The sequence below is a fragment of the Streptomyces sp. NPDC048424 genome (assembly GCF_040651555.1).
GTDB lineage: Bacteria > Actinomycetota > Actinomycetes > Streptomycetales > Streptomycetaceae > Streptomyces.
Genome location: NZ_JBEZKE010000016.1, coordinates 1 through 115,343 on the forward strand (window position 1 = coordinate 1; position 115,343 = coordinate 115,343).

Here is a 115,343-nt window from a genome sequence, read left to right on the forward strand (position 1 = left end):
ACGGCGGCGATGTCGAGGTGTCCGTGGTGGGTGGGGAGGGTGGCCAGGATCTCGGTTTCGGTGGCTTCGATGGCGATCATGGCGCCGCCGGTGGGGGCGGACTGCATCAGCCGGCCACGGGTGGCGACGAGCAGGGCCGCGTCGCCCAGGGTGAGGACCCCGGAGACGTGCGCGGCCGTGAGTTCGCCGAGGGAGTGGCCGAGCAGGTAGTCGGGGGTGAGGCCGTGGTGTTCGAGGGTGCGGTAGAGGGCGACCTCCGTGGCGAAGAGCGCCGCCTGCGTCCACATCGTCTGGTGGAGCGGCGAGGTGGTGGGGTCCTCGTCGCTGAAGAGCAGCGACTTGAGGGAGACGCTCTGCTGGAGGTGCTCGTCGAGATGGGCGCAGACCTCGTCGAGGGTGCGGGCGTAGACGGGGTGGGTCTCGTAGAGCTCGCGGCCCATGCCGGGACGCTGACTGCCCTGCCCCGTGAAGAGGAACGCGGTCTTGCCACCGCCACGACCCGCCGGCGGACCCGCGATCACCTCAGGGGCTTCCTCACCGGCGGCCAGCGCGGCGAGCCCCCGCAGAACGCCGTCCCGGTCCTCCGCGACCACGGCCGCCGAGTGCGCCAGCAGCGCGGGCACATCGGCCAGCGACCGGCCGACGCCGGCCAGTGAGACCTGCTGCTGACCGGCCGGAACCGGCTGCTCCGCACGCTCGGAGACGAAGGCCAGCAGCCGTCCCGCCTGGGCCCGCAGCGCGGCCTCGGTGTGCCCCGACAGCAGCCACGGCGCCGACGGCAGGGGGGCCTGGGCCTCGGTGACGGGCTTCGGCTCGGCCACGGGGGCCTGTTCGAGGACGACGTGGGCGTTGGTGCCGCTGATCCCGAAGGAGGAGACACCGGCCCGGCGCGGCCGGTCCGTCTCCGGCCACGGGGTCGCCTGGGTGAGGAGCGACACCGCTCCCGTGCTCCAGTCCACGTGCGAAGTCGGCCGGTCCACGTGCAGCGTGCGCGGCAGCACGCCGTGGCGCATGGCCATGACCATCTTGATGACGCCGCCGACGCCGGCGGCGGCCTGGGAGTGGCCGATGTTCGACTTGAGCGAGCCGAGGTGCAGCGGACGCTCCGCGTCGCGGTCCTGGCCGTAGGTGGCGAGGATGGCCTGGGCCTCGATGGGGTCGCCGAGGGTGGTGCCCGTACCGTGCGCCTCTACGGCGTCGACATCGGCCGCCGACAGCCCGGAGGCCGCCAGGGCCTCGCGGATCACCCGCTCCTGCGAAGGACCGTTCGGCGCGGTGAGTCCGTTGCTGGCGCCGTCCTGGTTGACGGCGGAGCCGCGGACGACGGCGAGGATCTCGTGGCCGTTGCGGCGGGCGTCGGAGAGCCGCTCCAGGAGCAGGACGCCGACACCCTCACTCCAGGCGGTACCGTCCGCCGCGTCCGCGAAGGACTTGCAGCGGCCGTCCGTCGCCAGGCCGCGCTGGCGGCTGAACTCCACGAACAGATCGGGCACCGCCATCACGGTCACGCCACCCGCGAGGGCGAGGGTGCACTCCCCCTGGCGCAGGGCCTGCGAGGCCAGGTGCAGGGCGACGAGGGAGGAGGAGCAGGCCGTGTCGACGGTGATGGCCGGACCCTGGAGGCCCAGCGTGTACGAGACCCGGCCGGAGGCCACGCTGAGCGTGTTGCCGGTCGTACGGTAGGCCTCCACGGCCTCCGGCGCGTTGCGCAGGTGGGAGGCGTACTCGCTGTACATGGCACCGCTGAACACACCGGTACGGGTGCCGCGCAGGGCGGCCGGGGCGATGCCCGCGTTCTCCACCGCCTCCCAGCTGGCCTCCAGCAGCAGGCGCTGCTGCGGGTCCATGGCCGCCGCCTCGCGCGGGCTGATCCCGAAGAACTCGGCGTCGAACCGGTCGGCGTCGTAGAGGAACCCGCCGTTGCGGGCGTACGAGTGGCCCGCACGGTCCGGGTCGCCGTCGAACAGCCGGTCCAGGGCCCAGCCGCGGTTGGTGGGGAAGGGGCCGATGGCGTCGGTGCCGTCGGCGACGAGCCGCCACAGGTCCTCGGGGGAGCGGGTCTCGCCCGGGTAGCGGCAGGCCATGCCGACGATCACGATCGGGTCCTCGTGATCGGAGGTGCTGCGCACCGCGATCGGCGCACCGGGACGCACGACCTCGGTCTCGCCCGCCAGCTTGGACAGCTCGCCCGTCAAGAACTCGGCGAGGGCGGCCGGGGTGGGGTGGTCGAAGACGGCCGTCGCCGGCAGCGTGACGCCGGTGACCGCCACGACCCGGCGGCGCAGTTCCAGGCCGGTCAGCGAGTCCATGCCGAGGGTCTTGAACGCCGTGTCCTCGTCGACAACGGCCGGGCCGGCGAGGCCCAGCACGGCGGCGACGGTGGTGCGCACGAGCTCACCGACGGTACGCCGGCGGTCGGATACGGGGAGCGCGGCGGTGCGCTCGGCCCACGAGGAACCACCCGTACCGGAGACCGCGGTGGCCGCGGCGGCGCGCCGGCGCGGGGCGCGGACCAGGGTGCGCAGCAGGGCGGGCGCGGACTGGTCGGGGGAGCGCAGGGTCGGCAGGTCCAGATCGGCCGCGGCGAGCAGCGGCTCCGGCGAGACGATGGCGGCGTCGAAGATCTCCATGCCGCGCTCGGCGGAGATCGGCAGCACACCCTTGCGCGCCCACCGCTTGACGTCGAGCTCGCTGAGCCCGCTCGTCATCGTGCTCGCGGTGTCCCAGAGTCCCCAGGCGAGGCTGGTGGCGGGGAGGTTGTGGTGGTGGCGGTGGTGGGCGAGGGCGTCGAGGTAGGTGTTGGCGGCGGCGTAGTTGGCTTGGCCGGGGTTTCCGATGAGTCCGGCGATGGAGGAGAAGAGGATGAAGTGGGTGAGGGGGAGGTGGGTGGTGAGTTGGTGGAGGTGGTGGGCGGCGTCGGTTTTGGGGTGGAGGACTTGGGTGACGTGGTGGGGGGTGAGGTTGTCGAGGGTGGCGTCGTTGAGGGTGCCGGCGGCGTGGATGACGGCGGTGAGGGGGTGTTCGGTGGGGATGGAGTCCAGTAGGTGGGTCAGTTGGGTGCGGTCTGCGGTGTCGCAGGCGGTGATGGTGATGTGGGCGCCTGCTGTGGTGAGTTCGGTGGTGAGTTCGGTGGCGCCGGGGGCGTTGGGTCCGGTGCGGCTGGTGAGGAGGAGGTGTTTGGCGCCGTGGTGGGTGACGAGGTGGCGGGCGAGGATGTGGCCGAGGCCGCCGGTGCCGCCGGTGATGAGGATGGTGCCTTCGGGGTCGAGGGGCTTGGCAGCGTTGGGGTTGGTGGGGGTGTTTTCGAGGCGGGGGGTGTGGAGTTGGCCGTTGCGGAGGGTGAGTTGGGTGTCGGGGGTGGTGGCGGCGGTGTGGGCGGCGGCGGCCAGGGCCTCAGTGGTGTCGATGTCGAGGTGGGTGAGGCGGCCGGGGTATTCGTTTTGTGCGGTGCGGATGAGTCCGGTGAGGGCTGCGGCTGCCAGGTTGTGGATGTCCTCGTCGGTGGTGAGGGCGGTGGCGCCCTGGGTGAGTACGACGATTCGGGTGGAGTCGAGGGTGGTGTCGGCGAGGAGTTCCTGGAGGGTGGCCAGGGTGCCCTGAACCGCCGTATGCACCTCGGTGAGTTCTTCTGACAGGGCTATGAACGAAGGCAGTTGGGCGCCGTCTCCCAGGGCGGTCCGCAGTTCGGCGACGTCGGCGTACGTGTCACCGGAGACGGCCGCCGCCAGCCCGTGCGGGTCCGAGCCCAGTACGGCCCAGAGCCCGGCCGTGGTCTCCGCGGCCGTCTGCGGCAGGGGCTTCCAACCCAGCCGGTGCAGCCCGGAGTGCCGGCCCGCGCTCGTGGCCGCGCGGAGGTCGCCGGCCGGGCGCAGGGTGATGGAGTCGACCGTGATGACGGGCTGCCCGTCGGGGTCGGTGGCGGTCAGCGAGGCGCTGTTGGCATCGGTGGGAACCACGTGCACCCGCAGCGCGGTGGCACCCGTGGCGTGCAGGGTGACCCCGTTGAAGGAGAACGGGATGGCCAGCTCGGTGCCGTCGCCGAGCAGCATGGCGTGCAGGGCCGCGTCGAGGAGCGCCGGGTGGATGGCGAAGGAGGTGGCGTCGGCGTGCTGCTCCTCGGGGAGGGAGACCTCCGCGAACCGCTCCTCGCCCGACTGCCAGACCCGGCCGAGGCCCTGGAAGACCGGCCCGTACTCGTACCCGCGGTCGGCGAGTCGGTCGTAGGTGTCCTCACGGGTGACGGACCGCGCGCCCTGCGGCGGCCAGGTCCGCGTGGCGGCGGGCACCGGGTGTTCGCCGGTGGCCAGCAGGCCCGAGGCGTGCCGGGTCCACTCCTCCTCCGCCGCGCCCTCGGGACGCGAGTGGACGGTGACGGAGCGGGTGCCCGACTCCTCGGCGGGGCCGAGGGCGACCTGGAGGTGGACGCCGCCTTCCTCGGGGACGAGCAGCGGTGCCTCCAGGACGAGTTCCCGGAGCCCGCCGTAGCCGAAGCGGTCGCCCGCGGAGACGGCCATGTCGACGAGGGCGGTGCCGGGCAGCAGGACCGTACCGACGACCGCGTGGTCGACCACCCACGGGTGGGTGCGCCGGGAGACGCGGCCCGTGAACAGCACGCCCTCGCGGTCGGCGAGGCTGGTCATCGCGCCGAGCAGCGGATGCTCCGCGGAGGTGAGGCCGAGGCCCGCCGGGTCCTCCGCCGTGACCGGGGTGTCGAGCCAGAACCGGCTCCGCTGGAAGGCGTACGTCGGGACCTGGACCCGTCGGGCGTCCGTGGCATCGAACACGGCGGACCAGTCGACGCGGACGCCGTGGCAGTGGGCCTCGCCGAGCGAGAGCAGCAGGCGTGCGGCCTCGTTCTCGTCGCGGCGCAGGGTGCCCAGGGCGGCGCCGCGCGCGCCGGCCTCGTCGAGGGCCGCCTGCACGCCGATGGTGAGCACCGGGTGCGGGCTGACCTCGATGAACGTGTGGTGGCCGGCGGCGAGCAGCTCGCCGACCGCCTGCTCGAACTGCACCGTCTCGCGCAGGTTCTGGTACCAGTACCCGGCGCCCATCAGGCCGGTGTCGGCCAGCAGTGCACCGGTCAGCGAGGAGAAGACCGGGACCTGGCCGGGGCGCGCCTCGATTCCCTCGAGGATCCGCGCCAACTCGCTTTCGAGTTCCTCGACATGGGCCGAGTGGGAGGCGTAGTCCACGTCGACGAGACGGGCCCGCGCCCCCTCCTCCTTGGCCTGGGCGAGGAACTCGGCGAGGGCCTCCGGATCGCCGGAGACCACGGTCTGGGACGGGCCGTTGACCGCGGCGACCGAGATCCGGCCCTCCCAGGCGCCGATCCGGTCCCGTACCCATCCGACGGGCTCGGCCACGGACATCATGCCGCCCCGGCCCGACAGCACGGTCAGCGCGCGGCTGCGCAGTGCCACGACCCGGGCCGCGTCCTCGACGCTGAGTACGCCCGCCACGCAGGCCGCGGCGATCTCGCCCTGGGAGTGGCCGACGACCGCGGCCGGTTCGACGCCCAGCGAGCGCCAGACCTCGGCCAGGGACACCATCACGGACCACAGCACGGGCTGTACGACGTCCACCCGCTCGAAGCCCGGAGCGCCCTCGACGCCGCGTACGACGTCGAGGAGCGACCAGTCCACCAGCGGCTCCAGGGCCGCCGCGCACTCGGCCATCCGGCGGGCGAACACCGGGGAGGACTCCAGCAGGCCGGCCGCCATGCCCACCCACTGCGCGCCTTGGCCGGGGAAGACGAACACGGGCCGGGCCGCGGGCCGGCTCTGCCCGGTGACCAGGCCGCGGTCCGTGGCGCCGTCGGCCAGGGCCCGCAGGCCCTGCTCCAGCCCCGCGAGGTCCTCGGCGACCACGGTGGCCCGCCGGTCGAAGTGGGCGCGGCCGACGGCGAGGGAGCAGCCGATGTCCGCGAGGCGTTCGCCCGGGTGGTCCCGGAGGTGGTCGAGCAGCTTGCCGGCCTGCGCGCGCAGCGCCTGGTCGCTCTTGGCGGAGAGGAGGAAGGGGACGGGCGCGGGCGCCCCGGCCCGGGAAGGCGCCGGTTCGGCGGGCACGGGCTCGGCGGCCTGCTCCAGCACCAGGTGGGCGTTGGTGCCGCTGACACCGAAGGAGGAGACGCCGGCCCGGCGGGGCCGGTCGCTCTGCGGCCACGGGGTGGCCTCGGTGAGCAGCGAGACCCCGCCGCCGGCCCAGTCCACGTGCGAGGTCGGGGCGTCCACGTGCAGGGTGCGCGGCAGCAGGCCGTTGCGGATCGCCATGACCATCTTGATGACGCCGCCCGCGCCGGCGGCGGCCTGGGTGTGCCCGATGTTCGACTTGAGGGAGCCCAGGAACAGCGGTCGGTCGACCGCGCGGCCCTGACCGTAGGTGGCGAGCAGGGCCTGCGCCTCGATGGGGTCGCCGAGCCGGGTGCCCGTACCGTGCGCCTCGACGGCGTCGACGTCGACCGCGGACAGTCCGGAGGCGGCGAGGGCCTCGCGGATCACCCGCTCCTGCGAGGGGCCGTTGGGGGCGCTGAGCCCGTTGCTCGCGCCGTCCTGGTTGACGGCCGATCCCCGGATGACCGCGAGGACCTCGTGGCCGTTGCGGCGGGCGTCGGAGAGCCGCTCCAGGAGCAGCATGCCGACGCCCTCGCCCCACCCGGTGCCGTCCGCCGCCTCCGCGAAGGACTTGCAGCGCCCGTCGACGGACAGGCCGCGCTGGCGGCTGAACTCCACGAACATGCCGGGGGTCGCCATCACCGTCACACCGCCGGCCAGGGCCAGTTCGCACTCGCCGGCCCGCAGCGCCTGCGCCGCCATGTGCAGGGCCACCAGCGAGGCCGAGCACGCGGTGTCGACGGTGACGGCGGGACCCTCCAGGCCCAGGGTGTAGGAGGCGCGGCCGGAGACCACGCTCGTGTACGTGCCGGTCAGCAGGTATCCGCCGACGCCCTCGCCCGCCTCGTGCAGGCGCGGGCCGTAGTCCTGCGCCATGGCGCCGACGTACACGCCGGTGCCGCTGCCGCGCAGCGCGGCGGGATCGATCCCGGCCCGCTCCACGGCCTCCCACACGGTCTCCAGCACCATGCGCTGCTGCGGGTCCATGGCGGTGGCCTCGCGCGGGCTGATCCCGAAGAACTCGGCGTCGAACTGGTCGACGTCGTGCAGGAACCCGCCCTGCCGGGTGTACGAGCGGCCCGCGCGGTCGGGGTCGCCGTCGAAGAGGGTCTCCAGCGCCCAGCCGCGGTTGCCGGGGAAGTCGGTGACGGCGTCCCGCTCCTCCACGAGGAGCCGCCACAGGTCCTCCGGGGAGGCCACGCCGCCCGGGAAGCGGCAGGCCATGGAGACGATGGCGATGGGCTCGTCGGAGCCGGGAACCCGGCGCGCGACCGCGCGGGAGACGGGCTCGTGCGCGGAGACGACGCCCGAGAGCTCGGCGAGCCGCGCGACCAGCTTCTCGGGGGTGGGCCGGTCGAAGAGGAGGGTGGTCGGCAGCTTCAGCCCGGTGGCGGCGGCGAGCCGGTTGCGCAGTTCCACGGCGGTCGCCGAGTCGAAGCCGAGTTCCTGGAAGGAGCGGGTGGGGTCGATGTCCCCGCCCTTTTCGCGGCCGAGGACGAGGGCCACCTCGGAGCGCACCAGATCCATGAGGAACCTGGCCGTCCGCTCGGGGTCCCCGCCGGTTCCGAAGGGGTCGGCGGCGGCCGCCCCGGGGGCGCCGCGCCGGAAGGCGTACGTGGGCAGGGAGACGACCGCGGCGTCCGCCGGGAAGACGGGGCTCCAGTCCACGGGGGCGCCGTGCGCGTACGCCTCGGCCACGGAGGACAGGAAGCGGTGCGGCCCGTCCGCGCCGCGGCGCAGCGAACCGACCACGATCGCCCTGGAGTCGGTGGTCTCCAGGGTCTGCTCGACGGGCAGGGTCATCACCGGGTGGGGGCTGATCTCGACGAAGAGGTCGTGGTCGGTGAGGCAGCGGATCGAGCTCTCGAACAGCACGGGCTCGCGCAGGCTGCGGAACCAGTACGAGGCGTCCAGCGAGCGGGTGTCCAGCAGGGCGCCGGTCAGGGCGGAATAGAACGGGATGTTCCCCTTCCGTGGCCGCAGCGGGGCCAGGACGGTGAGCAGCTCCTCGTGGATCTCGTCCATGTGCGCGCAGTGCGGCGCGTAGTCGATGGCGACCCGGCGGGCCCGCACCCCTTCGGCGGTGAACTCCTCCTGGAGGCGCTCGATGGCGTCGATGTCGCCGGCGACGGCGACCGACCGCGGCCCGTTGACGCCCGCGACGGCCAGCTTCCCGCCCCACGGCGCCAGACGCTGCCGCACCTCGTCCAGCGGCAGCAGCACCGAGAGCATGGAACCCCGGCCCGCGAGCCGCGCCTGGGCCTTGCCCCACAGCGCGCTCGCGCGGGCGCCGTCCTCCAGGCTCAGCCCGCCCGCGACGACCGCGGCGGCGAGCTCGCCGATGCTGTGCCCGACGACTGCCGCGGGCTCGACGCCGAAGGAGCGCCACAGGGCGGCGAGGCCGAGCGCGGTCGCGAACAGGGCGGGCTGGATGACGTCGATGCGGTCCAGCGCGGGCGCGCCGGGCACCTCGCGCAGGACGTCCTCCAGGGACCAGTCGACGTACGGGGTGAGCGCCTCGGCGGTGGCACGGATGCTTGCCAGGAAGACGTCCGAGGTGTCGAGCAGGTCGGCGGTCATGCCGGGCCACTGCGAACCGTGGCCGGGGAAGACGAAGACGGCCCGGTCGCGCGCCGTGGCCGTGCCGCTCACGCGGCCGGAGCCGCGGCGGCCCTCGGCGAGCGCGGCCAGCTCCTCGGTGAACTCCGCCTCGGTGCCGGCCAGCAGGACCGAACGGTGGGCGAACGCGGTGCGCGACACGGCCAGGGAACGGGCGATGTCGGCGATGCCGGGGCGTGCGGTGCTCGCGGTTCCCTCGACGCCCTCCACGCCCTCGACGCCCGTGGCGCTCGCCGTGAGCCGGGCCAGGAGCCGTCCGGCCTGCGCGCGTTCGGCGGCCGCGCTCGCTCCGGAGATCAGCCACGGCAGCGTGCCGCCCCGGAAGGCGGCCGGGCCGGTGGAAGGTTCCTGCTCGGTACGGGGCGCCTCGGCGACCTCCACTGACCAGGCCGTGCCGTCGGCGTCGACGGCGGAGACGGCCACCGGCTGCCCCGGGGAGGCGGGGGAGCGCAGGGCCTCGACCAGCCCGGCGGCACCGTCGGGCCCGCCCTCGGCCGGTGCGGCGGCCGGCCCGGTGCCGTGCAGGACCCCGCGTACGCGGTCGCCGTCGGCCAGGGCCCGCGCCAGGGGCTTGAGTACGAGAACGGTCCCGCCCGCGGGTTCGGCGTCGAGGCCGCCCGCGAGCGCGATCTCGCTGTCGCCGGCGCGCAGGCTCTCGCACGCCAGGTGCACCGCCCTCAGGGTGGCCGGGGCGCCGCCGGGCACGGTCCGGCCCGGTCCGCTCAGACCGAGTACGGCGCGGACGCCCTCGGCGTGGTCCGCGTCCGGGGCGGTGTCCACACCGGCATCCGCGCCGGCATCCGCGCCGGCATCCACGTCGGCATCCGCGCCGGCATCCACGTCGGCATCCGCGGCCCGGGCGTGGCCGGGCGCGGCGAGGAAGACGCCCGTGCGGGCGCCGCGCAGGGAGGCCGGCACGATGCCGGACTCCTCCAGGGCCTCCCAGCCCAGTTCCAGCAGGAGCCGCTGCCCCGGGTCCGTCGACGCGGCCGCGTCCGGCGCGATGCCGAACACGTCCGATTCGAAGCCCTCGGGGTCCTCGTAGCCCTCGTGGCCCGCGAAGTCCCCGGAGCCCGCTGCCCCGTCGGAGTGCGCGCCCGGGTAGCGACACGACAGCCCGATGACGGCAACGGGCTCCCCGGCATTCCCGGCGTCCCCGACGGGCTCGGCATCGCGGCGGGTGGTCTCGACAGACATGCGGATCCTCACTCCAAGTCCAAAGGTGTTCCGGGGAGCAGCACTTGAGGGGGGACGCCCGGAACACCCGGGAGGCGACCCGCCTGTACGAGCGGCCTGCGCGGAGCGGCTACCACTCCACCCGCAGCCGGGACAGCCCGCGCGTGCCGAGGCCGTCCTTCCAGACCACGGCGTCGGGGCCGGGGGCCAGGCGGAGGGTGGGGAACCGCCGCAACAGGCGCTCCAGGACGATCTGCAGCTGGAGCCTGGCCAGCGGCGCGCCGAGACAGCGGTGCACCCCGTGCCCGAACGTCAGGTGCGCGGCGTCGTGCCCCTTCGGATCCATCAGTTCGGGGTCCGCGAACGTCTTGCCGTCACGGTTCCCGTGCAGCAGGGAGACGATGACGCCTTCCCCGGCCTGGACCGTGACGCTGCCGAGCGGGACCGGCTCCACCGCGACGCGCGGGAAGCTGATGGGGGTGGAGGGGGTCAGCCGCAGCAGTTCCTCGACCGTGGGGGCCAGCCGGTCGGGCTGCTCGCACAGCTCCCCGTACGCGGCGGGGTCGCGCAGCAGGGCGTGCGCCGAGGTCCCGATCTGCCCGACGACGGTCTCGTAGCCGGCCATCAGGAGGGTCAGCCCCATGGTGAGCAGCTCGCCCATGGACAGGTCGCCCTGCTCGTGCGCCCCGATCATGGAGGTGAGCAGGTCGTCCTCCGGGCGGCGGCGCTTGCGGTCGATCAAGTCGGCCATGTAGTCGATGAGTTCGAGCCGGCGGCGGGCCTTCTCCTGCGGGGTGCTGGCGGAGATGTCGAAGAGCACCTCGACCCAGTCGCGGAACCGGGTGCTGTCCTCGGGCGGAACGCCCAGCAGCGAGCACAGGACGGCCAGCGGCAGGGGCGCGGCGAGCGCCTCGATGAGGTCGGTGCCCGGGCCCGAGGCGGCCATGGCGTCGAGGTAGCGGTCGGTGAGCTCCTCGACGGCCGGGGCCATCGCGTTGGTCCGGCCGGTGGTGAACGCCCGGGTCACGACGCGCCGCAGCCTGGAGTGATCGGCCCCGTCCATGCTCATCATCGAATTCGGCACGGGCTGGGCGTCGTTGAGCTTCGGGGCGTGCGGCGTGACGGCCTCGGCCCGGCTGAACCGCTTGTCCGTCAGGACCTTGCGGGCCAGCGCGTAGTCGCACACGAGCCACATCTTGTCCCCGGCGGGCGTGAAGAACGGGACGACGTCGATGCCGTCCGGGACCTGCCCCTCCCCGGCCATGTACTGCCCAAGGAATTCCGGAAGCGGGCCCAGCGGGCCGGCGCTGCGGTGCTTCATGCGTGTCCTCCCCGTTGTGTTCGGCGGTCAGGTGATCAGAAGCCGGTGCTCGGCCCCGCGCTGCGTCATTTCCGATCCTCCTGCTCCTGCTGAATTGGCTGGACGAGCTGAATGGGGGAGGCGCGGTGCGGGCGCGTGAATATGCGGACAAAGACCGCCCCGCTTTTACCTCTGATGCCTCGCGAACAAGCCGAGCCGGCGGCGGTGGGAATTCTGATGTGCCGCAGCGAAGAAACTCTGGCCGAGAATGAACATACCCTCCGCCGGGGAGGCGGAGAACAGAAAGCCGCCGACAACGGGCGGTGTCTGTTCAATTGTTCGATGGGGTCCGTGACGCTGTCCCGTCGACGGGACGGCCCGCAGGGCCCGCGCCGGCGGGACGGGCCGCCGGCGCGGGCCCTGCGGGCCGCTTTGGCCTGCCTTTAGCACGGGCTGGGAGCCTCCACACCTGTTCTGTGGACCCTTCACATGGAGGCATGATGGCGATTCAGGCCGGCGACATCGAGGGATCGAGAATCGGGCAGATCCGTACGAGCCCCGAGCCGGCACCGAGGCAGCGGCGGGCCATGGGCGAGGATCCGCGTCGTGGCCAGGTGCTGACCACGAAGGTGGGCCTGCAGATGCCCGCGGGGATGTCCTTCGACGACTGGGAGAAGGCCGGCCGCCAGCTGTCCGGAATCGTTGATTCCTCCTCGTGGTGGCTGGGTGACTGGCTCGTATACGGCAAGGACCACTACACCGACCGCTACCAGCGCGGCATCCGCGCCGCCGGGCTGCAGTACCAGACCCTGCGCAACTACGCCTGGGTCTCCCGCCGGTTCGACTTCAGCCGCCGCCGGGGCGCCCTCAGCTTCCAGCACCACGCAGAACTGGCCTCCCTGCCGCACGAGGAGCAGGAGGCCTGGCTGGACCGGGCCGAGCAGCGCAAGTGGACCACCAAGCAGCTGCGCAGCGCCATCCGCGCCGCGCGCGAGGACGAGGCGCAGGTCAGGATGCCCGCCGAGCCGACGCGGCGGCTGGAGGTCCCCGGCAGCCGGCTCCAGTGGTGGCACAAGGCCGCGGAGCAGGCGGGCGTCGACTTCGAGCGCTGGGTGCTGGTGACCCTGGACAGTGCGGCCAAGGAGGCCTTGGAGGCGCTGGAGGAGCTCGAGAAGCGGGAGGGGCTCGAAGCGCTGGAGGAGGTCGAGGAAGTGGAGGACGGCCATGGGCCCGCGGAACTCGAAGGGACGGCGGAGCCCGGCGGACCGGCGCGGTCCGATCGGCCGGCCATCACCGCCTGACCGCTTGGGCGGTGCGCGTCACAGGGCCCGCACTCCGTCAGGAGTGTGGGCCCTGAAGGCTGGGGCCGGCCGTGCCGGTCAGGGCAGTTGGCGCATCAGGTCGGCCGTGTCGCGCTGCCGGGTGCACGGGCTGTGCGTGAACGAGTCCAGTACGCGGCCGCGGACCTCGGAGGGCTGTTCCTGGCTGAGCTTGAACATGCCCTCGGCCCCCGAGACGGTGACCCGGAAGGCGCCGACGGCGGGCACGATCTGCCGGAAGTAGCCGATGGAATCGGACATGTCCCAACCGGTGCCGAACTTCGACTCCTCGAAGGCGCGCACGGTCGACTGCACCACTCCCATCGACTCCTCGATCGAGTCGATCTTCTCCACCACACCGCGCACGTGCACCGAGGTGAAATTCCACGTCGGGGCGGCCGGCGACTTCTCGTACACCGTCGGCGAGACGTAGGAGTGCGGGCCGGTGAAGGTCAGCAGGACGAGGCTTCCGGTTTCCAGCGCCGCCCAGTGCGGATTGGCCCTGTTCATGTGCCCGAGCAGAATGCCGCCGGACAGGTCGTCCGACCATTCCTCATTCGCCTGCGGGTCCGCGATGACCGGCAGGTGCGTGGCGAAGGGACCGTCTTCCGCCGTCCCGTTGGTCACCGCCATGGCCAGTGGATTGTCTCGTATCAGATCGGTCATCCACGAACCGTCCGGTTCGCGATAGTTACTGGGGACGAACATCCGGAATTCACCCTTTCGGTCGGCGCAATTGCGCGAGGACATGGAAATCCGGACCGACCATACCGCTGTCCCGTCAGCCGGACAGGGGCATTCGGTATTCGGCCCGCACAGGGCCGCCGGGATCGTCTTCTTGACGTCTTCAGGTTGGCGCCGGGGCGTTCTCCGGCGCAATACTGAATAGAGGTCTCCCGGATCACCGGTCGAGATTCCAAGACGCTAGCGGGAGAATTGTCTATGGGTACAACGGGTACGCATAACCACGAGATATACGACGTGGTCGGCATCGGCTTCGGCCCGTCCAACCTGTCGCTCGCGATCGCTCTGGAAGAGCACCGGGCCAATGTTCCGGAGCATCCGGTCAAGGCCGCATTCTTCGAGCGGCAGCCCGCCTTCGGCTGGCACCGCAACATGCTGCTGCCGTCGACGACGATGCAGATCTCGTTCCTGAAGGACCTGGCCACCTTCCGCAATCCGGTGTCCCGGTTCAGCTTCGTGTCGTATCTGCACGCCGCGGGCCGACTGGTCCAGTTCGTGAACAACCAGGACTTCTTCCCGACCCGGCAGGAATTCCACCAGTACCTGGAATGGGCCGCGTCGGGCCTTTCCGACCGCGTCTCCTACGGCTCCGAGGTCACCGCGATCCGGCCTTCGCAGGACACCGGGTCCGGGACCCCCGAGCACCTGCGGCTCGAGGTCCGCGACGCGGCCGGCGGCGTCCGCCACGTCCGCGCGCGCAACGTGACCATCTCGACGGGTCTGGTGCCGCGCATGCCGGCCGGGGTCGCGCGCGACGAGCGGGTGTGGCACAGCTCCGAGTTCCTGGAGAAGTTCCACGGCCTCGACCCCGAAGGGCTGAGGAGCGTGGCGGTGGTCGGCGCCGGCCAGAGCGCCGCCGAGATCACCAGGTTCCTGTACGACAGGCTTCCGCACGCGCGCGTCTCGGCGGTCATCCCGTCCTACGGGTACTCCGTCGCGGACGACACGCCCTTCGCCAACCAGGTGTTCGACCCGGCCGCGGTCGACGAGTACTACTTCGGCACCGACCAGGCGCGGGAGGCCTTCTGGCACTACCACCGGAACACGAACTACTCGGTGGTCGACGACGAGGTGATCCGCGACCTCCACCAGCGCTCGTACGAGGAGGAGGTGCGCGGCAGCAAGCGACTGCACTTCCTCAACCTCACCCGGGTCGCGGAGGTCACCCGGGCCGGCAGCGACACGCGGATCACCCTGAACTCACTGCTCGACAGCGAGCCCCAGGAACTGCACGTCGACGCGCTCGTCTTCGCCACCGGCTACGAGGGCATGGACCCGGCCCGCCTGCTCGGCGACTTCGACCGCCACTTCCTGCGGGACGTGAGCGGCCGCCACCGGGTGGAGCGCGACTACCGGCTCGTCACCGCGACCGGACCGTCCTGCGGCATCTACCTCCAGGGCGGCACCGAGCACACCCACGGACTGTCCTCGTCCCTGCTGTCGAACATCGCGGTGCGCAGCGGCGAGATCGCCGACTCCATCGTGCTGCGGCGGGCCGAACAGGAGCAGGCCGTGGCCCGTACCGTCGAGGTCGCGGGCGCGGCAGGCCGGGGCTGACCCGGCGTTCCTCCCCACCACGCCGAAGGGTGGGCCCCGGTGCTGTTCGTCCAGCACCGGGGCCCACCCTTCGTACGTCTTCGGCCATTCCGTGGAATGCCGCATTCACCTCACGCGGCGCCTGCGGAAACCGAGTCCGCGGCCATCGCGTCGCGCAGGCTCTTCGGGCGCAGATCGGTCCAGTTCGCCTCGACGTGCTCCAGGCACTGCTGGCGGCTTTCCTCGCCGAATACGATGCGCCAGCCGGCCGGGATCTCGGCGAACGAAGGCCACAGCGAGTGCTGCTCCTCGTCGTTGGCCAAGACGTAGAACCGGCCGTCGGCGTCGTCGAACGGGTTGCTGCTCATGAATGCACTCCAATTCAAGCCGTTCACGATCCGTTTCCCGGCCGGGATACGGATCGTCATCCGTTAGTGGGGATGGAGTTGGCGAGACCGCCATGCCCGATCATGGCACCTTTCGGGCGCCCCGTGGAGACCGGTGTGCCCATGTAGCGCTCCACCGGTCGTCGATGCTCTTCCCCCCGCTGTCCCGTTGACGGGACAGCGGTAACACACTGCCCCGAATCTTCTCCGTTCTGCACCGAGTTCCGCGGAATGGGCTTCCGGTGGGCCCTTCCACCGCGCGATGCTGGACCGGTGACCGCGGTCTGTACCCGCGGGAATTCACGTTTTCCGGGAGCTCTGAGTCCTCCACAGAAGGAGTTGTGCCGATGAGCGTCACCAACGCGGCCGGCGTTCTCTTCACCCTGCGCGCGAGGTTCTCATGACGACCCGTCTGCATCCCGCCCTGGCGAAGGCGCAGTCCGTGGGCGATGCGCTGCCCTGGCTGACCAGCCGTCAGGACCGGACCGTCGTCATCAAACTGGGCGGGCACGCCATGGTCGACGAGGCGCTGACCGCCGCCTTCGCCCGCGACGTCGTCTTCCTGCGCTACGCCGGACTGAAGCCCGTGGTCGTCCACGGAGGCGGTCCGCAGATCGGTGCCGAACTCGAACGGCGCGGCCTGGCCAGCGAGTTCAAGGCCGGACTCAGGGTCACCTCGACGCCCGCCATGAACGTGGTCCGGATGGTGCTCGCGGGGCAGGTGCAGCGCGAACTGGTCGGACTGATCAACGCGTACGGCCCGCTCGCCGTCGGCATCACGGGCGAGGACGCGGACACCCTGACCGCGACCCGGCACGTGCCGTGGATCGACGGGGAGCCGGTGGACATCGGCAGGGTCGGCGACATCTCCCGGGTGGACACCGGAGCCATCGAGGCGCTGCTGGCGGACGGCCGCATTCCGGTGGTCTCGCCCGTTGCCCGCAGCGCCGAGGACGGTCACGTCTACAACGTCAACGCCGACACCGCGGCCGCGGCGCTCGCCACCGCGCTGGGCGCCCAGGAGCTGATCATGCTCACCGACGTCGAGGGCCTGTACGCGGGCTGGCCGCTCAGCGACGAGGTCATCGACCGGCTCACCGCCCGCGAACTGGAGAAGCTGCTGCCGGAACTCGCCGACGGCATGGTCCCCAAGATGACCGGCTGCCTGCACGCGGTGCGGGGCGGCGTCGAGATGGCGCGGGTGATCGACGGGCGGGTCCCGCACGCGGTCCTGCTGGAGATGTTCGCGGACGAAGGGGTCGGCACGGTGATCGTGCCGGACCTGGACGAGGCGGAGGTGCCGCTGTGAACCGCTCGATGGCGCCATCGTGGCGCCACGCCGGCCGGGCCGGTGCCGCCGTTGCCGGCGGGAGGGTCTGATGGGCGGCGGCCGGAACGCGATGGCTCGTACGGCCGTGCCCGTACCGGTTTTTGGGGCCGATGTCGGCCGTCGAGGCCCAGGTGGGCGCGGTGTGCGTGGACGCGCCGGAGGATCCGTAACCCGACCGAACGGGGAGCGTCTTTCGGCCAGACTGCCGCTCTGGCTCAGATGTGGCGCGACAGTGGCGCCATGTGTGTGCCATGATGGCGCCATCGCCTCGACGGCGTAGGAAGCGGGTCGCCGACGCTTCGTCCTCTTCGCCTTCTCCGCTCGGCCGGCCCCTCCCGGGTCGGCGGGGCGGGCCCGTGGCCGGCCGAACTGACCGGCCGTCCGTCCCCACCGGAAACACCCGCCGCCGCTCGCGGTACCGATTCAAACAGGAGTTCTTTTCGCTATGGCCACCTTCCTTTACAAAGTGGGCCGATTCGCCTTCCGGCGACGAGGCCTGGTGACACTGCTGTGGCTCGCCGTCGTCGTCGGGGCCGGTTTCGCGGCCTCCGTCGCTCCGCCGCCGCCCACCGATACGTTCTCGATGCCGGGTACGGAGTCGCAGAAGGCCTTCGACCTGCTGAAGGAGAAGTTCCCGGCCATGAGCGTGGACGGCGCGACCGCCCGCGTGGTGGTCCGTGCCCCCGCCGGCGAGAAGCTCACCGACCCGGCCCAGAAGGCCAAGGTCGAGAGCCTGGTCGGCGCGCTCGCCAAGGCGCCCGACGTCGTCTCGGCCTCCGACCCCTTCAAGACCAACACCGTCAGCCAGGACGGCACCACGGCCTACGCCGTGGCCACGTACAGCGTCACGGCCCTCAAGGTGACGGACGAGGCGCACGACGGCCTCGACAAGGCACTCGAGGACTCCCGGGCCACCGGCCTGACCGTCGAGGCCGGGGGTGACGCCGTCAAGGTGGACGGAGCCCCGGGCGGCGGTGCGGAAGGCATCGGCATCCTGGTCTCGGCGATCGTCCTGGTCCTCACCTTCGGCTCGATGATCGCAGCGGGCATGCCCCTGCTCACGGCCATCTTCGGCGTCGCCATCGGCGGCGCGGCCATCACCGCGCTCGGTACGACCTTCGGCCTCTCCAGCACCACGTCCACCCTCGCGCTGATGATCGGCCTCGCGGTCGGCATCGACTACGCCCTGTTCATCGTCTCCCGCTACCGCTCCGAGATGGCCGAGGGCCGCGAGCGCCAGGACGCCGCCGGACGGGCCGTCGGCACGGCCGGATCGGCCGTGGTATTCGCCGGTCTCACCGTCATCGTCGCCCTCGCGGGCCTCAGCGTGGTGAACATCCCGATGCTCACCAAGATGGGCCTCGCCGCCGCCGGCACGGTCGCCGTCGCCGTACTGATCGCCACCACGTTCGTCCCGGCGCTCCTCGGCTTCGCGCCGATCAAGGTCATGCCCCGCAAGGAGCGCAGGAAGTACTACGGCAAGCCGCTCTCCGAGCGCCAGCAGCGCAAGGCCGACAAGCGGGCCGCCCGCCAGAAGCCGAACCTGGGCACCCGCTGGGCGCGGTTCGTCGTACGCCGTCCCCTGGTCGTCCTCCTCTTCGGCGTCGTCGGCCTCGGTGCCATCGCGGTGCCCGCCGCCAGCCTGCAGCTCGGCCTGCCCGGCGAGGGCACCATGGCGCCGGACACCACCCAGCGCAAGGCGTACGACATGCTGTCCGAGTCCTTCGGGGCCGGCTTCAACGGACCGCTGATGGTCACCGTCCAGGCCAAGGACGCGGCGACCGCCGCCGCAGGCGTCGGCAAGGAGCTCGGCACGGTCGAGGGCGTCGCCACGGTGACCCCCGCGACACCCAACGACAAGGGCGACACCGCGGTCCTCACCGTCATCCCGAAGACCGGTCCCACCGAGACCGAGACCGAGGACCTGGTCGCGCACATCCGGGACATCGCCGGCACCCTCGGGGCCGCCAACGGTGGCGCCGAGATCCTGGTGACCGGTCAGACCGCCCTGTTCATCGACTTCTCCCAGACCCTCGACGACGCGATGCTGCCCTACCTGGGCCTGGTCGTCGGCCTCGCCTTCCTGCTGCTGGTGCTCGTCTTCCGCTCGCTCCTCGTCCCGCTCAAGGCGGCCCTCGGCTTCCTGCTCTCCGTGAGCGCGGCCCTCGGCGCGGTCGTGGCCGTCTTCCAGTGGGGCTGGCTCGGTGACTTCTTCGGAGTCGAGCAGCCCGGACCGATCATGAGCACCCTGCCGATCTTCATGATCGGCGTGGTCTTCGGTCTCGCGATGGACTACGAGGTCTTCCTCGTGACCCGGATGCGGGAGGCCTACGTCCACGGGGCGCAGCCCTCCGAAGCCGTGGTCACCGGATTCCGCTACGGCGGACGCGTGGTCGGCGCCGCCGCGATCATCATGGTCAGCGTCTTCTCCGGCTTCATCATGGAGGACAACGTCTTCGTCAAGATGGTCGGCTTCAGCCTCGCCATCGCCGTCCTCTTCGACGCCTTCGTCGTCCGCATGGCCCTCGTGCCCGCCCTGTTCGCCCTGCTCGGTAAGTCGGCCTGGTGGCTGCCCCGCTGGCTCGACCGGCTGCTGCCGAACATGGACGTCGAGGGGGAGAAGCTGAACCACGCGCTCGGCGCCCCGATCCCCCAGCAGCGCCGCGAGCAGGAGGTCCACATCCCCGGCTGATGACCGGCTGACCCGAACCCCCGTACGCCGACGGCCCCCAGAGCCGTCGGCGTACGGGCGTTCGCGCCCCCGCCGGCCGCGCGGCCTACGCCGTCGGAAGCGTGATCAGCCTCTTCTTCTCGCGCAGGTAGAGCTGCTTGCCGCCCGGGTCCGGCGCCAGGAGGTAGGCACTCGTCTCGTAGCGCCACACCGCCCGGCGGGTGCGGATGTCGACGGCCCGCAGGCCCGCCGCGTCCATGCTGTAGACGTGGCTCGCGGTCACCACCGGGGCGATCTCGCGGTTCGGGTCCGAGCCCCCCGCCGCGCCGTCCGCCGGGACCTCCGACCAGCGCTCCGCGCCGCTGCGCGCGTCGAGGGCCACGATGCCGCGCGTGCCCTCCACGGCGTACACGACCCCGTCGCGGACCGTCGGCATGCCGTACCGGCGCTGGGCGATCACCTTGCCCACGTCACGGCCCTCGCCGAAGGACCACGCCGGTTTGCCGTCGGCGAGCCGCAGCGCCTGCAGGGTCTGCGCACCGACGTACACGTGCTCCTCGTCCGTGGCCGGCTGGTCCGGTGTGGCGCCCAGCGCCTCCAGCGGCACGGCCCAGCGCTCCGCGCCGCTCCCGGCGTCGTGCAGGGACACCCGCAGGGCGTCGCCCGTCTCGGCCCGCTGCCACAGCAGCACCCCGCCGCGTACGGTCTTGACGCGCACGAGGGACGGGTGCCCCAACTCCACCTGGTGCGCGGTGGGCCCCGCCGTCGGCTGCCGCCACAGTTCCGTGCCGCTCTTCAAGCTCGCGGCCACCACGGACCACGGCCCGCTCCCAGCCGCCTTCGCGCACAGGAACACGGTGTCGCCGTCCACGCCCAGGATCTGGTTGAGCACGTTCGTACCGTCGTACGCGGGCAGTCGGACGAGCGGTGCCTGCTCCTTGCCGTTCTCCAGGGACAGGGGCACCACCGCGAGGGCCTTGTCCGCGGCGTCCGGCTTCCTGACCCCGTACAGGACCTTGCCGTCGGTGGCGACGCGCCAGGCGTCCGCGTATCCGAAGAAGTCCCGCAGGTAGGTGCCGTCCCGCGGGGAGATCCCGACGGTCGTGACCCCGCGGGCCATGACGAGCATGCCGTTCACCGGCAAAGGCGTACCGCCCACCAGGGGACGGGCTCCGTCGTCCTGCCACAGCGGGTCGGGCGGCGGCGTCAGGGCGGGCTGTTTGGCATCCGCCCCGCCCGCGTCCCCGTCGCGGCCGCCGAGCCAGGCCCACAGCCCGCCTCCGGCCGCGACCACGACGCCGCCGGCCGCCGCGCCCGTGACCGCGAACAGCCTGCGCCGTGTCATGCCGCCGCCGGCGTCGACCACGGTGTCCGGCTCCGTGGCGGGCGCCGGCAGCCGCCCCGGCGGCTCCTGCCACACCGCCGCGCTGCGCCGGGCGATGTCGGCGAGCACCGGCTGCGGCAGCCCGTCCGCGAACGGGCCGCCGCCGGGAGCGAGCAGCCCGGCCAGCTCGTCCGTCGTGGGCCGCTGCGCCGGGTCCTTGGCCAGGCAGCGGGCGAGCGGTGCGGCCAGCGCCGCCGGTACGCCGCCCAGGTCGGGCTCCGCGTACCGCACCCGGTACAGCAGGTCCGCGGCCTGCCCGCCGCCGAACGGTCCGTGCCCGGACGCCGCGAACACCAGGACGCCGGCCAGCGCGAACACGTCGCCGGCGGGGGAGTGTTCGAGACCGCCGGCCTGTTCCGGCGACATGAAGGCAGGAGTGCCGGCGGCAGCCCCGGTGCTGGTCAGCCGCTCGTCTCCGAGGGCACGCGCGATACCGAAGTCGATGACCTTGGGCCCGGCCGCCGTGATCATGATGTTGGAGGGCTTGAGGTCGCGGTGCACCACGTCCGAGCGGTGCAACTGCCCGAGCGCCAGGGCCAGATCCGCGCCCAGCGAGCGGACGCACGCCTCGGGCAGCGGACCGGCGAGCCGGACCGCCTCGTCGAGCTGCGGCCCGATGACGTACTCGGTCGCCAGCCAGGGCGTCGCCGCCAGTGCATCGGAGGCGAAGACCCGGGCCCCGTACCGGTCGCCGATGACCCGGGCCGCGTCCGACTCCAGCCGGAAGCGGGTGCGGAAGGAGGCGTCGGCGGCGATCCGGGTGTGCACGGTCTTGAGCGCGACCGTCCGCCCGCCCGCCGAACGGGCCAGATAGACCGTGCCCATGCCGCCGCTGCCGAGCCGGGCGAGCAGCCGGAAGTCGCCGAGGGCCTGCGGATCGTCGTGGGTGAGCGGCGCGAGCGGGGCGCGCGGCGGCGAGACGGACATCGGGTTCAGTGCACCTTCTGGGACGAGGCGAACGGCTGCTGCGGGGCGGGGAGTTCCGCGGCGAGCAGCGCGGCGGACTGGGCGGCGAGCGCGGCCACCACCCGGCCGGGCAGCGGCACGGCCGTGTGGTCGAGGACGGTCCCGGCCGGCGGGTACGCCGCCCCGGCCGGGCGGGACGCCGCCCCGCCCGGGCCCGCGCCCGCCGCCGGGGACACGAGCTCGCGCAGCACCTCCCCCGCGGACTGCGGCCGCGCCGCCGGGTCGGACGACAGACAGGACCCGACCAGCCCACGCAGACCCGGCGGCAGTTCGCTCTGCTCGGGCACGGTGTGCCCGGTGGCGGCGTAGGCCAGTACGGCGCCGAGCGCGAAGACGTCCCCGAGCGGCCCGGGCCGGCCCCCCGACGCCTGCTCCACGGCCAGGCACCCCGGGGCGAGCCCGGGCAGCCCCGACCGCCGCACCCCGTCGGGAGCCGCGGCCCGCACCGCGCCGACGCAGGTCAGCAGCGGCCCGCCCGGGGTGACCAGCACCGCGGCCGGCGACAGCCCCGCATGCGTCACCGCCTGGGCGTGCGCGGCGGCCAGCGCCTCCGCGAGCACGGCGCCGAGCCGGCGGACGGTGTCCTCGGGCAGCGGGCCGCCGTACGCGGCGAGCACGGCCGGCAGCGGCAGCGCGGGCGTGTACGGGGCCGCGTACCAGGGGAACCCGGCCGTGCCACCCACCTCCGCGATGCCGAGGAACCGCGGCACGGACAGCCGCCGGGCACCCTCCGCCTCGATCGCCCACCGGGACGGATCGGCGCCGGCCCGGGGCGCACAGAGCAGGACGGTCCGCTCCCCGTCGGCGGTGCGCCCGAGGTAGCGGCGCTCGGGAACGGTCCGCTCGGCGGAGTCGGCGTCGAACCGGGCCAGGACCACGTACGGCCCGATCTGCGACGGGTCGTCCTGACGAAGCCGTTCCATGCGCGCGTTCTCCCCGCTCGGTTGATCGACTCCCGACCTTAGCCGTCGCCGCCGACATGCGGTGCACGCGTGGGAGCGTCCACGAGAGGCCACTTGGACTGGGAAAACGCAACTTCGACATGGCCCGCGGAGGCAGCTACCTTCACCTGGTCCTCGACGAAGGAGAGCCGCATGCCCCATCTCGCGCTGTACACGTTCGGTGTCCTGAAGACGCCTCTCGCCGATCCCGGACCGCTCACCCGCGAGTTCTACGAGCGTGGTGAGGCCGTCTACCGGAAGATCAGTCAGCACCCCGGATACCTCGCGCGTGCCGAAGCGGCAGGCGGTGACCGGGGCATGCTCTTCGAAGCGGACTGGGGTGCGTGGGGAGGGTTCGCCGTACCGACCTGGTACGGCAAGGGCCGTACGGTGGAAACCACCGCCCTGGCCACGACCCTCTCGCTCTGGACCGACCTGAGCCCCGCCTTCGACGCCGTCTACACCGGTCTGCACCGTGAGGCGCTGAACCGGCGTTACGACTGGTTCGAGAGGACAGGGCACCCGAATTACGTGTGCTGGTGGGTCTCCGACGGCGTGATACCCACCTGGCGGAACGGGGTTTCCAGGCTGGAACACCTCCACGACCACAGCCCCGCGCCGCACGCCTTCACCTTCCACCACTCGTTCGCCCCGGAGGGAACTCCGACCAGGATCAAAGGCATCGGGCCGAAGGGCGACAGCTTCGCCGGCAAGGAAGCCTGAACCGCCGGGTCCGCGGGCTCAGTCGATGGTCGGCATGGCCGTGAGCTTCCCGTCGTTGACGAGGAAGACCCGGTTCCCGGCACCGGAGATGCCCCAGGGGCCGCTCGATTCGGGGGACCAGGTCCAGAAGCGGCCGCGGTCGAGTGTGGAGTGGGCCGAGACGCCCCGCCCGCCCGCCTCGACGAACCAGATCGTTCGGGCCTCCACGACCGGGGGCGTGTGCGGGATCGGCCCCGGCACGTTCCGGCGCGTCGGAAGGCCCAGGCCGCTGTCCCTGCTCACCTCGGTCAGCGACGTACCGTCCAGGGCGAAAACGTAGGTGCCCTTGAGGAGGACCGGTGGACCCCAGCCGCCGGCCCCCTGCTGCGGCTCCTCGGAGCTCGTGTTCTTCTTCCAAGATTCCTTCCACACCGGGACGCCCGTGCTGACGTTCACGGCCTTGAGGGAACGCCCGCCGAGGTACGCGACGTCGTTCACGACGAGCGGCTGCACGGCGGACTTCGCCTGGCCGGACAGCAGCCAGAGCGTGCGACCCGAAGCCGTGTCGAACGTGGTGACGTCACCGTCGGCACCGAAGAACACCAGCGTGCCCGTGCCGGTCGCGGCCCGTGGCCCGGGAGCCTGGACGGCACCCTCCGCCAGCGGCACCGTCCAGCGGACCTTGCGGCTGGCCGTGTCCACGGCGCGCAGCTTCCCGCCGCGCGTCACCAGATACACCGCCGACGCGTCCGCGGCCAGGATGCGGCCGGTGTCGGCGCCCCCCACCGACCACACCTCCCGGCTCGTGGAGCCCTCGAAGCAGCGCAGCGCCCCGTCGTTGCCCGCGGTCACGAACAGGTACCCGGGCAACTCGACCAGCCCGGCGGAGGGCCGGACGCCCGGCAGCCGCCACTTCTCCTTGCCGTCGGTCGTCAGCCGCGCCGCCAGGCCGCCGCCCTTCGCCGCGAAGATGACGACGTCGAGCACGGGCAGCGGGGTGGTGACCACCCCGTCCACCGCCTGGGCCGCCACGGGTAGCGGACCCCACAGCTCGCGCGGAGCCGTCCCGTGGTCCCCGGCGAGCAGGGACAGCGCCTCCGCGTTCTTCGCCAGTCCGGCCGGCGGTATCACCCGCGGCTCCTCGCGCAGCAGCCACCAGGCGCCCGCCGCCCCGCCGGCGGCGGCCAGCACGCCGCCGGCCACCAGCCCGGTGCGCAGCAGCCCCCGGCGCGAGGGCCCGGTACCGGAACCCCCCGAGAGGACGGTGGCCTGCCGTTCCGCCTCGGTTCCCCGGCGCTCGATGTCCTGGGCCAGCGGCCCGGTGCGCCAGACCCGGTCCGCTCCCGGCGGCGGGGCGAACGCGCCCTCGATCTGTTCGGGCGTGGGGCGCCGGTCCGGGTCCTTGGCGAGGCAGGGCGCGATGAGCGTGTGCAACTCGGGTGGTACCGAGCCGAGTTCGGGCTCCCCGTGCACCACCTCGTACTGCACGGCGGCCACGTGCGTGCCGTCGTAGGCCCGCCGTCCGGTGGCCGCGTACGCCAGCACCGCGCCCAGCGAGAAGACGTCGGCGGCCGGTCCGACGCGCTGACCGAGCACCTGCTCCGGAGCGCCGTACCCGGGGGTGACCGGAACCTGGCCCGTGGTGGTGAGCGTCAGTCCGTGCTCGGGGCGCGCGATGCCGAAGTCGATGACGCGCGGTCCGGTCGAGGTGAGCACGATGTTGGCCGGTTTCAGGTCGCGGTGCACCAGCCCGGCCGCGTGGATGTCCCGCAGGGTCGCGGCGAGCGAGGCGGCGAGGGCGCGCACGCCGTCCGGGCCGAAGGGCCCGTACTGGCGGACGGCGTCGTCGAGGGTGGGCCCGGACAGGAACTCGGTCGCGATCCAGGGCCGGCTGTCGGTCTCCTCGATCCGTGCGTTCAGCACGCGGGCGACGCCGCCGCTGGTGACCGCCCGGGCGGTGTGCGCCTCGCGCAGGAAGCGCTGGGCGAGCTGCGGGTCGTGCGCGAGCTCCGGCAGCAGCACCTTGACGGCCGCGGTGCCGCCGCCGTCGTCCCGGCCGAAGTAGACCTTGCCCATGCCGCCCTCGCCGAGTACGCCGAGGACGCGGTAGGGGCCGAGCCGGATGGGGTCACCGGCGCCGAGGGGTTTCATGGCGTACTGCTTCCTGTCGTTCACGGGTGTCAGCGGAAGTCGACGGGCAGGCCGTTCGGTTCCTTGATGCGCTTCATGATGATCTGCGAGTTGACCTCGGTGATGCCGGACAGGGCCGTCAGCTTCTCGATCCACAGCCGCTCGTACGCGCGCAGGTCCGCCACGGCGATCCGCAGCAGGCAGCCGGGGCTGCCGAAGAGGCGGTAGGCCTCGATGACGTCGGGAATGTCCTGGAGGGCCGCCTCGAAGGCCTCGACCGCCTCGCGGTCGCGGCGCACCTCGATCGAGACGAGCACCTCGAAGCCCCGGCCCACCGCCTCGGGGGAGATCACGGCGCGGTAGCCCTGGATCACCCCGTCCTGTTCCAGCTGGCGCACCCGGCGCATGCAGGGGGAGGGGGTCAGCCCCACGCGCTGGGCGAGCTCCTGGTTGCTGAGGCGGCCGTCGGCCTGGAGCTCGCGCAAGATATCCCTGTCAATGGCATCCATGGCGCAATTATCACCCACGCTGTGTTAGAGGCCGGGTGGAAGACGCAATCACATTGCGCGTAGATCGCTCTATCATTGCTGCTTTGAGCACATATGTGCGAGTGACCATGCGTGAGTACGAGAAGGGCGGCCACGGCCAATGGGACGGATCGTCGTCATCAGCACCGGCGGAACGATAGCCAGCCGCTGGCAGGGCTCCGGCTTCGCCGCGGACGCCGACGGGAGCGAGGTCATCGCGACCGCGCCGCTGCCCGAGGGCGTCACGGTCGAGGTCGTGGACCTGTTCAGCGTGAACAGCCCCCGGCTCACCACCGCCCACCAGCTCACCCTGCTGCGCACCGTGCACGAGGTGCTCGCCGACCCCGACGTGGACGGCATCGTCGTCACGCACGGCACCGACACCCTGGAGGAGTCGGCGTTCCTGGTCGACCTCCACCACCACGACCCGCGCTCCGTCGTGTTCACCGGATCGCAGCGACCCATGGGCACCGCCGACGGGGACGGCCCGGGCAACCTCTACGACGCCCTGCTCACCGCCGCGAACACCCGCGGCCTCGGCGTGCTGATCGCCTTCGCCGGGCGGGTCCACGCCGCGCGGGGCACCGTGAAGACCCAGGCCGTGGAGCTGGACGCGTTCGCGGACCCCTCGAAGGAACTGCTCGGGAAGATCGGCTTCGGCAAGGTCACCATCCTGCGCACCCCGCAGCGCCCGGCGCCGCTCCCGCTCCCGGCGATGCCGGAACTCCCGCCGCGCGTGGACGTCGTGGTCCACCACGCCGACGGCGACCCGCTCCTGCTGAACGCCGCCGTCGAGGCGGGCGCGCGCGGCATCGTCCTCGTCGGCACCGGCGCGGGCAACGCCACCCCGGAGATCGTGGACGCGGTCAAGGTCGCCGTCGGGCGGGGCGTCCTGGTCGCGCTGAGCACGCGGGTCATGGCAGGGCCGGTCACCGAGATCTACACGCACGGCGGCGCGGTGGACCTGGTGGCCGCCGGAGCCGTCCCGACGGGCACCCTCCGCGCCGGCCAGGCCCGCATCGCGGTCGTCTCCGCCCTGCTCGCCACCGACAACCCGGTGGAACAGACCCGCGTCCTGCGCCTCGCGCTCAACGCGTCGAGCCCGATCCTGGCCGAGGTCTAACCCTCGACCACGCCCGCCTCCCGGGGCTCCGCCCCAGACCCCGCGCCTCAATCGCCGGCGAGGCTGAAAGACCGGGGCTCCGCCCCGAACCCCGCGCCTCAAACGCCGGCGGGGCTGGAATTGCGCTCCGCGCACTCCAGCCCCTCGAGCGCTTGCAGAACGACGCCGGGCAAATCCAGCCCCGCCGGCGTTTGAGGCGATCTTTCAGCCCGTCCGGCGTTTGAGGACCGGGGGTCCGGGGGCGGAGCCCCCGCAACGGCGCCGCACGCGCCACGTCAGCCGCGGCCGAACGCCGCCAGGATCTGATCCGCCGCAGACGTGGCCGTGACCGTGCCCGCCCGGACCGAGGCCTCCAGGCCCGGGGAGACATCCCGCACGGCGGGATCGGCCCGCAACCGCTCCAGCAACTCCTCGCGGACCATCGACCACGTCCACTCCACCTGCTGCGCAGCCCGCTTCGCCGCCAGCCGGCCCCCCGCGTCCAGCAGGGTCCGGTGCTGTTCGAGGCGGTTCCACACCTCGTCCAGCCCGGCGGACTCCCGCGCACTGCACGTCAGGACCGGCGGCGTCCAGGCCGCGTCGACCGGGTGCATCAGCCGCAGCGCGCCCGACAGTTCCCGCGCCGCCGCCTTCGCGTCGCGCTCGTGCGGGCCGTCCGCCTTGTTGACCGCCAGTACGTCGGCCAGTTCCAGGACGCCCTTCTTGATGCCCTGCAACTGGTCGCCCGTACGGGCCAGGGAGAGCAGCAGGAAGGAGTCGACCATGCCCGCCACCGTGGTCTCCGACTGGCCCACGCCGACCGTCTCGACGAGGACCACGTCGTAGCCCGCCGCCTCCATCACGATCATCGACTCGCGGGTGGCCTTGGCGACCCCGCCCAGCGTTCCCGCCGAGGGGGACGGCCGTACGAACGCCGCCGGGTCCACCGACAGCCGCTCCATCCGGGTCTTGTCACCCAGGATGGAGCCGCCCGTACGCGTGGACGACGGGTCCACCGCGAGGACCGCGACCCGGTGGCCCAGACCCGTCAGCATGGTGCCGAACGCGTCGATGAAGGTGGACTTGCCCACCCCCGGGACACCGCTGATGCCGATCCGGCGGGCCCGGCCGGCATGCGGCAGCAGCTCCGTCAACAGCCCCTGCGCCAGCACCCGGTGCGCGGGCAGGGTGGACTCGACGAGGGTGATCGCGCGGGCGATGAACGCGCGCTTCCCGTCGAGCACCCCCTTCGCATAGGCCTCGATGTCGATCTTCGGCACCGGCGGCCGCCTACAGCTCGTGGCCCAGGTCCGCGGCCAGCCGCGACACCAGGTCGTGGGCCGCGTCCGGGATCACCGTGCCGGGCGGGAACACGGCCGTCGCGCCCATCTCCAGCAGCGTCGGGACGTCCGCCGGCGGGATCACCCCGCCCACGACGATCATGATGTCCTCGCGGCCCTCCTCCGCCAACTGCTCGCGCAGCGCCGGTACGAGGGTCAGGTGGCCGGCCGCCAGCGACGAGACGCCCACCACGTGGACGTCCGCCTCGACGGCCTGGCGGGCCACCTCCGCCGGGGTCTGGAACAGCGGGCCGACGTCCACGTCGAAGCCCAGGTCGGCGAAGGCGGACGCGATCACCTTCTGACCGCGGTCGTGCCCGTCCTGGCCCATCTTGCAGACCAGGATGCGCGGACGGCGGCCCTCCGCCTCCTCGAACCGGTCGATGAGCGCACGCGTGCGCTCCAGGGACGGGGACTCGCCTGCCTCGGTGCGGTACACACCCGAGATCGTACGGATCTGGCTCGCGTGCCGCCCGTACACCTTCTCCAGTGCGTCCGAGATCTCACCCACCGTGGCCTTGGCGCGCGCCGCGTCCACGGCGAGGGCCAGCAGGTTCCCGTCCCCGCGCTCGGCCGCGTTGGTCAGCGCCCGCAGGGTGTCCTGGGTGACCGCCTCGTCGCGCTCCTCGCGCAGCCGCCGCAGCTTGGCGATCTGCTGGCTGCGCACCGAGGAGTTGTCGACCTTCAGGACGTCGATCGCCTCGTCGTTCTCCACGCGGTACTTGTTGACGCCGATCACCGGCTGGCGGCCCGAGTCGATGCGCGCCTGCGTCCGGGCCGCGGCCTCCTCCACGCGCAGCTTCGGGATGCCCGCGTCGATGGCCTGCGCCATGCCGCCGGCCGCCTCGACCTCCTCGATGTGCTGCCACGCCCGCCGCGCCAGGTCGTACGTCAGCTTCTCGACGTACGCGCTGCCGCCCCACGGGTCGATGGACCGGCAGGTCCCCGACTCCTGCTGCAGCAGCAGCTGGGTGTTGCGGGCGATGCGCGCCGAGAAGTCCGTCGGCAGCGCGAGCGCCTCGTCGAGGGCGTTGGTGTGCAGCGACTGGGTGTGGCCCTGGGTCGCGGCCATCGCCTCGATGCAGGTGCGCGTCACGTTGTTGAAGACGTCCTGCGCGGTCAGCGACCAGCCCGAGGTCTGCGAATGCGTGCGCAGCGAAAGGGACTTGGCGTTCTTCGGGTCGAACTGCTTGACCAGGCGCGCCCACAGCAGGCGGGCCGCGCGCAGCTTCGCGACCTCCATGAAGAAGTTCATGCCGATCGCCCAGAAGAAGGACAGGCGCGGCGCGAAGGCGTCCACGTCCAGTCCGACCGCCTGACCCGCCCGCAGGTACTCCACGCCGTCGGCGAGGGTGTACGCCAGCTCCAGGTCGGCCGTGGCCCCGGCCTCCTGGATGTGGTAGCCGGAGATGGAGATCGAGTTGTACCGCGGCATCTTCTGCGAGGTGAACGAGAAGATGTCGGAGATGATCCGCATCGAGGGCTTGGGCGGGTAGATGTAGGTGTTGCGGACCATGAACTCCTTGAGGATGTCGTTCTGGATGGTCCCGGCGAGCTTGTCGGGGGAGACGCCCTGCTCCTCCGCCGCCACGATGTACAGCGCGAGGACGGGCAGCACCGCGCCGTTCATCGTCATCGACACCGACATCTTGTCCAGCGGGATCCCGTCGAACAGCTGCCGCATGTCGTAGATCGAGTCGATCGCCACGCCCGCCATGCCGACGTCGCCCGTCACGCGCGGGTGGTCGCTGTCGTAGCCGCGGTGCGTCGGCAGGTCGAAGGCCACCGACAGGCCCTTCTGACCGGACGCCAGGTTGCGCCGGTAGAAGGCGTTCGACTCCTCGGCCGTGGAGAAGCCGGCGTACTGCCGGATCGTCCAGGGCTGGTTCACGTACATCGTCGGGTACGGGCCGCGCAGGTACGGGGCCACGCCCGGGTACGTCTGCAGGAAGTCCAGGCCCTCCAGGTCCCGCCCGGTGTAGAGCGGCTTGACCCCGATGCCCTCGGGGGTCTCCCACAGCAGGTCGGCGGCCGCGGTGCCGGTGGACTCCTTCACCGAGGCGCGCCACTGCTCCTCGGAGGCCCCGGCGGCGGAGGAGCCGAGCGCCAGCTCGGAGAAATCGGGGATGCTCAAGACGGCACTCCCATCCGGTCGAGTACGGAGGACAGTACGGCGACGGCGTCACAGCCGGCGAAGACGTACTCGTCCACGGAAGCCTCTGCGGTGCCCGGCCGGCCGGCGAGGAAGACGGTCGTGGCGCCCGCCGCGCGCAGCGCCTCGGACACCGCCGCGGCCTGCTCCTCGTACAGCGCGTCGCTGGAGCAGAGCACGGCCATGCCGTCGGCGCCGCTCGCGGCGTAGGCCTCGGCGGCCGTCGCCGGGTCCACCGACACCGGATCGTGCACGGGCTCGACACCGCCCGCCATGAAGAGGTTCGCGGCGAAGGTGGCGCGCGCGGTGTGCGCGGCCGCCGGGCCCAGCGCGGCGAGGAAGATCCTCGGCCGGGCGCCGGTCGCCGCCAGGTGCGCGTCGCTGCGGGCGCGCAGGGCCTCGTACGCCTCGTCGCGCCGGACGCGCGGCAGTCCGCCGGCGGGTCCGGCGGGCGCGGGCTCGCGGACGACGGGCTTCTCCGACAGCAGCGGGAACTCGCTGACGCCGGTGATGGGTTCGCGGCGCTTGGCCAGCTTCTTGGAGCGCTCGGCCCAGGTGGCGGCCAGCCGCTCGGCGACCAGCCCGGAGCGCAGGGCGGCGGCCTGGCCGCCGGCCTTCTCCACGGTCCGGAAGAACTCCCAGGCCGCGTGCGCCAGTTCGTCCGTCAGCCGCTCCACATAGTACGAGCCGCCGGCCGGGTCGATCACCCGGGCCAGGTGCGACTCCTCCAGCAGGATGGTGGAGGTGTTGCGGGCGATCCGGCGCGCGAAGGCGTCCGGCAGGCCCAGCTCGTGGTCGAAGGGGAGCACGGTGACCGAGTCGGCGCCGCCCACACCCGCGGCCATGCAGGCCACGGTGGTGCGCAGCATGTTCACCCAGGGGTCGCGGCGGGTCATCATCACCGGCGAGGTCACCGCGTGCTGGAGCTGGGCACCCGCCTCCGGGGCCCCCGAGGCCTCGGCGATACGGGCCCACAGCCGGCGCGCGGCGCGCAGCTTGGCGATGGTGAGGAACTGGTCCGCGGTGGCGGTGTAGCGGAACTCCAGCTGCCCGAGCGCGGCTTCGGTGCTCAGTCCGGCCTCGGTGAGGGTACGGAGGTAGGCGACGCCCGTGGCCAGGGACAGGCCCAGCTCCTCGGCGGCGCTGCCGCCGGCCTCGTGGTACGGCAGGGCGTCCACGGTCAGGGCGCGCACCCCGGGCCAGCCGGCGGCGGCCTCCCGGGCCAGCTCCACGGCGGCGGCCGGGTCCAGCGCTTCCCCGGTCCGGGCCTCGTGGCCCAGCGGGTCGGCGCCCAGCGAGGCCCGCGCGGCCTCGGGGGCCACCGCGCTCTCGGTGAACAGGTGCAGCAACGCGCGTGCGGCTTCGGCGTATTGGGCTCCCGCGTCGAGGGAGACCGGGGCGAGGTCCAGGTAGACCCCCTCCAGCGCCCGCGCGAGGCCGTCGACCGGGAGGCCGCCCCGACCCACGGTGAACCAGAGGGAGGTGACCCCGTTCTCCAGGTCGGCGAGAGCCGCTTCGTTCACGCGCACCGGATCGGTGCCCGCGAGGCGCTGGCGCACGTCCCAGCCGTTCGCGGTGGTGCCCTCCGGCTTGCCTCCGCGTACGAAGGGGGCGAAGCCGGGCAAACCGGTGTCTGGAGCCGTCCCGTCGGGCGGCGCGCTGTAGAGCGGGCGGGTGGTGAGCCCGTCCTCGAGAGGGGTGGACAACGCATCTTCTGCGGCCTCGCCGGAGGCTTCCTTGCCCGACTTGCGCAGTACGCCTTCTACAAGGCGCTGCCACTGCTCATGCGTCGCGTCAGGGAACTCGGCGGCCAGGGAGAGCCCGTCGTCAGGCAGGACCGTCATGGCTCGAATGCTAGGGGCGGGCGCTTAAGGCGCACCATACCGTCCGGTGTGATCTCGCCCTCTCGTGAGATCCGACAAGGATCTTGACTGGCGGGCTGAGCAGCACCGTTGCCGCCGCCCCGGAGGGTCCGGCCGGACCCGCGCGCGTTACCACGATCCGTCGGAGATCTCCACGGACGGGCGAGCGCTCCTTCGCGGCGGCCCCGCTCCGCCGCGGGCTTCTCCCGTGCGGGACGCCCGCCCGTGCGCTCACGCCCGCGACCGTCCGCGACCGCCCGATTGAAGACTTCCGACAGAAGCGCCGGTCCCGGCGTGCCGCGGGGGTCGGTCCGGCCCGGGCGGTGCGGGTGGTCAGTCCTCCAGGCGGACGGGCATCAGCAGCGAAAACGTGTCCTCGGAGTCGGTCCGGCGGATCACCAGGGGCGCGGTGGGGGCGCCGAGCTCCAGGACCAGCTGGTCGCGGGCTCCGGCCGCGAGGGCGTGCAGCAGGAAATCGCGGTTGACGGCGACGCGGTCCGGGTCGTCGTCGCCGTCCTCGCAGACGGTCACCCCACCGTCGGCCGTCACCTTCAGCACGCTGAGGTCACAGGCGCCGCCGTCCTGCCCGAGCGCCTCGCCCGCACGGACGGGGCCGGTCTCCACCGCCTCCCGGAAAGCCGCGACGTCGACGAGGGCGCGGCGTCCTGCCGGCAGGCGGACGAGGCGACGGTAGTCGGGGAACTCGTGGTCGACGCACCGGCCGCCCGTCTGACGGTCCGCCGCCTCCAAGGTCACGCGGTCCCCGTCCACGGCCAGCCGGACCGGGGCGTCGCCGGTCAGCAGCGCCCGCATCGCGTCGGCGAGCGGGGACGGCACGATGGCCTGCACGCGGGGCCCGCCGTAGCCGGTGGTGGCGGCCTGCGCGACAGCCATCCGGTACCGGTCGGTGGCCACGACGCGGAGGGCGTCGCCCTCGATGTCGAACAGGACGCCGCCGAGCATCGGCAGTTCCGGATCGGTGCCGGCGGCGAAGCGGACCGCGTCCAGCGCGGCGGCCAGCGCGGCGGCGGAAACCGCCGGCCGGACGGTGGCGGGGGCGCCGGTGGTGCCGGGGGCGGCGGTTGCGGCGGTGGCGGCGTTGCGGAGCACGGTCATCGGGTCTTTCTCCCTGCGGTCGAGGAGCGCTCGGACGGTGGAGAACGCGCTGCGGGCATCGGACAGCCCCCGTTCGAGACGGCGCAGATGCGCCTCCAGCAGCTTCCGCACCAGGTCGGTGTCCGCACCGGACCAACCGGCCAGCACCAGCCGGATGTCCGCCAACGGCATGCCGGCCCGCCGCAGCCGGGCCAGCAGGCCGGCCTCCTCGAGCTGTTCGGGGCCGTACCAGCGGTAGCCGCTGACCGGATCCACCCAGGCCGGGACCAGCACGCCGGCCCCGTCGTAGAACCGCAGGGTGCTGACACTCAGTCCGCTGTCCCGGGCCATCTCGCCAATGCTGCGCATCTCGCTCTCCACACCCCGAACTCTGCGCCCTCCACCAGGTCGAGGGTCAACCGTGGCGGCTGCGTTGCGGGGTCGTGAAATCCAGCCATGGGTTTTCGGCCGCAGGCGGTCGTGCGGACGATCTACCGGACCGGCGGAACGCGCAGGTCACAGCAGGTGTACGGAGTCGGGTGAGGGGCTCGTTCCGGCCACCCCGGGGAGCCGCGGGAGGGGGTTGACCGGCGGCGGGGGCGCTGACAGTCTCCGAGCCATGTCCGCGACCGAACTTCTCGCCGCGCGGCTCCACACCCCCGGCCTCTGTACCGAGCCGGGCGAGTGTCCGGGCCGCTGTCCGGCCCCCACGGCCTGACCCCCGCCCGCACGCCCTCCCGGACCCCGCCCCTGCGGGCCGCCCCCGGGCCGCGCCCTCCCGGACCGCCTCCACGGACCGGCCCCCGGGACGCACCGTCCCGGACCGCTCCCACGGGTCGGCCCCCGGGGCGCGCTCTCCCGGGCCGGCGCCCACCAGGACCGCCTTCCCAGGACGACCCGTCACCGGACCGGTGCCCGGGAGGGTCCCCGACTCGGCGCCCCTGACCGGGGACGTCCCGGGACGCGCTGCCCCTGACCGGGGCGCCCGGCCGGGGGCCCTCACCGCCGACCGACGGGCACGTCCCCCAGGGCGGCTCCGCACCGGCGGGCCCGCCATGCCGGACCGGCACCCCACCGGGAACGCCTTCCGTCACGACCACCCACCGAACCCACCGAGACGACTCCGCACCGGAGCGGTCCGCCCGGGACGGCCCCCCACCAGGGGACACCGCTCCGCTACGACCACTCACCGGCACGACCCCGCGCCGGGACGGTCCGGCGGGAACGGTGCCCGACCAGGGCCACCGTCCCGGCCGTTCCGCCCAGGCACGGCGCCTATGGCGAGTACCCCCGGAACCCACCGGCGCGGCCTCGCGCCGGGCGGCGGGGACGGTGTTCAACCAGGCCACCGTCCCCGCCGTACCGCCCAGGGGCGGGTGCACCCACCGGAACCCGCCGGTGGTGGCCTCGCGTCCGGGTGTTCCGGGGGTGGCCCCCGATCGGGGAAGCCGTTCCCGCGTGGGCACCCGCGGGTGCCCACGGCGAGCGCTCCATCGAGGCCCCCAGGGGTGGCCTCGTACCGGAGCGGCCCGCCGTGGTGACGCCGCACCGGGGGAGCCCGGCGCGGTGCGCCCCGCCGGGGACCGCCGGTGGGGCGGCTCCCGACGGCTCTCCCTACCGGAGGTCTTCGCCGGGACGGTCACCCCGCCAGGGTGTCCCACCGGACGGATCTCCCTCGGGGTGGACCCCGCGGGCGGCCCGGGGCTCCACCAGGGGTGCCTCACCGGCTGCCGGGACGGCTCCCCGAGGGCTCGCCCCACCGGGATGTCCTCCCGGGGTGTCGTCCCGGGGCGGGCTCCGTGTGCGGGGGTCGCTCGGACCGGGGCCCCGCCGTCGGAGGGGCCGGCGGCGGGGCGGCCGGGCTCCCGAGGGGCCTCCGCGCCCTCGGGAGCCGGCGCCCGCACCCGTACCGCCCGCACCACGCTCACGTCACGTCACGCCACTCCGTTTCCGCCGCTGCGGCGACCAGCCCGCCCGCAGCCAGTCCTCAGCAGGGAGCTCCCATGGCCACCACCCTTCCCGCCCCCACCGTCACCGTCACCAAGATCGGCGGCCGCATCGGCGCCGAGATCGGCGGCGTACGGCTCGGCGGCGACCTGCCCGACGGCACCGTCGCCGAGATCCGCGCCGCCCTCCTCGCGCACAAGGTCGTCTTCTTCCGCGGCCAGGACCACCTCGACGAGGCCTCCCACGAGGCCTTCGCCGGGCTGCTCGGCGCGCCCGTCGCGCACCCCACCGTCCCCTCCGCGGACGGCCGTTACGCCCTCGGCATCGACTCCCACCACGGCGCCCGCGCCAACCAATGGCACACCGACGTCACCTTCGTCCCCGCCTACCCCGCCTTCTCCATCCTCCGCGCCGTCACGATCCCCCCGTACGGCGGCAACACCCTCTGGGCCAACACGGCCACCGCCTACGCCCACCTTCCCGAGCCGCTCCGCGCCCTCGCCGACGGCCTGCGCGCCGTCCACTCCAACGAGTACGACTACGCCGCCCTGAAGCCCGACGCCCTGCCCGAGGCCCTGGCCCAGTACCGCGAGGTGTTCACCTCCACCAAGTTCCTCACCGAGCACCCGGTGGTCCGCGTCCACCCCGAGACCGGCGAACGCACCCTGCTCCTCGGCAACTTCGTCCAGCGGATCAGCGGCCTCACCGGCCGCGACTCCCGCGTCCTCCAGGACCTCTTCCAGTCGCACATCGAGAGCCCCGAGAACACCGTCCGCTGGCAGTGGCAGGCCGGCGACGTCGCGATCTGGGACAACCGCGCCACCCAGCACTACGGCGTGGACGACTCCGACGACCACGAGCGCACCCTGCGCCGCGTCACCGTCGACGGCGACGTCCCGGTCGGTCCGGACGGCGAGCCCTCCCGCCTGATCAGCCCGGAGACCGTCCCGGACCCCGCCTTCGGCATCCCGTCCGGCGCCTCCGCCGCAGCCTGACCGCCACAGCCTCCGCCTCCACCGCCTGACCCCGTTCCGCCCCGCACCGCCCGCACCGCCCGCCCCGACCGCTCCCCGTACGTCACCCAAGGAGCCCCCGTGCCCCACCTGCTCGCCATCACCGGCAGCCCCTCCGCCCACTCCCGTACCGCCGTCGTCGCCGACCACGTGCTGCGCCGCCTGTCCCACTCCGGCTTCGGGACCGCGCACCTGGCCGTGCGCGAGCTCCCCGCCGCCGACCTGCTCGCCGCCCGCCGTGGCGAGCCCGAGATCCGCCGGGCGCTCGAAGCCGTGGCGGAGGCGGACGGCCTGGTCATCGCGACCCCGGTCTACAAGGCCTCGTACACCGGCCTGCTCAAGGCCTTCCTCGACCTGCTCCCGCAGGACGGCCTCGCCGGGAAAACGATTCTCCCGCTGGCCACCGGCGGCAGCCTCGCCCACGTCCTGACCATCGACTACGCCCTGCGCCCCGTGCTCGCCGCCCTCGGCGCCCGGCACGTCACCGCCGGCCGGTTCGTCCTCGACTCCTCCGTCGAGCGCGGCTCCGGCCCCGACCGGCTGCGGCCCGAGGCCGAGCTCGACCTCTTCCAGGCGGTCGACGAGTTCGCCGAGGCCCTGCGTGCCGCGCCCGTCGCCGCCGCCGCGCTCACCACCGCTCCGTAACACCACGCCACCACGCAACCGCACCGACAAGGACCCCCGCCATGCCCGCAGGATTCACCTCGACCCGCACCTCCCGACGCCAGTTCCTGACCCTGCTCGGCATCTCGGCGGCCGCGGTGAGCTGCGGCACGGCCACCGCCACGGGCGGCGGATCCGGCTCGCAGGTCAAGACCCTGAAGTACCAGGGCTCGGTCGGTGCGGTCACGCTCCCCGAACTCGCCGCCGACCTCGGCTACTTCGAGGACGTCACGCTCGAATGGGTCGGCAACACCATCAGCGGCCCGCAGGACATCCAGTCCGCCGCCACCGGCCAGACCCACTTCGGCAGCGCCTTCAACGGCGCGGTCATCAAGCTCGCCGCCGGCAAGGCGCCGATCAAGGCGGTCATCTCCTCCTATGGCTCGGACCAGTACTCCTACGCCGGCTACTTCGTCCTGGAGGACAGCCCGATCCGCTCCGCCCGGGACCTGATCGGCAAGAAGGTCGGCATGAACACCCTGGGCGCCCACTACCAGGCGCTGCTCGACACCTACCTCAGCCGCAACGGCCTCTCCAAGGCGGACGCGGCCAAGGTCGAGGCCCTGGTGATACCGCCCGTCAACACCGAACAGGCGCTGCGCGCGAAGCAGATCGAGGTCGGGGTGCTCACGGGCATCCTGCGCGACAAGGCCGTCGCCTCCGGCGGCATCCGCCCGCTGTTCACCGACGTGGAACTGCTCGGCCCGTTCAGCGCGGGCACCTACATCATGACCGAGCGCTTCATCAAGCAGAACCCGGACACCGTACGGACCTTCGTGACGGGCGTGGCCAAGGCCATCGAGTGGTCCCGCACCACCCCGCGCGAGGAGGCCGTCGCCCGGATGACCGAGATCGTCAAGAAGCGCGGCCGCAACGAGGACACCACCGCCCTGCAGTACTGGCGCTCGTACGGGATCGCCGAGACGGGCGGCCGGATACCCGACCAGGAGTTCCAGCTGTGGCTCGACTGGCTCGGCGAGCGGGGCGACATCAAGCAGGGGCAGTTCAAGCCGTCCGACCTCTACACCAACGAGTTCAACGCATACGGAAAGGGGTGACGGCCACCATGACGAAGATCGTGTTCGAGGGAGTGCGCAAGACCTTCGGGGACTTCACCGCCCTCGACGGCATCGACCTGGAGATCCGCAGCGGGGAGTTCCTCGTGGTCGTCGGCCCCAGCGGCTGCGGCAAGTCCACGCTCCTCGACCTCCTCGGCGGCCTGGCGGCCCCGACGGCCGGGCGGATCCTGCTCGACGGCAAGCCGGTCACCGGGCCGGGCCTGGACCGGGGCATCGTCTTCCAGCAGTACGCGCTGCTGCCGTGGCGCACCGCCCAGGGCAACGTCGAGTTCGGCCTGGAGGCCACCGGTGTGCCGCGCCGGCAACGCGCCGCCCGGGCCAAGGAGTTCCTGGACCTGGTCGGACTGACCGGCTTCGAGGACCGGCACCCGCACCAGCTCTCCGGCGGCATGCGCCAGCGCGTCGCCATCGCCCGCGCGCTGGCGTACGACCCGGACGTGCTGCTGATGGACGAGCCGTTCGCCGCGCTCGACGCGCAGACGCGCGAGTCCCTCCAGGACGAGCTGCGCCGCATCTGGCAGAGCACCGGCAAGACCGTCGTCTTCATCACGCACGGCATCGAGGAGGCCGTCTACCTCGGGCAGCGGGTGGCCGTCATGACCTCCCGGCCCGGCCGGGTCAAGGAGGTCGTCCCGGTCTCCTTCGGCGACCGCGACGGACTGCTGGGGGAGGCACTGCGGTCGAGCCCGGAGTTCGCCCGCTACCGGCACGAGATCTGGAACCTCCTCCACGACGAGGTGGCCCGCGCGCAGCAACTGGAGAAGGAGGGGGCAGCCGCATGAGCACCGGAACCGACACCACCGCCCTGACGGCCTCGGCCCTCACCACCCCGGCCGAGTCCGCCCCCGTCGCGGATACCGCTGTTGCCGCTGCCGGGTCCACCGCCCCCGACGGGGCCCCCGCCTTCACGTCCCGGGCCCCGGCACCCGCCCCGGCCCCTGCCGAGTCCGCCCCGGACGCGGGGACCGCCCCCGCCCCGGCCGGGTCGGTCCCGCCGGCGGGGCCTGCCCCGGCCGCTTCCGGGACCACCCCCGGCGGAGCCCGGGCCGGCAAGTCCCCGGCCGAAGCCGACCACGCCCTGGCCGACGCCGAAGCCGACGCCGCCCCCGGCCCGGCCCGGGTACCCGCCGCGCCCGCAGCCCCGGCCCCCGTCCGGACGAAGACCGCCGCCCTCGCCGTCGTACGCGCCCTGAAGGCCGTCGCCCTCCGGACCGCCGCGATCCTCGCGCTGGTCGCCCTCTGGGAGTTCGCCCCGCGCGCCGGCCTGGTCGACGCCACCTTCCTGCCGCCCATCAGCGAGGTGGCCGTCGCCTGGTGGGAGCTGGCCGGCGACGGCCAGCTCGCCGACCACACCCAGGCCAGCCTGATCCGCTCCTTCGGCGGCTTCGGCATCGCCGTGGCCGTCGCCGTCCCGCTCGGCCTGCTCATCGGCTGGTACCGGCCGCTCGCCGATTTCCTCGGGCCGCTGCTGGAGGTCTTCCGCAACACCGCGGCCCTCGCGCTGCTCCCGGTGTTCGTCCTGCTCCTCGGCATCGGCGAGACCTCGAAGGTGTCGATCGTCGTCTACGCCTGCCTCTGGCCCGTCCTGCTCAACACCATCAGCGCCGTCCGCAACGCCGACCCCACCCTGATCCGGCTCGCCCGGTCGATGGACCTCTCCACGCCCCGCCTGTTCCAGAAGGTGATCCTGCCGGCCTCCGTACCGGCCATCTTCACCGGAATCCGGCTGGCCGGCGCCGTCTCCATCCTCGTCCTGGTGGCCGCCGAGATGATCGGCGCCAAGGCGGGCCTCGGCTATCTGATCAACGCCTCGCAGTTCAACTTCGCGATCCCGCAGATGTACGCCGGCATCGTCACCATCTCCGCCATCGGCGTGGCCTTCAACCAGCTGCTGGTCACGATCGAACGCCGCCTCAGCACCTGGCGCGTCCCGGCCTGACGGCCCGTGCCCGTGCCCGGACCCCGACGTCCGACGCCTGACGGCCGACGGCCCCGCCCCGCTTCGCGCCACCTGACACACAAGGAACAGTCATGACCACCGCCCCCCGGACCCTCCACCTCAACGCCTTCCTCATGAACGCCGGGCACCACGACGCCGCCTGGCGCCACCCGGACAGCACCCCCGAACGGGTCACCGACCTGCGGTACTTCCAGGAACTGGCCCGCACCGCCGAGCGCGGACGGCTCGACTCCATCTTCTTCGCCGACGGACTCGCCCTCTGGGGCAAGGCCCGCTACAACGCCCTCGGCGGCTTCGAGCCGCTCACCCTGCTGTCCGCCATCGCCGCCGTCACCGAGCACATCGGGCTGATCGCGACCGTCTCCACCACCTTCAACGAGCCCTTCAACACCGCCCGGAAGTTCGCATCCCTCGACCACATCAGCGGTGGCCGCGCCGGCTGGAACATCGTCACCTCCGGCACCGTCGACGAGGCCCGCAACTTCAACCGCGACGAGCACCTGGCGCACAACCTCCGCTACGACCGCGCCCGCGAGTTCCTCGACGTCGCCACCAAGCTCTGGGACAGCTGGGAGGACGACGCGATCGTCCTCGACAAGGAGGCCGGCGTCTACGCCGACACCGACAAGCTCCACCCCGCCGCCCACCGCGGCGAGTACTTCGGTGTCGCCGGACCGCTCAACGTCCCGCGCTCGCCCCAGGGCCACCCGCTCCTCGTGCAGGCCGGCTCCTCCGAGGACGGCAAGGAGTTCGCCGCCCAGTACGCCGAGGCCGTCTTCACCGCCCAGCAGACCCTCGCGGACGGCCAGACCTTCTACAAGGACCTCAAGTCCCGCCTCGCCAAGTACGGCCGCACCGAGGGCGACCTGCTCGTCCTGCCCGGCATCGCCCCGGTCATCGGCTCCACCGAGGCCGAGGCCAAGGCCCTGGAGCAGCAGCTCACCGACCTCCAGGTGCCGGAGTACGGCCTCGCCCAGCTCTCCGGCATGCTCAACGTGGACCTGACGGGCCTGCCCCTCGACGGCCCGTTGCCCGACCTGCCCGAGGAGCGGGACGTCAACGGGAACAAGAGCCGCTTCACCCTCGTCGCCGAGCTCGCCCGCCGCGACGGCCTCACCCTGCGCGAGCTGATCGCCCGCCTCGGCGCCGGCCGCGGCCACCGCACCTTCGCGGGCACCCCCGAGCAGATCGCCGACCAGCTGGAGGAATGGTTCACGCAGGGCGCCGCCGACGGCTTCAACATCATGGCGCCCGTCCTGCCCACCGGCCTGACCGACTTCGTCGACCACGTCGTGCCGATCCTGCAGCGGCGCGGCCTGTTCCGCACCGAGTACACCGGCCGCACCCTCCGTGAGAACTACGGCCTGGCCCGGCCGGCCAACCGCCACACCAGGGGGAGCGCATGACCGATCACGTCACCGACGTCCTCGTCGTCGGCGGCGGACCGGCCGCCACCTGGGCCGCCCTCAAGGCGGCCCGGGCCGGGGCCCGGGTCGTCCTCGCGGACAAGGGCTACTGCGGCACGAGCGGCGCCACGGCCGCCGGCGGCACCGGCGTCTGGTACGTGCCGCCCGAGCCCGCCGCCCGCGAGGCGGCCATGGCCTCCCGCGAGGGCCTCGGCGGCTACCTGGCCGACCGGCGCTGGATGGCCCGCGTCCTCGACGAGACGTACGACCGGATGAACGAGCTGGCCACCGAGGGCCGCTACCCCTTCCCCACCGGGCCCGACGGCCGGCCGCTCCGCAACGGCCTCCAAGGCCCCGAGTACATGCGGCGGATGCGCATCCGGATCCGCCGCGCCGGGGTCCACGTCCTCGACCACAGCCCCGTCACCGAACTGCTCACCGACGCGGACGGCGCCGTCGCGGGCGCCGCCGGCTACCGCCGCCAGGCCCGGGAGCACTACCGGGTCCGGGCCGGCGCCGTGGTCCTCGCCACCGGCGGCTGCGCCTTCCTCAGCGGGGCGCTCGGCACCAACACCAACACCGGCGACGGCGCGCTCTTCGCCGCCGAGGCCGGGGCGGAGCTCTCCGGAATGGAGTTCTCCAACGCCTACGGGATCGCCCCCGAGGGTACTTCGGTGACCAAGACGGCCTTCTACTCCTTCGCCACCTTCTACCAGGAGGACGGCAGCGTGCTGGAGGGCGCGGCCAGCCAGGGCGGCCGCTCGGCGATCGCCCGCGAACTCCTCACGGGCGCCCGCGTGTACGCGCGCCTCGACCGCGCCGACGAGCCGGCCCGGGCCGCCATGCGCCTGGCCCAGCCCAACTTCTTCCTGACCTTCGACCGGCTCGGCATCGACCCCTTCACCGACCGTTTCGCCGTGACCCTGCTCGCCGAGGGCACGGTCCGCGGCACCGGCGGCATCCGGATCACCGGCGACGACTGCGCCACCGGCGTCCCGGGCCTGTACGCCGCCGGGGACGCGGCCACCCGCGAGGAGATCTGCGGCGGCTTCACCGGAGGCGGCAGCCACAACGCCGCCTGGGCCGTCTCCTCCGGCAGCTGGGCCGGCCGGGGCGCCGCCGCGCACGCCCTGTCCCTCGGTGCGGAACGGGCCGCCCGCCGCCCCGTCACCGGCGCCGGCGGAGCCGGGCTGCGCCCGACGGGACACCGGGCCGAGCCGGGCGGGCACCGCGCCGCCGTGGAACTCGTACAGGCTGAGGTGCTCCCGTACGACAAGAACTACCTGCGCCGCGGTGACGTCCTCGCCGCCTCGCTGCGGACCCTGGATTCGGCCTGGTCGCAGCTGCGGGCCACGCTCCACGGCGAGGGCGCGGAGCTGGTCAGGGCCCGGCAGGCGGCGGCGATGACGGCGCACGCGCGGTGGATGTACGCGGCCGCCCTCGCCCGGCCCGAGACCCGGGGGATGGCCAAGCGCCTGGACCATCCGCGGCAGGACCCGGCCCTGCACCACCGGATCCTGGTGGGCGGCCTGGACCGGGTGTGGACCCGGCCCGCGGCCCCGGCGGGCACGGGGGTGGCGGCGTGATCGAACTGGTCTCGCAGGAGCGGTGCATCACCTGCGACAAGTGCATCGAGGTGTGCCCGACGGACGTCTTCGAGCGCGGGCCCGGGGGGATCCCGCTGCTCGCCCGGCAGGAGGACTGCCAGACCTGCTTCCTGTGCGAGGCCAACTGCCCGGCGGACGCGCTGTTCGTCTCGCCGCTGACCCGCCCGGCGGGGGACGACCCGGCCGTACGGGACGAGGCGGGCCTGGCGGACCGCGGCCTGCTCGGCAGCTACCGGCGGGAGATCGGCTGGGGCGAGGGCCGCACGCCCGGGGCGCTCAGGGCGATCGGGCCGCCGCTGGGCGCAGACCTGCGGCCGATCACGTCCTGAGGCCGGGGGCGGTCCGGACGGACCCGGACCGCCCCCCGACGGTCCGGGTCCGTCCGGACCGCCGGCCATCGGGGCGGGACCGTGCCCCGCCCCTGCCGGCCCTCGTGTCAGACCGTCAGACCGTCAGGACGATCTTGCCGCGCGTGCGGCCCGCGGCGCTCAGCTCCCAGGCCCTGGCCGCCTCGGCGAGCGGCAGCGCGTGCTCGACGTTGACGGTGAGGCCGCCCGCGTCGGCCAGTTCCGCGAGGAAGGTCAGGTCGGCCGTGTCGGGGCGCACCCACAGCTGGTGGGCGCCCTTGGCGGCCGCCTGGTAGTCGGCGATGGAGACGACCCGGCCGCGCTCCTTGACCAGGGACTGCAGGGTCTCCACGACGTCGTCCCCGTAGAAGTCCAGGGCCGCGTCGACGCCTTCGGGCGCCAGCTCGCGGATCCGGTCCGCCAGGCCCTCCCCGTACAGCACCGGTTCGGCGCCGAGCCCGCGCAGGTAGTCGTGGTTGTGCGCGCCGGCCGTGCCGATGACCCGCAGGCCGAGCGCGACGGCGATCTGCACGCCGAAGGAGCCCGTGCCGCCCGCCGCGGAGTGGATGACGACGGTCTCGCCGGCCTTGACGTCCACACGGGTGAGGGACTGGTAGGCCGTGAGGCCGGCCAGCGGGATCCCCGCGGCCTGCTCGAAGCTCAGCGCGCGGGGCTTGCGGGCGAGGGTGCGGACGGGGGCGGTGACCAGTTCGGCGTAGGTACCGAGCTCCACCCACTCCTTGCGGACGTAGCCGTACACCTCGTCGCCCACGGCGTAGTCGAAGGTGTCCGGGCCGACCTCCTCGACGATCCCGGCGACGTCCCAGCCGGGTATGACGGGGTAGCGGACTTCGAGGATCGGGTCGAGGTATCCGGCGGCGAGCTTCCAGTCCACCGGATTGACCCCGGCGGCCTTGACGCGGACGAGGACCTCGCCCGGTCCCACCTTCGGCTTGGGTACGTCAACGAGCGTGAGGTCCGGGGCAGTTCCGTATGCGCTGTACGTGATGGCCTTCATGATCATTCGCAACAGGGCCCCGCCGGACCCTATTCCCTCACGCGGGCAGGGTGTTGCGGTGCGAGCTCCGGCGGGCGGCGGCGAAGAGCGCCTGGATCTGCGTACCGGACTGCTCGACGTCGTCGAGGGGGGAGGGGAAGGGCAGCGTCACGTCCCGGTGGCCGCGCCGCTCCTCCAGCCGCAGGGTGATCCCGTACCGGTCCATGGCGACCGGGAGCGCGCGCACGACGGTGGCGGTGGGCAGCGGCCGGACCAGGCGCAGCAGCAGGGTGACGAGGTCGTGGTGGTCGTCGAGGAGGTGCGTGAGCATGCCCGCCTCGTACGGGGCGAGAGGGTCGGGGCGGGCGGCCTCCAGCTCCTCGAGGCCGACGTACGCGAGGCCGTGCTCGGTTTCCAGGACGGCCTGGCCGAACTCCACGCAGGTGGAGTCGGCGGCCTCGTCCGAGTACGGGGTGAGCAGGCGGCCCAGCACGGTGACGCGGGCGCGCACCCGGTCGCGTACGGGGGTGGGGGCGATGTCGGTGAATTCCAGCCGGATCGTGGGCCGGTACTCGTCGTCGCCGCCCGGTTCGGCGGGGTGCAGGTGCAGCCGGCCCATCGGGTCGCTGCCGTCGAGGTGGCGGACCTCGGTGCGCCGTTCGTCGGTGATGAGCGTCATGGAGTGGGCGGCGGTCAGGATCGACCGGATTCGCTCGGCGTCGGTGGGCCGGGTGGCCGGGGTGGCGGGGGCACCGGACATGCGCATGCGGATCTCTCCATCGTCCGAGTAAGTTAGGCATGCCTAACCTAACTCATCTTGGGCTGCGAGAGTACCCGGCGTGGTTCGTGTCGCTGTTGGGCTGAACGGGTGAAACACGAGAGGATGGGGGGATGCACAAGAAGCGCGCGGCCGAGGCGGCCCGGTGAGCAGGTACGACGTCACCGACGAACAGTGGGAGGGGCTCGCGCAGGTGGTCCCCCTGCGCAGTCGCAACGAATGGCCCTCCCGGGTGGACCACCGCACGATTCCCAAGGCGCCCGGAGCGTCGGTGGCGGAGCAGCGGCGCTTCGTGGTGATCAGAGTTCAGATCTTCGCGGACGCGCGGGAGGTGGCGGAGTACCTGATCGCGCAGATCCCGGTGCTGCTCGACCTCACCGGCGCGGACAGCGAAGTGGCCAAGCGCATCCTGGACTTCAGCAGCGGCGTGGTCTTCGGGCTGGGCAGCGGGATGCACCGGGTGGACCGGAACGTCTTCCTGCTGGCGCCGGTGGGGACCGAGGTCGAGGGGATCGCGGCCGCGGCCGTCCCCCGATCGTAGGAAGGTCCCCGCGAGGGAACGGTTCGCCGGGTCCACGGGGGGTCCGGCGGCCCGTACCGTCCCGCGCATGGACGCCACCTTGGACGCGGCGGTGGGCCCCGCCCCCGCCGCACTCGCCCCCGACACCGAACCCGACGCCGGCCCCGACGCCGCGTTAGCCGCGGGCGCTCCGGCCCACGGCGATTCGGCCCACACCCCCACCGTTCCCGCGCAGGCCGCGCCGACGCGCGCCGAGCCCGCGCGGCAGCCGCCGCACCGGCGGCCCGTGGTCACCGAGCTGCGGCTCTCCGCCTTCGGGCCGCACCGGGCGGCGGCCTTCCCGCTCGGACCCGTCACCCTCTTCGCCGGGCCGAGCGGCAGCGGCAAGTCCCAGGCCCTGGCCGCCTACGAGGCCCTGGCGGGGCTGGGTTGCGGCGCCACCCTGGCGGAGGCCTTCCCGGACCCGCGCGCCCGCATCCCCGACCTGGCCGTACCCGACGCCCAGCGGCGGCGCGGGTTCCGCCTCGGCTGCACGGTCGACGGCCCCGCCGGCCCGGTCCGGCTCGACCTCGCCGTCCAGGCCGAGCCCGCGCTGCGGATCGTCGGCGAACGGCTCTCGCAGGACGGGCAGATCCTGCTCGCCACCGCCCTGCGCGACCCCGGCCGGCGCTCCGTTCAGGCCGCCTGGCTGACCGGCGGTGCCATCGGCGTCACCCGGGCCCCGCTGCCCGACGACCGGCTCGGCACCGCCCTCCTCCCGCTGCGCGTCGCCGGCTCCACGGCCGGCCAGCGACAGGTCCTGGCCGCCGCCGAGCAGGTCGTGGTGGCCCTGCGCTCGGTGTTCCCCTGCGACCCCCGCCCGGACCGGATGCGCGCCGCCGTCCCGCCCGGGGAGGGCCGGCTGCTCGGCGACTGCGCCAACCTGGCCGACGTACTGCGCCGGACCCGCCACGAATGCGGCACCCGCCACGCGATGCTGGCCGGAGCGGCCCGCACCGGCTGCGCCGGGCCCGTCGCCGGCCTCGACGTACGGGCCCCCGCGGGCGGCGGAGCGGTCACGGCCGTACTGGACCGCGGCCCCGCCCGGCCCGCCACGGAACTGGCCCGCCTCGGCGCGGGCGAACTGCGCTTCCTCGCACTGGCACTGGTCCTGCTGACCGGCCCGGGAGTGCTGGCCATGGATCCGGCCGCCGAACTGCTCTCCGCCCAGCAGGCCCTGACCGTGCTGGCCGACGGCTTCGACCGCGGCCTGGACCGGCGCCAGAGCGCCGAGCTGCTGCGCCTCGCCCTGCTGTCCGGGGCGCGCGGCCACATCCGGCTGGTGGCGGCGGTGGGGGAGGACACCGCGGCGGCCGCCCGCCGCCTCCCGGGCGTCGCGATGGTAGACCTGACGGCATGAACGAGACCCAGGAGCCGCGTCCCGAGCGGCGTCCCGACGAACGGCTGGACCGATTGCAGCGCCGGCTCGCGGAGTTCGCGGCCGCCCGCGGCTGGGAGCCGTACCACACACCCAAGAACCTGGCCGTGGCGCTGAGCGTGGAGGCGGCCGAACTGGTCGAGATCTTCCAGTGGCTGACACCGGAACAGTCGGCGAAGGTCATGGAGAAGCCGGAAACCGCCCACCGCGTGGCCGATGAGGTGGCCGACGTGCTCGCGTATCTGCTGCAGTTCTGTGAGGTCCTCGGGGTGGATGTGCTGGATGCGCTCGCCGCGAAGATCGAGAGGAACGAACTCCGCTTCCCTGTGACCGGTACACCGACACCGAATCGTCACTCTTCGGAGTGATGGACTCATCCACAATCACGTTTGTGTCCACATTTTCCGAATACCCCTGGCTTTACTGGCTTGTTGCCCTCACTCTGGGTAGTGGTGAGGACGGCGGGATGTCGTGCGGACGGGGGACGGCATATGGATGCGGTACGGCTCATCGCGGCCGGCCGGCACGCGCTGGCACAGAGTGGGGCTGCGTGGGACATCGTGGGCGAGGCCTGGCAGGCCCAGGCGCTCGCGCAGGGGATCGGGAGCTGGCTGGCGGTCACCGGACCGCCGGAGCTGAGATCGGAGGCACGGGGACTGGGGGAAGCGGGAGGCAGAGGATGCGGGGTGATCGACAGAGCCGCCCTGCGCGGCGAGGGCAGCGCGCCCGAGTATCCGGCGCGGGCGGCGCAGCTGGGCGCGGTCTCGGATGTCCGCCAGGCGCTGCTCGGGCTTCAGGCGCTGCTGGGCGAAGTGGGGATAGCCCTGGTCGGGGTGGCCTGCGGGACGGACGACGAGACCCTGTACTGGCAGTGCATAGAGTCGATCGACGCGGCTGACGAGTCGAGCGACAGGGTACGGGCGATCCTGCGCCGCATGGTGGTCCGCGAGCGGGGATCCGCCTCGGGCGTGGCCTGAGGGGACGCCTCCGGCGGCGCGGGTGAGGCGAGTGGGGTCCCGCCGTGCGCGGCGGGACCCGCACGGTCAGGACGCCCGGTAGGACGGGCTCCCGCCCTCGGCGGTGCGGTCCGTGGAGGACTGGAGATCGGCGTCGAGCTGGGAGAGGTCGGCGTTCAGCGCCGCCATCAGCTCTTCCATCTGCTGGAGCAGGCCCTTCGGCGCGCCGCCGCCCTGGGCGGGTACCGCGGGCGCCTGGTGTGCGTACTCCTGTGCTGCCTGTCCGGCCGGTCCGTTCGGTCCGGTCTGTCGGGGGGTCTCCGGCACGGCCTCGTGGGACATGGCGGCCTCCTCGGCCCTGGCCCTTCCAAGGCGGAAGGGGGCGGTGGACGCACCGGCGGGAGTCCGCCGGCGCGCGGGCCGGGCGGTCCGGCTCCGTCCGAGGAAACGATCCCCATCCGGGCCGGTCACTGGCGGCGTCCCGGGTGGACCGTCCGGTTGACGCAGATTCACCCTGCCGGGGCGGGAAGGGCAGGATGGGTACATGGATCTGCGCATTTTCACCGAGCCGCAGCAGGGTGCGAGCTACGACACCCTCCTGACCGTCGCCAAGGCCACCGAGGACCTGGGCTTCGACGCCTTCTTCCGCTCCGACCACTATCTGAAGATGGGTTCCGCCGACGGCCTGCCCGGCCCCACCGACGCCTGGATCACCCTCGCCGGCCTGGCCCGAGAGACCAAGCGGATCCGGCTGGGCACGCTGATGACCGCCGGCACCTTCCGGCTGCCCGGCGTCCTCGCCATCCAGGTGGCGCAGGTGGACCAGATGTCCGGCGGCCGCGTCGAACTGGGCCTGGGCGCGGGCTGGTTCGAGGAGGAGCACAAGGCCTACGGGATCCCCTTCCCCGCGGACCGGATGTCCCGGCTGGAGGAACAGCTGGCCATCGTCACCGGAATGTGGGCCACCGAGCCCGGCGCCACCTTCGACTTCGCGGGCCGCCACTACCAGGTGGAGAACTCGCCCGCGCTGCCCAAGCCCGCGCAGGCCAAGGTCCCCGTCCTCATCGGCGGCCACGGCGCCAAGCGCACCCCGCGGCTCGCCGCGCGCTACGCGTCCGAGTTCAACATGCCGTTCGCGTCGGTCGCCGACAGCGAGCGGCAGTTCGGCCGCGTCCGGGAGGCGGCCGAGGAGGCCGGCCGCAAGCCCGACGACCTCGTCTACTCCAACGCCCTCGTCGTGTGCGTGGGCAAGGACGACGCGGAGGTGGCCCGCCGGGCCGCCGCCATCGGCCGGGACGTGGACGAGCTCAAGGCCAACGGCCTGGCCGGCTCCCCGGCCGAGGTCGTCGAGAGGATCGGCGCCTACGCGGCCGCCGGTTCCTCCCGCGTCTACCTCCAGCTGCTCGACCTCGACGACCTGGACCACCTGGAGCTGATCTCCGCCCAGGTGCTCTCCCAGCTCGGTCGGTAGGAGCAGCCCCGTGCCACGCGCGTCCGGCCCGCTCGCCGAGGCCCTCGGCCGCAGGACCGTGATCCTGGACGGCGGTCTGAGCAACCAGCTCGCCGACCAGGGCTGCGACCTGTCCGGCGGCCTCTGGACGGGCCGGGTGCTCGCCGAGCGGCCCGACCAGGTGGAGGCCGCCCACACGGCGTACGCGCGGGCCGGCGCCGAGGTGCTGACCACCGCCGGCTACCAGGTCGGCTACGGGGCCTTCGCCGCCCACGGGTACGACCGCGCCGCGACCACCGCCCTGCTGCACCGCAGCGTCGCCCTCGCCGCCCGCGCGGCCGAGGCCGCCGACCACGACGTGTGGGTGGCCGCCTCGGTGGGCCCGTACGGGGCGGTGCTCGCGGACGGCTCCGAGTACCGCGGCCGGTACGGCCTGAGCGTGCGCGAGCTCACCGCCTTCCACCGCCCCCGCATCGAGGCCCTGCTCGACGCCGGCCCCGACGTCCTCGCCGTGGAGACCCTCCCCGACCCGGACGAGGCCGAGGCCGTGCTCGCCGTCCTCGCGGAAACCGGCGCCCGGGCCTGGCTCGGCTACACCGTGGCGGACGGCCGCACCCGCTCCGGCGCGCCCCTGCGCGCGGCCTTCGCCCTCGCCGCGGACGCCCCGGAGATCATCGCGCTCGGCGTCAACTGCTGTGACCCGGCCGAGGTCCTGCCCGCCCTCGAAGCGGCCGCCGCCACCACCCGCAAGCCGCTCCTGGCCTACCCCAACGACGGCTCCGTCTGGGACGCCGCCACCCTCACCTGGCACACCCCCGAGACCCCGGCCCCCTGGCCCACCCGCGCCTGGCACCGCGCCGGCGCCCGCCTCATCGGCGGCTGCTGCCGCATCGGCCCCACCGGGATCGCCGCCCTGGCCACCGCAGTCCACCCCCGGGAGGGCCGGGACGCCCCCGGCGAGGGTCCGGCCTGACTCCCGCCCCCGGAAAACGAGAGGCGCTCAGCGGCGGTGACCAGCAACAATCGGTCGTGTGTTCCTGACGATCTCCACCACCGGCTCCCCTGAACGATCCGCCACCGACCTGGGCTACCTGCTGCACAAGCATCCCGGGAAGACGCAGGCGTTCTCCACCTCCCACGGCACCGCCCACGTGTTCTACCCCGAGGCCACGGCCGAACGGTGCACGGCGGCCATGCTGCTGGAGGTGGATCCCGTCGCACTCGTGCGGCGCGGTCAGGGCAAGGGCCGGGGCGGAGCCCCCGACGCCGCGCTCGCGCAGTACGTCAACGACCGTCCGTACGCCGCCTCCTCGCTGCTCGCCGTCGCGCTCAGCGGAGTCTTCCGCACCGCCCTCAAGGGCCAGTGCGCCCTCCGTCCGGAACTCCCGGAGCGGGCGCTGCCGCTGCGCATCGAGATCCCGGTGCTGCCCGCACGCGGCGGGGCCGCGCTCGTGCACCGGCTGTTCGACCCGCTCGGCTGGGACCTCGTACAGGCCGAGGCCCTACCGCTCGACGAGCAGTTCCCCGAGTGGGGCGACTCGCGCTACGTACGGCTCGTCCTGGAGGGGGAGCTGCGCCTGGCCGACGCCCTGCGCCAGCTCTACGTGCTGCTGCCGGTCCTCGACGACGCCAAGCACTACTGGATCGCCCCCGACGAGGTCGACAAGCTGCTGCGCGCCGGAGACGGCTGGCTCGCCACCCACCCCGAGAACGGGCTGATCAGCGCCCGCTACCTGGCCCGCCACAAGCGGCTGACCCAGGACGCCATCGAGCGCCTGGAGCTGGTCCGCCTCGCCGAGGCCGACGGCAGCGAGGTCGAGGAGCTCGACAACGCCGTGGACGAGACGCGGGACACCGAGGAGCGGCCCGTGCCGCTCGCGGTGCAGCGGCGCGAGGCGATCCTCGCCGCGCTGCGCGCCGCGGGTGCCCAGCGGGTGCTGGACCTCGGCTGCGGACAGGGCCAGCTGGTGCAGGCCCTGCTCAAGGACCCCGCGTACACCGAGATCATCGGCATGGACGTGTCCGTACGGGCCCTGAACACGGCCGCCCGGCGACTGCGCCTGGAGCGGCTGGGCGAGCGGCAGAGCTCGCGCGTCACCCTCCTGCAGGGCTCGCTCGCCTACACCGACAAGCGGCTGGCCGGCTACGACGCGGCCGTGCTCAGCGAGGTCATCGAGCACCTGGACCTGGAGCGGCTGCCCGCTTTGGAGTACGTGGTGTTCGGCTCGGCCCGCCCCCGCACGGTCCTCGTGACCACCCCGAACGTCGAGTACAACGTCCGCTGGGAGACCCTGCCCGCCGGGCACGTCCGGCACGGCGACCACCGCTTCGAGTGGACCCGCGAGGAGTTCCGCGCCTGGGCCGGCTCCGTGGCGGCGCGCCACGGGTACGAGGTCGCGTACGTCCCCGTCGGCGACGACGACCCCGAGGTCGGCCCGCCGACCCAGATGGCCGTCTTCACCCAGACCGACACGACCACCGACACGACCACCGCCACCGACACCGCCACCGCCACCGACACCCCGAAGGAGGGCGAGGCAGCATGACCACCGAGACCGAGACCGAGACCGAGACCGAGAACCGGACCCACCGCACCCGCGTACTTCCCGTCACCGACCTGTCCCTCGTCGTCCTGATCGGGGCCACCGGATCGGGCAAGTCCACCTTCGCCCGCAAGCACTTCAAGCCGACCGAGGTCATCTCCTCCGACTACTGCCGCGGCCTGGTCTCCGACGACGAGAACGACCAGGGCGCGAGCCGCGACGCCTTCGACGTCCTGCACTACATCGCGGGCAAACGCCTCGCCGCCGGCCGCCTCACCGTCGTCGACGCCACCAGCGTCCAGGCCGACGCCCGCCGTCAGCTGGTCAGCCTCGCCCGCGAGCACGACGTCCTGCCCATCGCCATCGTCCTGGACCTGCCCGAACAGGTCTGCGCCGAGCGCAACGCGGCCCGCCCCGACCGGGCCGGACTGCCCCGCGCCGTCATCCAGCGCCACCGCCGCGACCTGCGGCGCTCGCTGCGCGGCCTGGAGCGCGAGGGCTTCCGCAAGGTCCACGTCCTGCGCACCGTCGAGGAGGCCGAGACCGCCGAGGTGGTCCTGGAGAAGCGCTTCAACGACCTCACCCACCTCACCGGCCCCTTCGACATCGTCGGTGACATCCACGGCTGCTCCTCCGAGCTGGAGACCCTGCTCGCCAAGCTCGGCTACGAGGACGGCGTCCACCCCGAGGGCCGCACGGCCGTCTTCGTCGGCGACCTCGTCGACCGCGGCCCGGACAGCCCCGGCGTGCTGCGCCGCGTCATGGGCATGGTGAAGTCCGGCAACGCCCTGTGCGTGCCCGGCAACCACGAGAACAAGCTCGGCCGCCACCTCAAGGGCTCCAAGGTCCAGCGGACCCACGGCCTCGCCGAGACCATCGAGCAGCTGGAGCAGGAGCCGGCGGAGTTCGTCGAGGAGGTACGGGAGTTCATCCGCGGCCTGGTCAGCCACTACGTCCTCGACGGCGGCAAGCTGGTGGTCTGCCACGCCGGCCTGCCCGAGAAGTACCACGGCCGCACCTCCGGCCGGGTCCGCTCGCACGCCCTGTACGGGGACACCACCGGCGAGACGGACGAGTTCGGCCTGCCCGTGCGCTACCCGTGGGCGGAGGACTACCGGGGCAAGGCCGTCGTGGTCTACGGCCACACCCCGGTCCCGAACACCGCCTGGATCAACAACACCATCTGTCTCGACACCGGAGCCGTCTTCGGCGGGAAGATGACCGCGCTGCGCTGGCCGGAGCGCGAACTGGTCGACGTACCGGCCGAGAAGGTCTGGTACGAGCCGACGCGCCCGCTCGCCGCCGAGGCGCCGGGCGGGCACGACGGGCGCCCGCTCGACCTGGCCGACGTGCACGGCCGCCGGGTCGTGGAGACCCGGCACCTGGGCAACGTCAACGTGCGCGAGGAGAACGCGGCGGCGGCCCTGGAGGTCATGAGCCGCTTCGCGGTGGACCCGCGGCTGGTCCCGTACCTGCCGCCGACCATGGCGCCGACGGCGACCTCGCGGGAGGACGGCTACCTGGAGCACCCGGCCGAGGCCTTCGCGCAGTACCGCGCGGACGGCGTCGCCCAGGTCGTGTGCGAGGAGAAGCACATGGGCTCCCGCGCCACCGTCCTGGTCTGCAAGGACGCCGACGCGGCCCGCGAGCGCTTCGGCGTCGAAGGCCCGACCGGCTCCGTCTACACCCGCACCGGGCGGCCCTTCTTCAAGGATCCGGAGGTCACCGAGGAGGTCCTCACCCGGCTCCGCTCGGCGGTCACCGACGCCGGCCTCTGGGAGGAGCTCGGCACGGACTGGCTGCTCCTCGACGGGGAACTGCTGCCCTGGTCCCTGAAGTCCGGCGGACTGCTGCGCAACCAGTACGCCGCCGTGGGCGCGGCCTCGGGCGCCGTCTTCCCGGACGCGATCGCCGCCCTGGAGGCGGCCGCCGCCCGGGGCATGGACACCGGGGAGCTGTTGGAGCGCCAGCGCGGCCGGGCGGCCGACGCGGCCGCCTTCACCGACGCGTACCGCCGCTACTGCTGGACCACCGACGGGCTGGACGGCGTACGGTTCGCGCCCTTCCAGCTGCTGGCGGCGGCCGGCCGGTCGCTGGCCGCCGTGCCCCACGACGAGCAGCTGTTCTGGCTGGACCGCCTCGTCGCCGCCGACGAGGCGGCAGGGACGGGGCTGCTGCGCCGCACCGGCCGGATCCTGGTGGACACCGCCGACGAGGACTCCGTACGGGCGGGCACCGACTGGTGGCTGGAGCTGACGGCCGCCGGGGGCGAGGGCATGGTGGTCAAGCCCCTCCAGGCGTACGCCCGGGACGGGAAGGGCCGCCTGGTGCAGCCCGGGGTCAAGGTGCGCGGACGCGAGTACCTGCGGATCATCTACGGTCCGGAGTACACCCGTGCGGACCACCTGGAGCGGCTGCGCGAGCGCTTCCTCGGACACAAGCGCTCGCTCGCCCTGCGCGAGTACGCGCTCGGGCTCGAGGCGCTGGACCGGCTGGCGGCCGGGGAGCCGCTGTGGCGGGTCCACGAGGCCGTCTTCGCGGTGCTCGCCCTGGAGTCGGAGCCGGTGGACCCGCGGCTCTGAGGGGAGCGGGCCGCTGAGGGGAGCGGGCCTCCGCCGCGACCGGGCCGGGCCGCGTCAGCACGACCCGTAAAGGGGTGGCCCCCGTACGGCCGCTAATTAGGTCGTATGGGGGAACTTTCGCGGAGAACTCCGGGAAACCCACCGGCGGGATCGTTCATCCAGGGCAGCGGAATGTCCGCGACCCTGGAAGGACGGAACGTCACTTATGAAGATGACCGCGCGCGGAAGCATTGCGGCGCTCATGACCTGTATGGCCGCGGCCGGCGCGGCCACCCCGGCCGCGGCGGACTCGGTGCCGGTCGGTGTGCCGCTGGACGCCGTGAAGACCACGCTGGGCGTGGACACCCCGCGCGTGGGCACGGGCGTGCCGATGCCGGTCGTGGGAGCGCCCGAGGCGCCCCGCTTCCACAAGGGGGACATGCTCCCGACCCCGCTGCTCCCGGTGGTCCCGATCGGCACCGAGCTCGGCAGCACCCTCGTCACCTCCCCGGTGCCGAACCTGCTGGGCAAGCCGGAGACTGACGGCGAGGGTTCCGTGGAGGCCCCGGCCACCGGCCTGCTCGCCCGGACCCCCGGGCTGGTCGCCGGCGGTCTGCTGACGATGCCGGACGCCTCCAACTCCGGGATCCCGAACCTGGCCGCGCCCGAACTGGGCCTGACCACCCCGGAACTGACCGGCGCCCCGTCGGCGCTTCTCGGCCTCGGCACCCCTCGCTGAGCGGACGCCACGTCAAAAAGCCGCCCGGTCTGCGAACGTGTACGGCATGGGATTCCATGTCGACTCCGAGACCGGGCGGCTTCGCCGCGTCATCCTCCACCGGCCCGACCTGGAGCTGAAGCGGCTCACACCGAGCAACAAGGACGCGCTCCTCTTCGACGACGTGCTGTGGGTGCGCCGGGCCCGCCAGGAGCACGACGGCTTCGCGGACGTGCTGCGGGACCGGGGCGTGGAGGTCCACCTCTTCGGGGACCTGCTGTGCGAGGCCCTCGAGATCCCGGAGGCGAGACACCTCGTACTGGACCGGGTCTTCGACGAGAAGGAGTACGGGCCGCTCGCCACCGACCACCTGAGGTCCGTCTTCGACGGACTGCCCTCGGCCGAGCTGGCGGAGGCGCTGGTCGGCGGGATGACCAAGCGGGAGTTCCTGGAGCGGCACGCCGAGCCGGTGTCCGTGCGCTTCCACGCCCTGGACACCGACGGCTTCCTGCTCGGGCCGCTGCCCAACCACCTCTTCACCCGTGACACCTCCGCCTGGATCTACGACGGGGTGTCCATCAACGCGATGCGCTGGCCGGCCCGGCAGCGCGAGACCGTCCACTTCGAGGCGATCTACAAGCACCACCCGCTCTTCACCACCTCAGGTGCCTTCCACTACTGGTCGCAGGGGCAGGCGGACTATCCCTCGACCATCGAGGGCGGTGACGTGCTGGTCATCGGCAACGGCGCGGTGCTGATCGGGATGAGCGAGCGCACCACGCCGCAGGCGGTGGAGATGCTGGCGCGGGGCCTGTTCGCCGCGGGCTCGGCCACCACCATCGTGGCGCTGGACATGCCGAAGAGCCGGGCCTTCATGCACCTGGACACGGTGATGACGATGGTGGACGGAGATACGTTCACTCAGTACGCGGGGCTCGGCATGCTCCGTTCCTACACGATCGAGCCGGGCGCCGGTCCGCAGGAGCTGAAGGTGACCGACCACCCGGCGGAGCACATGCACCGGGCCATCGCGGCGGCGCTCGGCCTGGACTCGATCCGGGTGCTGACCGCGACGCAGGACGTGCACTCGGCGGAGCGCGAGCAGTGGGACGACGGGTGCAACGTGCTGGCCGTGGAGCCGGGGGTGGTGGTCGCGTACGAGCGGAACGTGACGACCAACACGCACCTGCGCAAGCAGGGCATCGAGGTGATCGAGATCCCGGGCAGCGAACTGGGCCGGGGCCGGGGCGGTCCGCGCTGCATGAGCTGTCCGGTGGAGCGGGACGCGGTCTGAGGCCCCGGGCGGCCACCGGCCCGGGAGAGGGGGGCGGGGGGAGATGGGGAAGGGGTCTCTGTATATCAATACAGAGGATCGTATAGACTTCCAACACCCCCTGTCACCGTGACGCTGGAGCGACCCCATGGCCACCGACCTCGCCGGCCGCAGTTTTCTCAAGGAGCTCGACTTCACGGCCGCCGAGTTCCGCGGCCTGATCGAGCTCGCCGCCGAACTGAAGGCGGCCAAGAAGGCCGGGGTCGAGCAGCGCCTCCTCCAGGGCAGGAACATCGCGCTGATCTTCGAGAAGACCTCGACGCGGACCCGCTGCGCCTTCGAGGTCGCCGCCGCGGACCAGGGCGCCCACACCACCTACCTCGACCCCGCCGGCTCCCAGATGGGTCACAAGGAGTCGGTCAAGGACACCGCGCGGGTGCTGGGCCGGATGTTCGACGGGATCGAGTACCGGGGTGACAGCCAGCAGGCCGTCGAGGAGCTCGCCGCCCACTCGGGCGTCCCCGTCTTCAACGGCCTCACCGACGACTGGCACCCGACCCAGATGCTGGCCGACCTGCTCACCATGACCGAGCACACCGCCAAGCCGCTGGACGGGATCGCCTTCGCCTACCTCGGCGACGCCCGCTTCAACATGGGCAACTCGTACCTGGTGACCGGCGCGCTGCTGGGCATGGACGTACGGATCGTCGCGCCCAGGGCCTACTGGCCGGCCGAGCCGGTGGTGGCCGCGGCGCGGGAGCTCGCGGAGGGCAGCGGCGCCCGCATCACCCTGACCGAGGAGGTCGCCGAGGGGGTCGCGCAGGCGGACTTCGTGGTGACCGACATCTGGGTGTCCATGGGCGAGCCCAAGGAGGTCTGGGACGAGCGGATCGCGGCCCTGTCCCCGTACGCCGTGACCATGGACGTGCTGCGGGCCACCGGGAACCCGGACGTGAAGTTCATGCACTGCCTGCCGGCCTTCCATGACCTCGGCACCAAGGTGGCCCGTGAGATCCACGAGCGGCACGGGCTCGCGTCCCTGGAGGTGACCGACGAGGTGTTCGAGTCGGCGCACTCCGTCGTCTTCGACGAGGCCGAGAACCGGCTGCACACCATCAAGGCCGTACTCGTCGCCACGCTCGGCCGGCCCGCCCTCGGTGACGCATAGTCATACGTCGGCGGGGCGGGCTCGCCGTGGAGGCGCGTGTCGCGTTTCTGTGACGGAAGTCAGGATCTGCTGATACCGTCGGTCGTGTGAGCCCCTTCACCGGTTCCACAGCAGCGACCGAACGGTGGCACCACCTCCGGGTAACCCGGCAGGACGGCGTGGCCACCGTCACCTTCGACCGCCCCGAGAAGCTGAACGCGCTCACCTTCGGCGCCTACGCCGACCTGCGCGATCTGCTCGCCGAACTGTCCCGCGAGCGTTCCGTGCGCGCCCTCGTCCTGGGCGGCGAGGGCCGCGGCTTCTGCTCCGGCGGGGACGTGGACGAGATCATCGGCGCCACCCTCGCCATGGACACCGCCCAGCTCCTCGACTTCAACCGGATGACCGGCCAGGTGGTGCGCGCCATCCGCGAATGCCCCTTCCCGGTGATCGCCGCCATGCACGGGGTGGCCGCCGGCGCCGGCGCCGTCCTCGCGCTCGCCGCCGACTTCCGCATCGCCGACCCCACCGCCCGCTTCGCCTTCCTCTTCACCCGCGTCGGCCTCTCCGGCGGCGACATGGGCGCCGCCTACCTGCTGCCCCGGGTCGTCGGCCTCGGCCACGCCACCCGCCTCCTGATGCTCGGAGAGCCCGTACGCGCCCCCGAGGCCGAACGGATCGGCCTGCTCAGCGAGCTCACCGACGAGGGCAAGGCCCACGTACGGGCCGCCGAACTCGCCGCGCACCTGGCCGCCGGCCCCGCCCTCGCCTACGCGCAGACCAAGGCGCTGCTCACCGCCGAGCTCGACATGCCGCTGGCCGCGTCGGTGGAGCTGGACGCCGCCACCCAGGCCCTGCTGATGAACGGCCAGGACTACGCGGAGTTCCACGCGGCCTTCACCGGGAAGCGGCCGCCCGCCTGGAAGGGCAGGTAGCCGGATGCCGACGTGCCGCGTGTCTCCGGGCGCCCTGCGGGTCGCGGTCGTCGGCGGGGGACCGGGCGGGCTGTACACCGCCGCGCTGCTGGCCCGCCAGGGCCACAGCGTGGAGGTCTGGGAGCGGGGCGCCCCGGACGACACCTTCGGCTTCGGCGTGGTCCTCTCCGACGAGACCCTCGGCGGCATCGAGCGGGCCGACACCGTCGTCTACGCCGCCCTGAGCGCCGAGTTCGTGCGCTGGGACGACGTGGACGTCGTGCACCGGGGCCGGATCCTGACCTCCGGCGGCCACGGCTTCGCCGCCATCGGGCGCCGCCGGCTGCTGCAGATCCTGCACGAGCGCTGCGCCGGGCTCGGCGTCCGGCTCCGCTTCCGCACCGCGGCCCCCGACGTGCGGGACCTCGCCGCCGGGTACGACCTGGTGGTCGCGGCCGACGGGGTGCACAGCGCGATCCGGGAGGCCGGGGCCGCGCACTACGGGCCGACCCTGACCCCCGGGCGCTGCCGCTACATCTGGCTCGCCGCCGACTTCGCCTTCGAGTCCTTCCGCTTCGAGATCGCGGAGACCGAGCACGGGGTCATGCAACTGCACGCCTACCCCTACTCGGCGGACGCCTCCACGGTGATCGTGGAGATGCGGGAGGAGGTCTGGCGGGCGGCCGGCCTCGACCTCTGCGACGAGGACGAGTCCGCGGCCCGCTGCGCCAAGACCTTCAGCGAGGCCCTGCGCGGACGACCGCTGCGCGGCAACCGCTCCGCATGGACCCGCTTCGACACCCTCGTCAACGCGCGCTGGTCACACGGCAACGTGGCGCTCCTCGGCGACGCCGCGCACACCGCCCACTTCTCCGTCGGCTCCGGCACCAAGCTGGCCGTCGAGGACGCGCTCGCGCTCGCCGAAGCGGTGGCCGGCGCGGAGGGCGACGTACCGGCCGCCCTCGCCGCGTACGAGGCGGCGCGCCGCCCCGCGGTCGCCAGCACCCAGCGGGCCGCGGCCGCGAGCCGGGCCTGGTTCGAGGAGGTCGCCGGTTACGTCGACCAGCCCGCCCGGCAGTTCGCCTTCAACCTGCTCACCCGCAGCCGCCGGGTCACGCACGACAACCTGCGGCTGCGCGACGAGCGCTTCACCCGGGCGGTGGAACGGGACTTCGGCTGCCCGGACGAGCACACCCCGCCGATGTTCACCCCCCTCACCCTGCGCGGCCTGACCCTGCGCAACCGGGTCGTCGTCTCGCCGATGGACATGTACTCGGCCGTGGAGGGCGTCCCCGGGGACTTCCACCTCGTGCACCTGGGCGCCCGGGCCCTCGGCGGGGCCGCCCTGGTCATGACCGAGATGGTCTGCGTCTCCGCCGAGGGACGGATCACCCCCGGCTGCGCCGGCCTCTACACCCAGGAGCAGGCGGCGGCCTGGCAGCGGATCACCGACTTCGTCCACACCTGCGCACCCGGCACCGCGCTCGGCGTCCAACTCGGGCACGCGGGCCGCAAGGGCTCGACCCGGGTCATGTGGGAGGGCATGGACGACCCCCTCCCGGAGGGCAACTGGCCGCTGGTGGCCGCCTCCGAGCTGCCGTACCGGCCGGGCGTCTCGGCGCTCCCGCGCGCCCTCGACGAGGCGGACCTGGTGGCGCTGCGCTCCGAGTTCGCGGCCGCCGCCGTGCGGGCCGCCGACTGCGGGTTCGACCTCCTGGAACTGCACTGCGCCCACGGCTACCTGCTCTCCGGGTTCCTCTCGCCCCTGACCAACCACCGCACCGACGCCTACGGCGGCACCCTGGAGAACCGGCTGCGCTTCCCGCTGGAGGTCTTCGACGCGGTCCGCGCCGTCTGGCCCGAGGACCGCCCGATGACGGTCCGCCTCTCGGCGACCGACTGGGCGCCCGGCGGCACCTCGCCCGAGGAGGCGGTGCGGATCGCGGCCGCGTTCGCCGCGCACGGCGCCGACGCCATCGACGTCTCGACCGGACAGGTGGTCGCGGACGAGGCCCCGGAGTACGGGCGCTCGTACCAGACCCCGTACGCCGACCGGATCCGCAACGCGCTCGGCGTCCCCGTCATCGCGGTCGGCGCCATCTCCTCCTGGGACGACGTCAACTCCCTGCTGCTGGCCGGCCGCGCCGACCTCTGCGCCCTCGGACGCCCCCACCTCTACGACCCCCACTGGACCCTGCACGCGGCCGCCGACCAGTCCTACGAAGGCCCGGCCGCCCCCTGGCCGACCCCGTACCGCGCGGGCAGCCGCAAACCCCCGACGGGCCGCGGCTGAACCTGCCGGCTTTACGAACGGCAGCAATGCCTCTACCTTGAACGTGTTCAGATTGAACGCGTTCAAGGTGGTGGGGTGGTCATGGGGGGCCAGTGGTTCGTCGTCGCGCTCATCTTCTTCGGCGTGGTCTGCCCTGTGGGCGTCGGCATCGTCGTCGCCTTCCTCAACGGGTGTCGGGAGCACCGTCGATTTCGGCTCGGGTTCCAGGCTGGGCGGGCGGCAGCCGGCGGAAAGTTCGGACCGGTTCCACCTCCTTCTCCTCCGCCCCCGCTCACACGGGGATGACCTCGGCGCGGTCCTCGACCGGGGTGTAGCCCAGGCGTTGGTAGACGCCGTTGCTCGTGGGGTTGGACAGGTCGGTGAAGAGGAGGACCTCCGCGGCGCCGGCCGCGTGCGCGGCCCGGGTCGCCGCGTGGGTGACCCCGGCGGCGTAGCCGCGGCCGCGGAGGGCGGGCGGGGTGTAGACCGGGCCGATGCGGGAGGCCGAGCAGATCGGGCGGGAGAAGCCCGCCAGGGAGACCGGCGCGCCCTCGTGCTCCCACAGCAGGGCCCCGCCGTACGAGATCCGGTCGCGCAGGGCGGCCTCCGAGGCGCGGCCGTGCGCGCCGGCCTCCTTGTGGAAGGCCTCGATCCACTCCAGCAGCAGCGGGAGGTCCGCCCCGGTGGCGGGACGTGAGCGCCCGGCCGGGGCGGGATCCGGGGCGACCAGGCCGGCCAGCCGGTACAGGCGGAGCTCCTCCGCGATCCGGGTGGGCCGCCCCCAGGCCGCGGCCAGCGCCTCCGCGTCCGGGCGGCGGGCGTTGAACGCGCGGATCCCGGCGAGCAGCGGCTCGGCGGAGAGCTCGGCCCCCAGCGCCCGGACCGCCTCGGCGGGCACCACGCCGAGCAGCATCGGGAACGGCGGGGTGCACAGCAGCGCGCCGGCGACGCTCCCGTCGGCCCCGGTCCACCAGCCGAAGAAGGGCGCCTCGGCCCCGTAGGCGCCGCTCCCGCGCCGCTTCAGCGCGTCGATCACGGTCAGCATGAGGGTGTCGGAGACGGGCCGCGCGGCCACGGTCGGATGGGCCGCGGCCAGATAGGCCGCGAGGTCAGAGGTGAAGGTCCAGGTCATGGCCCATCGTGGCGGGACGGGGAGCCGGCGCGCATCCGGATTTCCGTCACGCCGGCAGCCAACCCGGCCACCACGGCGGCACGTTGTCCGGCCCGCACCGCGCCGGGTTCCCCGGGTATCCGTCCAGCGTCCCCTCCGTGGCGAAGAACACGAGGACCACCAGCGCGAGGACGAGCGGGAACGGCACGGGGCGCAGCAGCAGGGGGAGCTTTCGGCTGAGGAAGGCGATCAGCAGCGACAGGAACGCGCATCCCGGCACCACCAGCCACAGCAGCAAGGTCATCTCGAACCGCCCGCCCGCCTCCCAGCCGGCGTCGCAGTACGCGCGGGCGCGGGAGGCGAGAGCGATGGCGGAGCACCCGGCCGCGGCTCCCACCAGCGTCGCCGTCACCAGCAGCAGGGCCGTGGCCCGCCTCCCGGGCGGCCCCGCGGGGCTGCGGTACGAGGACTGCGGCTGCGCCGGGGGCGCCGGTGGGTGCGGAGGAGGATCGGGATCTGTCACAACCCCTCGGGACGCGGCCTTCGCCGCCTACGGTTGCGCGAAGGCCGCCCCGCGATCGCGCAGCCGTGCGTGGAGTTCCGCGAAGACGGCCGCCGCACGGTCGCCCGGCCAGCCCGCCGGGAGCAGCTCGCGCGGCAGGCCCGGGTCGGCGTACGGCAGGCGCCGCCAGGAGTCCAGCGCGAACAGGTAGCCGCGGTAGGCCTCCTCCGGCGTCGGCTCCGGGCCCGACTGGAGGGCGCGCAGGTCCGGTTCGTGCAGGTCGAGGAATTCCTCGTGCTGCTTGGCCAGGGCCGCCAGGTCCCACCAGCGGGCCACCGCCTCGGCGCTCGGCGCGAAGCCGAGGTGGGCCCCGCGGAACAGCTCCACGTACGGCGTCAGGTGCAGCCGCTCCAGCGTGTGCGCGGTCTCCTCGGCCAGCCTGGCCGGGGCGATCCACACGCCCGGCGCCACCGCGCCGAACCCCAGCCGGGCCAGCCGGGAGCGCAGCAGGTGCCGCTTGCTCCGCTCCTGCTCCGGAACGGAGAACACCGCCACCAGCCACTCGTCCGACAGCCGCGGACTGCCGTAGATCCGGCGGTCGCCGTCGTCCAGCAGCTGCTGCGCCTCCTCGGAGAGCCCGTACGCCGCCGAACCGTCCGCCGCGCGCGCGGGCAGCAGGAAGCCGCGCCGCTTCAGCCGGGACACCGACGAGCGGACCGACGGGGCGTCCACGCCGACCGCGCCCAGCAGGCGGATCAGCGCGGACACCGGGACCGGGCCCTCGAAGGCCCGCCCGTAGGCTCCGTAGAACGTGACGATCAGGGATCGCGGGGTGTGCTGCTCGACCACGGCTTCACTCTAGGCCGTCGGGCCGGTCGGGCAGGGTTCCAAGATCCCGCAGCCGGAAGCGTTGCAGCTTGCCCGTCGCCGTGCGGGGGAGCGCGGGGACGAAGACGAAGGAGCGCGGGCACTTGTGCGGGGCCAGCTCCGCCCGCATGAAGGCGCGCAGCGCCTCCTCGGTGAGGACCACGCCGTCACGCGTGACGGTGTACGCCACCACGACCTGCCCGCGTCGCTCGTCCGGGCGGCCCACCACCGCCGCCTCCACCACGTCCGGGTGGCGCAGCAGGGCTTCCTCCACCTCCGGGCCCGCGATGTTGTATCCCGCCGAGACGATCATGTCGTCGGCCCGGGCGACGTAGCGGAAGTAGCCCTCCGGATCGCGCACGTAGGTGTCCCCGGTCAGGTTCCAGCCGCCCTGTACGTACTCGCCCTGCCGCGGATCGGCCAGGTAGCGGCAGCCCACCGGGCCGCGCACGGCCAGCAGCCCCGGCACTCCGTCCGCGACCGGCAGCCCCGCCTCGTCCACCACCCGGGCCTGCCAGCCCGGGACCACCCGGCCGGTCGTCCCGGGCCGGATCTCCTCGTCGGCGGCGGAGATGAAGATGTGCAGCAGCTCGGTCGCCCCGATGCCGTTGATGATCCGCAGCCCGGTGCGCTCGTACCAGGCCTGCCAGGTGGCGGCGGGCAGGTTCTCCCCGGCCGAGACGCAGCGGCGCAGCGCGGACAGGTCGTACATGCCCACGTCGTACGGGCCCAGGGCGTCCAGCATCGTCCGGTACGCGGTGGGCGCGGTGAACAGCACCGTCACCCGGTGCTCCGCGAGCGCGGGCAGCAGCCGGCGCGGCACCGCCTCCTCCAGCAGCAGCGCGGACGCGCCCGCCCGTAGCGGGAAGACGACCAGTCCGCCGAGGCCGAAGGTGAACCCGAGTGGCGGGCTGCCCGCGAACACGTCGTCCGGGCGGGGGCGCAGCACGCTGCGGGAGAAGGTGTCGGCGACGGCGAGCAGGTCGCGGTGGAAGTGCATGCAGCCCTTGGGGCGTCCGGTGGTCCCGGAGGTGAAGGCGATCAGGGCGACGTCGTCGGCGGAGGTCGGGGCGGCCCGGAAGGGCGCCTCGTGCCTCTCGGCCAGCCGCAGCAGGTCGTCCCGGCCGCCGCCCCCGTACGCGGTGATCCGCAGCCCCGGCACCTCGGCCTTGACCAGGTCGTCCAGCACGTCCGCGTGGCACAGGGCGTGCCGCACCCGGGCCATCGCGCAGACCGTGGCCAGCTCCTTCGCGCGCTGCTGGGGCAGTACGGTCACCGCCACCGCGCCCGCCTTCATGACCGCCAGCCAGCAGGCGGCGAGCCAGGGCCCGGTGGGACCGCGCAGCAGCACGCGGTTGCCGGGGACGACGCCGAGGTCGGCGGTGAGGACGTGGGCGATGCGGTCCACGCGCTCGCGCAGCCCGCCGTACGTCCACACCTCGCCCGCGCCGCTGCGGAAGGCCGGGCGGTCGGCGCCCGCGGGGCCGAACCGGGCGATGGTGGCGTCGAGCAGCTCCGCCCCGCAGTTCAGGCGGTCGGGATAGGCCAGTTCGGGCAGATCGAAGACGAGTTCCGGCCAGGTGTCGGCGGGTGGCAGATGGTCACGGGCGAAGGTGTCCGTGTGAGCGGAAGGCATGAGGTCCAAGGCGGGTCGCCCCCTGCAGCGGTCCGGAGTGGGGTGGGGCCGGCCGTGCTGTTGCCCTACGAGCGTATCGTGATGGTGACGGCAGTCAACAGGACGCGATAGATGCGGGGACATTCGGATGACCGGATTCGCGCTCGGGGTGGACCAGGAGGAGTGGTGCGGGCAGTTGCGCGCACTGGCGGCCGACCGGCTCAGGCCGCTGGCCGAGAAGGGAGAACCGGGCAGGGTCAACCGGCCGCTGCTCGCCGCGCTCGGCGAGCTGGGCCTGCTGGAGCGGGTGTTCGCCTCGGGCGCACTGGAACTGTGCCTGCTGCGCGAGTCCCTCGCCTACGGCTGCACGGAGGCCGAGACGGCCCTCGCCCTCCAGGGGCTGGGCGCGTACCCGGTGCTGCGGTTCGGGAGCGAGGCGCAACGGGAGCGGTGGCTGCCGCAGGTGCGTGCCGGGCGGGCGGTGGCGGCCTTCGCCCTGAGCGAGCCGGGGGCCGGCTCGGACGCGGCGGCACTGGCGCTGGCGGCCGAAGCCGACCCGGACGCCCGGGGCGGCCGGCGGCTCAGCGGGGAGAAGTGCTGGATCTCCAACGCCCCGGAAGCGGATTTCTACACCGTGTTCGCCCGGACGGGTGAGGGGCCGGGGGCCAAGGGGGTCTCGGCCTTCCTGGTCCCGGCCGACCGTCCCGGACTCTCCGGCGAACCGCTGGACATGCTCTCCCCGCACCCGATCGGCTCCCTGTCCTTCGACGGGGTCCCGGTCGGCCCGCGCGACCTGCTCGGCGAACCCGGGCGGGGCTTCCGCGTCGCGATGGACACCCTGAACCTGTTCCGGCCGAGCGTCGGCGCCTTCGCGGTGGGCATGGCCCGGGCCGCGCTCGACGCCACGCTCGCGTACACGGCGGGGCGGGCGGCGTTCGGCGGGACGCTGAGCGACCTCCAGGCCGTGGCGCACCGGGTGGCCGAGATGGCCACCCGCACCGAGGCGGCCCGGCTGCTGGTGTACGCGGCGGCCGGGGCCTACGACCGGGGCGCGGCGGACGTTCCGCGCCGCGCGGCGATGGCGAAACTGCTGGCCACGGAGACGGCCCAGTACGTGGTCGACCACGCCGTCCAGCTGCACGGAGCGGTGGCCCTGCGGCGCGGCCACCTGCTGGAGCACCTCTACCGGGAGGTGCGGGCGCCGAGGATCTACGAGGGGGCGAGCGAGGTGCAGCGCACGATCATCGCGAAGGAGCTGTACGGGGCCCTGCCGGAGCCGCTGCCAGGGGCCCTGCCCGCGCCGCTGACCGGAGAGGGGGCCGGGCGATGAGCCTCGACCGGATCAACCCGGCGGAACTGTCGCCGGCGACGGGCTTCTCCCACGCGGTCGCCGCCACCGGATCCCGGCTGGTGTTCCTGGCGGGCCAGACCGCGCTGGACGGCTCGGGCAAGGTGGTGGGGGAGGGCCTGCCGGAGCAGTTCGAGGTGGCCCTGACCAACCTCCTGGCCGCCCTCGCGGCGGCGGGCGGCTCCCCGGGGGACCTGGCCAGGGTGACGGTGTACGCGGTGGACGTGCCGGCGTACCGTGCGTGCGCGGCCGAACTGGGCCGCATCTGGCGCCGGTTGGCGGGCCGCGACTACCCGGCGATGGCCGTCATCGGCGTGGTCCGCCTCTGGGACGACCAGGCCCTGGTCGAACTCGACGGGGTCGCGGTCCTGCCGTAGCCGCCCCGGCGGAGCGGACCCCTGTCGCTCAGCTCCGCGGGCGGGTCCGGCGGTACTCCCGCGTCGTGACGCCGCCGACGCCCCAGTCCTCCAGGTCGACCTCGTCGATGAGGACGAAGGTGGTGGCCGGGTCCTTGTCGAGGACCCTGACCAGCAGGTCGGTCACACCGGCGATGATCTCGGCCTTCTGGGCGGCGGTGGCGCCCTCACGAGTGATCTTGACGTTGACGTACGGCATGGCGGTGGATGTCCTTCCGGTGGGAGGGGAGTGCACGGGCGGGCAGGAGGGGCTCAGGCGGCGCGGCCGGTCACATGACCGCCGTCCACGCGCAGGGCGTGGCCGGTGACGAACGTGGCGCCCGCGAGGTAGAGAACGGCGTCGGAGACCTCGGGGGCCTCGCCGACCCGGTTCAGCAGGGCGAGTCCGCCGAAGGAGTCCACGTCCGAGCCCGCGTGCAGCGGGGTGCGGATGATGCCGGGCGACACGAGGTTGACGCGGATCCCGTCGGCGGCGAGCTCGGCGGCCAGGCTGGTCGTCAGCGCGTGCACTCCGGCCTTGCTGACCACGGGTGCGGAGGCCGGGAAGCCGGCCAGCGCGTGGTCCACCAGGACGGTGCCGATGTTGACGATGCTGCCGCCGCGGCCCTGGGCGCGCAGCGCCCGCACCACAGCCTGGGTGGTGAGGTAGGTCCCCTTGAGGTTGCCCGTCAGGAATCCGTCGAGCTCGGCCTCGGTGACCTCGGTGAAGGCCTTGGAGGCGAAGGTGCCCGCGTTGTTCACCAGGACGTCGATTCCGCCGAAACGGTCGAGCGCGGCGCGGACGAGAGCCTCGCCGGTCTCGGGTTCGGCGATGGCACCCGCGACCCAGGCGGTCCGCTCCGGGTGTCCGAGACCGGCGGCGGCCTTGGCGAGGCGGTCGGAATTGCGGCCGTTGAGTACGACGTTGGCGCCGCTCGCCAGGAAGGCGCGGGCGATGTCCAGCCCGATGCCGCTGGAGGAGCCGGTGACGATGGCGGTGACGGCGTTGGAGTTCATGGTGTGTGCCTTCCGGGGCGAGGGGTGCGTACTGCTGACACCGGAAACCTACGAACCATCAACCCATAACACCACGACGAAAATTGAAGCATGCCATAATCCCACGTTATGGATGTGGATCTGCGCGACCTGGAGCTCCTGGACGCCACCGCCGAGGCCGGCTCGCTGACCGCGGCCGCCGAGAAGCTCTACGTGAGCCAGCCGGCACTCAGCCAGCGGCTCACCCGCCTGGAGGCCCGTCTGGGCATGCCCCTCTTCGACCGCAAGGGCCGCCGCCTCGTCCCCACCGCCGCCGGCCGCCGCATGCTCGTGGCGGCCCGCCAGGTGCTCGGCGAACTGGCCTCGGCCTCCCGGGACCTGAGGGAGATCCGCGACGGCCGCGACAAGCGGGTCCGCTTCACCGCGCAGTGCAGCACGACCTTCCCCTGGCTGCCGCCCGTACTGCGCGCCTTCCGTGAGCGCGAGCCGGACATCGACGTACGCCTGGAGACCGTCCCCGACGACGCGCCGATCCCCGCGCTGCTCGCCGACCTCGTCGACGTCGCGCTGGTCACCAAGCCGGATCTGCAGATGGACCGGGTGTCCCTGACCAGACTGTTCGACGACGAGATGATGGCCGTGGTGCCGGCCGGACACCCGTGGGCCGGGCGGGCGCACCTGACCGCCCGTGACTTCGACGGCGTCGACCTGGTCCTCTACGACGGCTACGACCAGAGCCGCATCCCCTCGATGCCGCTGCCGATCCCGCCGGGGTCCCGGCCCGGCCGGATCACCACCATGCCGGTCGTCACCGAGCTGGTGGTCGAGATGGTCGCGGGCGGCCAGGGCGTGACGGTCCTGCCCAACTGGGTGGCCGCCCCGTACGTCGCCTCGCACGACCTCGCCCTCGTGCGGATCGGCGCGAAGCCGCTGACCCGCACCTGGTTCTGCGCCACCCGGACCGGGCCGCGCCCGCCCCATCTGGAAGCCTTCGTCGAGGAACTCACGGCCTGCCTGACGGCCCCCCGGGCCGCGCTCCCGGGCGGCGGCTGAGAGGCCCGCCGGAGTCCCGGTCCCGCCCCTCGCGCGGCGCGGGCAGCGCCCCCGGCAGGGTCCAGGCGTACGCGTCCGGGGAGAAGGCGTGCAGGCGCTTGACGAGCCTGGCGGTCGACCACGGCCAGGAGAAGGTGTTGACGCCCGGCAGACCGAAGTAGTAGCCGGACCCCTCGGCGGGGCTGTAGACGGTGGTGCGCAGCGCCTCGCGCAGGGCCCGCTGGTGGGCTTCCTCGGCTTCGGGCCTGACGTCCAGCGCGGCGCACCCGCTGCTCCGCAAGTGGGTGAGGGCGGTGGCGACGTAGCGGAGCTGGGCTTCGAGGACGGTGGGCACGGCGGTGGTGCCGGTGAGCAGGTTCGGCCCGACGAGGAGGAAGAGGTTGGGGTATCCGCTGACGCTGGTGCCCAGGTAGGCGCGGCGGTCGTCCGCCCAGGTCCGGGCCAGCGGAACGCCGCCGGTGCCGTACAGCCGGCGGGCCAGGGGGATCTCGCCGACGTGGTAGCCGGTGGCGAGGACGATGACATCGGCGGGTGCGCGCCTGCCGTCGGCTCCGATGACGTGGGAGCCCTCCACGGCGGCCGCGCGGGTGGCGTGCAGGCGGACGTTGGGCCGGGTGAGGGTGGGGTAGTAGGCGTCGGAGGTGATCAGGCGGCGGCCCCCGAGGCGGTAGTCGGGAGTGAGCACCTCACGCAGGGCCCGGTCCGGCACGGAAGTGCGCAGGTGCAAGCGGGCCACGGCCTCCAGGGGCCGCAGCAGGCGGGGGTGGCGCAGGGGCAGGCCGACGGCCTCCTGGGTCCAGTGGTGCATGCCGCGCAGTGCGCGGCGTGCTGCCGGATGGCGCCCGAGGAAGCCGTGCAGCCGGGCGGGCAGCGGGTAGTCCGGCTTCGGGAGCACCCAGTGGGGTGTGCTCTGGAAGACGTCGAGGCGAGCGGCCGCCGGCTGGATCTCGGGCAGGAACTGGACGGCGGACGCTCCGGTGCCGACCACCGCGACACGGCGCCCGGCCAGGTCGGCGTCGTGGTTCCAGCGGGCGGAGTGGAAGACGGGACCGGGGAAGGCGTCGAGGCCGGGGATGCCGGGAAGGCGGGGCCGGTGCCAGGGGCCGGTGGCGACGATCACGGCTCGGGCCGTGTACGCACCTGCCGTGGTTTCCAGGTTCCAGCGGTGCGCCCCGGGCTCCCATCGGGCGTCCAGCACCTCGGTGCCGTAGCGGATGGCGTCGTCCGCGCCGTGCGTGGACGCGGTGAGCCGCAGGTAGTCGAGGATCTCGGACCGGCCGGCGAAACAGCGGCTCCAGGGGTGGGGAGCGAAGGAGTACTCGTACAGCATCGCGGGAACGTCGCACCCGCACCCCGGGTAGGTGTTGTCCCGCCAGGTCCCGCCGAGACGATCGGCCTTCTCCAGCACCACGACGTCGTCGAATCCGGCCCGGCGCAGGGCGATCACGGCGGCCACACCCGACAGGCCGGCCCCGATGACGACGACCTCCGCCGCCTGACGGTCACTGTCGGACGTTTCACGGGCCACGTCTGCTCCCTCCCCGCACCGGGAGCATCGCGGCCGGCGCCGAACCGCTCCCGACAGCGACTTGACGATCACTCAGGGCGACCGAGCCTAGGTCCTCCGGTCATCGGGCGGGGGGTCGTGCCGTGCGGTTGGCTCGTACGAGTGATCTTGTCCGGCAGGCGAAATCCCGCGCCCCTTCCTGTGGGTTGGCTGCCGGTCATGACGGCGAGGGACCCCCGGCAACGTCCTGACCCGCCGGTTCACGGGCGAGGGCGTCGTCCTCCACCGCACCCGCGACGACCGGGCCCGCGCCGTGCACCCGCCCGCCGGTTCCACCCGTCGCCCTCAGGGGCGCGTGCGGGGTGCCCGCCGGGGTCCCGGCGGTAGCGGGCGGAGCAAGATCCGAAAGAGAGGGCCTAGCCCTCCAGCAGGTGGCCCATCCATTCCTCGATGCCCGCGACCGTGCGCGGCAGCGCGCCCGACATCAGTCGGGCGCCGTCCGCCGTGATGACCAGGTCGTCCTCGATGCGGACGCCGATGCCCCGCAGCTCCGCCGGGAGCGTCTCGTCGTCGGGCTGGAGGTACAGGCCCGGTTCCACTGTGAGGACCTGGCCCTCTTCCAGGACGCCGTCCAGGTACGTCTGCGCCCGCGCCTTCGCGCAGTCGTGCACGTCCAGCCCCAGCATGTGCCCGCTGCTGCACAGCGTGTACCGCCGGTGCAGGTCGCCCTCCGCGTCCTTCAGGACGCCCCACTCCGCCAGGCCCTCCGCGATCACCCGCATGCCGGCCCGGTGGAAGTCCCCGAAGCTCGCACCCGGGCGCAGCGCCGCCATGCCCGCCTCCTGCGCGGCCAGGACCAGTTCGTAGACCTGTCGCTGGACGGGGGAGAAGCGGCCCGACAGCGGGAGGGTGCGGGTGATGTCCGCCGTGTAGAGGGTGTCCGTCTCCACGCCCGCGTCCAGCAGGAGCAGTTCGTCGCCGTTCAGCCGGCCGTCGTTGCGGATCCAGTGCAGGGTGCAGGCGTGGGCGCCCGAGGCCGCGATGGTCTCGTACCCGGTTCCGTTGCCCTCGGCCCGCGCGCGCAGACCGAAGACGCCCTCGATCCACCGCTCCCCGCGCGGATGCGCCAGCGCGCGCGGCAGGGCCCGTACGACGTCCTCGAAGCCCGCCGTCGTGTGGTCGACGGCCAGCTGGAGCTGCTCGACCTCCCACGCGTCCTTCACCAGGCGCAACTCCGAGAGTGCGGAGCCCAGTTCCGCGTCGGAGGTCGCGTCGCGGCCCGCCGGTGACCCCAGTTCGTCCAGGTGTGCGCAGCGGATGCCGGTGAGGCGTTGGGCCTCCGCCAGGTCCGGTCGGCGGCCCACCCAGAACTCCCCGTACCTGCGGTCCCGGAAGAACTCCTCGTTCCCGCCCGCCCGCGGCGAGCGCGGCCGCAGGTACAGCACCGCCTCGTGGGCGTGCGGGCCCGACGGCTCCATGACCAGGACGTGACCCGCCTGGTCCTCGCCCGTGAGGCCGGTCAGCCAGGCGTACGCGCTGTGCGGGCGGAACCGGTGGTCGCAGTCGTTGGAGCGGACCTTCAGCTCGCCGGCCGGGACGATCAGCCGCTCGCCGGGGAAGCGGGCCGAGAGCCGTGCCCGGCGGGCCGGGGTGACGGCGTACGCGGGCACGCGTGCGGAGTCGGGGAGCGGGGAAGCGGCCCAGTTGCCCGCCATGAAGCGGGACAACTCCGGGGATACCGGGCGGTCGTGACTGCCCGTGTTGAGGGGGGCGGGGGTCTCGGTCACGAGGCTCCTTCAAGAAAGATGCGAACTGATGGGCGCACAGGTCTTGTCAGTGCAATTTCACATTACTATGTTACAGCTCACACCGCGGCACGTTAACCCCCGTCAAACGCCGTGTGACCCAGGGCAGTTGGCCCAGAACAGACGACTCAGGGCCCTTCCCGCACCACCCCCCACCTCACCCTCTCCACCCAGGAGTTCTCGGTGTTCCAGCACAGAGCAGTGCGCTCTTCCCTCCTCGCCTCCGCCGTGGCCGTGACCCTCCTCGCCACCGCGGGCCAGGCCACCACGCAGGCCGCCACACCGCCGGCCCCTGCCCCGGCCGCCCCCTTCACCGGCGCCCGGACCGCTCCCGCCCCCGGCCCCACGGGGAACCCGTTCGACGAGGTCGACCGCCTCGCCAACGCGAAGGACAACGCCCCGGCCCCCGCCCCGGCCCCCGGCGGACAGGCCATCACCGGCCAGGTGCCCGGCGCCGCGACCGCGGCCGCGCCCGCCGACGACCTGGAGAAGCGCGGCAAGGTCGCCAAGGCCGCCCCCACCGCGAAGAGCGTCGCCGCCGGCGTCCCCTGCACCCTCGACGGGATCACGAACCTCACCCCGGAGCAGTTCGCCGACTTCCTCGGCGACCAGGCCGTCCTCGCCGACGGCTGCCTGCGCGGTCTCATCTGGACCTGGGACGCCCGCCTGGCCCCGGTGATGTCGGACGCGCACGTCCAGGCCGTCTCCCGCCGGATATCCGCCCTGGCCGCCGCCCACGACGGCCGCAACTCCTCGCACCTGGAGGAGATGTTCACCTACCTGCACGCCGTCGCCTACCACGACTTCTCACGCGACGAGATCGACGTCACCGACGCCCCGACCGTCGCCGCGACCCGCAAGGCCATCGACGACTTCGCGGGCGCAGCGCGGACCTTCGACGTCACCCCCTCCAACGCCCGCACGCTGCGCGAGGCCCTCTACGCCGCGGGCCCCGGCCTGCGCCAGCACCAGCTCGGCCTCATCAAGAAGGTCCTGGCCACCATGGACCCGGCGCACCCCGCCACGAACCTCGACGCCACCTGGGCCGGCGCCGTCCTCGCCGCGCTCTCCACCAACTACCTCGGCGTCTACCCGGGCAACCAGGACACCGCCTTCCACGCCGCCGTCTCCGCCGACCCCGCCTACCGCGCCGCCTTCAAGGCCTTCGCCGGCTACACCCACCTCAAGGGGACCGGCAACGCCTGGGTGGCCCGCGACGCGCTGGGCGAGTACGGCCGCTTCGGCCAGATCGACGGCCAGCGGGGCCAGGTCACCGCCGACCTCGGCGCGCTGCTGGGGCCCGTCAAGGCCGGCTTCGGCGACGGCAGCGAGCAGTGGGCCAAGCTCGTCTCCTGGCTGAACTTCTACGAGGCCTGCAAGCCGTACGGGGTGTGCAAGGAGGACATCGAGAAGCAGCTCTTCCCCTACACCTACTCCTACGACAACGGCGCCATCAAGGTCCGCACCGCCCTGGACCGGGCCACCGTCGACCAGCTGTACTACGCGAGCAAGCAGGTGAAGTCCCAGTACCACCGCGTGCTCGGCACCGAGCAGCCGCTCGCGGGCGACCCCAACACCACGCTCAACATCGTGCTCTACGCCTCCCGCGCCGACTACGTGAACTACCACCCGATCCTGACCGGCTACGGCACCGAGAACGGCGGCATCTACATCGAGAACGGCGCCACCTTCTACACCTACCAGCGCCGCGTCCCGCAGGACTCCTCCCTCACCCTGGAAGAGCTCTTCCGCCACGAGTACACGCACTACCTCAACGGCCGCTACGCCGTCCCCGGCTTCTTCGGCGAGGGCCCCTGGTACGAGGGCGACCGCACGACCGCCATGGACGAGGGCACGGCCGAGTTCTTCGACGGCGCCACCCGCGACAACGGCATCGCCGTCCGCAAGTCCCTCGTGAAGAGCGTCATCAGCGACACCTCGGGCGGCGGCCCGCGCATGAGCGTCGAGCAGCTGCTGAACGCCACCTACGACGGCGACGGCTTCCGCTTCTACAGCTACGCCGGCACCTTCTTCGAGTTCCTGTGGACCGAGAAGCCCACCCTGCTGCGCGAGATGTACACCCACCTGCGCAACAACGACGTGGCGGCGTACGACTCCTGGCGCCACCGGATGGGCGCCGACACCTACCTCCAGCGCGATTACGACCGCTTCCTGGACGCGCAGATCGCCAAGGTCGACCAGCTCTACGTGCCGAACACCTCCTTCACCCCGAACGACCAGCTGCGCGACTCCGCGCTCGCGTCGGTGAAGTCGGCCTTCGCCACGGCCACGTACAACACCCCGGACTGCGTGGAGAACGGCGACGCCGGCAAGCGCCGGTTCACCTGTACCGGCCGGATCACCGCGAACCTGAAGAACTGGCGCAGCGACGACCAGAACTTCAAGGACATGTCGGAGACGGTCGACTACTTCATCCTCGACCGGGCGGGCGCGGCCTCCAACAACCTCGCCGACATGAACTGCTCCTTCGGTCCGCTGGAGATCTGGACCAACAACAAGGCGGGCACCTCGAGTTACAGCTGCGAGGGACCGCTCCGCAGCTGACCCGGCACCGGACCGGTCCCGCGCCTGAGGAGGGTGCGGGACCGGTCTGGGCAGCCATTAAAGAATGTGACATATTACTGCCGTGCTCAAGAGACACTCCCTGGACGCCGTGATCATCGGCGCCGGCGTCGTCGGGGCGGCCTGCGCGTACTACGCGGCCCGCGCCGGGCTCACCGTGGCCGTGGTCGACCGCGGGGCCGTCGCGGGCGGCACGACCGGCGCCGGCGAAGGCAACCTGCTCGTCTCCGACAAGGAGGCGGGCCCGGAACTCGACCTCGCCCTCCTCTCCACCCGGCTCTGGACCGAACTCGCCGCGGTCCTCCCGCGCGCGATCGAGTACGAGCCCAAGGGCGGGCTCGTCGTCGCCCCCGACGACACCACCGTGCGGGCCCTGCGGAGCTTCGCCGAGGGCCAGCGCAAGGCCGGGGTCGACGCGGTCGAGGTGCCCGCCGATGCCCTGCACGAGCTGGAGCCGCACCTGGCCCCGGGCCTGGCGGGCGGGTTCCACTACCCGCAGGACGCCCAGGTCCAGCCGGCCCAGGCGGCGGCGCGGCTGCTGGCCGCGTCCGGAGCCGAGGTGTACCTCGGCGAGGAGGTGACGGGCGTTCTGCTGGACCGGGGTGCCGTACGAGGGGTCAGCACCACGCGCCGCGAACTCCTGGCCCCGGCCGTGGTGAACGCGGCCGGCACCTGGGGCGGCCGCATCGCCGAACTGGCCGGGGTCACCCTGCCCGTCCTCCCGCGCCGCGGCTTCGTCCTGGTGACCGAGCCGCTCCCGCGGGTGGTCCGGCACAAGGTCTACGCCGCCGACTACATCGCGGACGTCGCCAGCGGCTCCGCCGCCCTGCAGTCCTCGGCCGTGGTCGAGGGCACCCCCTCGGGCCCGGTCCTGATCGGCGCCACCCGCGAGCGGGTCGGCTTCGACCGCTCCCTCTCGACGGAGGCCCTGCGCCGGCTGGCCGCGCAGGCGGCGGCGCTCTTCCCGGTGCTGGCCGACGTCCGGGTCCTGCGCACCTACCACGGCTTCCGCCCCTACCTCCCCGACCACCTTCCGGCCATCGGCGCGGACCCCCGCCGCCCCGGGCTGCTGCACGCCTGCGGCCACGAGGGAGCCGGCATCGGCCTGGCCCCGGCCACCGGCGCCCTGATCGCCGCTGCCCTGACCGGCGCCGAACCCCCGCTCCCCCCGGCCCCGTTCGACCCGGCCCGCTTCGACCAGGACCCGGCCCGATGACCGGCCGTTCCCGGCCCTGCGGGCGTTTGAGGCACGGGATCCGGGGCGGAGCCGCTGGGGGCAGCCCCGGACGCGGAGAAAGGGCGGGGCGGGGAGAAGGCCCGCGCAGCGGCAGCCGGTACCGCCCCGCCATCTGCACCACACCGCCCAAGGAGGACTCCCGATGAGCCCAACGCCCCGCACCCTCGTCGGCGGAGCCGCTTCGGCCACGTACGTCATGCGCTTCGACGGCCGCGAGCTCACGGCCCAGGCGGGCCAGAGCATCGCCGCCGTGCTCTGGGGCGCCGGGATCCTGGCCTGGCGGACCACCCGCGAGACCGGCGCCCCGCGCGGCGCGTTCTGCGGGATCGGCAGCTGCTACGACTGCCTCGTCACCGTCAACGGCCGCCCCAACCAGCGCGCCTGCCTTGTCCCGGCCCGCCCGGGGGACACCGTCACCACCCAGGAGGGAACCGGCCGTGCCGACCTCACCGTCTGACCCCACCGGTCGCACGGGCCGCGCAGCCCCCACAGCCCTGCCGCCCCCCGCCGCCGCTCCCGCCGCAGGCGCAGGCGCCGGCTCCGCCGGCTTCGACCTCGCCGTCGTCGGGGCCGGGCCGGCCGGGCTGGCCGCGTCCGTCACGGCCGCCGGGTTCGGGCTGCGGGTCGCCGTGCTCGACGCGGGGGACCGCCCCGGCGGGCAGTACTACCGCCACCCCGCCCCCGGCCTCGGCGCGGCCCGCCCCGAGGCCCTGCACCACGGCTGGGCCGAATTCGCCCGTCGCGAAGCCGCCCTGCGCGCCCACGAGTCGGCGGGCCGGATCACGTACCTCCCGGCCCACCACGTCTGGGCCGTTGTCCCGGGCCCGGACGGCGGCCCCGGCTGGACGCTGCACGCCGTCGCCGGCCCCGAGGAGGCGGCCGCCACCCTGCACGCCCGGGCCGTGCTCCTCGCCACCGGCTCCTACGAGCGGCAACTGCCCTTCCCCGGCTGGACCCTGCCCGGGGTGGTCGGGGCCGGCGGGGCCCAGGCCATGCTCAAGAGCGGGCTCGTCCTGCCCGGCAAGCGGGTCGTCGTCGCCGGGAGCGGCCCGCTGCTGCTCGCCGTCGCCGGGTCCCTCTCCGCCGCCGGGGCCCGGGTGCCGGCCGTGGTCGAGGCCGCGGCGTACACCGCGTACGCCGGCCATCTCCCCACCCTGCTGCGCAACCCCGGCAAGCTCGCCGAGGCCGCCACCCACGGCAGCGCCCTCCTGCGCCGCCACATCCGCCTCCTCACCCGGCACGCCGTGACCGAGGCCCACGGCACCGACCGGATCGAGGCCGTCACCGTGGCCCGCCTGGACCGGCACTGGCGTCCGCTGCCCGGTACCGCCCGCCGGATCCCCTGCGACGCCCTCGCCGTCGGCCACGGGCTCGTCCCGCAGCTGGAGCTGGCCACCGGCCTCGGCTGCGCCACCCGCCGGACCGCCGACGGCGCCGTCGCCCTGGCGCTGGACGCCGAGCAGCGGACCTCCGTCCCCGGGATCTGGTCCGCGGGCGAGACCGGCGGCATCGGCGGCGCCCAACTGGCCCTCCTCGAAGGGGAGATCGCCGCCCACGCGATCGCCGGCCGGCCCGTGCCCAGCGCCCTCGCCGGCCGCCGCGCCCGCCTGCGCGGCTTCGCCGAGGCCATGGGCGCCGCCCACCGCCCCGGCGACGGCTGGACCGGCTGGCTCCGCGACGACACCGTCGTGTGCCGCTGCGAGGAGGTTCCGGCCGGCCGGATCCGCGAGGCCGTCGCCGACCTGGGCGCGCGGGACGCCCGTACGGTCAAACTCCTCACCCGCTGCGGAATGGGCTGGTGCCAGGGCCGCATGTGCGGACCGGCCGTCGCCGCCCTCGCCGGCGGCGAGCCCGGGCCCGACCGGCGGCCCCTGTCCTGCCCGGTTCCGCTGCGCCACCTCGCGGAACTGCCCCCGGCGGACGGCTGATCGGGCGGCCCGGACCCTTGTGGCCGCCCCACACCCACTAGTAAAATGTCACACACCACTCTAGGGAGCTCTCTCATGACCAACGCGCACACCCCCGCGCCCACCACCGGTACGGACACCCGCACCCGCCCCTGGCACGGCATCATGGTCGCCACCGCGCTCCCCCTGCGCGAGGACCTCACCGTCGACTACGACGCCTACGCCGAACACGTGGCCTGGCTGATCGCCAACGGCTGCGACGGCGTGGTCCCCAACGGCTCCCTCGGGGAGTACCAGACCCTCACCGACGAGGAGCGCGCGCGGGTCGTGCGCACCGCCGTCGAGGCAGCCGGCGACGGCGCCCGCGTCATGCCCGGCGTCGCCGCCTACGGCAGCGCCGAGGCCCGCCGCTGGGCCGAGCAGGCCGCCGAGGCCGGCGCCGGCTCCGTACTCCTCCTGCCGCCCAACGCCTTCCGGGCCGACGAGGAGACCGTACGCGCCCACTACGCCGAGGTCGCCCGCGCCGGGCTGCCCGTCGTCGCGTACAACAACCCGTACGACACCAAGGTGGACCTCACCCCGGCCCTCCTCGCCCGGCTGCACACCGACGGCTCCATCGTCGCCGTCAAGGAGTTCAGCGGGGACGTGCGCCGCGCCTACGAGATCGCCGAACTCGCCCCCGGTCTCGACCTGCTCATCGGCGCCGACGACGTCCTGCTCGAACTCGCCCTCGCGGGCGCCGTCGGCTGGATCGCCGGCTACCCCAACGCGCTGCCGCAGTCCTGCGCCACCCTCTACCGGGCCGCCGTCGCCGGGGACCTCACCACCGCCCTGCCGCTCTACAAGTCCCTGCACTCCCTGCTGCGCTGGGACTCCAAGACCGAGTTCGTCCAGGCCATCAAGCTCTCCATGGACCTGGCCGGGCGTCCCGGCGGCGCCACCCGCCCGCCCCGCTTCCCGCTCACGGGCGAGACCGAGGCCGCCGTCCGCGCCGCCACCGAGAAGGCCCTCGCCGAGGGCCTCAACTAACCGACCGGAGGGGACGCCAGATGCGTACGCGCCACGTCTACCACGCGGTGGACTCGCACACCGAGGGCATGCCGACCAGGGTGATCACCGGGGGAGTCGGGGTGATCCCCGGCGCCACCATGGCCGAGAAGCGGCTCCACTTCATCGAGCACACGGACCACGTCCGCACCCTGCTCATGTACGAGCCGCGCGGGCACTCCGCGATGAGCGGCGCCATCCTGCAGCCCCCCACCCGCCCCGACGCCGACTTCGGCGTCCTCTACATCGAGGTGTCCGGCCTGCTCCCCATGTGCGGGCACGGCACCATCGGTGTCGCCACCGTCCTCGTCGAGACCGGCATGGTGCCCGTCGTCGAGCCGGTCACCACCGTCCGGCTCGACACCCCCGCCGGACTGGTGAGCGTCGACGTCCGCGTCGAGGACGGTGCGGCCACCGCCGTCACCCTCACCAACGTCCCCTCCTTCAGCGTCGGCCTCGACCTCAAGGCCGACGTCCCCGGCTTCGGCACGGTCACCTACGACCTCGCCTACGGCGGCAACTTCTACGCCTTCGTCGAACTCGACGCCCTCGGGCTGCCCTTCGACCGCGCCCGGAAGGACGACCTGCTCGCCGCCGGACTCGCGGTCATGGACGCGATCAACGCGGGCGACGACCGCCCCGTCCACCCCGAGAACCCCTCCATCGCCGGGGTCAAGCACGTCTACCTCGCCGCCCCCGGCTCCGACGCCCGCCGCTCCCGGCACGCCATGGCCATCCACCCCGGCTGGTTCGACCGCTCGCCCTGCGGTACGGGCACCAGCGCGCGGATGGCCCAGCTGCACGCCCGAGGCCTCCTGGAGCTGGGCGCGGATTTCGTCAACGAGTCCTTCATCGGCACCGAGTTCACGGGCCGGCTGGTCGCCGAGACCACCGTCGGCGGACTCCCGGCCGTGGTGCCCACGGTCACCGGCCGGGCCTGGATCACCGGCACCGCCCAGTACTTCCTCGACCCGGCCGACCCCTTCCCCGGAGGCTTCCTCCTGTGATCACCGTCCGAACGGCGGACTACCACACCGCCGGCGAACCCTTCCGGATCGTCGACTGCGGAGCGGAGGGCCTGGCCGTGCCCGGTGACACCGTCGCCGAGCGCTGCGCCACCGCCATCGGCCCGGGAGGGTCGGGGACCGCCCCGCGCCGGGGCGCGCTGGACGACGTACGGCGCCTGCTCGTGCAGGAGCCGCGCGGACACGCCGGGATGTACGGGGGGTTCGTGGTCCCGGCCGACGACGACGGGGCCCACTTCGGCGTGCTGTTCTGGCACAAGGACGGCTACTCCACCGCGTGCGGCCACGGCGCCATGGCCCTCGGTGCCTGGGCCGTGGACACCGGCCGGGTCGCCGCCCCGGACCACGGCGACGCCCAGGTGCGCATCGACGTACCGTCCGGGCGGGTCACCGCGACCGTGCACCGGGACGGCGGCCGCACCACCGGGGTCACCTTCCGCAACGTGCCGGCCCGGGTGGGCGCCCGCAAGGTCCCCGTCGCCACCACCCTCGGCCTCGCCGAGGTGGACATCGCGCACGCCGGGGCCTGTTACGCCGCCGTCCGCGCCCGCGACCTCGGCCTGGACGTCTCGCGGTCCTCCCTGCCCGCCCTGGTGCGGGCCGGCCAGGAGATCCGGGCCGCGCTCGCCGCGCACCCCGCCACCTGGCACCCGGACGGCCCGCTGCTGTCCGGGGTGTACGGGGTGATCCTCCACGAGGAGCTCCCCGACACCCCGTTCGGGCCGCACGAGCGCAACGTCACCGTCTTCGCCGACGGCCAGGTCGACCGCTCGCCCTGTGGCTCCGGCACCTCGACGCGGCTGGCCCTGCTCGCGGAGGACGGGCGGGTCGGCCCCGGCGAGGACCTGCTGAACGAGTCGGTCACCGGCACGATGTTCACCGGACGGATGCTGGACGGCGGTGTCACCGAGGTCACCGGCACCGCCTACCGCACCGGCGCGCACGCCTTCGTGCTCGACCCGCACGACGCGCTGGGGACGGGATTCACGTGGTGAGGCGGCCCGGTGGGGGGAGGCCCGGCGCGTCGGCTCCGTCCGCGCCGGCTCCCGCCGCGTCGGCCCCGGCCGTGGCGGGCCGGGACGTGGCGGGCCGGGCCGGGCGCGGGCTCCCGCAGTGGGGCGCCGACGCCATGGCCGGGCTCCTGACCCCGGCCGCGGCCACGGACGCCCTGGCTGAAGCCCTGCGGGCCGGGCTGGATCCCGAAGGCTGTCCGCAGCGTACGGCGCTCGCCGTACCCGGCGGCGAACTGCTGCTGATGCCGGCCGCGTCCGGCTCGTACGCCGGGGTGAAGATCGCCGGGGTGGCGCCCGGCAACCCGGCCCGCGGGCTGCCCCGGATCACCGGCTCCTACCTGCTGCTGGACGGGCCCACCCTGCGCCCGCTGGCCCTGCTCGACGCGGCCGCCCTGACCACCCTGCGCACGCCGGCCGTCTCCGCCCTCGCGCTGCGCCACCTGGCACCGGCCGGGCGCCCGCTGCGGCTGGTGCTCTTCGGCTCCGGACCGCAGGCCTACGGGCACCTCGAAGCGGCGCTCTCCGTCAGGGAGTTGGCCGAGGTGGTGGTGGTCGCCCGCGACCCGGCGGGCGGGGAGCGGCTCGCCGCGCACGCCCGCGGCCTGGGGCTGCCCGCCCGGACCGGCACCCCGAAGGCGGTGGCCGACGCCGATCTGGTCATCTGCTGCACCTCCGCCCGGGAACCGCTCTTCGACGGGCGCCTCGTCGGCCCGGGCGCCACCGTCGTCGCCGTGGGCTCGCACGAGCCGACCGCCCGGGAGACGGACACGGCCCTCGTGCGACGCGCGGCCGTGTACGTGGAATCCCGCGCGGCGGCCCTGCGCGAGGCCGGCGACCTGCTGGTCCCGGAGGCGGAGGGGGCGATCGGGCCCGGCCACATCACGGGCACCCTCGCCGACCTGGTGGCGGGGCGCATGCCGGCGGGCGGAGCGCAGAGTTGTCCACAGCTCTTCAAGAGCGTGGGCATGGCCTGGGAAGATCTCGCCGTGGCGGTCGCGTTGTGGGAGGCCGCCGGAGTGTGAGCAGCGCAACGTGACATTGTACGCTGTTCCTCTGCGCGTCGGTGGTGTCGGGGGTCTCGGAGGAAATGCAATGGGTGACCTGAAGCAGCACAGTCTCATCAAGGCCCAGGAACGGCTCCGCGACCAGGTCGGCCACGCACTCCGAGCCGCCCTGATAGCGGGTGAGCTGCGCCCCGGCAGCGTCTACTCGGCTCCAGGCCTCGCGGCCGAACTCGGCGTCTCGGCCACCCCGGTGCGCGAGGCCATGCTCGACCTGGCGCGCGAGGGGCTGGTCGAGCCGGTCCGCAACAAGGGCTTCCGGATCACCGAGGTCAGCGAGCGCGACCTGGACCAGTTCACCGAACTGCGCACGATGATCGAGGTGCCGACCATCGGCCGGATCACGAAGATCGCCACGACGGAGCAGCTGGAGGCGCTGCGGCCGATCGCGGAGGAGATCGTCACCAGCGCGCGCGAGCACAACCTCATCGGATACCTGGAGGCGGACCGCCGCTTCCACCTGTCCCTGCTGGCCCTCGCGGGCAACGACCGGCTCGTCGAGACCGTCGGCGACCTGCGCAAGCGCTCCCGGCTGTACGGGCTGACCGGCCTGGACGAGGCCGGCAAGCTCGTCTCCTCGGCGGAGGAGCACATCGAGCTGCTCGACCTGATGATCAGCGGCGACGCCGCGGCGGCCGAGGCCTGCATGGTCCGCCACCTCGGCCACGTCCGCTCGCTCTGGGCCCAGGGCCGCGACGAGCCCGTGGGCCGCACCCCGGGCGGCCTCGGCTCCGGCCTCTAGCCTCCCGCCTCTCCGTTTCCGACAGGGCCCGCCACGGCGGGCCCTGTCGCATACCCGGCCCAACTGCCTTCCGGCCAACCGGATTTGGACACGTCTGAATAACGGGCCGCTCAACCCCTTGTCAGTACAATTTCACATTACTATGTTACCGGTCACATCCTAGAGCGCGGCCCTTCACTGGAGTGACCCATGACCAAGCGCACCCAACTCGCCCTCGCCACCGCCCTGGTGGCAGCACTCGCACTCGGCGCCTCGGGCTGCTCCGACACCAAGAAGGGCTCCGCGGGCGGCGGCGCGTCCAACCCCGCCGCCGCCAACGACGGCAAGATCCTCGGCGGCACCCCGGTCAAGGGCGGCACCCTCACCGTCCTGTCCAACCAGGACTTCGCCCACCTCGACCCCGCCCGCAACTGGGTCATGCCGACCATGGACTTCGGTACGCGCCTCCTCTACCGGACCCTCGTCACCTTCAAGGCCGAGCCCGGCAAGGCCGGCAGCGAGCTGGTCCCCGACCTCGCCACCGACCTCGGCACCCCCTCCAACGGCGGCCGCACCTGGACCTTCACCCTCAAGGAGGGCCTGAAGTACGAGGACGGCACCCCGATCAAGGCCCAGGACGTCAAGTACAACGTCGAGCGCTCCTTCGCCCCCGACCTCACCGGCGGCCCCGACTACGCGGCCCAGTACCTGGCCGGGACCGAGGGCTACAAGGGCCCCCTCCAGGGGCAGCACCTGGACTCGGTGAAGACCCCCGACGACCGCACGATCGTCTTCGAACTGAAGCGCCCGGTGGCCGAGTTCTCCGCGACGGCCACCCTGCCGACCTTCTCGCCCGTGCCCCAGTCCCAGGAGAAGGGCACCCAGTACGACGCCCGCCCGTTCTCCTCCGGCCCGTACAAGATCGAGTCGTACGACCGCGACAAGAAGCTGGTCCTGGTCCGCAACGAGCACTGGGACGCGAAGACCGACACCGTGCGCAAGGCCTACCCCGACAAGTTCGTCGTCGTCATGGGGCTCAAGGGCGGCCAGGTCGACGACCGCATCATCGCCGGCGAGGGCGCCGACGCCTCCACCGTCCAGTACGCCGACATGCGCCCCGAGAGCGCCCCCAAGGTGCTGCCCAAGCCGGACGTCAAGGCGCGCCTGATCGCGGAGTCCAAGGGCTGTACCGAGATGCTCTACCTGAACAACTCCCGCGCCCCCTTCGACGACCCCAAGGTCCGCGAGGCCATGCAGTACGCCGTCGACAAGGAGGCCGTGGTCACCGCGGGCGGCGGCCCGGCCCTCAACGAGATCGCCACCGCCTACCTGCCCCCGGCCCTGTCCGGCGGCAAGCAGGCCGACACGCTGAAGATCGCCCCGGCCGGCGACCCGGCGAAGGCCAAGGAACTGCTGAAGGCCGCCGGCAAGGAGAAGCTCAAGGTCTCGCTGTCCGTCTCCACCGGTGACAAGGGCGCCGCCGAGGCCATCCAGCAGGGCCTGTCCCGCGCGGGCATCGAGGTCGTCATCGACACCGTCGACCCGGGCGCGTACTACGACGTCATCGGCGACCTCTCCACCACCCCCGACATGACCTTCACCGGCTGGTGCCCCGACTACCCGTCCGGCTCCACCTGGATCCCCTTCGTCTTCGACGGACGCACCATCAAGGACAAGGGCAACCAGGGCAACTACAGCCAGTTCCGCGACGAGGCGACCATCAAGCGGATCGACGAGATCAACAACATGGCCGACGCGAAGCAGGCCAACCAGGCCTGGATCGACCTGGACGCGGAGCTCATGAAGAAGTCCCCGTCCATCCCGATCCTGCTGGAGCGCAAGCCGCTGCTCGTCGGCCCCAACATCGCCGGCGCGTTCGGCCACCCCGTGTGGACCGGCGAGATCGACTTCGCGACGGTCGGCCTCAAGGACCCGTCGAAGAGCCAGGGCTGAGGCATCCGGAGCCCTCGACACCATGACCACCACCGCACCGGTCCCGGACGACCGGGCAACCCCCGGCCCGGACGGCACCCCGGCCCCTGGCTCCGCACGGGCCCCTGGCAGCGCACCAGCCCGTGACGGCGCACCAGCCCCCGGCACCGCTTCGGCCCCGGGCCCCGCTTCAGCCCCGGGCCCCTCTTCGGCCCCCGACGCCGCCAAGGACGGCCCCGCGGCGGCGCCCGGCAGCAGCCCCTGGCAGCTCGCCCGGCGGGAACTGCGCCGCCGCCCCGCCGTCCGCGTCAGCCTCTGCGTCGTCCTCCTCTTCGTCCTGATGGCCGCGACCGCCCCCTGGCTGGGCGCCCTCGGCGGCTGGTCCCCCGAAGAGTTCGACAAGACCGCCATCGACCCCTACCTGGGCGGCCAGCCCCTCGGCTCCTTCGGCGGGATCGGCCCCGAGCACTGGCTCGGCGTCGAACCCGTCACCGGCCGCGACCTGTTCGCCCGCGTGGTCCACGGCGCGCAGGTCTCCCTGCTCATCGCCTTCGCCGCGACCGCCATCGTGGTCGTCGCCGGCACCGCCGCCGGAATCGCCGCCGGTTACTTCGGCGGCCGCACCGACGCGGTCCTGTCCCGGCTCATGGACCTCACCATGTCCTTCCCCTCCCTGATCTTCATGATCGCGATGCTGTCCGTGGCCAAGGACGTCAACCGGATCGTCCTCATGACCTCCGTCATCGGAGTCTTCGGCTGGCCCGGAGTCGCCCGCGTCGTCCGCGGCCAGACCCTCTCCCTCAAGCACCGCGAGTACGTCGACGCCGCCCGCGTGGGCGGCGCCGGCCCCTGGCGGATCCTGACCCGCGACATCCTCCCGGGCGTCTCGGGCCCGGTCATCGCCTACACCACCCTGCTCATCCCCGGGATGATCAGCACCGAGGCGGCCCTGAGCTACCTCGGCGTCGGAGTCCGCCCGCCCACCCCCTCCTGGGGCCAGATGATCGCCGAGTCCGTCGCCTACTACGAGACCGACCCCATGTACTTCGTCATCCCCAGCGCCTTCCTCTTCCTCGCCGTCCTCGCCTTCACCCTGCTCGGCGACGCGCTGCGCGACATCCTCGACCCGAGGGGCGGCCGCACGTGATCGCCTACCTCGCCCGCCGGCTGCTCGCCCTCGCCGGCGTCCTCCTCGCCATCGCCGCCGTCACCTTCCTCATCTTCTACGTCCTGCCCGCCGACCCGGCCGCGGCCGCCTGCGGCAAGACCTGCAGCGCCGAGCGCCTGGCCGACGTACGGACGTACCTGGGGCTCGACCAGCCCCTGTGGCGGCAGTTCGCCGACTTCCTGACCGGCATCTTCACCGGCCGCACCCTCGGCACCGGCCAGTACGCCGTCGCCTGCGACTTCCCGTGCCTGGGCTACTCGTACGAGAACTCCCTGCCCGTCTGGGACCTGCTCATGGACCGGCTCCCGGTCTCCGCCTCCCTCGCCGTCGGCGCCGCCGTGCTGTGGCTGGTCCTGGGACTGGGCGCCGGGGTCACCGCCGCCCTGCGCAAGGACACCGCCACCGACAAGGCCCTGATGGTCGGGGCGGTCGCCGCCGCCTCGCTGCCCGTGTACTTCACCTCGGTGATGCTCATCTACGGGGTCATCCGCATCGCCGGCCTCCTGCCCTACCCCACCTACCAGGCCTTCACCGACGACCCGCTCGCCTGGGCCTCGAACCTGCTCCTGCCCTGGACGGCGCTCGCGCTCCTGTACGCCGCCATGTACGCACGCCAGAGCCGCGGTTCGATGATCGAGGCGATGGCCGAGCCCTACATCCGCACCGCCCGCGCCAAGGGCATGCCCGAACGGACCGTCGTCGTCAAACACGGGCTGCGCTCCGGGATGACCCCGATCCTCACCATCTTCGGCATGGACCTCGGCGGCCTGCTCGCCGGAGCCGTCATCACCGAGTCCATCTTCGGACTCCCGGGCATCGGGCGGCTGTTCTACGGCGCCCTGGTCAGCTCCGACCAGCCCGTGGTCCTCGGGGTCACCCTGCTCGCCGCCTTCTTCATCGTCGTCGCCAACCTCCTGGTCGACGTCCTGTACGCAGTCATCGACCCGAGAGTGAGGTACTGATGACCGCTCCGCTCCTCGAAGTACGCGACCTGCGCGTCACGTTCACCACCGAGCGCGGGACCGTACGGGCCGTCGACTCGCTCGGTTTCACCGTCGAGGCGGGACGCACCCTCGGCATCGTCGGCGAGTCGGGCTCGGGCAAGTCCGTCACCTCGCTCGCCGTCATGGGCCTGCACCGGGGCTCGGTCGAGGTGGGCGGCTCCGTGCGGCTGTCCGGACGGGAACTGACCGCCCTGTCCGAGCGGGAGCTCTCCCGGGTCCGCGGCCGCCGCATGGCCATGATCTTCCAGGACCCGCTCTCCAGCCTGCACCCCTACTACACCGTCGGCGAGCAGATCGCCGAGCACTTCCGGGTGCACTTCAAGGCCGGCCGGGCCGCCGCGCGCAAACGGGCCGTCGACATGCTCGGCGAGGTCGGCATCCCGGAACCGGCCCGGCGCGCGCGGGAGTACCCGCACCAGTTCTCCGGCGGCATGCGGCAGCGGGCGATGATCGCCATGGCCCTGGCCTGCGAGCCCGATCTGCTCATCGCCGACGAACCGACCACCGCCCTGGACGTCACCGTGCAGGCGCAGATCCTGGAACTGATCGCCCGGCTCCAGCAGGAACGCGGACTCGGCGTCGTGATGATCACCCATGACCTGGGCGTCGTCGCCCGCGTCGCCCACGAGGTACTCGTCATGTACGGCGGCCGGGCCGCCGAACAGGCCCCGGCCGACGAACTGTTCGCCGACCCCGCCCACCCCTACACCCGGGGCCTGCTCGACTCGCTGCCCCGCCTCGACACCGCGGACGACGAGCCGCTGCCCTTCATCCCCGGCTCCCCGCCCTCCCTGCTCGCACCGGCCCCCGGCTGCGCCTTCGCCCCGCGCTGCCCCCGGGCGGCCGCGCGCTGCACCGACGTACGGCCCGAGCCGGCGGCGTACGGGAACGGACCGCAGCGGACGGTCGCCTGCCACTTCGCCGGGGCCCTGACCCGTACCGCCGAGGAGGCGGCCCGATGACCGAGACCGCCGCACACGAGAGCACGGCGCGCGAGCCCGCCGCACGCGGGAGCGCCCCTGCCCTGCTGTCCGTACAGGACCTCACCATGACCTTCCCCGGCAGACGATCCGTGACCGGGCGCCGGGGGGCGCCCGTGCGCGCCGTGGACGGGGTCTCCTTCGACCTGGCGGCCGGGCAGACCCTCGGCCTGGTCGGGGAGTCGGGCTGCGGGAAGTCCACCACCGGCCGGATGCTGGTGCGGCTGCTGGAACCCACCTCGGGCCGGATCGCCTTCGAGGGCAAGGACATCAGCCGGCTGTCCCAGGGGGCCCTGCGCCCGCTGCGCAAGAACATCCAGATGGTCTTCCAGGACCCGCACTCCTCGCTGAACCCGCGCCAGACCGTGGCCCGGATCATCTCCGACCCGCTGCTGGTGCAGGGCTGGAGCGCGGCCGACGCCCGCCGCCGCGCCGCCGAACTGATGGAGCTCGTCGGGCTGATCCCGGAGCACATCGACCGCTACCCGCACGAGTTCTCCGGCGGCCAGGCCCAGCGCATCGGCATCGCCCGCTCGCTGTCCACCAGCCCCCGGCTGATCGTCGCCGACGAACCGGTCTCCGCACTGGACGTCTCCGTCCAGGCGCAGATCGTCAACCTCATGGAGCGGCTGCGCACCGAACTGGGCCTCGCCTACGTGTTCATCGCGCACGACCTGTCGGTCGTCAAACGGGTCAGCGACCGGGTCGCCGTCATGTACCTCGGCCGGATCGTCGAGATCGGGGACAAGAAGTCCCTCTACGAAGACCCGCAGCACCCGTACACCCGGGCGCTGCTGTCCGCCGTCCCGCTGCCCGACCCGGCGGCGGAACGGCGGCGGGAGCGGATCGTGCTGCTCGGCGACCCGCCGAGCCCGGCCGCTCCACCCCCCGGCTGCACCTTCCACCCCCGCTGCCCCAAGGCACAGCCGATCTGCCGCACCGAACGCCCCCTGCTCCAGCCCACCGCCTCCCGCGAGGTGGCCTGTCACTTCCCCGGTGACTGACGGGGACCCAGGGGAAGGGGAGGGCCCCGGAGCCAAAGGCGTCTCCGGGGCCCTCCCGCTGTCCCCGGCCGCACTCGGCCGGGTTCGCGTCAGCGCAGTTCGCGGCGGAAGAACTCCAGTTCCAGGGCCATCAGCTTCTCGCGGGTGCCGCCCGGGGTCATGTGGGTGATGCCCGGGAGGGCCAGGAGCTGGTGGGGGCGGCCCGCGTCGGTCAGGGCCTGCGAGAGGCGCAGGGTGTGGGAGGGGTGGACGTTGTCGTCGGCCAGGCCCGTGATCAGCAGCAGCGGGCGCGAGAGCTCGGGGGCGTCGGGGATGAGGGAGTCGCGCTCGTAGACGTCCGGGTGCTCCTGCGGGAGGCCGAGGTACCGCTCCGTGTACGCGGTGTCGTAGTGCCGGAAGTCCGTCGGTGCGGCGCCGGCCGCCGCCGCGTGGAAGACGTCGGGGCGGCGCAGCACCGCCATGGCCGCGAGGTAGCCGCCGTAGGACCAGCCGCGCACCCCCACCCGGTCGAGGTCGAGGTCGCCGTGGCGGGCCGCGAGCGCGTGGAGGGCCGCGACCTGGTCGTCGAGGGTGACCTCGGAGAAACCCCGGTACATGGCGTGGGTGTGGGCGGGGGAGACGTGCGCGGTACCGCGGTTGTCCACGGTCACCACCGCGAAGCCCTGGTCGGCCCACCACTGGCGGAGCTGCCAGCGGCGCGGGTCGGCGGTGATGTCCTGCATGCCGGGACCGCCGTAGCTGTCCATCAGGACGGGCAGCTTCCGGCCGGGCACGTGGTCGCGGGGCAGGACGAGGGCGGTGGGGATGCCGTGCTCGGTGACCCGCTCCAGGAGGGGCGCCGTCCGGTAGGGCAGCGGCTGTGACAGGTCGGCGGGGGTGAACTCCCGTCCGTCGGGGGTGCGGAGGGTGCGCCGGACCCCGTCGGCATCGGCCGTGGTCAGCAGCAGGATCCCGGCCGAGGCCTGGACGCTGTGCACCCCGGGCCCGTCGGCCACCGGGGTCAGCTCGCCGGTGGTCGGGTCCAGCAGCAGCACCTGCTGCTCGGCGGGGTCGCGCAGACCGGCCTCGATCAGCAGTCGGTCCTGGTGGACCCCGGCCACGCGGCGGACCTGGATCCCGTCCCCGGTGAGCAGCCGGCCGTCCACCGCGAGGGCGCGGGCGGCGCCGCCCCCGGTGTCGGCGGCGGTCAGCATCCGCCCGTCGGCGAGCCGGGCCGGAGTGCCGGGGAGGTCCGGGTCCACCCACTGCGGGTGCGTGGTGCGGGACAGTTCGGTGGTGCGGCCGGTGGCCGGGTCGGCGGAGAGCAGCAGGACGTTCTGCTGGAGCCGGTCCTGGACGGTCAGCAGGATCTCCCCGGCCGACTCCCAGCCCGCGTCGGAGACGTAGGGGTAGGTCTCGGCGTCCCAGTCGAGCCGGATCCGGGCACCGTCGTCGCCGAGCACCCACAGCTGGACGTCGGCGTTGGGCCCGCCCGCCTCGGGATAGGCGAAGTCCTCGGCCGGCAGCTCCGGGTGCGCCGGGTCGGCGAAGTACCGCCGCTGGAGGGCGGACTCGTCGACCCGGGCGGCCAGCAGGGTGACCCCGTCCGGGGTCCACCAGTGGCCCCGGGCGCGGCCCAGTTCCTCGGCGGCGGCGAACTCGGCGAGGCCCCAGCGGGCCCCGTCGTCCGGGCTGACCCGGCCGCCCGGGGCGACGTACAGGACGTCGTCGGCCACGTACGCGGTGCGCGAGCCGTCGGCGTTGGGCCGCGGGTCCACGACGGGTCCGGCGGCCGGGACCTCCTCGGGCTTCCCGTCTCCGGCGGCGGTGACCCCGTAGAGCCGCCCGTACAGCGCGAAGACGGCGCGCCGGCCGTCGCCGGAGAGGGCGTACGAGCCGATCCCGGCGGCGACGAGCCGGGTCCGCTCGCGCAGCCTGCGTTCGGCGTCCGGGAGGGTCCCCGGCTCGGGGCACAGCTCGCGCGGATCGGCAAGCCGGGTCTCGGCTCCGGTGGCGGTGTCGAGCACCCAGAGGCTGTCGAACGCGTCGGTGGGGCCGGTGGAGCGGAGGAACCAGAGGAGCCGGCCGTCGTCCCCGAAGGAGAACGCGCGCGGGGCGCCGTAGGAGAAGCGGGCCGTGCTCGCGGAGAGCCTGAGGAAGTCATCCATGATCATAGTGTGACATGTGAAATGTCACTACCACTAGGCCGTTCGAGTGGTGACCCCGGGGGCACGGGCTTAGCGTCGAAAGGGTGGAGCCGAACGTATCGCCGAGCGGCAACGGGACCGGTGGCACGCTGCGAGAAAGCGGCCACGGGCTGGCCCTGTTCGTCATCGCCTCCTGTCAGCTCATGGTGGTGCTCGACATCACGATCGTGAACATCGCGCTCCCACACATCCAGACCGCGCTCGGCTTCTCCACCGAAAGCCTTTCCTGGGTCGTCAACGCCTACACCCTCGCCTTCGGCGGCCTGCTGCTCCTCGGCGGCCGCACCGGCGACATCCTCGGCCGCAAGCGCGTCTTCATCTTCGGTGTCCTGCTCTTCGGCCTGTCCTCGCTGCTCGGCGGACTCGCGCAGAACGAGGGCCAGTTGATGGCGGCCCGCGCCCTCCAGGGCGTCGGCGGCGCCATCGCCTCGCCGACCGCCCTCGCGCTGATCACCACCACCTTCCGTGAAGGCCCCGCACGCAACCGGGCCTTCGGCGTGTTCGCCGGCGTCTCGGCCGCCGGCGGTGCGATCGGCCTCCTCGCGGGCGGCATCCTCGTCGAATGGCTCGACTGGCGCTGGGTGCTCTTCGTCAACGTCCCCATCGCCGTGGTGATCGCGATACTGGCCACGAAGGTCCTGCGCGAGTCCGAACGCCACCCCGGACACTTCGACCTCGCCGGCGCGCTCCTGTCCACCGCGGGCATGGTCGCACTGGTCTACGGCTTCATCCGGGCCTCCCAGGACGGCTGGAGCGAGCCCGTGACCCTCGGCTCCTTCGGCGCCGCCGTCGTCCTGCTGACCCTGTTCATCCTCAACGAGCGGCGCTCGCCGCAGCCCATCACCCCGTTGCACATGTTCGCCGACCGCAACCGGGCCGGGACCTACGGGATCATGCTCATGCTCGCCTGCGCGATCTTCGGCATGTTCTTCTTCCTGACCCTCTTCGTGCAGATCGTGCTCGGCTTCAGTCCCGTCCAGGCCGGCCTCGCCTTCCTCCCGGTCAGCGTGATGATCGCGGTGGGCGCGGGGCTCACCTCGCAACTGCTCCCGAAGTTCGGGCCCAAACCGTTCATGGTCGGCGGCGCCCTGTCCTCGGCGGCCGGGCTCGCCTGGCTGACGCAGACGGACATCCACTCCACGTACCTGGGCAGCATCCTGGGTCCGATGCTGCTGTTCGCCCTCGGCATGGGCATGCAGTTCGTCTCGCTGACCCTGATGGCCCTGTCCAACGTCCCCGAACGGGAGTCGGGAGCCGCGTCCGGACTGCTCAACACGATGCAGCAGGTGGGCGGCTCCCTCGGCCTGTCCATCCTGGTCACGGTCTTCGGCACGGCCAGCCGCAACGAGGCCAAGGACCAGGTGGCCGGCTTCCTCGGCACGGCCACCCCCGCGCAGCGGGCGGCCTTCCAGCAGACCGGTCAGGTCCCGAAGCCGTGGAGCGACCAGATCCTCACCTCGGGCATCAGCGCGGCCTTCGTCGTGGCGGCGATGTTCACCCTGGTCGGCGCGGCCATCGCGCTGCTCGTCATCCAGGTCCGCCCCTCGGACCTGGCCCGCCTCCAGGGCAACCACACCCCGGCGGCGGACCGCACCTAGGGGTCAGGCCGTGGTGACTCCCGCGCCGGTGACGCGGGCCGCGAAGGCGTCCAGGTTGCCCGACATGCGGGCGAGGCGCTCGTCCACGGTCAGGGACTCCTCGTGGCGTCCGGCCCGCAGCTTCGGCTGCCGCTTGCCGCGCACGTACAGGGAGCAGGCGAGGTCGGCGCAGATGTAGGTGCCGACCGTGTTGCCCTCGCGGCCGCGGGCGCCGGCCAAGGGGGCGGCGAGCAGGGTGACCCCCGAGGACGCGTGCCCCGTCAGGCAGATCTGGCACAGGCTGGACTTCACCGCGCTGGTGCGGCCCACGGACGGCACGCGCAGGGAGATCCCCAGCGGCCCCGCCTCCCGCGGCAGCACGAGGTGGGCCCGCAGCGGCGCACCCGGATCCACCCACCCGAGGAAGTCCAGGTCGCCCCAGGGCAGTTCGGCGAAGTCGAGCGGCAGGCGCAGCCGCGCGGCCTCGCCCTTGGTGCAGTTCACGAAGGACGCACGGATCTGTTTCTCACTGAGTGGTTCCACGGGCAACGACCTTATGGCCCGTTCTGACCGGCCGCACCCCAATATCCGGTGCCTGAGCCTCCCGTGCCTGCGTCGATACGAGCGCGGCGCGCAGCCGAGCGGCGTCGGCCCGGCGCGCGGCGGGCGCCGTGCGTACGGTGACGATCTGCCAGGAATCTCCTCGCCCATCCGGCATGACGGCCATGACGGCTGGACGGACGGCCGGACGGACGCTACCCGTCCACGCGACGGACCCGGCAGCGCGCCGGGCCGTCCGTCCGCAGGGTGATCCCGGCCCCGACAGGGACCTCGGTGTCCAGGGCCTCGAACTCGTACGCCCGCAGGATCATCGCCAGCGCGACCACCGACTCCAGCATCGAGAAGTGCTGCCCGATGCAGGCGCGCGGGCCGCCGCCGAAGGGGAACCACGCGTAGCGCGGCCGCGCCGCCTCCGCTTCCGGGGTGAAGCGCTCGGGGTCGAAGCGCTCCGGGTCCGGCCAGTGCTCCGGGTGGCGGTGCGTCACCCAGGGCGCCACGATCACGTCCGCGCCCGCGGGGACGGTGTGCTCCCCGATCCTCGTCTCGACGACGGCCTTGCGGCCGATGACCGGCGCGGCCGGATACAGGCGCATGGCCTCCTTGAGCACCCGGGTGAGGTACGGGAGCCGGTCCAGGTCGGCGGCCTCGGGCGTACGGTCGCCCAGGACGCGGGAGATCTCCTCGCGGGCCCGGCTCTGCTCCTCGGGATGGCGTGCCAGCAGGTGCAGGGCGAAGCAGAGGGAGGTGGCGGTCGTCTCGTGCCCGGCGAGCAGGAAGATCAGCACCTGGTCGCGCAGCTCGGAGGCGTCGAACTCCTTGTCGTCCGAACTCCTGGCGGCGGCGAGCAGCGTCAGCAGGTCGTCGCCGCCGTCGCCCTCGCCGCCCTCGACGCCGTCTCCGTCGACGCCGCCGTCCTGACCGGAGGTGTCCGCGCCGGCCCCGCCCCGCCGCTCAGCGATGATCTTGTCGCACACCCCGTAGAGCTCGTCCATCGCGGCGGCCGCCCGCCGGTTGCCCGGGGTGGGCCAGTGCCGCGGGATGTTGGCGGGGGAGTAGCCGCGGCGCAGCACGTAGTCCGTGATGACCGGAAAGCATCGGGCCACGACGTCGGCGGTGGCCTCGACGTCAGTGCCGAAGAGGATCCGGGCCACGGCGCGCAGGGCGAGGTGCGTCATCTCGTCGGAGACGTCGACGACGCCGTCCAGGGCCTCCTCCCACGCGGTGATGACCGCTGCGGTCTCGGCGGCGACGGCCCCGGCGTAGCCGTCCACCCGGCGCCGGGTGAACAACGGCTGCACCAGCCGGCGCTGGCGCAGGTAGTCCTCGTCCTGGCTGGTCAGCAGCCCGTTGCCGAAGGAGTCCCGGACCTCCTGGTAGAAGGCGTTGTCCTTGCGGAAGTTGGCCGAGTCGGAGGCGAGCACCTGCTGGGCGCCCTCGGGCGAGAAGACGCAGTACAGCTCGGCCCGCATCCCGGGCGGGCCGGCCGTGACCCGTACGACGTCGCCGTGCCGGTGCTGTGCCCGCAGATAGGTGCCGAGGGAGTCCGACTTCAGGTCGAAGAGCGACCCGAGCAGCGGAACCCCGACGAGTTCGGGAACCTCCGCCCCCGCGCCGGCCCCTGCGTCCGCACCACCCGCCATGCCCGCTCCCTCGTTCCGCTCCCACGCCCCGTACCGGAGGCCCGATTCTGCCGGTCCCGCGGCACGTACCACCAGGAGTCCCGCCCCATCCGGCCGAATACCGACGAGCCCCGGGACCTCGGACGGTCCAGGATCTGATCAAGAAACCGCGCGTGACACGACATCACCTACCCTGGCCCAAAGCCGGCCAAGATCAGGAGTTCCCGATGTCCGTCGTCGTCACCGCCGTGGTCCACCCGAAGCCCGGGCTGCTGGAGGAGGCGCTGGCCACGTACGCCCGCCACATCGACGCCGTCCACGCCGAGCCCGGCTGCGAGCTCTACGCGCTGCACACCGACGGGACCTCGATCGTGATCATCGAGAAGTGGGCCGGCCAGGCGGAGCTCGACGCGCACGCGAGCGGCGAGGTGATGGCGAGGCTCGGACCCGAGCTGAACGCCCTGCGCGGCCAGCCCGCCGACGTCACGATCCTCCAGCCCCACCCGGCAGGAGCCGCCGCGCAGGGCGCGCTGTGACCGAAGGCCGCTGACCAGGCCACCAACGCGGCGACCGCCCCTGGCCGGAGGATCGACATCGGCCCTCGGTCAGGGACGCCAGCGCTTCTGCCCCGGGCCTTTGCAGGTGTAGAGCTTGCCGTTCGTCTTGCCGATCCCGGTCGCTCCAGCCGTCGGGCAGTAGGCGCCCGGGGTAACGGTGCCGGCGCTCCCGCCGCCCGTACTCGATCCGCCGGACGAGCTGTCGTCGTCGTCCGTGGGCGTGGGTTCGGCCGCGGGCGGGGGCGTGGACTTCGGGTGGAGGCGGGTGTCCTTCTCGGCCGGACACCGTGTGCCGGGCGCGACGAGGTGCACGCTCGTGTTCGCGGAATCCGGAACGAGCACCGTGCCCGCCCCGGGGCTCTGGAAGCAGGCGATCCAGTCCGTGTAGGCGGCGGGGAGCTCCACGTCGTTGTACGCGCTGAGTGCGGTGAGTTCCTTGTCGATCAGGTCCTCCACGGCCTTCTCCGCCTCCCCGAAGGGCTTGCCCACGACGGCGGGCATCTGCGGTTCCGGGCTCTTCGCCGGCGTGGGCGCCGTCGAGGCGGCGGCCGGAGGCGTGGCCGTGGCGGCGACCGGCTGGGTGGCGGCGGGCTGCGGCTTGGCATCGGCGGCGGTCTTCTTCGGCGGATCGCCCAGGAACGGGGTCAGGAACCAGAGCCCCGCCAGCACCGTTGCGACGACCTTCTTCACCTGGCTCCACGGACTGAGCCAGGCGAGGGCTATGCCGACGGGCGGTATGACGACCAGCAGGGAAATGATCAGCGCCGGGTGCTGCCACCAGCGCCGTACGGGCACGGGCGCGGGCGCTTGCGGGTAGGGGTGTGACGACGGGTAGGCCACCTGGAGTCCTTCTGACGGTACGTGAGGGGCCTGGCGAGCGTATAGAAGATTGAAACTTTTACCGGTTGGTACGGGCGAAGAGCCGAGGAGGACCGCCCGGTTCTACTCCGATGCGGGGGTGGTGGCGCCGACCACCCGAAGTCCCGCCGGCTACCGGCTCTACGACCTCGACGCACTGCTTCGTCTGGAACTCCTGCGCACCCTGCGCGAGCTCGGCATGGACCTGGGCACGATCCAACGGGTGCTGGACCGCGAGCTCGCGGTGGCGGACGTCGCCGCGGCGCATGCCGACGCCACGGACGTCCAGATCCGGGTGCTGAGACGGCGCCGGAGCGTCTGCGAGCCGTGGCCAGAGGCGGGTCCAGCCCTGAGGAGATCAAGCTCATGCACAGGCTCACACAGTTGTCCGGCGAGGAACGCCGACGGTTGACCGACGATCTCATCGACGGCACCTTCGGTACGGAGGACGCCGACCCGGCCGCGGCGGCCATGGTCCGCGCGGCCACTCCCGACCTCCCCGACGATCCGTCCGGCGAGCAGCTCGCCGCGTGGGTGGAACTCGCCGAGCTGGTCGGCGACGAGCACTTCCGGGCCCGGATGCGCCGCACGGCCGCGCGGCAGGCCGCAGGGCGCACGCTCGACATCGAGAGCGCGGCCGGCGACGAACTGATGGACTTCACCCGTCAGAAGGTGACCGAGGCCATGGAGTCGGGCATCGACCCGCTGAGCGACAGGGGCGGGCCCGTCATCGACGAGCTGGTGCACCGCTTCGCCGAGGCGTTCGCACGCACCCCTGACAGGGACTTCCGGGACTGGATGGCCAGCGGTTCGAGGAAGCCCACGATCCCCGGGTGGACCGGTACTGGCGGCTGGTGTGGATCGTCAACGGCTGGCAGGTCGTACCGAACCTGATCCCGGTGTACCCCTGGCTCATCCAGGCCCTGCGGAACGGCCGGCCTTGAACGAGCGCGCCCACTCCCACGCCGTGTGCGCGACGAGAGCCACGGCAGCGAGGACGGCGATCACGCGAATCGTGCTCCAGGTGACCTCGACGAACTGTCCCGCGGAGTCCGCTTCCGCCTTCAGGCGGGCGGAGGTCTCGACATAGGCGATGAGCGGAACGAGGAGACGGAACAGAAGCCCGCCCATTCCGGGGATCCGCGCCAGATTCCCGAAGAGTCCCATCGGGGCTCCGAAAAGAACGGCGCCAAGTCCCCAGATCAGAATGCCTGAAGACACGCCTTCGCTGCTCATTCCGTCGGATGTCATTCCGATCGGTGCGACGGGGCTCAGATATTTGAGCAGGTAGTAGACGGCCACGCCGATGGCCAACGCCGACGCGGCCAGCCAGGCCGACTCCATCTTCGACGGCCGGGTGTATCCGATCAGGAAGGCGACGCACGCCCACGACCATCCCGCGGAGAACACGAGGTTCACGACGTGAAAGACCGGGCCGTCAAATGCGCCCGCGAGCGCACCAAGCGTGCCGATCACTACGCCTGCTCCGAGAGCTGACAGTACGGACATGGTGCGAGTGCGCGGTAAATCCACTCTACGTTTCCTGTCTGCGGGGCGGGGTCTGGCCCCTCAGGAGACCATTCACCCGCCCGGGTCCGCTACGTGGAGTTCCGTGGATATGGGGAACCTCACCGCAGTGGAGGCCCGTCGTGTCGTGCGGTCAGGCGTTGATGTAGCCGGTGAGCAGCTGCTGGTTGGTGCTGAAGACTGGGGTGTCGGCCTCGAACCACCTGGTGTGGACGGGGCCGTCGGTGATGATGTCGCCCTCGACCGCGCGGCCCCGGGGGCCGTCCGCGGTGCGGCGCAGGTCGGACGTGAGGCCGGTGAGCTTGATGATCAGGCGGACCTTTCCGGCGGCGCAGAACAGAGCGTAGTCGCAGGCTTCGACCTTCTTGGGGTCGAGGGGCCAGATGCCGCGGCCGTTGTCGTAGATGTGCTGGGGAGTCTGGCCTTCTTCCCAGCCGATGGAGGTGCGGCCCAGTCCGTCGTGGGGCCGGTCCTCGGCCGCCAGCTCCCTGACTCCGTTGCCGAGCTTGATGACGAGGTAGGTGTCCATGGGCGTGGTCCTTTTCCGGTGGTGTCAGTGGGGGTTGGGCCGGCCGCGACGGCCACTGCCGGTATCCGGCTGGGGCTCGGGGTGGGTGTCGGGCTGGGGTCCGGGGCGCCGCAGCAGTTAGGGCCCGGGGTCTTCGGTGGGCTCATGTGGTCCTCGTTCAGCGGGTGCTGTGGCTGCCGGTGCGGGACGTGGGTGCTTCGGCGGGTCCGTCGCAGGCGTTGCCGATGGCGCCGAGGATGAGGACGATGACGACGAGGCAACCGCATCCGAGGGCCTTGGCGTTCTCTTCCTGCCGCTTGGCCTCTTTCCGGGCCTGCTTGACGGCGGCGTACCCGACGAGCCCCAGCGCGGCGGCGCCTACGATCGCCTCGCCGACGGTCAGACCGTCGGGGGTGTCGGACGGCTCGATGCCGTCGCCGGGTTCGGGGTTCTTGGCGAGGTCGCCGGTCATGTTGAACGGGTCGTCAGATGTCACGGCCGGGACAGTAGCTTCCGCAGGTCAAAGACGGCAGGGGCGTCCCAGGAGTCGGACGCCACCGCGTATTCCGGGCGGGACCACAGGAGACCTCGTGTCGGCTGTGACCCCGCACTTTTATGGACAACGGTGCAGGAAACGACTGAGGCCCCGGCAACCCCTTTGAAGGGGTTCCGGGGCCTCATCATGGCCGCATTGGGGGGTGGCGCCCCCAACACCTGCTTCGCGGCCTTGTGTTCGGCTTCCTAGATGTCGCGGAAGATTTCGATCTGGGCGCCTACCGAGTTGAGGCGCTCGGCGAGTTCCTCGTAGCCGCGGTTGATCACGTACACGTTGCGCAGGACCGAGGTGCCCTCCGCGGCCATCATCGCGAGGAGGACGACCACCGCCGGGCGGAGGGCCGGCGGGCACATCATTTCCGCGGCGCGCCAGCGGGTGGGGCCCTCCACCAGGACGCGGTGGGGATCCAGGAGTTGGAGGCGCCCGCCGAGGCGGTTGAGGTCGGTCAGGTAGATGGCGCGGTTGTCGTACACCCAGTCGTGGATCAGGGTCTGGCCCTGCGCGACGGCGGCGATGGCCGCGAAGAACGGGACGTTGTCGATGTTCAGCCCGGGGAACGGCATCGGGTGGATCTTGTCGATCGGGGCTTCGAGCTTGGACGGGCGGACGGTGAGGTCCACCAGGCGGGTGCGGCCGTTGTCCGCGACGTACTCCGCCGAGCGGTCGTGGTCGAGGCCCATCTCCTCCAGTACCGCGAGCTCGATCTCCATGAACTCGATCGGCACCCGGCGGATCGTCAGCTCCGACTCCGTGACGACCGCCGCGGCGAGCAGGCTCATCGCCTCGACCGGGTCCTCGGAGGGGGAGTAGTCCACGTCCACGTCGATGTTCGGGACGCCGTGGACGGTGAGGGTGGTGGTGCCGACGCCCTCGACCTTGACGCCCAGCGCCTCCAGGAAGAAGCAGAGGTCCTGGACCATGTAGTTGGACGAGGCGTTGCGGATGACGGTGACGCCGTCGTGCCGGGCGGCGGCCAGCAGCGCGTTCTCGGTGACCGTGTCCCCGCGCTCGGTCAGGACGATCGGGCGGTCGGGGGAGACCCCGGCCTCGACCTTCGCGTGGTAGATGCCCTCGGTCGCGGTGATGTCCAGGCCGAAGCGGCGCAGGGCGATCATGTGCGGCTCGATGGTGCGGGTGCCGAGGTCGCAGCCGCCGGCGTACGGGAGGCGGAAGCTGTCCATCCGGTGCAGCAGCGGGCCCAGGAACATGATGATGCTCCGGGTCCGGCGCGCCGCGTCCGCGTCCATGGCCTCCAGGTCGAGGCGGGCCGGCGGGATCAGCTCCAGGTCCACGCCGTCGTTGATCCAGCGGGTGCGGACGCCGATGGAGTTGAGCACCTCCAGGAGGCGGTAGACCTCCTCGATGCGGGCCACCCGCCTCAGCACCGTACGGCCCTTGTTGAGGAGCGAGCCGCAGAGCAGGGCGACGCACGCGTTCTTGCTCGTCTTGACGTCGATGGCGCCCGACAGCCGGCGGCCGCCGACCACTCGCAGGTGCATCGGGCCGGCGTAGCCCAGGGAGACGATCTCGCTGTCGAGCGCTTCGCCGATGCGGGCGATCATCTCAAGGCTGATGTTCTGGTTGCCGCGCTCGATCCGGTTCACGGCACTCTGGCTGGTGCCGAGTGCTTCGGCGAGCTGACTCTGTGTCCAGCCCCGGTGTTGACGGGCGTCACGGATGAGCTTGCCGATGCGTACGAGGTAGTCGTCTGCCATGAGGGGCACGTTATCTCAGATATGAGATGACTCCCGCGCCGGGTATGCCAGATGGGTGTGTCGGATGGGCGATTTGGGTGTTATTGACCGTCAGATCCCATAGTCGCTCCGCATGCGCGTGATGCCTCGACGGTCCGGCCGGGCAGACGGGTGAGTGAGTGGTCATCGTCATCGTCATCGTCGCCGTCGCCGTCGCCGTCGCCGTCGCCGTCGCAGTGGCCGCCGCTGCCGCTCCCGTGAGGGAGGGGTGGGGTCACCGGCTCGTTCCGGTCACGTCGAGGGGCTGCCCCCGGCGGCCCGCCCGCCGGGGCCCGGGGCGCCGCCGCGGCAGCCCGAAGCGCCCCGTCCGCACCCCGCCCGCGGCGGGGTCGGCGGCAGGTCGGGACCGGGTCGCGGGTGCGCGCCTCGTCCCCGGACCCGGACATGTACTAGAGTTATCTCGACATCGAGATATCTGCCGAAGGCGTACCGCAGCCGCCCCCGCTGGTAAGGGTTACCTAACTTAGCCCTACCTTAGCGGATTGGCCAAGGGGCGTGGCGGCAGGATGCGGTTATACGCGCGAATTCATGCATGAAGGAGACTGTCGTGTCGGCGAACAGCTTCGACGCCCGCAGCACGCTGCAGGTGGGCGACGAGTCGTACGAGATCTTCAAGCTGGACAAGGTCGAGGGCTCCGCCCGCCTTCCCTACAGCCTGAAGGTCCTGCTGGAGAACCTGCTCCGTACCGAGGACGGCGCGAACATCACCGCCGACCACATCCGGTCGCTCGGGAACTGGGACTCGCAGGCCCAGCCCAGCGAGGAGATCCAGTTCACGCCGGCTCGCGTGATCATGCAGGACTTCACCGGCGTCCCCTGCGTGGTGGACCTCGCCACCATGCGTGAGGCCGTGAAGGCCCTCGGCGGCGACCCGGCGAAGATCAACCCGCTCTCGCCCGCCGAGATGGTCATCGACCACTCCGTCATCGCCGACAAGTTCGGCACCAAGGACGCGTTCGCGCAGAACGTCGAGCTGGAGTACGGCCGCAACAAGGAGCGCTACCAGTTCCTGCGCTGGGGCCAGACCGCCTTCGACGACTTCAAGGTCGTCCCCCCGGGCACCGGCATCGTCCACCAGGTCAACATCGAGCACCTGGCCCGCACCGTCATGGTCCGTAACGGCCAGGCGTACCCCGACACCCTCGTCGGCACCGACTCGCACACCACCATGGTCAACGGCCTGGGCGTGCTGGGCTGGGGCGTCGGCGGCATCGAGGCCGAGGCCGCGATGCTCGGCCAGCCGGTCTCCATGCTGATCCCGCGCGTCGTGGGCTTCAAGCTGACCGGCGAGCTGCCCACCGGCACCACCGCCACCGACCTGGTGCTCACCATCACCGAGATGCTGCGCAAGCACGGCGTCGTCGGCAAGTTCGTCGAGTTCTACGGTGAGGGCGTCGCCGCCACCTCCCTCGCGAACCGCGCCACCATCGGCAACATGTCGCCGGAGTTCGGCTCCACCGCCGCGATCTTCCCGATCGACGGCGAGACCCTGAAGTACCTGCGCCTGACCGGCCGCGACGCCCAGCAGGTCGCGCTCGTCGAGGCGTACGCCAAGGAGCAGGGCCTGTGGCTGGACCCGGCCGCCGAGCCCGACTTCTCCGAGAAGCTGGAGCTCGACCTCTCCACGGTCGTCCCCTCCATCGCCGGCCCGAAGCGCCCGCAGGACCGCATCGTCCTCGCCAACGCCGCGCAGCAGTTCGCGCAGGACGTGCGCAACTACGTCGAGGACGACGACGAGGCGGGCAAGGAGTCCTTCCCGGCCTCCGACGCCCCGGCCGCCACCAACGGCGTGCCGACCCGCCCGACCCTGGTCACCCTGGCCGACGGCTCCTCCTTCGAGATCGACCACGGCGCCGTCACCGTCGCCGCGATCACCTCCTGCACCAACACCTCGAACCCCTACGTCATGGTCGCCGCGGCGCTCGTGGCCAAGAAGGCGGTCGAGAAGGGCCTGTCCCGCAAGCCGTGGGTCAAGACCACCCTGGCCCCGGGCTCGAAGGTCGTCACCGACTACTTCGACAAGGCCGGCCTGACCCCGTACCTCGACAAGATGGGCTTCAACCTCGTCGGGTACGGCTGCACCACCTGCATCGGCAACTCCGGTCCGCTGGACGAGGAGATCTCGAAGGCGATCAACGAGCACGACCTCGCGGTCACCTCGGTGCTCTCCGGCAACCGCAACTTCGAGGGCCGGATCAACCCCGACGTCAAGATGAACTACCTGGCCTCCCCGCCGCTGGTCGTCGCGTACGCCATCGCGGGCTCCATGAAGGTGGACATCACCAAGGACGCCATCGGCACCGACACCGAGGGCAAGCCGGTCTTCCTCGCGGACATCTGGCCCTCCGAGGCCGAGGTCAACGACGTCGTGGCGAACGCCATCGGCGAGGACATGTTCAGCAAGTCCTACCAGGACGTCTTCGCGGGCGACGCCCAGTGGCAGGCGCTGTCCATCCCCACCGGCAACACCTTCGAGTGGGACCCGCAGTCCACCTACGTCCGCAAGCCCCCTTACTTCGAGGGCATGACGATGGAGACCACCCCGGTCTCCGACATCGCCGGCGCCCGCGTGCTGGCGAAGCTGGGCGACTCGGTCACCACCGACCACATCTCCCCGGCCGGTGCGATCAAGGCCGACACCCCGGCCGGCAAGTACCTCACCGAGCACGGCGTCGAGCGCCGCGACTTCAACTCGTACGGTTCCCGCCGCGGCAACCACGAGGTCATGATCCGCGGTACCTTCGCCAACATCCGCCTGCGCAACCAGATCGCGCCGGGCACCGAGGGCGGCTTCACCCGCGACTTCACCGTCGACGGCGCGCCGGTCGCGTTCATCTACGACGCCTCGCAGAACTACCAGGCCGCCGGCATCCCGCTGGTCATCCTGGCGGGCAAGGAGTACGGCTCCGGCTCCTCCCGCGACTGGGCCGCCAAGGGCACCGCGCTGCTCGGCGTCAAGGCCGTCATCGCCGAGTCCTACGAGCGCATCCACCGCTCCAACCTGATCGGCATGGGCGTCCTGCCCCTGCAGTTCCCGGAGGGCGCCACCGCCGCCTCCCTGGGCCTCACCGGCGAGGAGACCTTCGCCTTCACCGGTGTGGAGGAGCTGAACAACGGCACCACCCCGCGCACCGTCAAGGTCACCACCGACACCGGCGTGGAGTTCGACGCGGTCGTCCGCATCGACACGCCGGGTGAGGCGGACTACTACCGCAACGGCGGCATCATGCAGTACGTGCTCCGGAACCTCATCCGAGGCTGAGCACCGTAGCGGCACCAAAGGGCCGTATCCCCGTTAAGGGGGTACGGCCCTTCCGCCTTTTCCGGCCGGGGCCAGGTTTCGGGGAGGTCTCAACTCGGAAAAGCTGACAGGTAACCGTGTGCATGATCTTGCTCACACGAGCGGAAGTGGACTATACCTGTGCCCGTCCGGATCGCTGCGGCACTGAGCGGCACCGGACCGGGGGATGGCGGGGACCTGCGGTGATGTCCGCATGCGCGGTGCCGTCGTGATTTCCGGCCTCCTTCACACTTCTGACGAAGGCGAGGACATGAGCATGGGATCCACTGGTGAGGGCCTCGGCCGCCGTGACCTGATCAAGCGCTCCGCAGCGCTGGGACTGATCTCGGTGCCCACGATGAGCTTCCTGTCCGCCTGCGCCTCCGGCGGTGAGGGCACGACGAAGGGGCCGGACAAGGCGGCGGTGACCAAGGAGAACCCCTTCGGCGTCGCCAAGGGCGGCAAGCTCGACGTCGTCGTCTTCAAGGGCGGGTTCGGTGACGACTACGCGAAGGCCTGGGAGGCCGCCTTCGACAAGAAGTGGGGCACCACCAGCTCCCACCTCGGCACCCAGGAGATCACCGGCAAGCTCCAGACGCGCTTCAACGGCGGGAACCCGCCGGACGTCGTCGACGACTCCGGCGCCCAGAAGATCAAGCTCGACGTGCTCTTCAAGAGCAACCAGCTCGCCGACCTCACCCCGGTGCTCGACGCGCCCTCGCTCGACGACCCGAGCAAGAAGGTCCGCGACCTGCTGATCGCCGGCACCATCGAACAGGGCACGCAGGGCGGCAAGTTCGTCTCCCTGAACTACGTCTACACCGTCTTCGGCTTCTGGTACTCCGGCAAGCTCTTCAAGGACAAGGGCTGGACGCCGCCCAAGACCTGGGACGAGTTCCTCGCGGTCTGCGCGAAGGCCAAGGAGGCCGGCATCGGCGGACTCGCCCACCAGGGCAAGTTCCCGTACTACATCAACGTCGTCATCATGGACCTGATCGCCAAGAAGGGCGGTCTGGACGCCATGAAGGCGATCGACAACCTGGAGCCGAACGCCTTCGAGGGCAGCGCGGCCGCCCTCGCCGCCGTCGAGGCGGTCTACGAGGTGGTCGAGAAGGACCTGCTGCTCCCGGGCACCAACGGCCTCACCCACACCGAGTCCCAGACCGCGTGGAACCAGTACAAGGCGGCCTTCATCCCCTCCGGCTCCTGGCTGGAGAACGAGCAGCTCAAGCAGACGCCCGACGACTTCGACATGCAGTTCCTGCCGGTCCCGCTGCTGGCCGACAGCAAGCTGCCCTTCGAGGCCATCCGGGCCGGCGCCGGCGAGCCCTTCATCGTTCCGGAGAAGGCGGCCAACAAGGCCGGCGGTCTGGAGTTCATCCGTTCGATGCTCTCCCGCGAGTGGTCGACGATCTTCGCCCAGCAGGCCAACTCGCTCACCGTGGTCAAGGACGGCGTGGACCCGGGCGTCAAGCTGCGGCCGGGCACCCAGTCCGCGGTGACCGCCCTCAAGGCGGCGGGGACGAACACCTTCAACTACCTTTACCCCGACTGGTACAGCGAGATGGACACGGCCATCCAGGACGCGTCCAATGAGCTGATGGCCAAGCGGATTCAGCCGAAGGAGTGGATCAAGCGGGCTCAGGCTGCGGTAAACAAGGCGGCGCAGGACCCGAACGCCAAGAACAACCGTCGCAGCTGATCGCACGCCCCACCGGTCACCGGCACACCAGGGACGGACACCATGAGCCAAGTAGCCCAGGGCAGAGGACGGAGCGGCTTCATCGCCGGCTTCCTCCTCGCACCCCTCGCGCTGTACCTGACCTTCGTCATCTGGCCGTACGTACAGACGTTCGGCTACTCCTTCACCAACTGGACGGGCCAGTCGCCGACCTTCGACTTCGTCGGGGTGGACAACTACACGGCCCTGGCGAAGGACGAGGTCTTCCGCAGCGCCCTGTGGCACAACCTGCTGCTCCTGGTGTTCGTCCCGGTGGTCACCATCCTGCTCGCCCTCTTCTTCGCCTTCATGGTGAACGCGGGCGGGCGGGGCGGGGCCGGCGGGGTGCAGGGCGTGCGGGGATCGGGCTTCTACAAGATCGTCTACTTCTTCCCGCAGGTGCTCTCCCTCGCCATCCTCGCGGTGCTCTTCGGGGCCGTGTACCGCACCGACGAGGGCGGCCTGCTCAACGGCGTCCTCATCAAGCTCGGCCTGGTCGACCGGCTGCACCCCATCGAATGGCTCAACGAGCCGAGGCTCGTCCTCTGGTGCCTGCTCCTCGTGGTCGTCTGGCACGGGGTCGGCTTCTACCTCGTACTCTTCTCGGCCGCCATGCAGTCCGTCCCCAAGGACATCTACGAGGCCGCCCTGCTCGACGGGGCCGGGCGCGCCCAGACCTTCTTCAAGGTCACGCTGCCCCTGCTGTGGGACTCCGTACAGACCTCCGCGGTCTACCTGGGCATCGCCGCGATGGACATGTTCGTCCTCGTGTCGACCATGACCTCGGGCCAGTTCGGCGGCGGCCCCGACCACCACAGCGAGGTCATGGCCACGGTGCTGATGAGGAACTTCCTCTACTTCGGCAAGAGCGGCTACGCCTGCGCCATGGGCGTGGTCATGCTCGTCCTCACCATGATCCTTTCCGTCATCACGCTGCGCGCCACCCGCCGCGAGCGCATCGAGTTCTGAGCGGGAGACCCTCATGACCACAGTGATCAAGGCTCCGGGCGAAAAGGCAGCGGAGCGGTCCGGGGGAGCCGGCCCGAGCGGGGAACGGGGCGCGAAGGGCTCCGAGGGCATGGTCCTCAACGTCTTCTCCCACGGCTTCCTCGCCGTCTGGGCCATACTGATCGTCCTGCCCCTGATCTGGCTGGCGCTCGGCTCCTTCAAGACCGACGCGCAGATCGGCGGCTCGGCCCTCAGCTGGCCCTCCAACTGGAACGTCGACGCCTTCGGCCGGGCCTGGGACAAGGGCATCGGCGACTACTTCGCCAACACGCTGATCGTGATGGTGTTCTCGGTCCCGCTGACGATGCTGCTCGGCTCGATGGCGGCGTACGTCCTGGCCCGCTACCCCTTCCCGGGGAACCGCTTCATCTACTACTTCTTCGTCAGCGGGGCGATGTTCCCCGTCTTCCTCGCGCTGGTCCCGCTGTTCTTCATGGTCAAGCGCTTCGACATGCTGAACACGTACCAGGGTCTGATCCTCGTGTACGTCGCCTACTCGATGCCGTTCACCGTCTTCTTCATGCACTCGTTCTTCCGCACGCTGCCGACGGCGGTGCACGAGGCGGCGGTGATCGACGGGGCCTCCGACACCCGGATCTTCTTCCAGGTGATGGTGCCGATGGCCAAGCCCGGCCTGATCAGCGTCGGGATATTCAACATCCTGGGCCAGTGGAACCAGTACATCCTGCCCTCCGTGCTGATGCAGCCCCAGACGGGATCGGACCCCGAGCGCTACCTGCTCACCCAGGGCCTGATCCAGCTCCAGCAACAGCAGGGGTACGAGACCGACCTGCCGGTGCTGTTCGCCGGCGTGACGATCGCGATGATCCCGATGCTGGTGGTCTACCTCTCCTTCCAGCGCCAGATCCAGGCCGGCCTGACCTCCGCCACCCTGAAGTAGGTCACGCGGGGACCACCGACCAGCCGACCGCCGAGACCGAGGGGTCGAGCGAGAGGTTGCTGACCGCCTCCTCCAGCGCCCGGGCCCCCTCGCCCTCGGCGGTCAGCAGCGCGGACACGGTCACCTTGCCGGGGTCAGGCCCGTCCGCACTGCGGATCTCCCGGAGCTGGTACCCCGGCCGGGCGAGCGCGTCGGCCAGCCGGTGCCGGATGTGGGCCTCTTCCGTCTCCAGGCACACCGCCTCGAAGTGGTAGTCGGTGGCCACCTCGGCCCCGCCGCGCGGCTCGCGGTCCAGGCGCCGGCCCAGCGGGCGCAGCAGGAGGTTCGCCCCCACCACGCCCACCGTGCCGAAGGCGGCCAGGACGAACATCCCGGCGCCCGCCAGGCAGCCCACGGCCGCCGAGCACCACAGGGTGGCGGCCGTGTTCAGGCCCCGAACGCTCAGGCCGTCGCGCATGATCACGCCGGCGCCGAGGAAGCCGATCCCGGACACGATCTGGGCCGCCACCCGTGAGCCGTCGTACTGGACCTCGGAGACCTCGCCGATGAACCCGTACTGCGACAGCAGGACGAACAGCGCGGCGCCGCCGGCCACGAGGGCGTTGGTCCGCAGCCCCGCCATCCGGGCCCGCCACTGCCGCTCCACTCCGATCGCGGCCCCGAACCCGAGCGCCGCGGCCATGTGCCCAGCCATGATCCACTCGCTGGTCATCGGCTCGTCCCCCTCTCAGAGCCAGGTGTTGAACCTGCGGATGTACCAGGTCTTCACGAGCTGGGTGAGCGTGCAGTACGCGAGCAGTACGCCGATCAGCCACGGGAAGTAGCTCGCCGGCAGGGCCACGAAGCCGAGCGTGGGGGCCAGCGGGGAGAAGGGCAGCCAGAGCCCGGTCAGCACCGCGAGGACCGTCGTCACCATCACCGGCCAGGAGGCGCGGGACTGGATGAAGGGGATCTTCCGGGTACGGATCATGTGGACGATCAGGGTCTGCGAGAGCAGGCCCTCGATGAACCAGCCGGACTGGAAGAGGGACTGGCTCGCCTCGTTGTCGGCCCCGAAGACGTGCCACATGATCAGGAACATCGAGATGTCGAAGACCGAGCTGACCGGGCCGATGGTGATCATGAACCGGCCGATGCCCTTGGCGTCCCAGTTCCGGGGCTTGCGCAGGTACTCCTCGTCCATCCGGTCCCACGGGGTCGCCAGCTGCGAGATGTCGTAGACCAGGTTCTGGACCAGCAGCATGATCGCGAGCATCGGCTGGAAGGGGATGAAGGCGCTGGCCACCAGCACCGAGAAGACATTGCCGAAGTTCGACGACGCCGTCATCTTGATGTACTTGATCGTGTTGCCGAAGGTGGTGCGGCCCTGGACGACGCCCTGCTCCAGGACGGTCAGGTCCTTCTCCAGCAGGATGATGTCCGCCGACTCCTTGGCGATGTCGACGGCGGTGTCCACCGAGATGCCGACATCGGCGTCGCGCAGCGCGGCGGCGTCGTTGATGCCGTCGCCGAGGAAGCCGACCGTGTGGCCGTCGGCCTGCAGCGCCCGGACGATCCGGGCCTTCTGGACCGGGTTCACCTTGGCGAAGACCGTCGTACGGGCGGCCAGCGCGCGCAGTTCCGCCTCGTCGAGGCCGTCGATCTCGCTGCCGAGCACCACGTGCCCGACCTCGATGCCGACGTCGGCGCAGACCCGGGCGGCGACGAGGTCGTTGTCGCCGGTGACCACCTTGACGCAGACGCCCTTGTCGGCCAGGCCCTGCAGGGCGCGCCCGGCGTCGGCCTTCGGCGGGTCGAGGAACGCGAGGAAGCCGACCAGGGTCAGCCGGTCCTCGTCGGCGACGGTGTACGTGTCGCGCGGAGTGCCGATGGTGCGGGTGGCGACGGCGAGGACGCGCAGGCCCCGGCGGTTGTTGTCCTCGGCGATCCGGGTGACGTGCCACCGCAGCTGCTCGGTCAGCTCGACCTCCGCGCCGCGGTCGGTCATGTGCGTGCAGAGGTCGAGGACCTCCTCGACGGCACCCTTGGTGATCATGACGTGCTCGGCGCGGCCGGAGTCGCCCACCATGCTGTTCCGGTTGAGGATCACCGACATCCGGCGCCGGGCGAAGTCGAAGGGGATCTCGTCGACCATCGAGAACCGTGCGTCGACGACAACCTCCTCGGCCTCGTTGACGCGGTCGATGACCGCCTGGTCCATGAGGTTGCGCAGGCCCGTCTGGAAGTGCGCGTTGAGGTAGCCGTACTCCAGGACCTCGTTGTCCTCGTTGCCGTGCACGTCCAGGTAGCGGTCCAGGACGATCCGGTCCTCGGTGAGGGTGCCGGTCTTGTCCGTGCAGAGCACGTCCATCGCGCCCAGGTTCTGGATCGCGTTGAGCCGCTTGACGACCACCTTGCGCTTGGACATGGCGACCGCGCCGCGGGCCAGGTTGGCGGAGACGACCATCGGCAGCATCTCGGGGGTCAGGCCGACGGCGACGGCGATGCCGAAGAGGAAGGCCTCGTCCCAGTCGCCCTTGGTGAAGCCGTTGATCATGAAGACGACAGGGACCATCACCAGCATGAAGCGGATCAGCAGGAAGCTGACCTTGCGCACGCCGGTGTCGAAGTTGGTCTGCGGGCGCTCGCCCACCAGTGAGCCGGCCATCGAGCCGAAGTAGGTGTCGGCGCCGGTGGCGACGACGACGCCGGTAGCGGTGCCGGAGGTGACCGAGGTCCCCATCAGCACCAGGTTGTCGGCCTCGACCGGGTCGGTGGCCGGCTGCCGGCCGAGGTCCTCGCCGCGGGTGCCCGTGTCGGCCTTGGCGACGGGCAGGGACTCGCCGGAGAGGGCGGCCTGGCTGACCATCAGGTCCTTCGAGCTGATCAGCCGCAGGTCGGCCGGGGCCAGGTCGCCGGCGGCCAGCTTGACCACGTCGCCCGGGACCACCCGGTCCATGGGCACCTCGAAGGTGGTGGGACCGGAGCCGCTGCCGGCCCGGCGCTGCACCGCGCAGGTGGTGGTGACGAGCTGCTTCAGCGCGTCGGCGGCGCGGCCCGAGCGGTACTCCTGCCAGAAGCGCAGCAGCCCGCTGATCCCCACCATCGCGGAGAGGATGACGACACCCGGGTCCGCGGGGTCCTGCCAGTACATGACCGCGGCCAGGAAGACCAGGACGGCGATGAAGGGGTTCCAGAAGGCCTTCGCCAGCTGGACGTACCAGCGCGGGGCGCGCTCCTGGGCGACGACGTTGGGGCCGTGGCGCTCCAGGCGCAGCGCGGCCTCGGCGTGGGTGAGGCCGTTGCGCGAGGCGTCCACGGACTGCAGGACCCGGACGACGGGGCGGGCGCTCGTCTCGGCGAGGCGCTCGCCGACGAGCCGGGTGCGGGACTCCAGCTCGGCGCTCTTGCGCTCGCGGCGGGACCGGCCCGGCGGTGCGAGCTTGGCCGGGGTACGGGGGGTGAGCATGGTCATGACGAATACCTCCCTCCACGGCGCCCGGGCAGCGCGAAGCCGCACGGTCACGTGGAGTGATCATGGGTCGGCGCGGAGCGGCCGGGAGGGCCGCGGGGCGCGCCGGTGGGCATGGTGGGAGTGGTCCCGGACGCGCCTTCGCCATGGCTGGGGGAGGAGCCCGGGAGCAGCGTGCCCGACGGAGCTGCCGGGGCACGCGGAAGGAAGAGAATGGAAAGAAACGCGACCACGCACGGGACAGCGGCGAACCGCGGCCGTGCGCACTCGGTAGGAGTCAGCTGATCAACAGGTCAGCCGATGGGAGCGCGGCAAGGACTTCGATCGGGACTCATCCCGAACACCTCCTCGCGTAGCGCTGTCATGACGGGCGCCCGATCCGGCCGGAAAGGCCGCAGAGGACCGGCGCCTCAGCGACCGTAGCACGATCTAGGGGGCCGGTTCTCTCCCCCTTTCGGTCAGTACGGCCGTTTCGTGCCGTGTCAGCCTCTTGACGTGTGGAAGCGCAAAGGCTCGACTTAAGGTTCACAAGTTGGAGAGACGCCGGGGTCTCGGAGCGTGAAACCGCGATGTGTCCCGGCCGGGGGGCGACGGCTTGCCGTCGCTTATGGGCAGGAGTGGATGAGTCGTGCAGACTCCCGGATCGCAGTCCTCGCTGCATCGCGCGAATCTCGAACGGGTCGTGCGGGCGGTTCGGCTCGCGGGATCGCTGACCCAGGCGGAGATCGCCCGCACCACCGGACTGTCGGCGGCCACGGTCTCCAACATCGTCCGGGAACTGAAGGACGGCGGGACCGTCGAGGTCACCGACACCTCGGCGGGGGGCCGGCGCGCGCGCAGCGTCTCGCTCAGCGGTGACGCGGGGATCGTCATCGGCGTCGACTTCGGCCACACCCACCTGCGGGTGGCGGTGGGGAACCTCGCCCATCAGGTACTGGCCGAGGAGTCCGAGCCGCTGGACGTCGACGCCTCCTGGGCGGACGGCTTCAACCGGGCGGAGGCCCTGGTGGGCCGGCTGATCGCGGACATCGGGGTCGGGCTGGAGAAGGTCATCGGCGTCGGTCTCGGCGTGCCCGGCCCGATCGACGTGGAGTCCGGGACCCTGGGCTCGACCGCGATCCTGCCGGGCTGGGCGGGCATCAACCCCCGCCAGGAGCTCTCGCAGCGCCTCGGCGTGCCCGTGTACGTGGACAACGACGCGAACCTCGGCGCCCTCGGTGAGCTCGTTTGGGGGAGCGGGCGGGGAGTGAAGGACCTGGCGTACATCAAGGTGGCCAGCGGCGTCGGCGCGGGCCTCGTCATCAACGGCCAGATCTACCGCGGGCCGGGGGGCACCGCGGGCGAGATCGGGCACATCACGCTGGACGAATCGGGCCCGGTCTGCCGCTGCGGCAACCGCGGATGCCTGGAGACCTTCACCGCCGCCCGGTACGTCCTGCCGCTGCTCCAGGGCACGCACGGACCGGAGTTGACGATGGAGCGGGTGGTCGAACTGGCCCGGGACGGGGACCCGGGCTGCCGCCGCGTGATCACGGACGTGGGCCGCCACATCGGCAGCGGCGTGGCCAGTCTGTGCAACCTCCTGAACCCCAGCCGCGTGGTGCTGGGCGGCTCGCTCGCGGAGGCCGGTGAACTCGTCCTGGCCCCCATCCGTGAATCAGTGGGGAGGTACGCGATTCCCAGCGCGGCGCGGCAACTGTCGGTGCTGACCGGGTCCCTGGGCGGGCGGGCCGAGGTGCTGGGCGCGCTGGCGCTCGTACTCAGCGAGATGGGCGATTCGACGCTTTTGTCAGATCATGGAAGTGGAGTGCGAGCTCCCGCCGTCTTGCCTTCAGGTAGATAACGGATGGCACCGTTGTCATCTCGTTAAGGATTCACTCCTTGACGGCAAAACGCGGCCGGGGTTGACTCACATCCACCTCGGCCGCAGTGCTGCGGCCTCGTCAGGGAGGTTCAAGTAATGAACACGCGTATGCGCAGAGCCGCCGTAGCTGTTGCCGCCGGTGCCATGGCCGTTTCGCTCGCCGCTTGCGGCAGTGCGAAGGAGGCCGGCGACACGACGAAGGAGTCCTCCGGCGCTGCCAAGGGCGACGCGATCAAGGTCGGTCTGCTCCTGCCGGAGAACCAGACCGCGCGTTACGAGAAGTTCGACAAGCCGCTCATCGAGAAGAAGGTCGCCGAGCTCACCGGCGGCAAGGGCAAGGTCGTCTACGCCAACGCCAAGCAGGACGCGACCACGCAGAACTCCCAGGTCGACACGATGATCACCAACAAGGTGGACGTCCTGATCGTCGACGCGGTGGACTCCAAGGCCATCGCCGGCTCGGTCAAGAAGGCGAAGGACGCCGGCATCCCGGTCATCGCCTACGACCGTCTGGCCGAGGGCCCGATCGACGCGTACACCTCCTTCGACAACGAAGAGGTCGGCAAGGTCCAGGGCAAGGCGCTCCTGGAGGCGCTGGGCGACAAGGCCAAGGACGGCCAGATCGTCATGATGAACGGCTCGGTCACCGACCCGAACGCCAAGCTCTTCAAGTCCGGTGCGCACTCCGTCCTCGACGGCAAGGTGAACGTCGGCAAGGAGTACGACACCGTCGAGTGGAAGCCGGAGAACGCCAACACCAACATGGCGGCCGCGCTGTCCGCGCTCGGCAAGGACAAGGTCATCGGCGTCTACTCCGCCAACGACGGCATGGCGGGCGGCATCATCACCGCCCTCAAGGCCGCCGGCGTCTCCCCCCTGCCGCCGGTCACCGGCCAGGACGCCGAACTCGCCGGTGTGCAGCGCATCGTCGCGGGCGAGCAGTTCATGAGCGTCTACAAGCCGTACGCCCCCGAGGCCGAGGCCGCCGCGAAGATGGCCGTCGCCCTCGCCAAGGGCGAGAAGCTCGACGGAGTCACCACCTCCACCGTCGACAGCCCGACCACCAAGGGCGTCGCCTCCGTGCTGATCCCGGTCGTCTCGCTGACCAAGGGCAACATCAACGACACGGTCGTCAAGGACGGCGTCTACTCGGTCGCCGAGATCTGCACCGACAAGTACGCGGCGGCCTGCGCCGCGGCCGGCCTGAAGTAGCGGCCCCCGTCGCCTCCTCGCGAGGCGGCCCCCGTGCCTGACCGGCGCCCCGCCCACTCATCCCCGCCACGCGGCGGGGCGCCGGGCAGAAACGATCCTCCCCCCCATTCGCCCCGCTCCTGCTCTTTTGCACGACATCCCCGCCGGTCAGGCGGCGAAGGAGATGGTTCATGTGTCCGCTGCGCCCGTGCTGGCGTTGCGAGGGGTCTCGAAGCGGTTCGGCGCCGTTCAGGCCCTGACCGACGTAGAACTCGAGATCCACTCCGGTGAAGTGGTCGCCCTCGTCGGCGACAACGGTGCCGGAAAGTCCACGCTGGTCAAGACGATCGCCGGCGTGCATCCCATCGATGAAGGTGTCATCGAGTGGGAGGGCCGTCCGGTCTCCATCGGCAAGCCCCATGACGCCCAGAACCTGGGCATCGCGACGGTCTACCAGGACCTGGCGCTGTGCGACAACATCGATGTCGTCGGCAACCTCTTCCTCGGCCGCGAACTCAAGCGCCGCGGGGTCCTCGACGAGGTGGAGATGGAGCGTCGCGCCCGCGAGCTCCTGACCACCCTGTCCATCCGGATCCCCAGTGTCCGTATCCCCATCGCCTCGCTCTCCGGCGGTCAGCGCCAGACCGTGGCGATCGCCCGCTCCATGCTGGGCGAGCCCCAGCTCGTCATCCTCGACGAGCCCACCGCCGCGCTCGGCGTCGAGCAGACCGCACAGGTGCTCGACCTGGTGGAGCGGCTGCGCGAGCGCGGCCACGCCGTCATCCTCATCAGCCACAACATGGCCGATGTGAAGGCCGTCGCCGACAAGGTGGCGGTCCTGCGGCTCGGCCGCAACAACGGTGTCTTCAACGTCGCCGACACCTCGCAGGAAGAGATCATCTCCGCCATCACCGGTGCCACGGACAACGCCGTGACCCGCCGGGCGGCCCGCACCTCGGAGGCCGGCAAGTGAGTACCCAGAACCCCGCCACCGATCCACTGGGCAAGGGCGGCCCCGCCGGCTCGCAGGAGTACATCGACCCGGTCAACCCGGCGGCGGCCCAGGACGCGATCCCGGCCGTGGACCCCCGCCTCCTCGTCAGGGAGCAGGGCCTCGCCGGGTACGTGGGCGAGTTCAAGCGCAAGATGAAGGCCGGCGACCTGGGCTCCATCCCGGTCGTCATCGGTCTGATCGTCATCTGGTCCATCTTCCAGGGGCTGAACTCGAACTTCCTCTCCCCGGAGAACCTCACCAACATCGCGATCACGATGACCGCGACCGGCATGATCGCCATCGGCATCATCTTCGTGCTGCTGCTCGGCGAGATCGACCTCTCGGTCGGTTCCGTCAGCGGAGTCTCGGGCGCGATCGTCGCCGTCCTCG

At 72.4% G+C, this 115,343-nt stretch carries 89 protein-coding genes (1 of these 89 running past the window's edge); 56 read left to right on the top strand and 33 right to left on the bottom strand.

Annotated elements, in window-relative coordinates:
- Positions 1 to 9,926 (bottom strand): SDR family NAD(P)-dependent oxidoreductase (locus tag AB0D29_RS22720; RefSeq protein ID WP_362856595.1); only part of this gene is annotated, 9,926 nt, incomplete at its 3' end.
- Positions 9,927 to 10,035: 109 nt separating this feature from the next.
- Complete coding sequence (locus AB0D29_RS22725) at positions 10,036 to 11,226, bottom strand: cytochrome P450 (RefSeq protein ID WP_362856596.1); 1,191 nt, start codon at positions 11,224 to 11,226, stop codon at positions 10,036 to 10,038.
- Positions 11,227 to 11,702: 476 nt separating this feature from the next.
- On the opposite strand from AB0D29_RS22725, the gene AB0D29_RS22730 reads away from it, so the two are divergent.
- Positions 11,703 to 12,506, top strand: a complete 804-nt coding sequence (locus tag AB0D29_RS22730) for an LmbU family transcriptional regulator (protein WP_362856597.1) — start codon at positions 11,703 to 11,705, stop codon at positions 12,504 to 12,506.
- 78 nt (positions 12,507 to 12,584) lie between these two features.
- Here the strand turns inward: AB0D29_RS22730 and AB0D29_RS22735 are convergent, their stop codons facing one another.
- Positions 12,585 to 13,274 (bottom strand): FMN-binding negative transcriptional regulator, encoded by a 690-nt coding sequence (locus tag AB0D29_RS22735; RefSeq protein ID WP_362856599.1) that lies wholly within the window; start codon positions 13,272 to 13,274, stop codon positions 12,585 to 12,587.
- A gap of 192 nt (positions 13,275 to 13,466) precedes the next feature.
- Between AB0D29_RS22735 and AB0D29_RS22740 the strand changes: the two genes are divergently transcribed.
- On the top strand, positions 13,467 to 14,825 hold the full coding sequence (locus tag AB0D29_RS22740; RefSeq protein WP_362856601.1) for a lysine N(6)-hydroxylase/L-ornithine N(5)-oxygenase family protein: 1,359 nt from the start codon (positions 13,467 to 13,469) through the stop codon (positions 14,823 to 14,825).
- Between the two features lie 110 nt (positions 14,826 to 14,935).
- On the opposite strand, the gene AB0D29_RS22745 is transcribed toward AB0D29_RS22740, so the two are convergent.
- Positions 14,936 to 15,172 (bottom strand): MbtH family protein, encoded by a 237-nt coding sequence (locus AB0D29_RS22745; RefSeq protein WP_327416917.1) that lies wholly within the window; start codon positions 15,170 to 15,172, stop codon positions 14,936 to 14,938.
- Between the two features lie 418 nt (positions 15,173 to 15,590).
- Here AB0D29_RS22745 and argB point away from each other — a divergent pair, with 418 nt between their 5' ends.
- Positions 15,591 to 16,499 carry an acetylglutamate kinase gene (gene argB, locus AB0D29_RS22750; RefSeq protein WP_362856603.1) on the top strand — a complete coding sequence of 303 codons (909 nt, stop codon included), beginning with the start codon at positions 15,591 to 15,593 and terminating at the stop codon, positions 16,497 to 16,499.
- A gap of 466 nt (positions 16,500 to 16,965) precedes the next feature.
- Complete coding sequence (locus tag AB0D29_RS22755; protein ID WP_362856604.1) at positions 16,966 to 19,212, top strand: MMPL family transporter; 2,247 nt, start codon at positions 16,966 to 16,968, stop codon at positions 19,210 to 19,212.
- Between the two features lie 85 nt (positions 19,213 to 19,297).
- Here AB0D29_RS22755 and AB0D29_RS22760 read toward each other — a convergent pair whose 3' ends face one another.
- Together AB0D29_RS22760 and AB0D29_RS22765 are read right to left on the bottom strand one after the other, a co-directional pair.
- A complete protein-coding gene (locus tag AB0D29_RS22760; protein WP_362856605.1) occupies positions 19,298 to 21,502 on the bottom strand; it encodes a protein kinase in 2,205 nt (734 codons plus the stop codon).
- Positions 21,503 to 21,507: 5 nt separating this feature from the next.
- Positions 21,508 to 22,464 (bottom strand): serine/threonine protein kinase, encoded by a 957-nt coding sequence (locus tag AB0D29_RS22765; protein WP_362856607.1) that lies wholly within the window; start codon positions 22,462 to 22,464, stop codon positions 21,508 to 21,510.
- A gap of 171 nt (positions 22,465 to 22,635) precedes the next feature.
- On the opposite strand from AB0D29_RS22765, the gene AB0D29_RS22770 reads away from it, so the two are divergent.
- Positions 22,636 to 23,205, top strand: coding sequence for a DUF3291 domain-containing protein (locus AB0D29_RS22770; protein WP_362856609.1), 570 nt, complete (start codon positions 22,636 to 22,638; stop codon positions 23,203 to 23,205).
- An 18-nt stretch (positions 23,206 to 23,223) separates the two neighbouring features.
- Here the strand turns inward: AB0D29_RS22770 and AB0D29_RS22775 are convergent, their stop codons facing one another.
- Positions 23,224 to 25,359: a serine/threonine-protein kinase gene (locus AB0D29_RS22775; protein ID WP_362856610.1), complete on the bottom strand. Its 2,136-nt coding sequence runs from the start codon at positions 25,357 to 25,359 to the stop codon at positions 23,224 to 23,226.
- 5 nt (positions 25,360 to 25,364) lie between these two features.
- Positions 25,365 to 25,823 carry an Lrp/AsnC family transcriptional regulator gene (locus tag AB0D29_RS22780; RefSeq protein ID WP_030722766.1) on the bottom strand — a complete coding sequence of 153 codons (459 nt, stop codon included), beginning with the start codon at positions 25,821 to 25,823 and terminating at the stop codon, positions 25,365 to 25,367.
- A gap of 139 nt (positions 25,824 to 25,962) precedes the next feature.
- Here AB0D29_RS22780 and AB0D29_RS22785 point away from each other — a divergent pair, with 139 nt between their 5' ends.
- Positions 25,963 to 26,964, top strand: a complete 1,002-nt coding sequence (locus AB0D29_RS22785) for an asparaginase (protein WP_362856611.1) — start codon at positions 25,963 to 25,965, stop codon at positions 26,962 to 26,964.
- A 275-nt stretch (positions 26,965 to 27,239) separates the two neighbouring features.
- Here AB0D29_RS22785 and meaB read toward each other — a convergent pair whose 3' ends face one another.
- From meaB to AB0D29_RS22805, 4 genes are all read right to left on the bottom strand, one after another.
- Positions 27,240 to 28,223 carry a methylmalonyl Co-A mutase-associated GTPase MeaB gene (meaB, locus tag AB0D29_RS22790; RefSeq protein ID WP_362856612.1) on the bottom strand — a complete coding sequence of 328 codons (984 nt, stop codon included), beginning with the start codon at positions 28,221 to 28,223 and terminating at the stop codon, positions 27,240 to 27,242.
- Between the two features lie 10 nt (positions 28,224 to 28,233).
- On the bottom strand, positions 28,234 to 30,417 hold the full coding sequence (gene scpA, locus AB0D29_RS22795; RefSeq protein ID WP_362856613.1) for a methylmalonyl-CoA mutase: 2,184 nt from the start codon (positions 30,415 to 30,417) through the stop codon (positions 28,234 to 28,236).
- Positions 30,414 to 32,279 carry a methylmalonyl-CoA mutase family protein gene (locus AB0D29_RS22800; RefSeq protein ID WP_362856614.1) on the bottom strand — a complete coding sequence of 622 codons (1,866 nt, stop codon included), beginning with the start codon at positions 32,277 to 32,279 and terminating at the stop codon, positions 30,414 to 30,416. The genes scpA and AB0D29_RS22800 overlap by 4 nt, the downstream gene beginning before the upstream one ends.
- 351 nt (positions 32,280 to 32,630) lie before the next feature.
- Entirely contained in the window at positions 32,631 to 33,761 is a 1,131-nt protein-coding gene (locus AB0D29_RS22805; RefSeq protein WP_362856615.1) for a MerR family transcriptional regulator, read from the bottom strand.
- Positions 33,762 to 35,395: 1,634 nt separating this feature from the next.
- Here AB0D29_RS22805 and AB0D29_RS22810 point away from each other — a divergent pair.
- From AB0D29_RS22810 to AB0D29_RS22845, 8 genes are all read left to right on the top strand, one after another.
- Positions 35,396 to 36,334, top strand: a complete 939-nt coding sequence (locus AB0D29_RS22810) for a TauD/TfdA family dioxygenase (RefSeq protein WP_362856616.1) — start codon at positions 35,396 to 35,398, stop codon at positions 36,332 to 36,334.
- 99 nt (positions 36,335 to 36,433) lie between these two features.
- Positions 36,434 to 36,997, top strand: coding sequence for an NADPH-dependent FMN reductase (gene ssuE, locus AB0D29_RS22815; protein ID WP_362856617.1), 564 nt, complete (start codon positions 36,434 to 36,436; stop codon positions 36,995 to 36,997).
- Positions 36,998 to 37,038: 41 nt separating this feature from the next.
- Positions 37,039 to 38,073, top strand: coding sequence for an ABC transporter substrate-binding protein (locus AB0D29_RS22820; protein WP_362856619.1), 1,035 nt, complete (start codon positions 37,039 to 37,041; stop codon positions 38,071 to 38,073).
- Positions 38,074 to 38,081: 8 nt separating this feature from the next.
- Entirely contained in the window at positions 38,082 to 38,876 is a 795-nt protein-coding gene (locus AB0D29_RS22825) for an ABC transporter ATP-binding protein (protein ID WP_362856621.1), read from the top strand.
- Positions 38,873 to 40,033 carry an ABC transporter permease gene (locus AB0D29_RS22830; protein ID WP_362856622.1) on the top strand — a complete coding sequence of 387 codons (1,161 nt, stop codon included), beginning with the start codon at positions 38,873 to 38,875 and terminating at the stop codon, positions 40,031 to 40,033. The genes AB0D29_RS22825 and AB0D29_RS22830 overlap by 4 nt, the downstream gene beginning before the upstream one ends.
- A 92-nt stretch (positions 40,034 to 40,125) precedes the next feature.
- The gene (locus AB0D29_RS22835) at positions 40,126 to 41,460 is read left to right on the top strand and encodes an LLM class flavin-dependent oxidoreductase (RefSeq protein ID WP_362856624.1); all 1,335 of its coding nucleotides are present in this window, start codon (positions 40,126 to 40,128) and stop codon (positions 41,458 to 41,460) included.
- A complete protein-coding gene (locus tag AB0D29_RS22840) occupies positions 41,457 to 43,046 on the top strand; it encodes an FAD-binding protein (RefSeq protein WP_362856625.1) in 1,590 nt (529 codons plus the stop codon). The genes AB0D29_RS22835 and AB0D29_RS22840 overlap by 4 nt, the downstream gene beginning before the upstream one ends.
- On the top strand, positions 43,043 to 43,396 hold the full coding sequence (locus AB0D29_RS22845) for a ferredoxin family protein (protein ID WP_362856626.1): 354 nt from the start codon (positions 43,043 to 43,045) through the stop codon (positions 43,394 to 43,396). Before AB0D29_RS22840 ends, AB0D29_RS22845 begins: the two co-directional genes overlap by 4 nt.
- Before the next feature lie 115 nt (positions 43,397 to 43,511).
- Here the strand turns inward: AB0D29_RS22845 and AB0D29_RS22850 are convergent, their stop codons facing one another.
- Positions 43,512 to 44,432: an NADP-dependent oxidoreductase gene (locus AB0D29_RS22850; RefSeq protein ID WP_362856792.1), complete on the bottom strand. Its 921-nt coding sequence runs from the start codon at positions 44,430 to 44,432 to the stop codon at positions 43,512 to 43,514.
- 37 nt (positions 44,433 to 44,469) lie between these two features.
- Entirely contained in the window at positions 44,470 to 45,177 is a 708-nt protein-coding gene (locus tag AB0D29_RS22855) for a DUF2470 domain-containing protein (RefSeq protein ID WP_362856628.1), read from the bottom strand.
- Positions 45,178 to 45,334: 157 nt separating this feature from the next.
- Between AB0D29_RS22855 and AB0D29_RS22860 the strand changes: the two genes are divergently transcribed.
- The 4 genes from AB0D29_RS22860 (at position 45,335) to AB0D29_RS22875 (ending at position 48,103) form a co-directional block, all read left to right on the top strand.
- A complete protein-coding gene (locus tag AB0D29_RS22860; RefSeq protein ID WP_030721444.1) occupies positions 45,335 to 45,730 on the top strand; it encodes a cell division protein SepF in 396 nt (131 codons plus the stop codon).
- Positions 45,731 to 45,797: 67 nt separating this feature from the next.
- Complete coding sequence (locus AB0D29_RS22865; RefSeq protein WP_362856630.1) at positions 45,798 to 47,108, top strand: ATP-binding protein; 1,311 nt, start codon at positions 45,798 to 45,800, stop codon at positions 47,106 to 47,108.
- Complete coding sequence (locus AB0D29_RS22870) at positions 47,105 to 47,494, top strand: nucleotide pyrophosphohydrolase (protein ID WP_362856631.1); 390 nt, start codon at positions 47,105 to 47,107, stop codon at positions 47,492 to 47,494. The genes AB0D29_RS22865 and AB0D29_RS22870 overlap by 4 nt, the downstream gene beginning before the upstream one ends.
- A 123-nt stretch (positions 47,495 to 47,617) precedes the next feature.
- Positions 47,618 to 48,103: a DUF6099 family protein gene (locus tag AB0D29_RS22875; protein ID WP_362856633.1), complete on the top strand. Its 486-nt coding sequence runs from the start codon at positions 47,618 to 47,620 to the stop codon at positions 48,101 to 48,103.
- A gap of 66 nt (positions 48,104 to 48,169) precedes the next feature.
- Here the strand turns inward: AB0D29_RS22875 and AB0D29_RS22880 are convergent, their stop codons facing one another.
- The gene (locus tag AB0D29_RS22880) at positions 48,170 to 48,424 is read right to left on the bottom strand and encodes a hypothetical protein (RefSeq protein ID WP_362856805.1); all 255 of its coding nucleotides are present in this window, start codon (positions 48,422 to 48,424) and stop codon (positions 48,170 to 48,172) included.
- A gap of 202 nt (positions 48,425 to 48,626) precedes the next feature.
- On the opposite strand from AB0D29_RS22880, the gene AB0D29_RS22885 reads away from it, so the two are divergent.
- The 9 genes from AB0D29_RS22885 to AB0D29_RS22925 all read left to right on the top strand — a co-directional run bounded on the left by AB0D29_RS22885 (position 48,627) and on the right by AB0D29_RS22925 (position 60,981).
- On the top strand, positions 48,627 to 49,553 hold the full coding sequence (locus tag AB0D29_RS22885) for an LLM class F420-dependent oxidoreductase (protein WP_362856635.1): 927 nt from the start codon (positions 48,627 to 48,629) through the stop codon (positions 49,551 to 49,553).
- A gap of 10 nt (positions 49,554 to 49,563) precedes the next feature.
- Positions 49,564 to 50,505 (top strand): homocysteine S-methyltransferase, encoded by a 942-nt coding sequence (gene mmuM, locus AB0D29_RS22890; protein ID WP_362856636.1) that lies wholly within the window; start codon positions 49,564 to 49,566, stop codon positions 50,503 to 50,505.
- Between the two features lie 58 nt (positions 50,506 to 50,563).
- Positions 50,564 to 52,078, top strand: a complete 1,515-nt coding sequence (locus AB0D29_RS22895; protein WP_362856637.1) for a 3' terminal RNA ribose 2'-O-methyltransferase Hen1 — start codon at positions 50,564 to 50,566, stop codon at positions 52,076 to 52,078.
- A complete protein-coding gene (locus AB0D29_RS22900) occupies positions 52,075 to 54,657 on the top strand; it encodes a polynucleotide kinase-phosphatase (protein ID WP_362856639.1) in 2,583 nt (860 codons plus the stop codon). The genes AB0D29_RS22895 and AB0D29_RS22900 overlap by 4 nt, the downstream gene beginning before the upstream one ends.
- Before the next feature lie 241 nt (positions 54,658 to 54,898).
- The gene (locus tag AB0D29_RS22905; protein ID WP_362856640.1) at positions 54,899 to 55,375 is read left to right on the top strand and encodes a hypothetical protein; all 477 of its coding nucleotides are present in this window, start codon (positions 54,899 to 54,901) and stop codon (positions 55,373 to 55,375) included.
- Between the two features lie 46 nt (positions 55,376 to 55,421).
- Positions 55,422 to 56,648, top strand: coding sequence for an arginine deiminase (locus AB0D29_RS22910; RefSeq protein ID WP_351287404.1), 1,227 nt, complete (start codon positions 55,422 to 55,424; stop codon positions 56,646 to 56,648).
- Positions 56,649 to 56,775: 127 nt separating this feature from the next.
- Positions 56,776 to 57,795 carry an ornithine carbamoyltransferase gene (argF, locus tag AB0D29_RS22915; RefSeq protein WP_362856641.1) on the top strand — a complete coding sequence of 340 codons (1,020 nt, stop codon included), beginning with the start codon at positions 56,776 to 56,778 and terminating at the stop codon, positions 57,793 to 57,795.
- An 86-nt stretch (positions 57,796 to 57,881) separates the two neighbouring features.
- A complete protein-coding gene (locus AB0D29_RS22920) occupies positions 57,882 to 58,709 on the top strand; it encodes an enoyl-CoA hydratase family protein (RefSeq protein WP_362856642.1) in 828 nt (275 codons plus the stop codon).
- A gap of 4 nt (positions 58,710 to 58,713) precedes the next feature.
- Positions 58,714 to 60,981 carry a bifunctional salicylyl-CoA 5-hydroxylase/oxidoreductase gene (locus AB0D29_RS22925; protein WP_362856643.1) on the top strand — a complete coding sequence of 756 codons (2,268 nt, stop codon included), beginning with the start codon at positions 58,714 to 58,716 and terminating at the stop codon, positions 60,979 to 60,981.
- A gap of 271 nt (positions 60,982 to 61,252) precedes the next feature.
- Here AB0D29_RS22925 and AB0D29_RS22930 read toward each other — a convergent pair whose 3' ends face one another.
- From AB0D29_RS22930 to AB0D29_RS22945, 4 genes are read right to left on the bottom strand one after another with little or no spacing between them, the layout of a single operon-like run.
- On the bottom strand, positions 61,253 to 62,092 hold the full coding sequence (locus AB0D29_RS22930) for a GNAT family N-acetyltransferase (protein WP_362856644.1): 840 nt from the start codon (positions 62,090 to 62,092) through the stop codon (positions 61,253 to 61,255).
- A gap of 46 nt (positions 62,093 to 62,138) precedes the next feature.
- Positions 62,139 to 62,594, bottom strand: a complete 456-nt coding sequence (locus AB0D29_RS22935) for a hypothetical protein (RefSeq protein ID WP_362856645.1) — start codon at positions 62,592 to 62,594, stop codon at positions 62,139 to 62,141.
- A gap of 27 nt (positions 62,595 to 62,621) precedes the next feature.
- Entirely contained in the window at positions 62,622 to 63,422 is an 801-nt protein-coding gene (locus tag AB0D29_RS22940; RefSeq protein WP_362856647.1) for a PaaX family transcriptional regulator C-terminal domain-containing protein, read from the bottom strand.
- A 4-nt stretch (positions 63,423 to 63,426) separates the two neighbouring features.
- A complete protein-coding gene (locus tag AB0D29_RS22945; RefSeq protein ID WP_362856648.1) occupies positions 63,427 to 65,076 on the bottom strand; it encodes an AMP-binding protein in 1,650 nt (549 codons plus the stop codon).
- Positions 65,077 to 65,203: 127 nt separating this feature from the next.
- On the opposite strand from AB0D29_RS22945, the gene AB0D29_RS22950 reads away from it, so the two are divergent.
- Positions 65,204 to 66,385 carry an acyl-CoA dehydrogenase family protein gene (locus AB0D29_RS22950; protein ID WP_362856650.1) on the top strand — a complete coding sequence of 394 codons (1,182 nt, stop codon included), beginning with the start codon at positions 65,204 to 65,206 and terminating at the stop codon, positions 66,383 to 66,385.
- The gene (locus AB0D29_RS22955; RefSeq protein WP_362856651.1) at positions 66,382 to 66,780 is read left to right on the top strand and encodes a RidA family protein; all 399 of its coding nucleotides are present in this window, start codon (positions 66,382 to 66,384) and stop codon (positions 66,778 to 66,780) included. Before AB0D29_RS22950 ends, AB0D29_RS22955 begins: the two co-directional genes overlap by 4 nt.
- Positions 66,781 to 66,808: 28 nt before the next feature.
- Here the strand turns inward: AB0D29_RS22955 and AB0D29_RS22960 are convergent, their stop codons facing one another.
- Together AB0D29_RS22960 and AB0D29_RS22965 are read right to left on the bottom strand one after the other, a co-directional pair.
- Positions 66,809 to 67,018: a 4-oxalocrotonate tautomerase family protein gene (locus tag AB0D29_RS22960; RefSeq protein ID WP_362856652.1), complete on the bottom strand. Its 210-nt coding sequence runs from the start codon at positions 67,016 to 67,018 to the stop codon at positions 66,809 to 66,811.
- Between the two features lie 53 nt (positions 67,019 to 67,071).
- Positions 67,072 to 67,815 (bottom strand): SDR family oxidoreductase, encoded by a 744-nt coding sequence (locus AB0D29_RS22965; protein ID WP_362856654.1) that lies wholly within the window; start codon positions 67,813 to 67,815, stop codon positions 67,072 to 67,074.
- 108 nt (positions 67,816 to 67,923) lie between these two features.
- On the opposite strand from AB0D29_RS22965, the gene AB0D29_RS22970 reads away from it, so the two are divergent.
- On the top strand, positions 67,924 to 68,847 hold the full coding sequence (locus tag AB0D29_RS22970) for a LysR family transcriptional regulator (RefSeq protein WP_362856655.1): 924 nt from the start codon (positions 67,924 to 67,926) through the stop codon (positions 68,845 to 68,847).
- Here AB0D29_RS22970 and AB0D29_RS22975 read toward each other — a convergent pair.
- Both AB0D29_RS22975 and AB0D29_RS22980 read right to left on the bottom strand, forming a co-directional pair.
- Positions 68,798 to 70,375, bottom strand: coding sequence for an NAD(P)/FAD-dependent oxidoreductase (locus AB0D29_RS22975; RefSeq protein ID WP_362856656.1), 1,578 nt, complete (start codon positions 70,373 to 70,375; stop codon positions 68,798 to 68,800). The two genes, AB0D29_RS22970 and AB0D29_RS22975, sit on opposite strands and share 50 nt — an antisense overlap.
- A gap of 395 nt (positions 70,376 to 70,770) precedes the next feature.
- Positions 70,771 to 72,141: an aminopeptidase P family protein gene (locus AB0D29_RS22980; protein WP_362856657.1), complete on the bottom strand. Its 1,371-nt coding sequence runs from the start codon at positions 72,139 to 72,141 to the stop codon at positions 70,771 to 70,773.
- 201 nt (positions 72,142 to 72,342) lie between these two features.
- On the opposite strand from AB0D29_RS22980, the gene AB0D29_RS22985 reads away from it, so the two are divergent.
- From AB0D29_RS22985 to AB0D29_RS23050, 14 genes are all read left to right on the top strand, one after another.
- Positions 72,343 to 74,724, top strand: coding sequence for a collagenase (locus tag AB0D29_RS22985; RefSeq protein WP_362856658.1), 2,382 nt, complete (start codon positions 72,343 to 72,345; stop codon positions 74,722 to 74,724).
- An 82-nt stretch (positions 74,725 to 74,806) separates the two neighbouring features.
- A complete protein-coding gene (locus AB0D29_RS22990; protein ID WP_362856659.1) occupies positions 74,807 to 75,958 on the top strand; it encodes an FAD-dependent oxidoreductase in 1,152 nt (383 codons plus the stop codon).
- A 163-nt stretch (positions 75,959 to 76,121) separates the two neighbouring features.
- Entirely contained in the window at positions 76,122 to 76,436 is a 315-nt protein-coding gene (locus AB0D29_RS22995; protein ID WP_362856661.1) for a (2Fe-2S)-binding protein, read from the top strand.
- Positions 76,437 to 76,473: 37 nt separating this feature from the next.
- The gene (locus AB0D29_RS23000; RefSeq protein WP_362856794.1) at positions 76,474 to 77,907 is read left to right on the top strand and encodes an FAD-dependent oxidoreductase; all 1,434 of its coding nucleotides are present in this window, start codon (positions 76,474 to 76,476) and stop codon (positions 77,905 to 77,907) included.
- A 75-nt stretch (positions 77,908 to 77,982) separates the two neighbouring features.
- Positions 77,983 to 78,915 carry a dihydrodipicolinate synthase family protein gene (locus tag AB0D29_RS23005; RefSeq protein WP_362856662.1) on the top strand — a complete coding sequence of 311 codons (933 nt, stop codon included), beginning with the start codon at positions 77,983 to 77,985 and terminating at the stop codon, positions 78,913 to 78,915.
- Between the two features lie 20 nt (positions 78,916 to 78,935).
- The gene (locus tag AB0D29_RS23010; protein ID WP_362856663.1) at positions 78,936 to 79,940 is read left to right on the top strand and encodes a proline racemase family protein; all 1,005 of its coding nucleotides are present in this window, start codon (positions 78,936 to 78,938) and stop codon (positions 79,938 to 79,940) included.
- Positions 79,937 to 80,953: a proline racemase family protein gene (locus tag AB0D29_RS23015; RefSeq protein ID WP_362856664.1), complete on the top strand. Its 1,017-nt coding sequence runs from the start codon at positions 79,937 to 79,939 to the stop codon at positions 80,951 to 80,953. The genes AB0D29_RS23010 and AB0D29_RS23015 overlap by 4 nt, the downstream gene beginning before the upstream one ends.
- 134 nt (positions 80,954 to 81,087) lie before the next feature.
- Positions 81,088 to 81,993, top strand: a complete 906-nt coding sequence (locus AB0D29_RS23020; RefSeq protein WP_362856796.1) for an ornithine cyclodeaminase family protein — start codon at positions 81,088 to 81,090, stop codon at positions 81,991 to 81,993.
- Between the two features lie 70 nt (positions 81,994 to 82,063).
- Positions 82,064 to 82,774, top strand: a complete 711-nt coding sequence (locus tag AB0D29_RS23025) for a GntR family transcriptional regulator (RefSeq protein ID WP_362799643.1) — start codon at positions 82,064 to 82,066, stop codon at positions 82,772 to 82,774.
- Between the two features lie 189 nt (positions 82,775 to 82,963).
- Entirely contained in the window at positions 82,964 to 84,706 is a 1,743-nt protein-coding gene (locus AB0D29_RS23030) for an ABC transporter substrate-binding protein (protein ID WP_362856666.1), read from the top strand.
- Positions 84,707 to 84,728: 22 nt separating this feature from the next.
- Positions 84,729 to 85,832 carry an ABC transporter permease subunit gene (locus AB0D29_RS23035; protein ID WP_362856668.1) on the top strand — a complete coding sequence of 368 codons (1,104 nt, stop codon included), beginning with the start codon at positions 84,729 to 84,731 and terminating at the stop codon, positions 85,830 to 85,832.
- Positions 85,829 to 86,815, top strand: coding sequence for an ABC transporter permease (locus AB0D29_RS23040; RefSeq protein ID WP_362856669.1), 987 nt, complete (start codon positions 85,829 to 85,831; stop codon positions 86,813 to 86,815). Before AB0D29_RS23035 ends, AB0D29_RS23040 begins: the two co-directional genes overlap by 4 nt.
- Entirely contained in the window at positions 86,815 to 87,819 is a 1,005-nt protein-coding gene (locus tag AB0D29_RS23045) for an ABC transporter ATP-binding protein (RefSeq protein WP_362856671.1), read from the top strand. Before AB0D29_RS23040 ends, AB0D29_RS23045 begins: the two co-directional genes overlap by 1 nt.
- Positions 87,820 to 87,905: 86 nt before the next feature.
- Entirely contained in the window at positions 87,906 to 88,841 is a 936-nt protein-coding gene (locus tag AB0D29_RS23050; RefSeq protein WP_362856798.1) for an oligopeptide/dipeptide ABC transporter ATP-binding protein, read from the top strand.
- 89 nt (positions 88,842 to 88,930) lie between these two features.
- Here the strand turns inward: AB0D29_RS23050 and AB0D29_RS23055 are convergent, their stop codons facing one another.
- On the bottom strand, positions 88,931 to 90,988 hold the full coding sequence (locus tag AB0D29_RS23055; RefSeq protein WP_362856672.1) for a prolyl oligopeptidase family serine peptidase: 2,058 nt from the start codon (positions 90,986 to 90,988) through the stop codon (positions 88,931 to 88,933).
- Positions 90,989 to 91,071: 83 nt separating this feature from the next.
- On the opposite strand from AB0D29_RS23055, the gene AB0D29_RS23060 reads away from it, so the two are divergent.
- A complete protein-coding gene (locus AB0D29_RS23060; protein WP_362856673.1) occupies positions 91,072 to 92,625 on the top strand; it encodes an MFS transporter in 1,554 nt (517 codons plus the stop codon).
- A 3-nt stretch (positions 92,626 to 92,628) separates the two neighbouring features.
- On the opposite strand, the gene AB0D29_RS23065 is transcribed toward AB0D29_RS23060, so the two are convergent.
- Entirely contained in the window at positions 92,629 to 93,147 is a 519-nt protein-coding gene (locus AB0D29_RS23065; RefSeq protein ID WP_362856674.1) for an FBP domain-containing protein, read from the bottom strand.
- A 212-nt stretch (positions 93,148 to 93,359) separates the two neighbouring features.
- Positions 93,360 to 94,805: a cytochrome P450 gene (locus tag AB0D29_RS23070; protein WP_362856676.1), complete on the bottom strand. Its 1,446-nt coding sequence runs from the start codon at positions 94,803 to 94,805 to the stop codon at positions 93,360 to 93,362.
- A gap of 206 nt (positions 94,806 to 95,011) precedes the next feature.
- On the opposite strand from AB0D29_RS23070, the gene AB0D29_RS23075 reads away from it, so the two are divergent.
- A complete protein-coding gene (locus AB0D29_RS23075) occupies positions 95,012 to 95,320 on the top strand; it encodes a putative quinol monooxygenase (protein ID WP_362856677.1) in 309 nt (102 codons plus the stop codon).
- A gap of 69 nt (positions 95,321 to 95,389) precedes the next feature.
- On the opposite strand, the gene AB0D29_RS23080 is transcribed toward AB0D29_RS23075, so the two are convergent.
- Entirely contained in the window at positions 95,390 to 96,181 is a 792-nt protein-coding gene (locus tag AB0D29_RS23080) for a hypothetical protein (RefSeq protein ID WP_362856678.1), read from the bottom strand.
- A 121-nt stretch (positions 96,182 to 96,302) separates the two neighbouring features.
- Between AB0D29_RS23080 and AB0D29_RS23085 the strand changes: the two genes are divergently transcribed.
- Positions 96,303 to 96,611, top strand: a complete 309-nt coding sequence (locus AB0D29_RS23085) for a MerR family transcriptional regulator (RefSeq protein ID WP_362856800.1) — start codon at positions 96,303 to 96,305, stop codon at positions 96,609 to 96,611.
- Positions 96,566 to 97,093, top strand: a complete 528-nt coding sequence (locus tag AB0D29_RS23090) for a hypothetical protein (protein WP_362856807.1) — start codon at positions 96,566 to 96,568, stop codon at positions 97,091 to 97,093. Before AB0D29_RS23085 ends, AB0D29_RS23090 begins: the two co-directional genes overlap by 46 nt.
- Positions 97,094 to 97,111: 18 nt before the next feature.
- Here the strand turns inward: AB0D29_RS23090 and AB0D29_RS23095 are convergent, their stop codons facing one another.
- From AB0D29_RS23095 to AB0D29_RS23110, 4 genes are all read right to left on the bottom strand, one after another.
- Positions 97,112 to 97,675: a hypothetical protein gene (locus AB0D29_RS23095; RefSeq protein ID WP_362856679.1), complete on the bottom strand. Its 564-nt coding sequence runs from the start codon at positions 97,673 to 97,675 to the stop codon at positions 97,112 to 97,114.
- Positions 97,676 to 97,859: 184 nt separating this feature from the next.
- A complete protein-coding gene (locus tag AB0D29_RS23100) occupies positions 97,860 to 98,255 on the bottom strand; it encodes a hypothetical protein (protein ID WP_362856681.1) in 396 nt (131 codons plus the stop codon).
- A gap of 157 nt (positions 98,256 to 98,412) precedes the next feature.
- Positions 98,413 to 98,730 carry a hypothetical protein gene (locus AB0D29_RS23105; RefSeq protein WP_362856682.1) on the bottom strand — a complete coding sequence of 106 codons (318 nt, stop codon included), beginning with the start codon at positions 98,728 to 98,730 and terminating at the stop codon, positions 98,413 to 98,415.
- 245 nt (positions 98,731 to 98,975) lie between these two features.
- A complete protein-coding gene (locus AB0D29_RS23110) occupies positions 98,976 to 100,505 on the bottom strand; it encodes a UDP-N-acetylglucosamine 1-carboxyvinyltransferase (RefSeq protein WP_362856684.1) in 1,530 nt (509 codons plus the stop codon).
- A gap of 586 nt (positions 100,506 to 101,091) precedes the next feature.
- On the opposite strand from AB0D29_RS23110, the gene acnA reads away from it, so the two are divergent.
- The 4 genes from acnA (at position 101,092) to AB0D29_RS23130 (ending at position 107,453) form a co-directional block, all read left to right on the top strand.
- Complete coding sequence (gene acnA / locus AB0D29_RS23115) at positions 101,092 to 103,806, top strand: aconitate hydratase AcnA (RefSeq protein ID WP_362856685.1); 2,715 nt, start codon at positions 101,092 to 101,094, stop codon at positions 103,804 to 103,806.
- 289 nt (positions 103,807 to 104,095) lie between these two features.
- The gene (gene ngcE / locus AB0D29_RS23120; RefSeq protein ID WP_362856687.1) at positions 104,096 to 105,526 is read left to right on the top strand and encodes an N-acetylglucosamine/diacetylchitobiose ABC transporter substrate-binding protein; all 1,431 of its coding nucleotides are present in this window, start codon (positions 104,096 to 104,098) and stop codon (positions 105,524 to 105,526) included.
- Positions 105,527 to 105,568: 42 nt separating this feature from the next.
- Positions 105,569 to 106,513 carry a sugar ABC transporter permease gene (locus AB0D29_RS23125; RefSeq protein ID WP_362856689.1) on the top strand — a complete coding sequence of 315 codons (945 nt, stop codon included), beginning with the start codon at positions 105,569 to 105,571 and terminating at the stop codon, positions 106,511 to 106,513.
- Positions 106,514 to 106,526: 13 nt separating this feature from the next.
- Entirely contained in the window at positions 106,527 to 107,453 is a 927-nt protein-coding gene (locus tag AB0D29_RS23130; RefSeq protein ID WP_362856691.1) for a carbohydrate ABC transporter permease, read from the top strand.
- 1 nt (position 107,454) lies between these two features.
- On the opposite strand, the gene AB0D29_RS23135 is transcribed toward AB0D29_RS23130, so the two are convergent.
- Complete coding sequence (locus tag AB0D29_RS23135) at positions 107,455 to 108,165, bottom strand: MgtC/SapB family protein (RefSeq protein WP_362856693.1); 711 nt, start codon at positions 108,163 to 108,165, stop codon at positions 107,455 to 107,457.
- Positions 108,166 to 108,180: 15 nt separating this feature from the next.
- Positions 108,181 to 110,907: a magnesium-translocating P-type ATPase gene (gene mgtA, locus AB0D29_RS23140; protein ID WP_362856694.1), complete on the bottom strand. Its 2,727-nt coding sequence runs from the start codon at positions 110,905 to 110,907 to the stop codon at positions 108,181 to 108,183.
- A 625-nt stretch (positions 110,908 to 111,532) separates the two neighbouring features.
- On the opposite strand from mgtA, the gene AB0D29_RS23145 reads away from it, so the two are divergent.
- From AB0D29_RS23145 to AB0D29_RS23160, 4 genes are all read left to right on the top strand, one after another.
- Positions 111,533 to 112,747, top strand: a complete 1,215-nt coding sequence (locus AB0D29_RS23145; protein WP_362799588.1) for an ROK family transcriptional regulator — start codon at positions 111,533 to 111,535, stop codon at positions 112,745 to 112,747.
- Between the two features lie 117 nt (positions 112,748 to 112,864).
- Positions 112,865 to 113,980, top strand: a complete 1,116-nt coding sequence (locus tag AB0D29_RS23150; RefSeq protein ID WP_362856695.1) for a substrate-binding domain-containing protein — start codon at positions 112,865 to 112,867, stop codon at positions 113,978 to 113,980.
- 163 nt (positions 113,981 to 114,143) lie between these two features.
- Positions 114,144 to 114,932 carry an ATP-binding cassette domain-containing protein gene (locus tag AB0D29_RS23155; protein ID WP_215144586.1) on the top strand — a complete coding sequence of 263 codons (789 nt, stop codon included), beginning with the start codon at positions 114,144 to 114,146 and terminating at the stop codon, positions 114,930 to 114,932.
- A 26-nt stretch (positions 114,933 to 114,958) separates the two neighbouring features.
- On the top strand, positions 114,959 to 115,343 hold the 5' end (the start) of the coding sequence (locus AB0D29_RS23160; RefSeq protein ID WP_362856802.1) for a sugar ABC transporter permease. It continues 908 nt past the right edge of the window; 385 of the gene's 1,293 nt are visible here — the first part of the coding sequence; the start codon lies at positions 114,959 to 114,961; its stop codon lies beyond the right edge, outside the window.

What these genes read in the sequence shown, in the direction of transcription:
- AB0D29_RS22725 (WP_362856596.1), bottom strand. Translation starts at nt 11,226, where the DNA reads ATGAAGCACCGCAGCGCCGGCCCGCTGGGCCCGCTTCCGGAATTCCTT.
- AB0D29_RS22730 (WP_362856597.1), top strand. Translation starts at nt 11,703, where the DNA reads ATGATGGCGATTCAGGCCGGCGACATCGAGGGATCGAGAATCGGGCAG.
- AB0D29_RS22735 (WP_362856599.1), bottom strand. Translation starts at nt 13,274, where the DNA reads ATGTCCTCGCGCAATTGCGCCGACCGAAAGGGTGAATTCCGGATGTTC.
- AB0D29_RS22740 (WP_362856601.1), top strand. Translation starts at nt 13,467, where the DNA reads ATGGGTACAACGGGTACGCATAACCACGAGATATACGACGTGGTCGGC.
- AB0D29_RS22745 (WP_327416917.1), bottom strand. Translation starts at nt 15,172, where the DNA reads ATGAGCAGCAACCCGTTCGACGACGCCGACGGCCGGTTCTACGTCTTG.
- argB (WP_362856603.1), top strand. Translation starts at nt 15,591, where the DNA reads ATGACGACCCGTCTGCATCCCGCCCTGGCGAAGGCGCAGTCCGTGGGC.
- AB0D29_RS22755 (WP_362856604.1), top strand. Translation starts at nt 16,966, where the DNA reads ATGGCCACCTTCCTTTACAAAGTGGGCCGATTCGCCTTCCGGCGACGA.
- AB0D29_RS22760 (WP_362856605.1), bottom strand. Translation starts at nt 21,502, where the DNA reads ATGTCCGTCTCGCCGCCGCGCGCCCCGCTCGCGCCGCTCACCCACGAC.
- AB0D29_RS22765 (WP_362856607.1), bottom strand. Translation starts at nt 22,464, where the DNA reads ATGGAACGGCTTCGTCAGGACGACCCGTCGCAGATCGGGCCGTACGTG.
- AB0D29_RS22770 (WP_362856609.1), top strand. Translation starts at nt 22,636, where the DNA reads ATGCCCCATCTCGCGCTGTACACGTTCGGTGTCCTGAAGACGCCTCTC.
- AB0D29_RS22780 (WP_030722766.1), bottom strand. Translation starts at nt 25,823, where the DNA reads ATGGATGCCATTGACAGGGATATCTTGCGCGAGCTCCAGGCCGACGGC.
- AB0D29_RS22785 (WP_362856611.1), top strand. Translation starts at nt 25,963, where the DNA reads ATGGGACGGATCGTCGTCATCAGCACCGGCGGAACGATAGCCAGCCGC.
- AB0D29_RS22800 (WP_362856614.1), bottom strand. Translation starts at nt 32,279, where the DNA reads ATGACGGTCCTGCCTGACGACGGGCTCTCCCTGGCCGCCGAGTTCCCT.
- AB0D29_RS22805 (WP_362856615.1), bottom strand. Translation starts at nt 33,761, where the DNA reads ATGCGCAGCATTGGCGAGATGGCCCGGGACAGCGGACTGAGTGTCAGC.
- AB0D29_RS22810 (WP_362856616.1), top strand. Translation starts at nt 35,396, where the DNA reads ATGGCCACCACCCTTCCCGCCCCCACCGTCACCGTCACCAAGATCGGC.
- AB0D29_RS22820 (WP_362856619.1), top strand. Translation starts at nt 37,039, where the DNA reads ATGCCCGCAGGATTCACCTCGACCCGCACCTCCCGACGCCAGTTCCTG.
- AB0D29_RS22825 (WP_362856621.1), top strand. Translation starts at nt 38,082, where the DNA reads ATGACGAAGATCGTGTTCGAGGGAGTGCGCAAGACCTTCGGGGACTTC.
- AB0D29_RS22830 (WP_362856622.1), top strand. Translation starts at nt 38,873, where the DNA reads ATGAGCACCGGAACCGACACCACCGCCCTGACGGCCTCGGCCCTCACC.
- AB0D29_RS22835 (WP_362856624.1), top strand. Translation starts at nt 40,126, where the DNA reads ATGACCACCGCCCCCCGGACCCTCCACCTCAACGCCTTCCTCATGAAC.
- AB0D29_RS22840 (WP_362856625.1), top strand. Translation starts at nt 41,457, where the DNA reads ATGACCGATCACGTCACCGACGTCCTCGTCGTCGGCGGCGGACCGGCC.
- AB0D29_RS22850 (WP_362856792.1), bottom strand. Translation starts at nt 44,432, where the DNA reads ATGAAGGCCATCACGTACAGCGCATACGGAACTGCCCCGGACCTCACG.
- AB0D29_RS22855 (WP_362856628.1), bottom strand. Translation starts at nt 45,177, where the DNA reads ATGCGCATGTCCGGTGCCCCCGCCACCCCGGCCACCCGGCCCACCGAC.
- AB0D29_RS22865 (WP_362856630.1), top strand. Translation starts at nt 45,798, where the DNA reads ATGGACGCCACCTTGGACGCGGCGGTGGGCCCCGCCCCCGCCGCACTC.
- AB0D29_RS22870 (WP_362856631.1), top strand. Translation starts at nt 47,105, where the DNA reads ATGAACGAGACCCAGGAGCCGCGTCCCGAGCGGCGTCCCGACGAACGG.
- AB0D29_RS22875 (WP_362856633.1), top strand. Translation starts at nt 47,618, where the DNA reads ATGGATGCGGTACGGCTCATCGCGGCCGGCCGGCACGCGCTGGCACAG.
- AB0D29_RS22880 (WP_362856805.1), bottom strand. Translation starts at nt 48,424, where the DNA reads ATGTCCCACGAGGCCGTGCCGGAGACCCCCCGACAGACCGGACCGAAC.
- AB0D29_RS22885 (WP_362856635.1), top strand. Translation starts at nt 48,627, where the DNA reads ATGGATCTGCGCATTTTCACCGAGCCGCAGCAGGGTGCGAGCTACGAC.
- AB0D29_RS22900 (WP_362856639.1), top strand. Translation starts at nt 52,075, where the DNA reads ATGACCACCGAGACCGAGACCGAGACCGAGACCGAGAACCGGACCCAC.
- AB0D29_RS22905 (WP_362856640.1), top strand. Translation starts at nt 54,899, where the DNA reads ATGACCTGTATGGCCGCGGCCGGCGCGGCCACCCCGGCCGCGGCGGAC.
- AB0D29_RS22910 (WP_351287404.1), top strand. Translation starts at nt 55,422, where the DNA reads ATGGGATTCCATGTCGACTCCGAGACCGGGCGGCTTCGCCGCGTCATC.
- argF (WP_362856641.1), top strand. Translation starts at nt 56,776, where the DNA reads ATGGCCACCGACCTCGCCGGCCGCAGTTTTCTCAAGGAGCTCGACTTC.
- AB0D29_RS22925 (WP_362856643.1), top strand. Translation starts at nt 58,714, where the DNA reads ATGCCGACGTGCCGCGTGTCTCCGGGCGCCCTGCGGGTCGCGGTCGTC.
- AB0D29_RS22930 (WP_362856644.1), bottom strand. Translation starts at nt 62,092, where the DNA reads ATGACCTGGACCTTCACCTCTGACCTCGCGGCCTATCTGGCCGCGGCC.
- AB0D29_RS22945 (WP_362856648.1), bottom strand. Translation starts at nt 65,076, where the DNA reads ATGCCTTCCGCTCACACGGACACCTTCGCCCGTGACCATCTGCCACCC.
- AB0D29_RS22950 (WP_362856650.1), top strand. Translation starts at nt 65,204, where the DNA reads ATGACCGGATTCGCGCTCGGGGTGGACCAGGAGGAGTGGTGCGGGCAG.
- AB0D29_RS22955 (WP_362856651.1), top strand. Translation starts at nt 66,382, where the DNA reads ATGAGCCTCGACCGGATCAACCCGGCGGAACTGTCGCCGGCGACGGGC.
- AB0D29_RS22960 (WP_362856652.1), bottom strand. Translation starts at nt 67,018, where the DNA reads ATGCCGTACGTCAACGTCAAGATCACTCGTGAGGGCGCCACCGCCGCC.
- AB0D29_RS22965 (WP_362856654.1), bottom strand. Translation starts at nt 67,815, where the DNA reads ATGAACTCCAACGCCGTCACCGCCATCGTCACCGGCTCCTCCAGCGGC.
- AB0D29_RS22970 (WP_362856655.1), top strand. Translation starts at nt 67,924, where the DNA reads ATGGATGTGGATCTGCGCGACCTGGAGCTCCTGGACGCCACCGCCGAG.
- AB0D29_RS22995 (WP_362856661.1), top strand. Translation starts at nt 76,122, where the DNA reads ATGAGCCCAACGCCCCGCACCCTCGTCGGCGGAGCCGCTTCGGCCACG.
- AB0D29_RS23005 (WP_362856662.1), top strand. Translation starts at nt 77,983, where the DNA reads ATGACCAACGCGCACACCCCCGCGCCCACCACCGGTACGGACACCCGC.
- AB0D29_RS23010 (WP_362856663.1), top strand. Translation starts at nt 78,936, where the DNA reads ATGCGTACGCGCCACGTCTACCACGCGGTGGACTCGCACACCGAGGGC.
- AB0D29_RS23020 (WP_362856796.1), top strand. Translation starts at nt 81,088, where the DNA reads ATGGCCGGGCTCCTGACCCCGGCCGCGGCCACGGACGCCCTGGCTGAA.
- AB0D29_RS23025 (WP_362799643.1), top strand. Translation starts at nt 82,064, where the DNA reads ATGGGTGACCTGAAGCAGCACAGTCTCATCAAGGCCCAGGAACGGCTC.
- AB0D29_RS23030 (WP_362856666.1), top strand. Translation starts at nt 82,964, where the DNA reads ATGACCAAGCGCACCCAACTCGCCCTCGCCACCGCCCTGGTGGCAGCA.
- AB0D29_RS23035 (WP_362856668.1), top strand. Translation starts at nt 84,729, where the DNA reads ATGACCACCACCGCACCGGTCCCGGACGACCGGGCAACCCCCGGCCCG.
- AB0D29_RS23045 (WP_362856671.1), top strand. Translation starts at nt 86,815, where the DNA reads ATGACCGCTCCGCTCCTCGAAGTACGCGACCTGCGCGTCACGTTCACC.
- AB0D29_RS23050 (WP_362856798.1), top strand. Translation starts at nt 87,906, where the DNA reads ATGACCTTCCCCGGCAGACGATCCGTGACCGGGCGCCGGGGGGCGCCC.
- AB0D29_RS23055 (WP_362856672.1), bottom strand. Translation starts at nt 90,988, where the DNA reads ATGGATGACTTCCTCAGGCTCTCCGCGAGCACGGCCCGCTTCTCCTAC.
- AB0D29_RS23070 (WP_362856676.1), bottom strand. Translation starts at nt 94,805, where the DNA reads ATGGCGGGTGGTGCGGACGCAGGGGCCGGCGCGGGGGCGGAGGTTCCC.
- AB0D29_RS23075 (WP_362856677.1), top strand. Translation starts at nt 95,012, where the DNA reads ATGTCCGTCGTCGTCACCGCCGTGGTCCACCCGAAGCCCGGGCTGCTG.
- AB0D29_RS23090 (WP_362856807.1), top strand. Translation starts at nt 96,566, where the DNA reads ATGCACAGGCTCACACAGTTGTCCGGCGAGGAACGCCGACGGTTGACC.
- AB0D29_RS23100 (WP_362856681.1), bottom strand. Translation starts at nt 98,255, where the DNA reads ATGGACACCTACCTCGTCATCAAGCTCGGCAACGGAGTCAGGGAGCTG.
- AB0D29_RS23110 (WP_362856684.1), bottom strand. Translation starts at nt 100,505, where the DNA reads ATGGCAGACGACTACCTCGTACGCATCGGCAAGCTCATCCGTGACGCC.
- ngcE (WP_362856687.1), top strand. Translation starts at nt 104,096, where the DNA reads ATGAGCATGGGATCCACTGGTGAGGGCCTCGGCCGCCGTGACCTGATC.
- AB0D29_RS23125 (WP_362856689.1), top strand. Translation starts at nt 105,569, where the DNA reads ATGAGCCAAGTAGCCCAGGGCAGAGGACGGAGCGGCTTCATCGCCGGC.
- AB0D29_RS23130 (WP_362856691.1), top strand. Translation starts at nt 106,527, where the DNA reads ATGACCACAGTGATCAAGGCTCCGGGCGAAAAGGCAGCGGAGCGGTCC.
- AB0D29_RS23135 (WP_362856693.1), bottom strand. Translation starts at nt 108,165, where the DNA reads ATGACCAGCGAGTGGATCATGGCTGGGCACATGGCCGCGGCGCTCGGG.
- mgtA (WP_362856694.1), bottom strand. Translation starts at nt 110,907, where the DNA reads ATGACCATGCTCACCCCCCGTACCCCGGCCAAGCTCGCACCGCCGGGC.
- AB0D29_RS23150 (WP_362856695.1), top strand. Translation starts at nt 112,865, where the DNA reads ATGAACACGCGTATGCGCAGAGCCGCCGTAGCTGTTGCCGCCGGTGCC.
- AB0D29_RS23155 (WP_215144586.1), top strand. Translation starts at nt 114,144, where the DNA reads ATGGTTCATGTGTCCGCTGCGCCCGTGCTGGCGTTGCGAGGGGTCTCG.